The sequence below is a fragment of the Hymenobacter montanus genome, from assembly GCF_014699115.1.
Taxonomy (GTDB): Bacteria; Bacteroidota; Bacteroidia; order Cytophagales; family Hymenobacteraceae; genus Hymenobacter; species Hymenobacter montanus.
In genome coordinates this window covers 1-115,343 of the sequence record NZ_JACXAD010000001.1, presented here as the reverse complement: position 1 = coordinate 115,343, position 115,343 = coordinate 1, and the positions used below count along the sequence as shown (strand labels likewise).

The 115,343-nt window shown below is 58.7% G+C and carries 85 protein-coding genes and 2 tRNA genes (1 of these 87 running past the window's edge); 33 read left to right on the top strand and 54 right to left on the bottom strand.

The window, feature by feature from the left end; genetic code table 11:
- The 17 genes from IC235_RS00435 to IC235_RS00355 all read right to left on the bottom strand — a co-directional run.
- Positions 1-991: the start of a hypothetical protein gene (locus tag IC235_RS00435; protein WP_223846996.1), read on the bottom strand. Its footprint begins 2,750 nt before the window's first position; the window shows 991 of its 3,741 coding nt (coding positions 1-991); its start codon is at positions 989-991; the stop codon falls past the left edge of the window.
- Positions 988-4,632: a baseplate J/gp47 family protein gene (locus IC235_RS00430; RefSeq protein ID WP_191003182.1), complete on the bottom strand. Its 3,645-nt coding sequence runs from the start codon at positions 4,630-4,632 to the stop codon at positions 988-990. The genes IC235_RS00435 and IC235_RS00430 overlap by 4 nt, the downstream gene beginning before the upstream one ends.
- A 2-nt stretch (positions 4,633-4,634) precedes the next feature.
- Positions 4,635-5,093 (bottom strand): GPW/gp25 family protein, encoded by a 459-nt coding sequence (locus IC235_RS00425; RefSeq protein WP_191003181.1) that lies wholly within the window; start codon positions 5,091-5,093, stop codon positions 4,635-4,637.
- Positions 5,094-5,207: 114 nt separating this feature from the next.
- Positions 5,208-5,477, bottom strand: a complete 270-nt coding sequence (locus IC235_RS00420) for a PAAR domain-containing protein (protein ID WP_191003180.1) — start codon at positions 5,475-5,477, stop codon at positions 5,208-5,210.
- 44 nt (positions 5,478-5,521) lie between these two features.
- The gene (vgrG, locus tag IC235_RS00415; protein ID WP_223846995.1) at positions 5,522-7,318 is read right to left on the bottom strand and encodes a type VI secretion system tip protein VgrG; all 1,797 of its coding nucleotides are present in this window, start codon (positions 7,316-7,318) and stop codon (positions 5,522-5,524) included.
- A gap of 13 nt (positions 7,319-7,331) precedes the next feature.
- Entirely contained in the window at positions 7,332-8,069 is a 738-nt protein-coding gene (locus IC235_RS00410; RefSeq protein WP_191003179.1) for a LysM peptidoglycan-binding domain-containing protein, read from the bottom strand.
- Entirely contained in the window at positions 8,069-8,254 is a 186-nt protein-coding gene (locus tag IC235_RS00405) for a DUF5908 family protein (RefSeq protein WP_191003178.1), read from the bottom strand. Before IC235_RS00405 ends, IC235_RS00410 begins: the two co-directional genes overlap by 1 nt.
- A gap of 93 nt (positions 8,255-8,347) precedes the next feature.
- Positions 8,348-8,785, bottom strand: a complete 438-nt coding sequence (locus tag IC235_RS00400; protein ID WP_191003177.1) for a phage tail protein — start codon at positions 8,783-8,785, stop codon at positions 8,348-8,350.
- An 8-nt stretch (positions 8,786-8,793) separates the two neighbouring features.
- Positions 8,794-9,231 carry a phage tail protein gene (locus tag IC235_RS00395; RefSeq protein WP_191003176.1) on the bottom strand — a complete coding sequence of 146 codons (438 nt, stop codon included), beginning with the start codon at positions 9,229-9,231 and terminating at the stop codon, positions 8,794-8,796.
- Positions 9,232-9,290: 59 nt separating this feature from the next.
- A complete protein-coding gene (locus tag IC235_RS00390; protein ID WP_191003175.1) occupies positions 9,291-11,102 on the bottom strand; it encodes a phage tail sheath family protein in 1,812 nt (603 codons plus the stop codon).
- Positions 11,103-11,137: 35 nt separating this feature from the next.
- Positions 11,138-12,145, bottom strand: coding sequence for a hypothetical protein (locus tag IC235_RS00385; protein ID WP_191003174.1), 1,008 nt, complete (start codon positions 12,143-12,145; stop codon positions 11,138-11,140).
- Between the two features lies 1 nt (position 12,146).
- Positions 12,147-12,779 (bottom strand): DUF4255 domain-containing protein, encoded by a 633-nt coding sequence (locus IC235_RS00380; RefSeq protein WP_191003173.1) that lies wholly within the window; start codon positions 12,777-12,779, stop codon positions 12,147-12,149.
- A gap of 1,353 nt (positions 12,780-14,132) precedes the next feature.
- Complete coding sequence (locus IC235_RS00375; RefSeq protein ID WP_191003172.1) at positions 14,133-14,612, bottom strand: hypothetical protein; 480 nt, start codon at positions 14,610-14,612, stop codon at positions 14,133-14,135.
- A gap of 396 nt (positions 14,613-15,008) precedes the next feature.
- Positions 15,009-16,136 (bottom strand): multinuclear nonheme iron-dependent oxidase, encoded by a 1,128-nt coding sequence (locus IC235_RS00370; RefSeq protein WP_317173504.1) that lies wholly within the window; start codon positions 16,134-16,136, stop codon positions 15,009-15,011.
- A gap of 30 nt (positions 16,137-16,166) precedes the next feature.
- The gene (locus IC235_RS00365) at positions 16,167-16,364 is read right to left on the bottom strand and encodes a chryseobasin-related MNIO class RiPP peptide (RefSeq protein WP_191003171.1); all 198 of its coding nucleotides are present in this window, start codon (positions 16,362-16,364) and stop codon (positions 16,167-16,169) included.
- Between the two features lie 189 nt (positions 16,365-16,553).
- A complete protein-coding gene (locus IC235_RS00360; RefSeq protein ID WP_191003170.1) occupies positions 16,554-16,712 on the bottom strand; it encodes a chryseobasin-related MNIO class RiPP peptide in 159 nt (52 codons plus the stop codon).
- 270 nt (positions 16,713-16,982) lie between these two features.
- Positions 16,983-17,348, bottom strand: a complete 366-nt coding sequence (locus IC235_RS00355; protein WP_191003169.1) for a cupin domain-containing protein — start codon at positions 17,346-17,348, stop codon at positions 16,983-16,985.
- Positions 17,349-18,484: 1,136 nt separating this feature from the next.
- Between IC235_RS00355 and IC235_RS00350 the strand changes: the two genes are divergently transcribed.
- Complete coding sequence (locus IC235_RS00350; protein ID WP_191003168.1) at positions 18,485-19,018, top strand: hypothetical protein; 534 nt, start codon at positions 18,485-18,487, stop codon at positions 19,016-19,018.
- A gap of 380 nt (positions 19,019-19,398) precedes the next feature.
- Here the strand turns inward: IC235_RS00350 and IC235_RS00345 are convergent, their stop codons facing one another.
- Positions 19,399-20,337, bottom strand: a complete 939-nt coding sequence (locus IC235_RS00345; protein WP_191003167.1) for a GNAT family N-acetyltransferase — start codon at positions 20,335-20,337, stop codon at positions 19,399-19,401.
- An 11-nt stretch (positions 20,338-20,348) separates the two neighbouring features.
- The gene (locus tag IC235_RS00340) at positions 20,349-20,591 is read right to left on the bottom strand and encodes a Kazal-type serine protease inhibitor family protein (RefSeq protein WP_191003166.1); all 243 of its coding nucleotides are present in this window, start codon (positions 20,589-20,591) and stop codon (positions 20,349-20,351) included.
- Between the two features lie 260 nt (positions 20,592-20,851).
- On the opposite strand from IC235_RS00340, the gene IC235_RS22535 reads away from it, so the two are divergent.
- Together IC235_RS22535 and IC235_RS00330 are read left to right on the top strand one after the other, a co-directional pair.
- Positions 20,852-21,289: a CsbD family protein gene (locus tag IC235_RS22535; RefSeq protein ID WP_191003165.1), complete on the top strand. Its 438-nt coding sequence runs from the start codon at positions 20,852-20,854 to the stop codon at positions 21,287-21,289.
- 133 nt (positions 21,290-21,422) lie between these two features.
- Complete coding sequence (locus IC235_RS00330; protein WP_191003164.1) at positions 21,423-21,782, top strand: YtxH domain-containing protein; 360 nt, start codon at positions 21,423-21,425, stop codon at positions 21,780-21,782.
- Between the two features lie 447 nt (positions 21,783-22,229).
- Here the strand turns inward: IC235_RS00330 and lysS are convergent, their stop codons facing one another.
- From lysS to IC235_RS00300, 6 genes are all read right to left on the bottom strand, one after another.
- Positions 22,230-23,777, bottom strand: coding sequence for a lysine--tRNA ligase (gene lysS / locus IC235_RS00325; RefSeq protein ID WP_191003439.1), 1,548 nt, complete (start codon positions 23,775-23,777; stop codon positions 22,230-22,232).
- A gap of 255 nt (positions 23,778-24,032) precedes the next feature.
- Positions 24,033-25,118: a hypothetical protein gene (locus IC235_RS00320; protein ID WP_223846993.1), complete on the bottom strand. Its 1,086-nt coding sequence runs from the start codon at positions 25,116-25,118 to the stop codon at positions 24,033-24,035.
- Positions 25,119-25,352: 234 nt separating this feature from the next.
- On the bottom strand, positions 25,353-27,518 hold the full coding sequence (locus IC235_RS00315; protein WP_191003163.1) for a carboxy terminal-processing peptidase: 2,166 nt from the start codon (positions 27,516-27,518) through the stop codon (positions 25,353-25,355).
- 226 nt (positions 27,519-27,744) lie between these two features.
- Complete coding sequence (locus IC235_RS00310) at positions 27,745-28,518, bottom strand: hypothetical protein (protein WP_317173502.1); 774 nt, start codon at positions 28,516-28,518, stop codon at positions 27,745-27,747.
- A gap of 383 nt (positions 28,519-28,901) precedes the next feature.
- Positions 28,902-29,270 (bottom strand): hypothetical protein, encoded by a 369-nt coding sequence (locus IC235_RS00305; protein ID WP_191003162.1) that lies wholly within the window; start codon positions 29,268-29,270, stop codon positions 28,902-28,904.
- Between the two features lie 186 nt (positions 29,271-29,456).
- On the bottom strand, positions 29,457-30,656 hold the full coding sequence (locus tag IC235_RS00300) for a proline dehydrogenase family protein (RefSeq protein ID WP_191003161.1): 1,200 nt from the start codon (positions 30,654-30,656) through the stop codon (positions 29,457-29,459).
- Positions 30,657-30,806: 150 nt separating this feature from the next.
- On the opposite strand from IC235_RS00300, the gene IC235_RS00295 reads away from it, so the two are divergent.
- Positions 30,807-31,934, top strand: coding sequence for a chorismate mutase (locus IC235_RS00295; protein ID WP_191003160.1), 1,128 nt, complete (start codon positions 30,807-30,809; stop codon positions 31,932-31,934).
- A gap of 16 nt (positions 31,935-31,950) precedes the next feature.
- Here the strand turns inward: IC235_RS00295 and IC235_RS00290 are convergent, their stop codons facing one another.
- Positions 31,951-32,373, bottom strand: coding sequence for a hypothetical protein (locus tag IC235_RS00290; protein WP_191003159.1), 423 nt, complete (start codon positions 32,371-32,373; stop codon positions 31,951-31,953).
- 611 nt (positions 32,374-32,984) lie between these two features.
- Between IC235_RS00290 and aroB the strand changes: the two genes are divergently transcribed.
- Together aroB and IC235_RS00280 are read left to right on the top strand one after the other, a co-directional pair.
- Positions 32,985-34,025 (top strand): 3-dehydroquinate synthase, encoded by a 1,041-nt coding sequence (gene aroB / locus IC235_RS00285; protein ID WP_191003158.1) that lies wholly within the window; start codon positions 32,985-32,987, stop codon positions 34,023-34,025.
- An 82-nt stretch (positions 34,026-34,107) separates the two neighbouring features.
- Positions 34,108-35,349 carry a 3-phosphoshikimate 1-carboxyvinyltransferase gene (locus IC235_RS00280; RefSeq protein WP_191003157.1) on the top strand — a complete coding sequence of 414 codons (1,242 nt, stop codon included), beginning with the start codon at positions 34,108-34,110 and terminating at the stop codon, positions 35,347-35,349.
- Here IC235_RS00280 and IC235_RS00275 read toward each other — a convergent pair.
- The 9 genes from IC235_RS00275 to IC235_RS00235 all read right to left on the bottom strand — a co-directional run bounded on the left by IC235_RS00275 (position 35,330) and on the right by IC235_RS00235 (position 48,758).
- Positions 35,330-36,127 carry an ABC transporter substrate-binding protein gene (locus tag IC235_RS00275; protein WP_317173501.1) on the bottom strand — a complete coding sequence of 266 codons (798 nt, stop codon included), beginning with the start codon at positions 36,125-36,127 and terminating at the stop codon, positions 35,330-35,332. The genes IC235_RS00280 and IC235_RS00275 overlap by 20 nt on opposite strands.
- A gap of 1,024 nt (positions 36,128-37,151) precedes the next feature.
- Positions 37,152-37,613: a hypothetical protein gene (locus IC235_RS00270; protein ID WP_191003156.1), complete on the bottom strand. Its 462-nt coding sequence runs from the start codon at positions 37,611-37,613 to the stop codon at positions 37,152-37,154.
- Positions 37,614-37,637: 24 nt separating this feature from the next.
- The gene (locus tag IC235_RS00265; RefSeq protein WP_191003155.1) at positions 37,638-38,525 is read right to left on the bottom strand and encodes an RHS repeat-associated core domain-containing protein; all 888 of its coding nucleotides are present in this window, start codon (positions 38,523-38,525) and stop codon (positions 37,638-37,640) included.
- Between the two features lie 9 nt (positions 38,526-38,534).
- Entirely contained in the window at positions 38,535-39,713 is a 1,179-nt protein-coding gene (locus tag IC235_RS00260; protein ID WP_191003154.1) for a hypothetical protein, read from the bottom strand.
- Positions 39,714-39,723: 10 nt separating this feature from the next.
- Entirely contained in the window at positions 39,724-40,968 is a 1,245-nt protein-coding gene (locus tag IC235_RS00255; protein WP_191003153.1) for a hypothetical protein, read from the bottom strand.
- Positions 40,969-41,151: 183 nt separating this feature from the next.
- Positions 41,152-42,222 carry a M42 family metallopeptidase gene (locus IC235_RS00250; protein WP_191003152.1) on the bottom strand — a complete coding sequence of 357 codons (1,071 nt, stop codon included), beginning with the start codon at positions 42,220-42,222 and terminating at the stop codon, positions 41,152-41,154.
- A gap of 118 nt (positions 42,223-42,340) precedes the next feature.
- Positions 42,341-43,909, bottom strand: a complete 1,569-nt coding sequence (locus IC235_RS00245) for an acyl-CoA carboxylase subunit beta (RefSeq protein ID WP_191003151.1) — start codon at positions 43,907-43,909, stop codon at positions 42,341-42,343.
- Between the two features lie 302 nt (positions 43,910-44,211).
- Positions 44,212-47,832, bottom strand: coding sequence for an ABC transporter permease/M1 family aminopeptidase (locus tag IC235_RS00240; RefSeq protein ID WP_191003150.1), 3,621 nt, complete (start codon positions 47,830-47,832; stop codon positions 44,212-44,214).
- Positions 47,829-48,758 (bottom strand): ABC transporter ATP-binding protein, encoded by a 930-nt coding sequence (locus tag IC235_RS00235; protein WP_191003149.1) that lies wholly within the window; start codon positions 48,756-48,758, stop codon positions 47,829-47,831. Before IC235_RS00235 ends, IC235_RS00240 begins: the two co-directional genes overlap by 4 nt.
- A 265-nt stretch (positions 48,759-49,023) precedes the next feature.
- Between IC235_RS00235 and IC235_RS00230 the strand changes: the two genes are divergently transcribed.
- Positions 49,024-50,049 (top strand): sensor histidine kinase, encoded by a 1,026-nt coding sequence (locus IC235_RS00230; protein ID WP_191003148.1) that lies wholly within the window; start codon positions 49,024-49,026, stop codon positions 50,047-50,049.
- The gene (locus IC235_RS00225; RefSeq protein ID WP_191003147.1) at positions 50,018-50,746 is read left to right on the top strand and encodes a LytR/AlgR family response regulator transcription factor; all 729 of its coding nucleotides are present in this window, start codon (positions 50,018-50,020) and stop codon (positions 50,744-50,746) included. Before IC235_RS00230 ends, IC235_RS00225 begins: the two co-directional genes overlap by 32 nt.
- A gap of 114 nt (positions 50,747-50,860) precedes the next feature.
- Here the strand turns inward: IC235_RS00225 and IC235_RS00220 are convergent, their stop codons facing one another.
- Together IC235_RS00220 and IC235_RS00215 are read right to left on the bottom strand one after the other, a co-directional pair.
- On the bottom strand, positions 50,861-53,467 hold the full coding sequence (locus IC235_RS00220) for an ATP-dependent Clp protease ATP-binding subunit (RefSeq protein ID WP_191003146.1): 2,607 nt from the start codon (positions 53,465-53,467) through the stop codon (positions 50,861-50,863).
- A 174-nt stretch (positions 53,468-53,641) separates the two neighbouring features.
- Positions 53,642-54,316: a WbqC family protein gene (locus tag IC235_RS00215; RefSeq protein ID WP_191003145.1), complete on the bottom strand. Its 675-nt coding sequence runs from the start codon at positions 54,314-54,316 to the stop codon at positions 53,642-53,644.
- A 91-nt stretch (positions 54,317-54,407) separates the two neighbouring features.
- Here IC235_RS00215 and IC235_RS00210 point away from each other — a divergent pair, with 91 nt between their 5' ends.
- Both IC235_RS00210 and IC235_RS00205 read left to right on the top strand, forming a co-directional pair.
- Positions 54,408-55,280 carry a hypothetical protein gene (locus IC235_RS00210; RefSeq protein WP_191003144.1) on the top strand — a complete coding sequence of 291 codons (873 nt, stop codon included), beginning with the start codon at positions 54,408-54,410 and terminating at the stop codon, positions 55,278-55,280.
- On the top strand, positions 55,277-56,197 hold the full coding sequence (locus IC235_RS00205) for a lysophospholipid acyltransferase family protein (RefSeq protein ID WP_223846992.1): 921 nt from the start codon (positions 55,277-55,279) through the stop codon (positions 56,195-56,197). The genes IC235_RS00210 and IC235_RS00205 overlap by 4 nt, the downstream gene beginning before the upstream one ends.
- Before the next feature lie 383 nt (positions 56,198-56,580).
- Here IC235_RS00205 and IC235_RS00200 read toward each other — a convergent pair whose 3' ends face one another.
- Positions 56,581-57,213 carry an L-threonylcarbamoyladenylate synthase gene (locus IC235_RS00200; RefSeq protein ID WP_191003143.1) on the bottom strand — a complete coding sequence of 211 codons (633 nt, stop codon included), beginning with the start codon at positions 57,211-57,213 and terminating at the stop codon, positions 56,581-56,583.
- Positions 57,214-57,419: 206 nt separating this feature from the next.
- Between IC235_RS00200 and mltG the strand changes: the two genes are divergently transcribed.
- The 5 genes from mltG (at position 57,420) to IC235_RS00175 (ending at position 60,605) form a co-directional block, all read left to right on the top strand.
- Positions 57,420-58,502 (top strand): endolytic transglycosylase MltG, encoded by a 1,083-nt coding sequence (gene mltG, locus IC235_RS00195; protein WP_191003142.1) that lies wholly within the window; start codon positions 57,420-57,422, stop codon positions 58,500-58,502.
- Positions 58,503-58,687: 185 nt separating this feature from the next.
- Positions 58,688-59,179: an acyl-CoA thioesterase gene (locus tag IC235_RS00190; protein WP_191003141.1), complete on the top strand. Its 492-nt coding sequence runs from the start codon at positions 58,688-58,690 to the stop codon at positions 59,177-59,179.
- 79 nt (positions 59,180-59,258) lie between these two features.
- Positions 59,259-60,239 carry a YihY/virulence factor BrkB family protein gene (locus IC235_RS00185; protein ID WP_191003140.1) on the top strand — a complete coding sequence of 327 codons (981 nt, stop codon included), beginning with the start codon at positions 59,259-59,261 and terminating at the stop codon, positions 60,237-60,239.
- Between the two features lie 121 nt (positions 60,240-60,360).
- Positions 60,361-60,447, top strand: a tRNA-Ser gene (locus IC235_RS00180).
- Between the two features lie 73 nt (positions 60,448-60,520).
- A tRNA-Ser gene (locus IC235_RS00175) sits at positions 60,521-60,605 on the top strand.
- Between the two features lie 128 nt (positions 60,606-60,733).
- On the opposite strand, the gene IC235_RS00170 is transcribed toward IC235_RS00175, so the two are convergent.
- Positions 60,734-61,522: an XRE family transcriptional regulator gene (locus IC235_RS00170; protein ID WP_191003139.1), complete on the bottom strand. Its 789-nt coding sequence runs from the start codon at positions 61,520-61,522 to the stop codon at positions 60,734-60,736.
- A 143-nt stretch (positions 61,523-61,665) separates the two neighbouring features.
- Between IC235_RS00170 and IC235_RS00165 the strand changes: the two genes are divergently transcribed.
- The 6 genes from IC235_RS00165 (at position 61,666) to IC235_RS00140 (ending at position 71,358) form a co-directional block, all read left to right on the top strand.
- Entirely contained in the window at positions 61,666-62,073 is a 408-nt protein-coding gene (locus IC235_RS00165) for a type III secretion system chaperone family protein (protein ID WP_191003138.1), read from the top strand.
- An 11-nt stretch (positions 62,074-62,084) separates the two neighbouring features.
- On the top strand, positions 62,085-62,792 hold the full coding sequence (locus IC235_RS00160; RefSeq protein ID WP_191003137.1) for a PspA/IM30 family protein: 708 nt from the start codon (positions 62,085-62,087) through the stop codon (positions 62,790-62,792).
- A 69-nt stretch (positions 62,793-62,861) separates the two neighbouring features.
- Positions 62,862-63,506: a hypothetical protein gene (locus tag IC235_RS00155; protein WP_191003136.1), complete on the top strand. Its 645-nt coding sequence runs from the start codon at positions 62,862-62,864 to the stop codon at positions 63,504-63,506.
- 53 nt (positions 63,507-63,559) lie between these two features.
- Positions 63,560-65,728, top strand: a complete 2,169-nt coding sequence (locus tag IC235_RS00150; RefSeq protein WP_191003135.1) for a flotillin family protein — start codon at positions 63,560-63,562, stop codon at positions 65,726-65,728.
- Positions 65,729-65,810: 82 nt separating this feature from the next.
- Positions 65,811-66,293, top strand: coding sequence for an endonuclease domain-containing protein (locus IC235_RS00145; RefSeq protein ID WP_223846991.1), 483 nt, complete (start codon positions 65,811-65,813; stop codon positions 66,291-66,293).
- Positions 66,294-66,336: 43 nt separating this feature from the next.
- Positions 66,337-71,358, top strand: coding sequence for a DNA repair ATPase (locus IC235_RS00140; RefSeq protein WP_317173500.1), 5,022 nt, complete (start codon positions 66,337-66,339; stop codon positions 71,356-71,358).
- Between the two features lie 191 nt (positions 71,359-71,549).
- Here IC235_RS00140 and IC235_RS00135 read toward each other — a convergent pair whose 3' ends face one another.
- From IC235_RS00135 to IC235_RS00125, 3 genes are all read right to left on the bottom strand, one after another.
- Positions 71,550-73,982, bottom strand: coding sequence for an ABC transporter permease (locus tag IC235_RS00135; protein WP_191003133.1), 2,433 nt, complete (start codon positions 73,980-73,982; stop codon positions 71,550-71,552).
- Positions 73,983-74,058: 76 nt separating this feature from the next.
- Positions 74,059-74,748, bottom strand: a complete 690-nt coding sequence (locus IC235_RS00130) for an ABC transporter ATP-binding protein (RefSeq protein WP_191003132.1) — start codon at positions 74,746-74,748, stop codon at positions 74,059-74,061.
- Positions 74,749-75,171: 423 nt separating this feature from the next.
- Positions 75,172-76,431 (bottom strand): efflux RND transporter periplasmic adaptor subunit, encoded by a 1,260-nt coding sequence (locus tag IC235_RS00125; RefSeq protein WP_191003131.1) that lies wholly within the window; start codon positions 76,429-76,431, stop codon positions 75,172-75,174.
- 310 nt (positions 76,432-76,741) lie between these two features.
- On the opposite strand from IC235_RS00125, the gene IC235_RS00120 reads away from it, so the two are divergent.
- Both IC235_RS00120 and IC235_RS00115 read left to right on the top strand, forming a co-directional pair.
- A complete protein-coding gene (locus tag IC235_RS00120; protein WP_191003130.1) occupies positions 76,742-78,121 on the top strand; it encodes a sigma-54-dependent transcriptional regulator in 1,380 nt (459 codons plus the stop codon).
- Positions 78,111-79,463 (top strand): sensor histidine kinase, encoded by a 1,353-nt coding sequence (locus IC235_RS00115; protein WP_191003129.1) that lies wholly within the window; start codon positions 78,111-78,113, stop codon positions 79,461-79,463. The genes IC235_RS00120 and IC235_RS00115 overlap by 11 nt, the downstream gene beginning before the upstream one ends.
- A 159-nt stretch (positions 79,464-79,622) precedes the next feature.
- Here the strand turns inward: IC235_RS00115 and IC235_RS00110 are convergent, their stop codons facing one another.
- The 7 genes from IC235_RS00110 to IC235_RS00080 all read right to left on the bottom strand — a co-directional run bounded on the left by IC235_RS00110 (position 79,623) and on the right by IC235_RS00080 (position 91,303).
- A complete protein-coding gene (locus IC235_RS00110) occupies positions 79,623-80,831 on the bottom strand; it encodes an aldose epimerase family protein (protein WP_191003128.1) in 1,209 nt (402 codons plus the stop codon).
- 179 nt (positions 80,832-81,010) lie between these two features.
- Positions 81,011-82,573 (bottom strand): family 43 glycosylhydrolase, encoded by a 1,563-nt coding sequence (locus IC235_RS00105; protein ID WP_191003127.1) that lies wholly within the window; start codon positions 82,571-82,573, stop codon positions 81,011-81,013.
- 133 nt (positions 82,574-82,706) lie between these two features.
- Positions 82,707-83,771, bottom strand: coding sequence for a glycoside hydrolase family 43 protein (locus IC235_RS00100; RefSeq protein WP_191003126.1), 1,065 nt, complete (start codon positions 83,769-83,771; stop codon positions 82,707-82,709).
- A gap of 92 nt (positions 83,772-83,863) precedes the next feature.
- A complete protein-coding gene (locus IC235_RS00095; RefSeq protein WP_191003125.1) occupies positions 83,864-85,492 on the bottom strand; it encodes a RagB/SusD family nutrient uptake outer membrane protein in 1,629 nt (542 codons plus the stop codon).
- A 42-nt stretch (positions 85,493-85,534) separates the two neighbouring features.
- Complete coding sequence (locus IC235_RS00090; RefSeq protein WP_191003124.1) at positions 85,535-88,501, bottom strand: SusC/RagA family TonB-linked outer membrane protein; 2,967 nt, start codon at positions 88,499-88,501, stop codon at positions 85,535-85,537.
- Positions 88,502-89,115: 614 nt separating this feature from the next.
- Complete coding sequence (locus tag IC235_RS00085) at positions 89,116-90,174, bottom strand: glycoside hydrolase family 43 protein (RefSeq protein ID WP_191003123.1); 1,059 nt, start codon at positions 90,172-90,174, stop codon at positions 89,116-89,118.
- A 37-nt stretch (positions 90,175-90,211) separates the two neighbouring features.
- The gene (locus IC235_RS00080; RefSeq protein WP_191003122.1) at positions 90,212-91,303 is read right to left on the bottom strand and encodes a glycoside hydrolase 5 family protein; all 1,092 of its coding nucleotides are present in this window, start codon (positions 91,301-91,303) and stop codon (positions 90,212-90,214) included.
- 415 nt (positions 91,304-91,718) lie between these two features.
- Here IC235_RS00080 and IC235_RS00075 point away from each other — a divergent pair, with 415 nt between their 5' ends.
- From IC235_RS00075 to IC235_RS00065, 3 genes are all read left to right on the top strand, one after another.
- Positions 91,719-92,792 (top strand): glycoside hydrolase family 43 protein, encoded by a 1,074-nt coding sequence (locus IC235_RS00075; protein WP_191003121.1) that lies wholly within the window; start codon positions 91,719-91,721, stop codon positions 92,790-92,792.
- 300 nt (positions 92,793-93,092) lie between these two features.
- Positions 93,093-93,875 (top strand): HEAT repeat domain-containing protein, encoded by a 783-nt coding sequence (locus IC235_RS00070; RefSeq protein ID WP_223846990.1) that lies wholly within the window; start codon positions 93,093-93,095, stop codon positions 93,873-93,875.
- 309 nt (positions 93,876-94,184) lie between these two features.
- A complete protein-coding gene (locus IC235_RS00065; protein ID WP_191003119.1) occupies positions 94,185-95,441 on the top strand; it encodes a zinc dependent phospholipase C family protein in 1,257 nt (418 codons plus the stop codon).
- A 172-nt stretch (positions 95,442-95,613) separates the two neighbouring features.
- Here IC235_RS00065 and IC235_RS00060 read toward each other — a convergent pair whose 3' ends face one another.
- Positions 95,614-96,633, bottom strand: coding sequence for a phosphatidylglycerol lysyltransferase domain-containing protein (locus IC235_RS00060; RefSeq protein WP_191003118.1), 1,020 nt, complete (start codon positions 96,631-96,633; stop codon positions 95,614-95,616).
- Positions 96,634-96,940: 307 nt separating this feature from the next.
- Between IC235_RS00060 and IC235_RS00055 the strand changes: the two genes are divergently transcribed.
- The 6 genes from IC235_RS00055 (at position 96,941) to IC235_RS00030 (ending at position 102,959) form a co-directional block, all read left to right on the top strand.
- Positions 96,941-97,693 carry an amidohydrolase family protein gene (locus tag IC235_RS00055; protein WP_191003117.1) on the top strand — a complete coding sequence of 251 codons (753 nt, stop codon included), beginning with the start codon at positions 96,941-96,943 and terminating at the stop codon, positions 97,691-97,693.
- A gap of 197 nt (positions 97,694-97,890) precedes the next feature.
- Positions 97,891-98,895, top strand: coding sequence for an ABC transporter substrate-binding protein (locus tag IC235_RS00050; protein WP_223846989.1), 1,005 nt, complete (start codon positions 97,891-97,893; stop codon positions 98,893-98,895).
- Positions 98,810-100,483, top strand: coding sequence for a sugar ABC transporter ATP-binding protein (locus IC235_RS00045; RefSeq protein ID WP_317173499.1), 1,674 nt, complete (start codon positions 98,810-98,812; stop codon positions 100,481-100,483). The genes IC235_RS00050 and IC235_RS00045 overlap by 86 nt, the downstream gene beginning before the upstream one ends.
- A gap of 12 nt (positions 100,484-100,495) precedes the next feature.
- Positions 100,496-101,470, top strand: a complete 975-nt coding sequence (locus IC235_RS00040; protein WP_191003116.1) for an ABC transporter permease — start codon at positions 100,496-100,498, stop codon at positions 101,468-101,470.
- 145 nt (positions 101,471-101,615) lie between these two features.
- On the top strand, positions 101,616-101,801 hold the full coding sequence (locus tag IC235_RS00035; RefSeq protein WP_191003115.1) for a hypothetical protein: 186 nt from the start codon (positions 101,616-101,618) through the stop codon (positions 101,799-101,801).
- Between the two features lie 159 nt (positions 101,802-101,960).
- Entirely contained in the window at positions 101,961-102,959 is a 999-nt protein-coding gene (locus IC235_RS00030; RefSeq protein WP_223846988.1) for an ABC transporter permease, read from the top strand.
- A 288-nt stretch (positions 102,960-103,247) separates the two neighbouring features.
- Here IC235_RS00030 and IC235_RS00025 read toward each other — a convergent pair whose 3' ends face one another.
- From IC235_RS00025 to IC235_RS00015, 3 genes are all read right to left on the bottom strand, one after another.
- Complete coding sequence (locus IC235_RS00025) at positions 103,248-104,093, bottom strand: phytanoyl-CoA dioxygenase family protein (protein WP_223846987.1); 846 nt, start codon at positions 104,091-104,093, stop codon at positions 103,248-103,250.
- Between the two features lie 367 nt (positions 104,094-104,460).
- Positions 104,461-105,432, bottom strand: coding sequence for a PorP/SprF family type IX secretion system membrane protein (locus IC235_RS00020; protein ID WP_191003114.1), 972 nt, complete (start codon positions 105,430-105,432; stop codon positions 104,461-104,463).
- A gap of 241 nt (positions 105,433-105,673) precedes the next feature.
- Positions 105,674-110,296 carry a T9SS type B sorting domain-containing protein gene (locus IC235_RS00015; protein ID WP_191003113.1) on the bottom strand — a complete coding sequence of 1,541 codons (4,623 nt, stop codon included), beginning with the start codon at positions 110,294-110,296 and terminating at the stop codon, positions 105,674-105,676.
- 524 nt (positions 110,297-110,820) lie between these two features.
- On the opposite strand from IC235_RS00015, the gene IC235_RS00010 reads away from it, so the two are divergent.
- Entirely contained in the window at positions 110,821-112,296 is a 1,476-nt protein-coding gene (locus IC235_RS00010) for an NADP-dependent isocitrate dehydrogenase (RefSeq protein ID WP_191003112.1), read from the top strand.
- A gap of 221 nt (positions 112,297-112,517) precedes the next feature.
- Here the strand turns inward: IC235_RS00010 and IC235_RS00005 are convergent, their stop codons facing one another.
- Entirely contained in the window at positions 112,518-114,512 is a 1,995-nt protein-coding gene (locus IC235_RS00005; RefSeq protein WP_191003111.1) for a T9SS type A sorting domain-containing protein, read from the bottom strand.
- Positions 114,513-115,343 lie beyond the last annotated feature (831 nt).

Below are 115,343 nucleotides of genomic sequence, written 5' to 3'. Positions count from 1 at the left end.
GCACGGGTCCGGCCGCGGTGGCGTCGCCCAGCAGCTCGTTCAGGCTAAGGGTTTTCGGGTCGGCATCTGGCTTGACCACTGTCAGGTCCTTGGCCGCGGCGCTGCCGAAAAAGCGCAGGGTAACGTTGTCAATCGTTAGCTTCTGGCCCCCGGGCAGCAGCTCCAGCTCATAGCCGGCGTAAAACAGGTTATTCCAGTTGCGCCGGAGCTCCGGGGTTCCCAGCTCGGTCAGATTGGCTGGGTCGCTGGTGCGGTTAAGCTTTTTCAGCTTCAGGTTGAAGGAGGCCCCGTTTCGGTTGGTAAAAGCGTCCTCGCTCTGCAGGAACAAGTTCCACTCGATTCCTCGCTCCAGGCCCCACTCCGGGAACCGCAGCTCCACCGTAACGGGGTGGGGCTGGCCGTCCGCGTCGAAGACGGTGTACGTCTGCTCGATTTTGCGGTCGTTCAAGTCCCCCAGGTCCGGGTCAGCTTCCAGCTCCACCCGGATTTCGTAGAGGCCCAGGGGCTCCACGGCCCGGGGCTGCAGGTTGGGGTTGGTTGGCTTGCGAAAAGAGAACTTCAGCTCCTCGTTTTCGCACCAGGCGTAATACGGCAGGTCGCAGCCGCAAGCCTTGCCAAATACCCAGGCATTGCGCACCCGGTCGAGGTCGATGAGCAGGCGGCGGAAGTCCTCGGGGGTAACGGGGTTGACGGTCAGAATATCGCGGGCCGTGAAGAACGGCTGGTGCGGGAATGGCTGGGCGGGGTCGGCGGGCGGCTCGGCCGGGGCCAGCAAGTCCTTGATGTCCCACCCGAGGCGGTAAGCCAGGTCGGTAATGGCGTAGCAGAGCGCATCGAGAATGGTGATGCCCGGGTCGTGGGCATTGTAGTCGGTCCACCAGCGGCTGCCCATCTGCTCGATAAAGGCAATGCCCTCCCGCCGGAGACGGTAGAAGTCTTCGGCGGGCTTCAGCGCGGGCTGTTTCAGCAGGACAACGGGTGGGGGGCTCATGCTTGGCAGGGGCATTGTTCGCGGGGCGCTTCTTCCTCCGCTGGGTTGATTACCAGGATGCTATGCTGCCGGGCCGGCACCGACACCAGAATAGATATGGCCTTGGACGCCACCACTTCGGCTCGGTCGCCGGGGCCGGAGGCGGGGTGAAAAAGCTGGAAGTCCGTGACGTAATCGACGCTGGGCTGGTCTTCGACGAAGTTTATCAGCACCGATTTGTAGATTTTACCCCCGAACGAGGGGCCGGTTCCGTTGGCGAAGGCCCACGGCGATAAAAAGCGCGTAAGGGCCTGCTGCAGCTGAGTGAGCGAGAATGTTTCGTCGAACCCCTCGCGCAGCCGCACCCGGAACCGGACGCTTACTTCTTCGAACTCGGGGTTTCGCACGTGCAGCTTCACGAAGCAGGATAAGCGGGGCTGTAGGAAGTCGGCAATTTCCTGCAGCAGCCCCAGGCTGGTGTAAGGTTGCAGGGGTGTGCGCGGGTTGCGGAACTGCTGGCTGGGGATGGCCACCAGGGTGACGTGGCCGGGCGCCAGCTCTCGGTAGATGCCCGCCCCATCGGCGCTGGGCTCGTAGTGCGTATGGTTGAGGCATTTCACCTGGTACAGCTGCGGAAAGGCTTCCAGCACCAGGTGCTCATAGTCCCAGAAGGCCACGGCCCGGTCTTTGTGCCGGAGCCGCTCGCTCACCCGGGTGTAAAAGGCCGCGGGGGCTTCCCCGCCACGTCCGCCAAACGAGTCGAACGGCTGCGCTACTTTCTTAATGGCCGCTGCGGGCTGAGCGAGCTTGGTAATGGTGCCCGCCGGCGTCGACTGGGCCGGGAAGGCCGGGTCGTTGCCCCGGTCGGCGAAGGTGACGCGCACCGCCTGGGTCGCCACGAGCAGCAGTTGGCACACGGCCTCACTCTTCTCCGCCACCGCCACCCGTAGCCAGTGCAGGCCGCCCGGCAGCAGGGTGTTATCGGCTGTCGCGTCGCGGGGTATGGCCAGCGTGACGATGCCAGAGCGGGTCAGCTCGCCGGTGGTGTCGTCCACGGCCTCGCGGCTGAAGGCTACCCATTCGTTGCGGCGCAGGTAGCTCCAGTGCAGGTGGGGCACGGGTTTTTGGGTGCGCGGGTCGGCCGTGCCATCGGCCACCTGGAAGAGCAGGGCCAGGTTCTGCGGGGGAGCCAACGACGCCAGTCCTATGTAAAATTCCGCCTCGTGCTCTACGGGCTGATTGGCCGGCAGCTTGGGGTCGGCCGTGTTGCGGTGCCGGAACCGGGGCAGCAGGGGCAAAGTGCCCGGATTGGTTTGAAGGTAGGGGTGCTGCTCAGCCTGGCCGAACGGGGCGAGGTGAAAAAACCGGCCCGCGCGCTGCTCGAACTGCCCGGCATCGGCCGAATTCAGGGCTATGAGCTGCGTGGCCTCGTAGTTGAGCGCCAGCGCACTCATGAACGGACCAGCCGGGGGAACGGGCGGGGTGCCGACCACGGGCGGTGGTGTTTTTACGTAGGCGAGCAGGTCTCTCTGGAACTGGCTCTGCCCAAAGTCTCCGGTCAGGCGGAGCCGGGCAAAGCTCTGCCGGGAGCCGGTGTGATAAGCTTCGGTGGGCCGCGGGTTGGGGCGGTCGACCACGGTTCCGTTCAGCCCCGCCAGCTCAAAAGTAGTGGCTTGCAAAACCATCCGCGCCCCGGAGTCCGCCCATTTTCCGGCCACCAGAAAGTCGACCGCCACGGCCGGCGAGGTCTTGTAGGGCGCGGGCGCACTTTGCCACGTTACGTCGACCGAGGCACGGGTCAGGGACTTCTGAAAAGCCTCGACCGAGCCAATGATAAGGGTGCTACCTGCCCCGGGCGAGGCCCCAAACGGCTGGAATGGCTTGGCGGTATCAACCACCCCGAAGTCGTTGGCCACGGCCAGGCTGCGCAGGCCGCGCACCGTCACTTGCAGCTTGATTTCGGTCAGTTGCGCGTCTTGCAGCTGCGAGTAGCGGTAGCGCGTGGGCTGCTGCCGCAGCTTCACCAGCAGCAGCGGTAGGTCGGTGGCAAATGTGTAGCCGTGCGTTTTCGGGTTGTAAGCTACCACGGCCGGATCGGCCCCCGTCAGTGCCAGGGTCAGGCGCAAGTAGCCGGCTTCGGTTCTAAACTTAGTGGCCGGCTTCTCAAACCAGCCGGTTGCTCCCGTCATTGCGCAGACCACGTCAGTGGCCAAGTCGGGGAAGTATCCGCCGGCCGCGAAGTCAAGCGTGATGGTCCGGTCGCCTTCCGCCAGCCACAGGTAGTGCGAGGCCACCGCAAAACCTACCTCGGCCGTCGGCATGTCGATTCCAACCAGCTTGCCATCGACATACACCTTGTGGTGAAACGGGTGCCACGATCCCGGCGTCGAGCTCAACTCGGCCCCCCGCCCGTCTTCAGAGTTGGCAATCGGGGCGGCGTAGAAACGACCCGCGGGGTCGGGGCCATCAAGCCAGCCGCTGCCCGGCGGTTCCGAGCCGTGCCGGTAAACCGTTTTCAGGGCCGCGACCCGGGCGGAGTTTGCCACCAGATTCTGGTCGCTGGCGAAAAACGCGTCCCGCCCCAGCGCATCCTTGCCGGCCTTAAATAGCTCGCCTTTCTTCAGCAAATGGGCTTCCACGTGGCGGGCCAGCTCCAGCAGCAGATGGGCGTGGCTGGGTTCGGCGGGCTTCTCGCGCAGCCGTAGAATGTCGCGGTAGTAGAAGTCGAGGTGACGCTGGGTCAAGGTGTTGGTTTCCTGGCGGGCGTATTCGCGCAGGCGCAGAAAGGCCAGGAACAGCGCGTAGTGCGGCTCGTGCCCGTCCCAGTTGCTGAGGGAAGCTTCCAGCGCCGCCCGGCCCTCGGCCGCCACGCGGGCGTACACCTTCAAAAACTGGTCGAAGACCGTGGTGAACAGATTGTGGGTGGCGAGCCGGTTGATGCGCTCAAAATCGGAGCCGGTGCCGTACACGGCCCGATCTTCGGCCAGGCCGGCCTCGTAGCTGGCCCAGCCGGCCGCGCCCGTCGGCAGCCAGGCCCGCGACAGCCCCGCGCTCCTGACCTGCTGGAACGAGACCACTGGACCACCCAGGATGCTTATCTCCGCGGGAATCGCCGCCTCATCCAGCAGATTCAGGGCGGTTGCGCCCTTGTGATAGGCAATCAGCCGCCCCAGGCCCGTTGCCAGCTGGCTCTGGATTAAATTCAGCAACAACCCTTTCAGCCCGATGTCGGTTGGTAGCGTGGCTTGCAGCGCATCCAGGCGGGTAGCCAGCGTGCCCACGGCGCTGAACAGGTAGCTCAGCTGGCGCTTCAGGGCCGGGGCGTCGCTCTGGTGGTCGAGGTTGTTGAGAAAACCAAAGGCCTCGGTGTTACGGATCTTGTACTGCTCCACATCCTGCACGGCCGCCAGGGCGAGCTGCACCGATACGTCGTCCGCGAAAAACTTCTCCCAGGTTTCCCCGGCGCTCGGCGGCTGGCCGGTGCCGGCGTCGTAGCGTAGGTAGCGGGCGTAGGCCTGCGCGAACACCATGCCGTGCGCGGGCGTGCGCTCATTCACCGGCGCCGAGGCCGGGTCGAGCGCCGCCAGCATGCGCTGCGGCTGGCTCGTGCCTTCGCGCACGAGTTTCAGCGGATCAGTGTTCTGAGTGCAGTCGGAGGCCATGTTCAGCGCGGGTCAGGGAGCGGGGTGAGGGTGGCTTCGGCCGGGCCGTCGGCGCGGTTGATATCAGTACCCTCCTGCTTGTAGAAGGGGAAGACGAAGTTGAACCGGGAGTTGGTGGTCCGCACGCGGTAAACCACCTCGATAAGCACGACGCCCTCTTGCTCGCGGCGAGTATCGAGCCGTACTTTTTCCAGCTCAATCCGGGGCTCGTAATACAGAATGGCCGCCTTAATCTTATCGGCCATCAGCGTTTTGGTAGTGGTGTCGAGGCTCTCAAAAACCAACTCTTCGGTGTTGCAGCCGTACTCCGGCAGCATCACGCGCTCGCCGGGCATGGTGGAGAGCAGCACCTCCAGGCTGGAGGCAATGTCGGCGTTCTCTTCCAGCATTTCTACCCCGCCCAGCCCCCGGTTGAACGTGGGCGGAAACGACCAGCCGCGACCTAAAAATGATTTGTTCATAGCAGTTGCCTTCTGATTCAGTATATGCCTCCTTCGGTGGCGGAGCTGTTCACCACCTGGCCGCGCCCCCTCGCCAGCGGGATAAGCGGGCCCGGAGCGAATGGCTCCGGTTCTTCATCCTCCAATCAGCACGGTGAGGCAGCCGGGCGGCAGCACGGCCCCGCCCGAAGCGGTGGCGTCGGCCACGCGGGCCGCCGGCAGGCCGCCAATGAATACCGTGGCCGAGCCTTTGATGATGGCGTCCGCCCCGCAGCTGTCGCCCAGGCGGGCGGCGGGTAGCCCGCCAATGAGCACCGTGGGCGCACCAGGCGGGATAATCGGGGTGGGCGCGCCAGTCGTGGCGGGGCTGGTAATGAGGTCGGTAACGCGGGCGGCGGGCAGCATGGCAGGTCGACTGATAGGAGAGGAGATAGGACTGGGAGCGGGGCTTAGTTAATTTGCACGACCCCACCCTTAATTACTGTGGAGGCGCCGCCCTTCAGGGTGGTGCTGGCGCCCGAGGAGAGCTCGGCTCCGCTGCTGCCCTCGGCCTTAAAGGCCTGCTGGGCCTTCAGGGTCAGGTTGCCCCCTTCAGCCTGCAGGTTTCCGGAGCTGGCAGCCTTGAGAATGAGGTCTTTGCTGCTTTCGAGGGTGATGCCCTTGTCGTCGAGAATGATTTTGTTGCCGTGCTGGTCTTCCAGCCGGATGAAGTCTTCGTCGTCGGAGAAGGTGAGCTTTTTGCCGGCCGGCGTCTCGAAGGCCAGCACCTTCTTGTCGTCGTCGAAGGTCATCTTCAGCTTGGACCGCGAAACGTACCCCTTCTCGTGGTTGTCGTCGGTGGGGGGCAGCGGCGCGGGCTTGTTGCTGCTGTGGCACATGCCAAGCACCACGGGGTGGCGGGGGTCGTCGTGCAGAAAGCCTACGATAACCTCATCGCCTATCTCCGGCCGGAAGTAGGTGCCCCGGTCCTTGCCGGCGTCCAGCGTGGCGATGCGGGCCCACGTGCCCTCCTCCTGCGGGTTGACCAGGGGCAGGCATACCTTGATGCGGTCCTCGCCCTCGGGGTCGCCCTCCAGCCGCGTCACGATGCCGGTGTGCAGGCCGCTCACGGCGGGCAGCAGGCCGGCGGCGGGCAGGGGCCGCAGGTTAAAGGTTGCGGCGAAGGGTTCGGGGCTGAGGCCAAACTGCACGTCGGTCTCCCAGTTGCCGCCCGCGAATTGGTGGCGCACGCCGGCCACCAATACCTGGCCCTGCAGCCGCTCGCCCACGCCGGCCACTTCCAGGAGCTTGCCCGGCAGCACCCCCGCAAAGCCCTGGAAGCGGGCCCGGCCGCGGACCTTGGCCAGGCGCTCCCGGAGCAGGCGGCCGTCGGCCCAGGCCTGCAACTCGGGCGGGGTCAGGTGGCCGCCGTGCCGCAGCTCGCGGGGCTCGCTCCCGAGCACCTCGGCCAGCGCGGCGGAAGTCAGGTTGCCGGGGCTGTTCACGGTGGGCTCGGTGGCTTCGGCCTCCACCAACTCCTGGTCGGCCGCATTCCAGCTATGGGCCCGGATGCCGGGGCTTTGCAGGCGGGCGTCCACTTCGGCGTCGAACTCGAGCAGGGTGGCCCCGTAGGTCACGGCCACCACGGGCTTCTGGTCGGGGTCGGGGGGGGCCACGCGCACGGTGCCGTCTTCTACCATCACCAGCAAGCCGTTGGCCTCGGCGCGGCACAGGGCAAAGTCCCAGTCGGTGGCATCGTACTGCACCACTTCCCGCAGGGCGGCGCCGGTGGCCTCGACCTCGGCCTTGAGGTTGTAACGGCCAATTACTTCCTCCAAAATATCGCTGTCTTTCTGGTCGGTGTAGTAGTGGCTCTTCCGGCTGACTGTCATCTTCACGGCCTCGTCGCGGCACTCCACAATCAGGAAGCTACCGCTCTTGCGGATCTTGACGCTGTACTTGACCACGACGCCTTTAAAAACGACGTCCTGCTGGGCCCGGTAGCCTAGCCGGATCTCCACCTTCTTGCCCGGAATGAAGTAGTCGGCGTTGCCCACCGCGAAGGTGCCGCTGGCGGGGTTTCCATCCTCAATGTGCAGGGTGGCCGACGGAATCCGGTTCAGCTCCCGCACCACGGCCATCGACACGATGTGAATGGTGCCGGGCACTTCCACGCCGTCCACCAACAGTTGGGCCGTGCAAAGGTCCGGCGTGGCGGGAGTAGGAATGGTAGCAGCAGGAGCAGCGGTTTCCACGTGGCGGTTCAATGAATGGGTTGGGTTAGTTGCTCGTCTTGGTAATGCTTGCCACGCCCAGCGCGGAGCCGCCGACCACCGGCGGGAACACCAGCTCGGTGCCCGGCTCGAGTCGGCGGAAGTTGCCGAGGCCGTTAGCGGCGGCCACTTGCAGGTAGTAGCGGGCGTCGCCGTAAATGCGGTGGCAGAGCAGCGGCAGCGTGTCGCCAGCTTTCACGCGCCGGGTGTGGGTCAGGTCGGGTGAGCTGCGTTTTTCCTCGCGGGTCCGCATCTCTTCTTCCACGGTGCTTTTAAGCTTGACCTTGGCCACGGCTCGGATGGGGTGGCCATTGGGAGTGAACAGCTTGTACGCGATGCTGAGCTCCATTACCCGGCCCTTGAACACGGGGTTGCCGCCCCAGGCCAGCTTGATAATGTTGGGCTGGTGAGCTTCACCCTTGTACTCAATCAGCAGGGCCTTGAACGCGGCCAACTCGTCGGCAATGCTTTCGCGGGGCTGGCCGTCGATGATGCCCGTGTTGTCGAACAGGAACTCGAACGTCATCTCCTCGGGCTCGGTCTTTTCGTATTTCAGCTCCTGGCCGCTGGTGCCCTGGCCCTGGCCCGATTCCGCGTACTTGAGCTTGTACTCGTGCGTGTAGGTTTCCGGGTTAATCAAGACTTCGAGGTAGCCGTCGGCCTCGGCTTTGCCGCCCGTTTCAGCCTTCTTCGAGTCTTGAAAGCCCAGAATGAGCATCTTTTCTAGTTTTCCTCCGGCAGCCATCAGCGTTCTTGTTTTTCCTGAAGAATGGACAACACCTGCTCCACGCACTCGGCCAGCAAGGCTTCCTTGTCGACGCTGGCGCCCCCGGCCGGCGTGGCCCCGGCGGCCGGGGGCGCGCTGGGGCCGTCCCCGGCCGGAGCATTTACCGTGATGCGGATGTGCAGCTCTTTTATTTCAATGGGCATGACAGACAGTGTTAGCCGCTGGCTGCCAGCAGCTCGTTGCTGAATTCTTATGCTGATTAATTGCCTGACAGCGGACCGCTGACGGCTACTCCGCTACAGGATGGAGAAGGAGCGGTAGATGAGCTCAAGCGTTTCGATGACCACGGCGTTGTCGTTGGCGTTCAGGTCGGTCACCAGCCATTTTTTAGGGATGGCGTGGTCGATGTTCCAGGTGCGCAGCGGCTCGCTTTTCTCGTTCATCAGGATGACGTTGATGGTGGCGGGGCGAAATTCCCGGTCGCGGAAAGCTGCCAGGCACCACTTCATCACCTCCGAATCGGTAAGCATGCCGCGCTTGAGCACGAGGTCGGCGTACTTGGTGCGGCCGGGGAGCTTGTGAGTGAAGCGATTTTCCCCGCCCTCCTTGTATTCCTCCACGTCGTACTCCACCGACAACCCCGAAACCGACTGGAAGCGCACGTCATTCTTTTTGTCGCTGATGCTGAACTCTACCCGGTAGTAGAAGCCCCAGGGCGGATAATAATCAACCATGACGCCGCTCAAATTTTCATCAGTTTCAAGCCTTCGTGCGCTACTTCAATGGTTTCGACGGCAATTTCATTGGCATCCGACTTCAGGTCGGGCGCCGTCACTTTCACGGGAAAGCAGCGGGTGGCCGACCAGGCAGCTACGGGCACGTGCTTCTCGTTAAGCAGTCGAATCACAATGTCGCGCCGGCCGCCCACCCGGTCGTTGGAAATGGCGTCGAGCCAGTCATTATAGTCGAAGTCGCCCACGAATTTGCCGCGCTTCATGGTGATGTTGCTGAACTTGAGCATGCTCGGCATCTTGAGTTTACTGAAGTCCTTGCTGTCGCTGTGCCGATACTCGATCACCTCCACCTGCATGTCGAGGCCCGTGATTTCGGTGAAGCTCATCTTGGCGCCGCCCCAGTCCACCTGAAAGTGGAACCGCGGTAGGGGATATTCTTGTGCCATGGCGAATTATTGATAAGAAGTGAAAAGAAATTCAACCGATTTAGCAGCCGCCTTACCGGCTACGACTCGGCCATTTTATGCGAGAACTTGAGGATAATGAACTCGGCGGGGCGCACGGCCGCCATGCCGATTTCGATAATCAGGCGGCCTTCGAGGATGTCGAGCGCGGTCATGGTTTTCCCCAGCCCCACGGCCACGTAGAAGGCGTGCTCCGGCTTAATGCCTTGCAGGGCGCCCTGCCGCCAGAGCGTACCCAGGAAGTTTTCAATCATGGCCTGCGCCCGCACCCAGGTGTTGGCGTCGTTGGGCTCGAACACGAACTGCTCGGTGGCTTTCTTGATGGACTCCTCCACGAAGATGAACAGCCGCCGCACGCTGACGTAACGCCACTCGTTGTCGTTGCCGGCCAGGGTGCGGGCGCCCCACACCAGGGTACCCTTACCCGCGAACGGCCGGATGGCATTAACCGACTTACCGGCCAGGGTATCCACGTTTAAGGCATCCTGAAAGTCGTTGGAAACCAGTACTGTGGGTTGTAACACGCTGGCAAGGCTGACGTTAGCCGGCGCTTTCCACACGCCCCGGCTGTTATCGACGCTGGCGTAGACTCCCGCAATCAGGCTGCTGGGCGGCAATACCACCCCGGAAGCCTGAATCTTGTCGAGAATCAGGTTATAAAGGGCGTTATTCTTGGCTTTAACTTTAGTCAACTGGGTATAGGAATAGTCGCCCTTGGCCAGGACGGCATTAGAGTCCGTCGACATGGTACCTCTGGCAGTGTTCAGGGCCGTTTCGGCAGTGGCGAAGGCGGTGGTGGCGGCGGTCAGCTCAGTGGTCTTGTTAGTTAGCCAGGCATCGACTGCCCCGGCTAAGGCGGTGGCATCCGCCGCATTTTTGATGGTATTATCAACGTTGTCGGCCCCCACGGCTTGATAAATTCCCTGCTTAATAGCGTCCACGTCGGTGGTAACGGCGGCCAGCTTGTCGGCCACCACATTAATTTGGTCGGCCACCGCTTTGGCTTTATTGGCCACGCTGAGCTCGGCCTGCCGGGTGCCGTACGTCGTCTCCGCGGCCAGCAGGGTGGTGTACGCCGTCGCCGATGCCGCTACTTCGGCAGCAGAGCTGCTCAATGCCCTTCCATTCTCGGTGTACAGCCGGACGAAGCTGATGTTGTTTTGGCTCGCGTCGGTGAGGAAATAAGAAAAAATGGTTTCGACGAAGGGATAATAGGCCGCCCCGTATTTTACCTCTCCCACCGTGGAAGGAATCCGGTTCCTGAAAAAGGCCGTGACGTCCGCATTGGACTTGTACTTGTCGGAGACGTCCAGAATGGTGAAACGGTCTTGGAGCTGCTTGCACTGTTGCAGGGCCGCCGTAGCCCACTGTCCGTACTGCGTGTCGCTCAGCAACGCCGCCTCGGGGCTTACCAGCAGCGTGACTTCGTCGACTGTTTTGGCCTGAGCTAAGCCGCGAAGAATGCTGTTGATGTCGGCCTGACCATCCAGGAAAGAACCCACCGAGATAATATAGCAGGGCCCGCCACCATTGGCGTAAAAGGCCTGTAGCGCATAGTATAGAATGAAAGCCGGGGTGGGCTTCTTCACGATGTCTACTTGAAAGCCCCCCGTGCTCGGGTTGCGGTCGACATCCACTTCAAACCTTTCCGCGTTGGTCGTCCCGAAGAGAACCTCGTATTCCAGCAGCGAGGTGATGCGCACGGGTTTCAGCGTCAAGTCGGTTTTGCCCTCGGCGGCCCGCTGCGTGTACCCCACGAACGCCGGAATGGCCGTTTCTACTGGCGCCACCGATGGCGGGAACTTGGGAATCTCCTCAACGTAAACCCCCGGCGTTTTGTATGATGTTGCCATGCTATTTATTTTTTAAAGAGTACTGGATGAAGTGTTTACTCGAAGATCTCGGACCTCAGGCCGGTTATGCGGCCCGGCGCCAGTTGGTCGAAAGAGAACTTAATGTCGTCGCCTGTCGGCTTCTGCTTGGGGCCCGCGTTGCCGAAGCGGGTCAACGGCAGCGGGGTGGGGTCGGTCGATACCGGCGCGCCCGTGACGCGGCTGAAGTAGTGGCGGTTGGTTGAGCGGTTTTTAAAGCGTACCTGGAAAACCGGGTGGCTGGCGCGTGCCCGCCCAGCGGCCGTGCAGCTGAAATCGGCCCGGCCGGGCCGCACGGCCGCAATCCGCAGGAGCGCAAACACGGCGTCCGGAATGCCGCCCGTTAGAAGCAGGCCCCGGGCGGGCACGCCGGCCAGCCCGGCCGGGGGCACTAACTCTGGCACATCGGCCTGGTGCACGAACACTGGTGTATCGGCTAAGGCTGCCGCTAGCTGTCGCGTAGCCGCGCCGGGCTGGTCGCTGGTCAACTGGTGCAGGGCGTTCCCAATATCGACCAGCGCCTCTACGCGGTCGGTGGGCGTCAGGATAGGTATTTCCCGCGATAGGTACAAGCCCTGGCTGGGGCCCGCGCCCCGCGCCGTGCCGGTGAGGTTCGACAGCACCGGTACGTTTTCCTTGTAGCGGTAGCTTTTGCCTTCGGCCGGGTGGTACAGTTCGTAGATGCTGCGTGCTGGCAGCGTAAGGGCCGTGTACGTGTAAAAGGCTGCCTGCTGCACCGTCAGCACCAACTCGAATATGGCGTCATCGGGAATCACCGCTTCGTCGGGAACCAGCACCAGGCCGCCCAGCGCGGTGTCGCGGTACAGGCCGCCGAAGCCGGCCAGGGCCAGGGCCGTTGGTGGGGTGGGAGCGAGCGTCAGGAAGGGCCGGCAGTCGTAGGTCAGCAGCCGGCGCGCCGGGTCGGCGAGCAGGTCGAAGCTCGTTGCACCCTCGTCCAACCAGTAATGGTGGAGCAGGCGCACTTCAAACAGGCGTTTGTAGCCCTTTCGAACCCGTTCTGCCATGTCAGTTTACGCCGGAGTTACGGTGATAGAAATCGCTGAGTACCTCCGTAATCAACCCGCTCTCGCGATCGATGGCCTCGAACTTGAGGTCGAGCAGGCGCAGCATGTAGAGCACGAAGGGGTACTGCTTACCCCCCAGCGTGCCCCAGAGGTGGTTTACTTCTTCGAGCGAGGGGGAGTACAGGTCCAGGATCAGCTTGAACGTTTCCAGGCGGTCAAGCGCGTTGAGGGGCTGAGCCGCCAGCAGGGTAGTGGGGGCGACCGTATCCTGGGTGAACACGTTTTTAGACTGGAAAAAGCGGATGCCGCGCGAGAGGTAAAGCACGGCCTTTTCGTAGCTGCTGTGCGTGGCCGTGAGCAAAACCAGGAAGTTGAGGTAGATCGGCTGATTCTCGTAGCGGGCAGTCAGCGTGGCGTCGTTACGGACGTAGGTCGGCAGGTTCTTGAGCGCCTTTTCTTCTCGGTAGTTTACCAGCGACACCACTAGTCGGTCCCGCGTTCCGGTGCCGCCATTACTGGTCAAGCCTTCGGAGAGATTCTCCAGTAGCACTTTGCCTTCATCGCCGGTGGGGCCGTAGGCCACCAGATGCGTTTCGAGCTCGGCTTGGATGATCTTTAGCGCGTGCAATAACATGTTGTGGGATAAGCTTGGAGGTGAAGCCTACGCGGCATTCACTGGGTGGGAACTTCAGTGCCGGAGCTATTTATTCGCAGGCACTTTGCAGGGTGATTTCAACTCAAGGGCAGGGATGGCTGGCGGCCCAAATTAGGGCTGAGAAATCTCTGTATGTGCAAGTTTTTATAGATGTACTGGTTTGATTTTTCAAATATATAGAAACTTTCATAACACCAGCATAGCGTGCTATAAATATTTTCTATCGGCCAGTACCAGTTTGTACTTTGTTGATAATTAATCAACTGTATTATTGTACTTATGCTAGATATTGAAGCGTTGACGAATGAATGTTGATAAAATTTCTTGTTAATTATCAATATTTTGCAGTTGGACGAGTGTGTTTTTTCAATAATTGTGTAAAGTGCCGGCATTTCATAGTTCTCACCTGTTTTGATTAGCTACTCGAAAAGCTTAGGGTGTACTGACAGTTAGCAGTACCAGCAATGGGTGGCAAAGGAGTACATGAGTCTCTGAAAGGTGCCTGTTTTCCCGAAATGCTAGCTCGGCAAAGGCTGCTGAGCTATCTGAAAGCCAACTCACGGAGTTATGATGGCTGCAAGCACGATCATTCCGTTAGTGATAGCGGCGACTATTGATTTGTTGGAAGGGACTATCTGGGCCCTAAGCCATTACCCGAGGTCCACGTTGGGAATGGTGTCAGGAGTGCGGCTTTGATTAGGCAGTGCGTAACGGGACTCTTCAGCGAGTTGCAGCAACACCTGCATCCGGGGGCAATTGGCCTGCTGGCGGCCTGAACGGCGGACGTCGGTCCTTGCTCGCCGACGTTGCGGGCTCAGTAATCCCTACCTGCAACTAAGCTCTTGTTTACTAATCATGGGGAAGATTCATGAGCCGCGAATCCAGTACTCCGTAATTGGCCAATGGGCGCTGTCTGATGACTTTCCGGGCTCAGTGCTAGTCATGCTTGGGGCCTGTCTTGGGCCAGCTAAATTGTCCGGACACCACGCGTTCCGTGCCGCCTCGGTGCCGACCTCACCGCACTGCCTGCGGAAACCAGCCGTTGTCGGTGACCGTGTAGACTATCTTACCGGCTTCGTTGGCCAAATAAGGAGATGGTCTTAAGTAAGCCCATCATAATAAGCGTCTCTTCAAAGTCGGTATCCTCGCTGTTCGCGGGCGCAGCTGGTGAAACTTCACGTACTGCCTCCGGAGTCGTTTCGGGCAGGTTTCTCTCCGCAGGAAAGCGGGCATAGGCAACCAATACCCGGAATGGAGAACGGCGCTCTGAGTCCCACGAACTATTATCTTTTCGTGGGGCTCGGAGCGCCGTTGTGCTTATGTTGTGCTTGCCTATTTAGCAGCCTTTTTCAATTTCATTCGGTTGTTTTTGACTTTTACCTTCGCACTGTCGCCGAGGCCGCCCCAGCGTCCGTGGTTCATGCGGTCGTTCTGCAGAGCGGTGTACTTGGTGTATTGGTCAGCCGTCAGCACGGCCTTGACTTGCTCGTCGTATTTGCTGCGATTGGCATCCATTTGCGTGCGCAGTTGGCTGCGGTCGCCCGTGCGGGCCTGGCTGCGCATCGCCTGCATTTCCTGGCCCCGGGCGAGGAGGATTTGCTGTATTTTGGCCGTTTGGTCGGCGTTTAGGCCCAGCTCCTGACTCAGGCGCTGGCTTTGGCGGGTGGCCATTGCTTCGGGATTGCCCTGCGCGCGGTCGTGGCCGCGCCCGACCGTAGCGCCAGCCGAAGTATTCTGGGTAGTGGTTTGAGCGGCGGCCGTACCCAGAGTGAGGGCGAAAGCGGCCAACAGGGGCAGCAGATGGGTTTTCATGGAACGAGAATATGGTGGGTTAGAAGTAGGACAAGGAAGCCGGCCATGAATAACAGAACCGACTCTGTCTGCCAGAGCATTCGCAAACTCCCGGCCGAAAGCGGGCCCAAAATCAAAAGATGGACGGACCCGCTCGAAATACCGACCAGCCCGCCCACTTACCAGACGATTCGCTATCGTGTGTATGGCTCAGCTCGGTCGCGGCCTCAGCCAGCTACTATACCCACCCCAGCAACCTACGTACCCACGGCCCAGACTCTGCCCGGCGTACGGCAAAGCCACCCCGAGAACGCCGCTCGTTTCCTTCTCCGCCTGGTGTCATCACGGCGAGCCCCGAGCACTGGAGGCCCCCAGCTGTTTGATTGACAGCCTGCGAATTAGCCTAATGTATCCCGACTAGCGCTTCCACTTTTGCGCGATGCGGCGCGCGGTTTCCAGCATGTAGGGGGGCCAGTTTTCCAGGTGCCATTCGGTATGGGCTAACGACGAGCCGTGGAGCAGGCGCTGGGCTTCGTCGAGGGTCGGGGCCGCTTCCAGAATGCGCGAGAGCTGCCGCTGTTGCCCGTGCAGCTTTTCATCGACCACCACCGGGCCGCCCGGCGAGGGGTGCAGGGGCAAAAATAGCTGGTCAGAGCCCCTGGTCGTTGCTCTGTCGTGCTGCTGTACCAGCCGCGCCATTCGACGAAAATCCCGGCGGAAGCCAGCTCGCTGGCGTTCGGTTTTGAGGGCGGTGCCCAATTGCTCAAGCACAACGTATTTGAGGTGCGGGCAGCGGGGCATGGTGCGTTCGAGCAGTTGAAAAACTTCTTCCGGTACGGCCCCGTCATGGGTGTCGCGGCGCACCCGCCCGCGTGGTGCCCGGGCCGAGGCCTCCCAGCTCCCGCCGGAAATGTGAATTTCCCGCACCCGGTCCAGTGGGTACAAGTCAATCAGCGTCTCGGGGGCGATGGCGAAGTTGTGGAGCTGGCAGTAGAGGTTGTGCAGGTCCAGGATGAGGAAGCCGTTGACCGGCTCCAGGAGCTGGTCGAGGAAAGCGCCTTGCTGCTGCACGTCGGCGAGCGAGTAGGCCAGGGCCAGGTTTTCCAGCCCTACCGGGCACCGGCCGGCGTCCTGGATGCGCCGCAGCCGGTCCCGTCCCAGCCGCAGGGTGGCCGCAGAGCAAGGGACCGGGAGCGGGGCACCGGCGTGGAAGCTCTCCCCCGTAAAAAAGCCAAAGTGCTCAGTAACGTGGTCGAACGAGAACCGGGCCGCCAGTTGGCCAAGGTCGTGCAGCCACTGCTGCTGCTCCGGAGTCCACTGGCCCGAAAGCAGAGAAAAGTACACCCCGTGGCCTACCAGGCGGCCTTGCTCTCCATAAACGCTGAGCAGCGTTGAGAACCACTCTGGCATCTCGCCCATGAGCGCGTCGAAGGACCACTCCAAGGCTTCCACCTCGCCAGCTTCCAGCAGCGGAAAAGCGGCCGACAGCACGTCATGGTCGGCATTGCAGGCGATGGCAGATAAGACGCATGGCTTCTTGCGCACGATCAGCTGGCTTGGTTGTTTTCGTTTAGCTTAGCCCATGCCGCAGGCGGGGCAGTTATTCGTTATATATTCTGCTGAATCTTTATCTGCCACTACCTCTTTACCGTCCTTGCCCTCTACCTTGGGCACGGGGGATTCTTTTTTATAGCTGGTGGCTTGTTTACAGCCAGTGGCTTGGACCGTGATGCCAACCAGGATAGCACCGAGCAAGGTTTTGGGCAGCTTCATTTAAAAGTGAAATAAGGTAAGCTTGGGGTAAGCACCCACCGAAGGCGTTCAGGAAGATAGAACGCTACCTAGCCGCTAAGATTGCCTGGTCAGCTGTGTGAAACACGTATGCACCTGGATTCAGCACTGGCTGCATGGCGGCCGGCGCATCAGATAAGACGCACGGTTGCTTGCGCACAATCCTTCGGCTTAACCCATGCCGCAGGCGGGGCAGTTATCCGGCGTCTTAACGGTCTCTTTACCGCTTTTGCCCTCGCTCTTGGGCGTAGGCGTTTCTTTCTTACATCCAGTGGCTTGAACCGTGATACCAACCAGGATGGCGCCAAGCAAAGTTTTGGGGAGTTTCATGGTCTTACAATTTAAGGTAAGGGGAGTTGGGTAAGTACCTAGGGCGTTCAGTGAAGATGACCGCTCGCCCGCCGCTACGGTTGCACGGCTGAAAAAATAAGGCTGCCTGCTCCGCGACCACGTTACAACTGCTGTTTGCCTACGTTAACGCTGCCATCAGCCCTGCCGCTTTCAGGAGGGCATGCACGGTCAAGGTCAGCTAGGCTCTCAGGAGGCCGGGGAGCAGCCGGTGGCTGCCGGGCGAGACCAATCGGGTCGCCCGTCATCTGGTTACTCGGCTTCCCGGTTCACGGTGTCGGGGCTGAAAGCGGGCACGCATATCGACCAGTACTCGCACTCGGCGTCAAACGGGTTGGAATAGCGCACCCGCGCGCCGCCCTTAATCAGCAAGGCTTGGCCGGCTTGCAGCTCCACGGTGTCGTCGTCAATCTCAAACCGCTTTCGCCCCCGCACCACGATGGTTATTTCGTCGAAGCTGGGCGTCTGGTGCGGCTCGCTCCAGTGCGGCGGCGCCACCATGTGGGCCAGGCTGTAAGCGGAGGTGCCGGTACTGGCTGCACCCACGTGCTCCTCAATGAGCTTGCCGTCGGTGGTGGGCACTACAAAAGGGGCGGGGTTGAGGACGTAGCGTTTCATTAGGTGAGGTAGGGAAGTAAGAGAATTAATGAGCGGATGAGGGTGCAAGGATGCAAAACTAGCCTCCTTCTCAGCTGGGCGTAATTAGCGGCGCCATCCCGCCGGAGACTGCCGCCGAGCGCTAGGCTGCTTGAAAAGAGCCGAAAGACGCCAAAAATCGCAGCTAGCAGCTAAAGCAAAGGTGAAAGAAGCTCCGGTGGAAGCTCCCGCCACGGAAGGCACCCCGGCTAAAATTAAAAGCCGGCGTGTAGTCGCTGCTGATTTCCCGTTGATCAAGTACAAGTGATTAGTTGAGTAAGCAGCCCGGTGCTTGGTGGCTATGACCGCCGCGCTGGCTACTTACACCCCTAAATGGTGGCTCACAAAAGCAGTATATTTGAAAGTATTCATCAGCTATGTCATCAACCGTCACCATTCCTGTTCATCTCGTGTTTGTGAACTGGGGCATTACTGTGTGGACTGGTAGCATTTTCTGGCCAGCCGTTGTTGGGTGGAATCCAGACATTTTTGCCTTATTAATCTGCTGCAGCGCAATTTGTTTACTTCCAACGTTAGGGACAATTCTCCGCCTGAGCGCTTGGCTAAATAAAAAGCCGGCTTATTCTCTTCGGAGAAAGCTGATTATTCACAACGGAATTCATTTGCTGGTCTTAGCCGCCACTTTCACGGTACTCCATACTTTCGGAGGAAACGAGGGAAGTATAACGGAAATCATTAAATCGGGAGCCCCCTACACAGTAGTTGGGCTATTGGTGTGGAGCTTTACGTATTTGAAACGGTCAAAAGACGCTGCTTCGGAGCGTACGTCGTACACCAACAATCAAGCTGAAAACGCATGAAAGTGGAAGAAGAGCCCGGCCCGCTCGTGGAATGAAACCCCGTCTTCTTCAAGAAGAACGCATCAAAGGAAACCTTCGGCTCCATCCGTTCCTATCGAGCGCCCGCCGCGGAAGGTGCCACGGCTGAAACCACGGAAGAAGCCGACTCGTATCCGCTGGTGATTTCCTGGGAAGCAAGTGCGAAAGTATTTAGGTGAGTAAGCAAGCAGCGGTTTCGTGGCTATGGTGACCAAACGGTTGGTTACTCACCCGAATGGTGTCTCACGAGAGCAGTCTATTTAAAGTTCTTCATCAGCTATGGCTTCCACCATCACCATTCCTCCCCGTCTCGTATTTGTGAACTGGGGCATTACCGTGTTGACCGGTAGTTTCGCTATTAGTATCTTCGTTCTGGTAGAAGCTAATAGGGATCGTATTGACATAGGTTATTATGTTGAGCTTTTTGGCATATTTATGCTCGCGTTGTTATGCGTCAGCGCAATCTGCTCAATTCCGGGGTCCTGGGTACTTTCTCTCACGAACAAGTGGCTAAATGAAATTCCAACTTATTCTCTTTGGAAAAAGCTGCTTATTCACAACGGAATTTATTTGCTGGTCTCAGTAGCGACTGTCACGGTAATATGCGCTCTCGAAGTAACCGGGATCAGTAGCGCTGTAGCCGGGCTCAGTAGCACTGCAACAGGCATGAGCGGTACCGATGGAACCATCGCGCTGGGAGCCATCTACACGGTAATTGGGCTATTGGTGTGGAGTTTTACTTATCTGAAACGGTCAAAAGACGCTGCTTCGGAGCGTACGTCGTACACCAACAATCAAGCTGAAAACGCATGAAAGTGGAAGAAGAGCCCGGCCCGCTCGTGGAATGAAGCCCCGTTTTCTTCAAGAAGCACGTACCAGATCATCAACTCTATCCAGTGCTTATTGAGCATCCGTAACGCCGAATCGTTGAACAGCTTTGGATAGGCTCCTATCAGGCCCACGTGGTTCTGTCTGAGGGTTGCCTGATTGCCTTCTCCCACAACCGGCCTCTCCAACATGAGGCTCGAAGCCTAATTATCACCTCGGCTCTATTGGGAAGCCTCACGGCCTGAAGGGTTCGTCATTCATTTTTAGAGGTTGATGAACCAACACGAGGGTCTTGCGCAAGCTCAAAGGCATCGACCGGATGGCGGATGCCGAGCCGCATTTCGGGGCGATGTTTTTTAACCGAATTACCGCCGCAGCTTTTCCAGGAGTTCAAAAGCACGCGAATAGTATTTCCACACAAAGAAATACGGCGTTTGCACGGCCCCAAACTGCACCCGAATCCGCTCCACGGGGGGGAGCATACTGCCCTCGAAATCGAAGCAAGTCAGCCCCAGCACCTCACTGGCGTAGCGAATGGCTTCCCAAATAAGCAGAATGCCCGCGCCGCTTTCGCGCAAGGCCGGGTCGTCGCCGGAGAGGTGATAATAGGCCGCCTGCTGGTCCCAGATCAAATACGCCGCCGAGTGGATGCGCTCCTGGGCATCAATGGCAAAAAAAAGCTGCCGGGCCCCGTGGGCCGCCAATGCCGCGTCGTGCCGCTCAAACTGGGCCCACGAATAGGGCATGGGCAGCCCCTGCCGGTCGAAGCTCATCTTGTTGAGCTGGTAAAATTGCTCGGTCGACAAATCATGAACTACCCGGACTTGCTGCTGCGCCTTCTGAATGTTGCGCCGGATGTTACGGTTGAGCCGGGCTTCGACGAGAGCCAACGACTGCAGGTCGTAGAGGCGGTACGTATAGTAAGTGGTTTGCCGGAAGCCCTGCCAGTAAAATGGCAGCCAATTAGTGAGCGTCGGGTAGAAGTTCTGCTTGAAAGCCGCAAAATCGGGCAGTTGCTTGATCAGCTCCTCCAGCAGCCCGTGCTCCTTTTTCAGGACCCCCCGGAATTCGGGCAGCACGTAGGGGCCCAGCATCTTCACAAAAGGAGGCATCGTTGCGTACCGAAACGGGCCTTTCCGTCTGTAGAAGTACGGCAGCGCCGCCACGATGCGGCCCTGGTCGTGCGCCAGGACCACGTCCCAGTCGCCACCGCTGGCGCAAGCATCCAGGTACCACGGTTGGGCAAACACGGGCACGTCGGGCGCGACGCGGCAGAAGTCGTGGTAGTGGGCTTTGGCGGACATGAACGCGGGAATTATTTAGAACCGGTTCCCGGGCAGGGGCCCTTGGTGTAGGTGCGCACCCCGGCGTTGCTGGCCGCGCAGGCGTTCGAGTAGGTTTTGCCGTTGCAGCCGCACACCGGGGCATATTCCATGGTGCAGATGCCATCCGGCTTGATTTTGCTGGGGTCGATGCAGTCAGCGGCCTTGGGGGGCATGGTGCGCTGGCAGGAAGCGGCCACGAGCAGGGCCGCCATAAATAAGCGGGGTAATTGCATAAGGCTGAATAAGGCGGGTGGGAAAGGGGCGAAGCTACGCCGGCTGCCTCGTAGTAGCGTTTAGGGCTGCTTCTGGTGCTAAGCATAGTTCCCCGCCCGGCGCGGAAAATTTATCAAATAAGCTCAACTCCTCACGATGCCCTTCGTATAGGCAGCCAGACCTAACGCGGAAACAAAACATAATTAGCATTTTTGCATATGGGCCTGCGGTTCCTCTAGCTCACATTCACCCCTATTTCACCCCCTCATTACCCATTACCATGTCGTACCAAGAAGAAGACAACAACGCCGGTAAAATTCTATTAGCCGCTCTCGCCGGCGCTGGTGCTGGCATTATTGCTGGCATGCTGTTGGCCCCCGACAAGGGCGCGGCCACCCGCGAGAACTGGAAAGGCGTTGCTGCCAAATACAGCGGTCAGCTCGGCGAGCAAGCTTCGAAGCTGGGTACCGACCTCGAAGCTAAATTCAAAGAATACGCGGGCAAGCTGGAAGACCTCGGCTTGACCGGTTCCGGCAGCAGCCTCAAAATAAAGGGCAACTGGGACGATGTCAAAGGCAAGCTGAAGCAGCAGTATGCCCAGCTCACCGATGAAGATCTGACCTACGCCGAAGGCAAAGGCGACGAGCTGATTGGCCGTCTGCAGGAAAAACTCGGCAAAGGCAAGTCGGAAATCACCAAAATGCTGAACGACTTGTAAGGTCGCCCCGGCAGCCTACCGCCAAGTCCCGCGCCGTAAGGTGCGGGACTTTTTTGTGAAGCCAACAACTACGGCCTACCTTCCGTTACTCACCGACCAATAGTAGTTCTTCCACCTTATCCTACCTAACCCCATGCAAGACGATAAAGGCAAAGTTATTATCTCGCTGCTGGCCGGCGCCACGGCCGGCATTGTGGCCGGCCTGCTCCTCGCCCCCGAAACCGGCGACGAAACCCGCGCCAGCCTGCGCCGCTCGGCAACGAAGTGGGGCGGCGACCTCAGTAAGCTGCTGCAGAACACGCTGGCCAAGGCCCAGGGCAGCGCCGCCAGCCACACCAACCCCGACGCGGCGGTGAGCGAAGACAAAGCCGCTGCCGACCGTCTCCTGCAAGGCTTGGGCACGGGCACTGTGTCGACCGCCCACACGCACAGCAGCGACAACCCGGATTACGACGGTTTCGGCGACGATGCTCGCCATCGGGGTCCGGTTTAAGCATGTGCGAACGAGGCCACCGCGGCCAAGGGTTTATTTTTCCCTCTCGCGTAGCCTTCACTGACGAGGTTTGTAAAAAGACCTCACTACCAACGTAGAGCAGTTTGCGGAAAGAATTAAAAATTAAAAATGAAGAATTAAAAAATTGACTAGCTGATTTTTTTAATTCTTCATTTTTAATTTTTAATTCCCAAAAACCGTATCCTGACTTGAGAGCCGCTCTAGAAGAAAGCCGAAAGGTGTTACTAGTAAAATTGCCGCCCGTAGGAGCTTCTGCTGAAATTGGTTAAACAGCTCAGCAGTAAAATCAGACGAGTCCATCGCAAGCTTCTGGTAACAACAGCGGTTGGAAGGGTAAGACGGTTAAAAGAAAATCCCCGCACGACATTTCGTGTGGGGCTTTTCGATTTCTGGCGCCTTGCAGCATCTGTCATCCGAGGCCGGCGATTACTCCTTTTCCTGCTTCTCTTTCTGCACGTTTTCCGGCTTCATCTGCGGGAAAAATAGCACGTCCTGGATGGAGTGCGAGTTGGTCATAATCATGCTCAGTCGGTCGATGCCAATGCCTAGGCCCGCCGTGGGGGGCATACCGTACTCCAGAGCCCGCAGGAAGTCTTCGTCGAGCACCATGGCCTCGGTATCGCCCCGCTTGCCCAGCTCCAACTGCTCCTCGAAGCGCTTGCGCTGGTCGATGGGGTCGTTGAGTTCCGAGAAGGCGTTGCAGATTTCCTTGCCGTTGCAAATGGCTTCGAACCGCTCCACCATACCGGGTCGGTCGCGGTGCTTCTTGGCCAGCGGCGACATCTCGACCGGATAATCGGTGATAAACGTGGGCTGAATAAGCTTGGGCTCGACGTGCTCCCCAAAGATTTCGTCGATGATTTTAGCCTTGCCCATGCTTGGGTTCAGGGGCACGTTGAGCTCCCGGGCGGTTTCGCGCAGGGCGGCTTCGTCCATTTCACCAATGGCCTTGCCCGTGTATTTCTCAATGGCCTCGAACATGGTGTAACGCTGCCAAGGGCGCTGGAAGTTGATGACGTGGTTGCCCACTTGCACCTCGGTCTGGCCGTGCAGCGCCATGGCCACGCGCTCCACCATCTCCTCCACCAGCTCCATCATCCAGGCGTAGTCCTTGTAGGCCACGTACAGCTCCATCTGGGTGAATTCCGGGTTGTGGAAGCGCGACATGCCCTCGTTGCGGAAATCCTTGCTGAACTCGTACACCCCATCGAAGCCGCCCACGATGAGGCGCTTGAGGTACAGCTCGTTGGCGATGCGCAGGTACAGCGTCATATCCAGCGTGTTGTGGTGGGTGGTGAAGGGGCGGGCCGCCGCGCCGCCGTACAGCGGCTGCAGAATCGGCGTTTCCACCTCCAGGTAGCCTTTGTCGTTCAGGAAGTTCCGCATCGACTGCACCAGCTGCGTGCGTTTGATAAAGGTGTCGCGCACTTGCGGGTTTACCGCCAGGTCCACGTAGCGCTGGCGGTAGCGCTGCTCGGGGTCGGTAAAAGCGTCGTAGGTAACTTTCTCGCCGGTGGCTTCGTCAACCTTTTCCTTCACCACCGGCAGGGGGCGCAGGGCCTTGGCCAGCAGCTTCAGCTCCGTGACGTGGATGGACGTCTCGCCCACCTGCGTTACGAACACGCGGCCTTTCACCCCGATAAAGTCCCCCAGGTCGAGCAGCTTCTTGAACACCACGTTGTACAGCGTCTTGTCTTCGCCGGGGCAGATCTCGTCGCGGTTCACGTACAGTTGAATGCGACCCGACGTATCCATCAGCTCCGCAAACGAGGCCTTGCCCATCACGCGCGACGACATCAGGCGCCCGGCTAACGATACTTCCTGGAAGTTATTCAGCTCGGGATGGTAGTTGTCGTGAATTTCCTGGGCGTAAAACGTCACGTCGAATAACTCCGACGGATACGCTTCGATGCCGAGCTTTTCCAGCTCTTCGAGCTTGTGGCGGCGCTGTTGTTCCTGTTCGCTTAAGTGTATCACTGATTTAGTCGGATTTTGCGGATTGCACGGACTGTTGATTACCCAAGGCGGCCTGGCTGACAAGCGGGAAGTAGCCGTTGTCCTCGCCAGTACGGCTGGGTCCGCGGTAAATGAAAGTAAGCCGCAAAAGTACGGCACGAAAAAGCCGCTCCGAACCGGAGCGGCTTTGCAGGCTCAAAATCCATCAAATCCCCAACGGCTACGAACCAACAAAAGGGAACGGGAAGTTGAATAATCCGGCTAAATCCACGATTAGGCGGCCATGCGGAACGGAGTATCCTCCACCACGGCCGGGGCCGTGGGTGGGGTGGGGGCCAGGACGGGCTCGACCCGGGTACGCAAGCGCTCCTGTACGAAGCCGGCCTGCAAGTGCGCCGGCAACTCGTCCACCAGTTGGCGGTAACGCTCCAAGCCCAAAGCTTTGGCCACGTAGGTTTCGTGAATGCCGTTGAGGTAGCTCACAATGTTCAGCAGCGAGCTGTGGAACAGGCCGAAGTCGATGTCGGCTTCCACGTAGCGCTCGATTTCGCGGCTGGTCTGCGAAATGCGCAGGCGGCCCAGCAGGTCGAAGATGGTAGTGTAGCCCAGGCGCCAGGTGATTTGCTGCCAGTGCGCGGCCGTCCACTTGTCCAGCGGGCGTCCGGTTTTCTGGCTGCGGATGGCGGTGTTCGGGTTGGCTTGGACTTGCGCCCGGGTCCACTGCGCTTTCATCTTGCGGGTGGTCCGCAGGAACTGGCCAATCTGAGCCTGGGCGTCAATTTCCTTGCTGGCAATGTGCAGCCCGGCCTTGTAGCCCGCCAGGGGCAGGCGGTGAATGCTGAAGTCGCCGTAAGCCCCGGCGGCGTAAAACGATACCGGCCGCGGGTAAGCATTTTTCACCACCAGCCGGCCTACTTCGCGGCGGATGAGCTGGCTGTTGTTGCTCCGTACGCCCGTCGTGTACAAAAATGCCTGCAGGCCCGACAGGATGGCGTGATAGGCCTGCGGAAAGGTCCAGTGCAGGGCGTTGCGCAAGAAGTTTTCGTCGCCCAGCTCCGCCGTGGCTCGCAGGGCGTACTCCGTGCTCCAACTGGTGTGCAACAGCTTCGTGAGGCTGGCTACGTCGGTGTCGTTTAGCTCCGCCTTGTGGCTACGCAGGAACGGCAGATTATGGAGGCCGCCGACCAGGTCGTCGTTCTCTTGGATGTGATAGTTAATGGCGAAGAAGTAATTGAGAAAAACCTGCGCTGGGATGGATTTGCGCCAGGTTTCATCAGCTAGCTTCTGCTGTTGCCCATTGTCGAGGGACTCCTCTTGCGGAATGAGCGGGATGATGCGGGTTTCCTCTGTAGTCTTCATGTAGGGTAAACGACACCCAGAAAATTTTAGTTGCACAATTGCTAATTTTATTGTCTGAAATTTATATGGTTATTATGTTGTAAATCAGAGATTTAATTCCTTGAATGAAAAATATTTTTAAGATCTATAGTGTGGGTGATTTACTAACTAGGTTGTCACGATCGGAAATGCTAAAAAAACAGCCCTCCCACCGGGCGGCGGGAGGGCTGTTTTTAGCATGGTATTACAAAGGCCTTACTTCAGCTCATCCTGAATGACGGCCACTGCCTCGCCAATAGTGATGTCCTTCTTCAGGTTCTTGGTAAAGCGGGCGGCGCGGTTAACTTTCACCGTGTCGCCGCCTAGGGCGCGCACGTCGGCGGTCAGGGGCGAGAAGGCCAGGGCGGTAGCCGACTTCTGGGCTGCCTCGTAGCGGTCGGAAATGGCTTTGGACTGCTGCTGCTCGGCCCGGTAAGTCGAGAGCTTGAGCGAAACAATGGTTTCGTCCTTGCGCTTGCGCATGCTGTTCACCATCTCATTCATCACCTTAAAGCTCGGGTTGCTGGCCACGCGCGCTTTGCTGTTAGCCTGGAGCTTGGCCAGGGCAGGAGGAGTATTCCAGGGCCGGTAGCGGGCCGGCTGGATCTCATCCCACTTCAAGGGGTAGTCCGATTCTTTCTCGCCCTCATCAAGGTAGGAGTAGAGGTCCGGCACCACGATGTCCGACATCACCCCCTTAAACTGAGTAGACCCCCCGTTGACGCGGTAAAACTTCTGGGTGGTAAGCTTCAGCGAGCCAATGGGCTTGACGTTGTTCAGCTCGGCGGGCAGGGCCTCGTCGAGGTCGAAGATGCGCTGCACCGTGCCCTTGCCATACGTGCTGGTTGAGCCCATCACCACCCCGCGGCGGTAGTCCTGGATGGCCGCGGCCAGAATCTCGGAAGCCGAGGCGCTGTACTTGTTCACCAGCACCACCAGCGGGCCACTGTATTGCACGTGCGGGTCGTTGTCGGTGAGAACCTGGGTCCGGCCCTGGCCGTCGCGCACCTGCACCATCGGGCCGCTTTCCATGAACAGGCCAGCCATCGACACGGCGTCGGTCAGCGAGCCGCCGCCGTTGAAGCGCAGGTCTACGATTAAGCCTTTTACGCCTTCGGCGTTGAGCTTGGCCAGCTCCTTTTTCACGTCATCTGAGGAGCTGCGGCCGCCGTTGTCGTTAAAGTCGGCGTAGAAACCGGGCAGGCGCAGGTAGCCAATCTTCTGGCCCTTGTCGTTGATAACCGACGATTGCGCATACTTCTCTTCTACCACCACCACGTCGCGAATAATGGGAATGACTTTGGTGCTACCATCGGGCTTTTTCACGGTCAGGCGTACTTCCGAGCCTTTTTTGCCGCGAATCAGGGTCACGGCTTTGGCCGTGCGCCAGCCCTCGATGCTCACCGGTTCGGCCTGGCCCTGCGCCACCCGGATGATGGCATCGCCCTTTTTCAGCTCGCCCTGGCGGGCCGAAGCCGAGCCGGGCACGATGTCGTCGACATAAATCAGGCCTTCCTTTTCCCGCAGCGTGGCGCCGATACCTTCAAAGCGGCCGGTCATCTCGTAGTCGAAATCTTCCTTGGCTTTGGGCGCGAAGTATTCCGTGTGTGGGTCGTAGGTGTTGGCAATGGTGTTGGCGTAGGTCGCCAAGCGCTCGTTAGCGTCGATGTCGTTGAACTCGGTGAATTGCTCATCATAATACTTCAGCACCCGCTTGCGGGCCTCAGCTTCCATTTGGGCGGGAGTGCGCGGCGGCTCCGCGGCCGTGGGGGCGTTGGCGTTCGCGGCACTGGGCGCGGCCGTGGCCGCGTTCGGCTTCGCCTCTTTGGCCTTGTCCTGGGCTTCCATCATCTCCGATACCCGGCTCAAGGTCTCGAATTTCAACAGCTTGCGCCATTGCTCACGCTGGGCGGCTTTGTCGGCGGGGAAAGGGGCCTTCTCAAAGTCAGTCTGAAACGTTTCGTCGACGGTGAAGTCAAACGGCTTGGCCAGGATTTCGCGGTATAAGCCCTGCATCTCCTTGATCCGCTCGGCCATCAGCCGGGTGCTGAGGTCCAGGAACTCGTGCGAGCCGCGCTTCACCTCGTCGTCGATGGCCGTTTGGTAGCGGCGCAACTGCTCTACGTCGGGCGCCCGCAGGAACTGCTTACGGTAGTCGAGATGCTTTAAGTAGAGGTCGAACACGCGCTTGGAAAACGCGTCGTCAATTTTTTCGGGTTGGTAGTGCTGCGCGCTCAGGCCCTGTAACATGAGGCCAATCAGCACCTGGTCCTTGCTCGGAACCGCTGAGTCGGCCCGGCGGAACAATCGGTAAGATGCGAGAACAAACACGGCCGTTACCAGAAAGGCATACAGACCGACCTTCAAGCGGGGAAAAGACATTAGCAGGAAAATAAAACAGGGATGAAAACCAAATGTAAGCAGAGTACGGAGCAATTCCGGGCCCCGTTGCTTACGCTTAAAACGCCCTTACGGATAAAATAAGTGCCCGACTCCCGGCCTCCCGGGCTGGTACCTGCTATAGACCGGTTACGCCGGCAAGATGTTGCAACAAAAAAGCCTTTCCCGGGTGGGAAAGGCTTTTTGCAGAGTCGAACCGAAGCCTGGATTAGTACTTGTAGATCTTGTCGCCGTTGTTGCGGCGGAACTCCTCTTCGAAGTATTTAGCGTCTTCGGCGTTGCGGGGCTTCACGCCCATTACAATTCCGCCATTCTTGATGCCTTGCTCGTATTCAGCCGCGTGCTCCTCGGGGATGCCGGAGCCCACCAGCGCGCCTACCAGGCCGCCCGTGAGGCCCCCGGCGCCGGCGCCGGCCAAAGCCGCAGCCAGCGGACCCGCGATAATCAGCCCTAGGCCGGGCAGGGCTACCGAGGTGCCAATGGCCGCGATGGCCCCGATCACGGCACCAGCCGTACCGCCGATGGCCGAGCCAATACCCGCGCCTTCCATGGCTTTGTCGCCGAGGTCGGTATGCGTCGAGTTATCCCCAAAGTGCGTTTTGCGGGTTTCGTCCGACATGAGCAGATTGACATCGTCTTTGCCATACCCACGCGAGGAGAGCGACTGATAGGCCTGCTCAGCGCTGTTGCGGTCGCGGAAGATGCCGCTCATGCTGCTGCCTTCCTGGTAAGATCCGCCGGTTGTGGCCTGGGTGCCGAAGTCGTTGCCAGCAGTGGAGCTCGTGGCAGTGTTGCCCAGTGAGGCGCCGGAGTTATTTGAGACACCCGTACCGCTGTCGGAACCGGTGCCGGCGTTATAGCTGGAGCTTTCGTTGCTCGAGCCCGTGCTATTGCCAAAGCCAGTGCCAGTAGTGTGGGTGCCGTAGTTAGAGCCTGCGCCGGTACCAGTATTTTGCGGGTTATTCGGATCGTTGGTATTCATGGTGAAAGAACTGGAAATGTGGATAAGATAAAACCAGCCTACTGGCTAGTTGCAGTTCTTAACGGGACCAGCGCAGCGCAGGTTGCGTCCCGCTAATTTTCCAGATTTTCCGGTCTTTGCACAAATGTTACCCAAGGCCGCGCAAGTAGGCTCACCAACTTTACTGCTCCGAGCCCATTAAAAATCAGCCAAAAGGCTGCCCCGGCAGCTAGCCGGAGTTAGTAGCGCAGGCGGTTATGCCCAGCGAAATACCGCCCGTAGCCCGGCTACTCAATTATTCGCTCCGCTGATGGCGTTTCGTGGGGCGAAGCAAGGGCTCGGCCGACCTTGGAGCCGCCGCGCTCGAAACTTAACCCGGGCAACTGCCGGTGAAATGATCCAGCCTAAGCGAACTGCTCATAGTTGGCCTCGTCGCGCCAAAATGCCCGGCAGTTCCGGATCAGCTCTTTCAAAAAATCCTCGTTCTGCTTGAGGCTGCGCCATTCGCCCAAACCCAGCTTTTCGCACATCTTATAGAAGTTATCCCCCTGGCCCTTAGAGCCCTGAACTTTTACCAGGCAGCTCAGGAGGGGGCGCCCGGCCTCGTGCTCGCTCAGCGATATTTCAGCCAGCATTTCGTTCAGCCTCGATTTTTCGTGGGAAATCTCCAGGTTCAGTCCCAGCTCGGCTTCCTGCACCAGGGTGAGGTAGCTTACTGTGCCAGATTGCAGCCGGGAATAACGAATTAAGTAGGTGCGAATACGACCAATCATGGCAGGGCTTCAAATAAAAAAACCGGTTTAGGCCTGAAAATTAGCGAATTTTAGCGGACTGCCTTGGCTTGATGCCGAGCGTCAATCAGCAATTTCCAATTCGGGCAGGCTCCTCCTACCACAATCGTTCCTAAAATTTTCGGCTGCCGGTTTGTAGTCGAGCCACCCTACGCGACCACCGGCCAGCTACCGGCCCTGGCGCCGCCGGATTTCCTTTTGAATTAGCAAGAACTCCCGGCTGCTTTGGCCCGCGATGGCGGTGTTTTCGTCGGCCCGCCGCAGCAAGTAGGGCATTACCGCAGCTACCGGGCCGTAGGGGAGGTACTTGGCGGTATTGTAGCCGGCGTTGGCGAGGTTGTAGGTAAGGTTGTCACTCATGCCGTAAAGCTGCGCAAACCATACGCGCGGGTCGCCGGGTACCAGGCCAGCCTGCTGCATCAGGTGGGTGAGCAGCAGCGAGCTGGCTTCGTTGTGAGTGCCTGCGCACAGGCTGATGCGGTCGAGGTGCGCCACGCAATAGCGCAGCGACTCGTCGTAAAGGGCGTCGGTGTTCTGCTTGGTGGGGTTGATGGGGTTCGGGTAGCCGCGCTGCTGGGCCACGCGGGTTTCCTTCTCCATGTAGGCCCCGCGCACCAGCTTGGCTCCGACGTAGTAGCCGGCCTCAGCCGCTACGTCGTGGGCGGCTTTCAGCGCCTCGAGGCGGTCGTGGCGGTAGAGCTGGTAGGTATTCCAGACAATGGCCGTCTCGCGGTTGTACTTGGCCATCATGTCGTAGGTCAGCAGGTCGATGGTGTGCTGAAACCAGCTCTCCTCGGCATCAACGAAGAGGCGGACGCCGTGTTGGTGGGCGCGGGCGCAAAGGCTGTCCACGCGGGCCACGGCCTGGGCGTGAGCCGCCGCCTCGCTGGCGGTGAGGGGCTGGCCGGCCTGGATTTTCTCCAGGATGGCCACGTTGGCTACGCCGGTAACCTTGAATACCGAAAAGGGAATGTGTTTTGAGCGGTGGGCCTCGTCGATGGTGGCCAGGATTTCGTCGCGGGTCCGGTCGTAGCTGCGGTCGTTGCCTTCGCCCTCCACCGAATAGTCTAAGATGGTGCCGATGTTGTACTTGCCCAGCTCCTCGGATACGGCCCGGCATTCGGCGATGGTTTCGCCCCCGCAAAACTGCTCGAAGATAGAATGCTTGATCAGGAATTTCGTGCCGGGCAGCCCCCACTTCAGCGCCGTTTTCATTAGTCCGCTGCCGGTTTTTACCAAGCTGCCGTTGTTCATGGCCGCGAACAGCGCGTAGGCTTTCCGCAGCTGCGCGTCGGATTTGGAGGCGAAGGCCACGCGAGTGTCTTCAAACGATATGGGCGGGGCCTGGGTGGGAGGGGCGGGCGACATAGAGTGGAGCAACTGGGGGTGGGAATTAGGGCGCGAAGCCAGCGGCAGGCGAAGGTAACCGGTAAACAACGTTCCGTGGAAACGAGTTACGTTTGCCCAGCTTTTCGGCGCCGCCGGAAACCGGTGCTCACTTGTCCGTTACCCTGTAAGATGGTCCTCCCTACTGATACGTTCTTCACCCGGCTGCTGGCGCAGAAAGGCCAGCCGCTGCTCATTGCCGGTCCGTGCTCGGCCGAAACCGAAGAGCAGGTGCTGGCCACCGCCCACGGCTTGAAAGCCCTGGGTTCAATCGACTTGTTTCGGGCCGGGATCTGGAAGCCTCGCACCCGGCCGGGCTCGTTCGAAGGCATGGGCGCCGCGGCGCTGCCCTGGCTGCAGCGCGTGAAGGCCGAAACCAGTATTCCCACGACTATCGAAGTGGCCAACCCGCGCCACGTCGAAGAAGCGCTGCGCCACGGCATCGACGTGCTCTGGATTGGGGCCCGCACCACCGTCAACCCCTTTGCGGTGCAGGAGCTGGCCGATGCGCTGGCCGGTACCGGCGTGCCCGTGATGGTGAAAAACCCCGTGAACCCCGACGTGGCCCTGTGGGCCGGCGCCCTGGAGCGCCTGGAGCGGGCCGGGATTACCGATCTGGCGGCTATCCACCGCGGCTTCAGCACGTTCGCGCCCAGCCGCTACCGCAACGCGCCCACCTGGATGCTGCCCATCGAGCTGAAAACGCGCTTCCCGCACATTCCCCTCATCTGCGACCCCAGCCACATCGGGGGGCGGCGCGACCTGCTGCTGCCCATCGCGCAAAAAGCCCTGGATCTGGACTACGATGGCCTCATGATTGAAACCCATCCCGACCCCGACCACGCCCTGAGCGATGCCGAACAGCAAGTGACGCCCCAGCGCCTCGGCGAAATTCTGAGCGAGCTGCAATACCGCTACCGCTCTTCTAATAACGCCGACTACCTCAACAAAGCCGAGGAGCTGCGCCACAAGATGGACGTGGCCGACCGCGAGATTGTGGAAGCCCTGGCTCGCCGCATGGCCTTGGTAGAAGAGCTGGCCGAGTACAAGAAGGAGAACAACGTCAAAATCCTGCAGCTCGACCGCTGGCAGGAAATCTTTAACACCCGCACCGACTGGGCCAGCAAGCTCAAGGTGAACGACAAGTTCGTAGCCGAGCTCTACAAGCTGATTCACATCGAAAGCATCCGCAAGCAGACCGAGGTGCTCAACGGTCGCCCCCAAGTAGACGGCGCGACGCATCTGGGGCCGGGACTATAGCCCGGCTCCGGGTGCGCTACGGCAGCCGCTCGTACGTGTCGATGGATGTGTCGGAAATGCAACCGCCACCCTCGGCCCGGTAGTCTAGCACCAACGTTCGGCCGTCGATGGTTGCGACTACTTGGTGGATCACGCCGCTGGTGCCCGCCAAACGGAGTATCGGAACCTGAGTGGTACTGCCGCATTCAACTGGACCAGTAGTCTTAGTGTAAGTGCCTTCCGAGATTATGCGGCCGTCTTTGCAGAACGAGAAGTTCTTACCCGTGAAGGTGACGCTCTCGTCGGGCCTAGACATGGGCAGGCAATAGCATTCCCGGTTGGTGAGCTTCCAGGTGCCGATGAGGCCCGTTGGGCTGACGGAGGTATCTTTTTTACAGCTTACCAGGCTTATTGAAACGAAGAGCGGCAGCAGAAAAGAGCGTAATGGGTGGTGCTTCATCAGAAGAGGGGGGTAAATTGATGGTAGAAGCGACTAAGGAAGCCGGACGTAGGTGTCACGCGGAGCATCGCAGGCAACGCCTCGATCTAATATTAGTTGGGTACTAGTCAGCGTGTAGGCGACACTGTGCGGCGCGGTATTGGTGCCAGTATAGGCGAAGGTTAAGCCCGGGACCGGCGAAGACCCGCACGGGGTAGCCGTACCAAAGGTGTAAGTGCCACTGGACGTTAACAGGCCGTCTCGGTAGAAAGCAAAACCGGAAGCAGTGAATATGACCATCTCGTTGGGTGTGGGACTGGGCAGGCATTCGCATTCCCGGCTCGTAAGCCTCCAGGTACCGATGAGGCTGCTTGAGGCTGGGCATTCAGTGACCTTAGGAGCCTTGACCTCCTTTTTACAACTGGCTAAGCCAACGGTGCCGATTGAGAAAAGCAGTGCGGAAAATTGAAAAAAGCGTTTCATTGAAGTTGGTAAGTCAAAAATGGAAGGTCAGGAAGCCAAGCGAATCATGTAAAAAGAATCTCCCGTTTGTGCTTTGGTGACTGGTCGCGGCGCGTAATAGTTGCGCGTAAAAAGCAGGATGGGCGGTTTTTTATGCTGACTTTTGCCCCATGCATACTTCCGTTGTCATCGGTCCCGAAGCCCTGCCGGCGCTGGCCGAACTGCTGGCTCGGCCGGCCGTGAGCCAAGTATTTGTGTTAGTTGATGGGAACACGGCCCGCCAGTGCCTGCCCTTGCTGGAAAAGCACTTGCCGACCAGCTATCAGCTCATTGAGATTCCGGCCGGCGAAGGATATAAGACCCTGGCCAGTTGCGATACCGTGTGGTGCCAGCTCACCGAACAGCGCGCCGACCGCCACGCGGTGCTGGTGAATCTGGGTGGGGGCGTGGTCACGGATTTGGGCGGTTTTGCGGCGGCCCTCTACAAGCGCGGGATCCGCTTTGTGCAGGTACCCACTACGTTGCTGGCGCAGGTCGATGCCAGCGTGGGCGGCAAAACCGGGGTCGACTTTCAAGGGTATAAAAACCAGTTGGGCGTGTTTCAGGCCCCGGCTGCCGTGTTTATCGAGCCGCAGTTTTTGCAAACCCTGGACCCGCGCCAGCTAAAGTCAGGCTATGCCGAGGTGCTTAAGCACTGGCTCATTGCCGATGCGGCAGCCTTCGCCCAGCACCGCCGCCTGGGATGGCTCACCGATAACTGGACGCCTATTATCCGCGAGTCGGTGGCCCTGAAGGAGCGGATCGTCAGCCAGGACCCCCTGGAGAATGGTCCCCGCAAGCTCCTCAATTTTGGCCACACGGTAGGCCACGCCCTCGAAAGCTATCTGCTCACCCAGCCTGGGCGCGAGGCCCTGCACGGCGAGGCCGTGGCGGCTGGTTTGGTGTGTGAAAGCTGGCTGTCGGTCCAGCGCGGGTTGCTGAGCCCCGAGGAGTTAGACAAAATCGAAACCTTCGTGTTGTCAGTATTTGATAAGCTGGCGTTCGTGGGGCTGGAAACCGCCGCTATTGCTGAATTCGCGCTGCAGGACAAGAAAAACGCGGGCGCCACCATCCAGTGCACCCTGCTGCAGGGCATTGGCAACGGGGTTTTTGACCAGCCCGTGACCCTGGCGGAAATAGCCGAATCGTTGCGCTATTACCACCGACTGTAGTCGCCGGGTCGGCCCGCGTGGGCCAGTTCTTCTCGCAAGAAAAATTCATTTCGGCGCCGGTTGAAGCCGGTGCTCCCACTCTATGCACTTATCCTGGCCCGGCGGGCCGCTGCGCGGTACCGCCCAACTACCGGCTTCCAAAAGCGAAGCCAATCGCGCCCTCATTCTGCAAGCGCTGGCGGGCGGGGGCACCGTCAGTAATTTGTCGGATGCTCACGACACCCAGCTTATGCGCCGCCTGCTGGCCGCGGCACCGAGCACTGCGGTGCTCGATGCGGAAGATGCCGGCACCGTGATGCGCTTCCTCACTGCCTACCTGGCTATTACGGGCTGGCGGGGCCAACTCACGGGCACCGCCCGCATGCAGGAGCGCCCCATTGCCGTGCTCGTGAGTGCGTTGCGGCAGGCGGGGGCCCGCATTACCTATCTGAAAAAGGAGGGCTTTCCGCCGCTGGAGTTCGCGGGCCTTATCGCAGCCGACACCGGAGGCCCCGGCGAAACGGAAATGCGCGGCGACATCAGCAGCCAGTACATTTCGGCCCTGCTGATGCTGAGCCCATACCAGCCCGGTGGCCTGCGCCTGCGCCTCACTGGCCCCGTCGGCTCCCGCCCGTACATCGACATGACCCTGGCGCTGATGCGGCGGTTTGGCGCCGATTGGATGGTTGAGGGCGACACCATCCGGGTAGGGCCAACTCCGTACCAGCCCACCGACTACACGGTGGAGGCGGACTGGTCGGCCGCCAGCTATTGGTATTCGCTGGTGGCGTTGGCACCGGCGGGCTCGGAGATTACTTTGCCGGGCTTGCGCGAGCAGTCGCTGCAAGGCGACCAGGCCATTGGGAGCCTCATGGCGCATTTTGGGGTGCAAACAACCTTCTTGCCCGACGGCATTCATCTCCGGCAGGTACCGCTCCCGGCTGATAATGAGCAATTATTCTTCGATTTCACCAACTGCCCGGACTTAGCCCAAACCGTGGCCGTGGTAGCGGCTACCCTGGCTATTCCGGTTGAAATGACCGGGCTGGAAAGCTTGCGCATCAAGGAAACGGACCGGATTGCTGCCCTGCAAACCGAGCTGGCTAAGTTTGGCGGCAACTTGCGGGAAGTGGGCGCGGGCCGTTTCCGAGTGGAATCAACGGGTTTCACCGTGGACAAGCAAATGGTCGACACGTATCACGACCACCGCATGGCCATGGCGTTCGCACCCCTGGCCCTACGCGGGCCGCTTACTATTGCCGCCCCGCTGGTGGTGAAAAAATCGTACCCGCGGTTCTGGAAAGAATTGGCTCAAGCCGGCTTTACTACCCGCGAAGCTGAGTGAGGTAGGCCGCTGACTTACGCAGCCGGCTGCCGTACCAGCTGAACAGCTCTCCATCAACAACTTGAATGGTTGCCGCCGGGCATAGGGCTTGAAATTCAGCCTGGTGCTTGGCACCGAACGGGTACGGCTCCGACGACAGCAGAATGTGCTGGGGCGCGGCGGCGGCTAACTGCCCGGCGGTTATTTCCGGGTACCGATGGTGGTCGGCGAAGGCATTCACGAACCCGGCGCGCTGCAATAAGTCATTGATAAAAGTGCCGGTCGCGGCGACCATGTAGGGTTTTCGCCAAATAAAGTAAGCGGCTGAGCGCCCTGGTCCGTTACCCGGAAGCGCGGCAAACGAGGCGTCAATTTCCTGGGCCAGCGTTTCGGCGGCTTCCTTTTTACCCGTAATAAAGCCCACGCGCCGAATCATGTTCAGGGCGGTTGGCAGGTCGCTAATGTCGCTGAGCCAGACCGGGTAGGTAGCCGCTAACTGCTCGATTCCGGCCTGGTAGTTTTCTTCCTTGTTGCCAAGAATTAAATCCGGCTGCAGGCCAGCTATTTTCTCGAAGTCAAACTGCTTGGTCCCGCCGACGACCGTAGCTTGCGCGCGAGCTTCGGCCGGATGAATGCAAAACTTGGTGACGCCCACTACCTTTTCGGCCAGTCCTAAATCGAACAGGAGCTCCGTTTGCGACGGCACCAGGGAAACAATCCGCTGGGGCGGAAACGGCACCGCTACCTGCCGGCCCATTTGGTCGGTAACGGTAAGAGGCAGGGATAGGGGAGAGCGCACGGAATGACCCCACCTTTCAGGCGGAGCGTCAGGGAATAACAATCGTTATTGGGGAGGCGTTGGTAGCGTTGCCCGCGTGGCAATGTGCTCGTTCATTGACGTTAGTGGGCCTTTTTAGTAGTTTAGGGTTAAATTCAAGGACAGCTTTACTTACAAAGACAACGTCCTTTCAAGTTGTCAGCAGTAAACAAGTCCCTAATACCACGCTCTTTCTCTAACGAGACAAAAGTCCCGTAGTAATTATATGAAACGTTGAAGTCAGCGTTTTGAGACTTTATAGCATACTTCCCCCCAAAGCGTGAGTGTAAAGTGAGAGGATAAGTGCCATTGACCTTTAGCGGGGTACAGTTTACGCCTTTCTGATTCAAGGAAACAATCTTGAATATTGAATCATTGCGAGTGACGTATATCAAAAACAGGTTCTTAACAGAATCGATTCTGGTAACCGTGTAGCCAGTTGGCGGCTTTTCAGACGGACGAGCTTTGATAGGTGCCGCCTGACCACATATGTGCTGCAAGGGTACTAGTATAGCACTAAGAGCGATGAACAGGTATGAGTGAAAGGCTTGCATGTATTTTATGGTATGTTCTGTACTATTCGCATTTTGCCGCTTGCATCTTTTACTTCGTAAATTTGACGGGTATCCGGACCATAATCGGGTACGACATTTTCGACTTGGTCATAAATGGCGCCACCTGTTTAGGTGGGGATATTATCATGGGCTGCCTAATAAAAGCAATTGTTTGCATTGAATTAATTGATAAACCATATTTGATAATTTTTTAAATCATAAAATTTTCCTTGGTTTAAGGATCATCACGATAGTGGTAGCGTTTTTGGGCGTATGCTACCCGTATGTAGCTCCGTATTTAAACTAAATCAGGAATCTTATTTCAAACAAATTTCTGATTATCAGCAAATAGCAACTCTATTAAAAGTTTGATCCAAAAGTTAATCGGCTGATCCTTTTACCTGTTTATCTCCGTTAATTGCGGTTCTCTGTGCCTCAATTATAAGCCTCATCTACTTTGGTGGTAACTCATCCTGATTGGCTAGGTATTCTCTATGCTCTATTATGTCAAATAAGCTTTCTGCCAGTTGCTTTTGTTCGTTAAAAGTGAAGCTTTTGGGATACTGAGATAGGAAGTTGCCCAAAAGAGTAAGGAGGCGGCCAGATGTAATGGAACCGGGGAAGATTAGCTTATTCCGATACCGGAATACTACATTATAACCAGCATGAGCACTTTGAATGCCAAATTTGTATATAGCGACACCGGGCACAGATGATTTAGTAACCAAGTCAACCTGATACATCGCGTTGTACTCGTCAGCTTGGGATGATTGCTTAGTAGCGACTAAGTAGTTAAAAAGCTCCCTTTTAATATTCGTTTTGCTCGTAATTAATACGGTACGGTCAGTTTGTGCGAAGGCGTGACCACCCGGCAGTAGAGTAAGTATAAAAATAAAGGTTCTTTTGCCAATCATATTAGCTGTCTAAAAAATGTTTAATTAATGTTGAGCTGCTTTCTTATCTTCAAATTGATTAATAATAGCATCTCTAATCATGTTTGGCCCTGATTCTATATCGTTTTTTGCTCCGTTTTTCGAATTTTGCTGTTGCATATTCACATTCTCCTGGTTGGTCGCGTGCTCAATTTCGTGACCGGAAGTACCTGCAAAAACGCCTTCACGGTGATACCCTGCTGCATCAGCAGTTTTATTGACAGACTTTTCGTAAATAGTAATCGTAGCTGCCTCGGCTTTGAATTTCCCATCTTTTCCCTCAGAAATCTTAGTCAGCACTGTTCCCCCTCTTTGTGGCTTACCATTCGTGCCCATTTTATCTTCTTGGCTAACCTTTAGCGTCACTTTCACATCAGAGGAAATCAACTTATCTAATTGCTCTGTACCAATACCACCAGCATTTAGCAGAGCGTTTCCAATTCGCAGTGTTGCCTTGGAGGCGTTGGCTGAAAACGAAATTTTTCCTGATTCAGCATCCCTGGAATAGGTAACAGGTTTTCCATCCGTACCTACAATTTCCCTTCCGTCAGGGTCTTTGTAACGAATCGGGTTATTGTCAACATAGACATAAGGGCTAAGGAAGAGGTACTTCTCCGCCAAGGGGTCGGGGCTAAACCAACGACTGGTGACTTCGGGCCGGACCCGACCGACCAGTGAATCACCAGGCAGCAGGTAGGCAATGCGGCGCAGGCGGGTGTTATAGACAACTGAGCCAATGCGCCGCAGGCTGTCATTGGCGAAAAATTCGGGGTAGCGTCCCCCGCTCAACGTCGCCACCTTGATTTTGAGCCCAAACCGCTCGAACGGCTGTTGGGCTTGGACGGTGTGGCAGAGGCCCAGGGCCAGCGGCAAAACAGCGTAAACAGGACGCATAGTAAGGACTTAGTGCTTGCGTTGGTATTTTCCCTTTTCATCCAGCACCGAATGTAACCAGTCGGCATACATCTGCGCGGGCATTTCGCGGTAACCCGTCTCAAAGATGCGAGTATAAGCGGTTTCCATTGCGGCAAAGGCAGCGCGGGCGTCAGCCGCGTTGGTTTGGCGCTCAAACTCTCCCCGAAGCGTTTCGGCTTGTAGCAACTGCGCGTTGATGTATTGGGGGAAATGGTGCAGGGCCAGGGCCGTGCATTTGCGGACGAACGCGGCGCTGCTGTCAGACGATACTTTCCGCTCGTAGCCTTTGGCCAGGTCCACGAGACAGAGCACAACATTTTGCTTGGCACTGAGCGTGTCCATATAGATGCCGCTGACAATGGTTTCCTTGCTGACGTAGCCCGAGGCCATCAGCCACCCGTCCGTCGGGAAGGTGTAGCTGGTCAGCTCCGTATTGTAAAACCCATCTTTCTGGTCGCGCTGCTTCAAATAAATGTGGTTGGGGGCCAGACTAAGCCAGGTTTGCGCGCCGGTTTCGTCAGCCAGTATCTTATAGAGGTAAGGCAACGAGTGGCAGTTACCCGAATGCGTCACGAGCAACTTGCTGACAAACATTTTGGCCCAGTTACGGTCCCCGTCAAAATCCTCAAAATCGTAGCGATAAGGAAGTAAGCGTAGCCCTTTGCCTACGGTAATGGTATCCTTCATCAAGCGGAAAATGGCCGCGTTGCGGGCCACGTTCTCTCGGTCGTCCTCGTTATAGAGAAAAAAAGGGTCATTGTTTGCTTTTAAGACGCGGCAGACTTGCGCCAGCGCGGAAATATGCTGACTAAATTCCGCATAGCTCAGCCTATCATCAAAATACGCATTCTCTGTCAGAAACACGGCTCGCTTGAAGCTGAGCGGGTATGTTCCGCTGAGCATCTTAGCCAACTCCTGATACGTCCGCTCGTACAGGTCACTGATAACCTGGTCACGGGTTGGGGCTACTCGTGCCGGTGGGATAACCACAGCTAGGCGTTGGGCCGGGACTTGAGCCGGCACGGAGGCAACCGGAGCAGGAACTGACCGGGGATGATAGGCGGGGGTGCGCAATGCCAGCGGCTCGATGGGCACCAGCGACCGGCGCGTGCAAGCCCCGGCCGCCAACAGCAGGAGCAACCCAAGCAAGGATAAAGGATGCTTCATAGCGAAGGGACTACCTAGCAGCGGGTTTTAGAAAGCCGGCCGCAGCCTGTAAACTTTCCTGTCGGTGTTGCTCATCCTGCGCGGAATTGAGCCAGCGGGCGTACTGTTCCGGAGGAATTTCCTCATAGCCGATTGCCGCTAGGCCCTGATTAGACCGAACGACTTCGGCCCACAGTGGCTTGAGGGAGGGGAGTTGCATAGCCTGTTCTTTGGTCGGACTGCCGGCCTTTTTATAGGCGCGGGCAAACCGGGTGAGAGCGGCGTTATGCAGAATAATGTGGGCCTGAACGCTTTGAGGATAATATTTTAAGGCCAGCTTCGCGCATTTTTCGGTGAAAGCATCCTCGCCGTAGTAGTGAGCGTATCCTTGCGCCAGGTCCGTTACTTGGTAGGCTAGGGTTTGGCGGGAGGTGAGCGTATCCATGTAGGCGCGTGTTTTCAGGGCAGCCGTTTTCACGTAGCCCGACGTCATGTAAAAGGCATCCGTGGTGAAGTGTCCATTAGTCGTTTCGTAGCTGTACAACTGCCCATCCGGCCCCACCACCTGAATGTACGAGTGGTTGGGAGCCATGCTAAGATTGGATTTTACGCCCAACTGGTCGGCCAGCATCTTATAGAGCAGTGGCATGGAGTGGCATTGCCCGGTGCCGGTGTGCAGCAACTTGCTCACAAATTGCTTGGTATAGTCGTTTTTGCCCCGAAAATCCACGAAATCATAGCGGTACGGTAGGTGCTTCGATACCACCTTGCCGGCATAGCTGACCCGCACGGTATCGGTCATGAGCTGTTGTAAGGCCACAAAACGGGCCGCCGGGCTATCCTTCGCGCCGGCCAGCCCCTGACACATGTGCACCAGTTCGTCCATTCTGGCCTTGAAGGCGGAGTAATTCAGTTTATTGTTCGAGTACGTGTTCTCCACGATGAACACGGCCAACGGCAGGTTTGCCTGGCGCCGCCCGTCCAGCATCTCAGCCAACGCATCGTAGGCGGCCCCGTAGAGCACCTTGTTACTGGCTTCAAAGTGGGCGTTAAATTCGGCTTGTTCGCGGCGCTGGCGCTCGATTTTGACAAAATCCTCCCTCGCTTCCTCAATGAGCTGGTTGCCTTGGGCTTGTTGCGCATTGTAGCGGTCCACCTCATCCATGTTTGCCTGATTCTGAGCGCGCATACGGGCCTGCTGGTCGTCGGCCAAATTGCCCAGGGAGGGCAGGCGTGGCCCTTGCGGCTTGGGCACCCCCAAGTCAGAGTTGGGCATTTGCCATGTCTGCGCGGACGCACCGGTGACTAGGCTCAGTATGAGCAACAAACAGACAAGGGGAGGCGGCGGGCAGCGCATTCAGGACGGGTTAAGCCCAACAAAAATAAGATATTTTATATTCTTATCCTATGCCTTTCCGTTTAGAGTGATTTTGTGTTCTGTTGTTACGAAAAAGACCGCTTATGAGAAGTACCGGAAGTCGTGGCCGTCTTCAATTCGCAGCAGCGTTTCGTAGATCAGCCGGATCACGTTTTCCACGTCGTCCTTGTGTACCGTTTCCACGGTGGTGTGCATGTACTTCAGCGGCAGCGAGATAAGGGCTGAGGCCACGCCCGCGTTGGAATAGGCGAAGGCGTCGGTGTCGGTGCCGGTAGCGCGGGTGGCGGCGGCGCGCTGGAAGGCAATGTCGTGCTGCTTGGCCGTGTCAATAATCAAGTCGCGCAAGTTGTTCTGCACAGCGGGCCCATAGGTAATTACCGGGCCTTTGCCGCAGTGAATGTCGCCGGAAGTTTTCTTCTCGTACATCGGCGACTGCGTGTCGTGGGTCACGTCGGTGATGATGGCCACGTTGGGCTGGATGCGGTGGGCAATCATCTCGGCGCCGCGCAGCCCGATTTCTTCCTGCACCGAGTTGACGATATAGAGGCCGAAGGGCAGGGGCTTGCCTCCTTCTTTCAGCCGGCGGGCTACTTCGGCAATCATGAAGCCGCCCACGCGGTTGTCGAGGGCGCGGCCCACGTAAAACTTCTCATTCAGCACCGTAAACTCGTCCTCGAACGTAACGACGGAGCCCACGTGCACGCCCAGCTCGGCTACTTCCTCGGCGCTGCTGGCCCCGCAGTCCAGAAACACGGTTTCAATGGTCGGCGCCTTGTCTTGCTCCGTTTTGCGCACGTGAATGGCGGGCCAGCCAAAGACAGCCTTCACAATGCCTTTCTCGCCGAAAATGTTAACGCGCTTGCTGGGCGCGACCAGGGGGTCGGAGCCGCCGTTGCGCCGCAGGTACAGATAGCCTTCCTTGGTGATGTAGTTTACGAAATAAGAAATCTCATCGGCGTGGGCTTCGATGACAACTTTGTACTTCGCCTGGGGGTTAACCACGCCGACCACCGTGCCATAGGTATCCACGAAATGCTCGTCGATGTAGGGCTTGAGGTATTCCAGCCACAGCTGCTGGCCTTCTTTTTCGAAGCCGGTGGGCGAGGGGTTATTGAGGTAGGTTTGAAGGAATTCGAACGATTCAGGACGCATAGTAGAAGGCCATTCTGAGCGCAGCGGAAACGCTTATCACGTCGGGGCTGCCGGATGTGGGGAACCTCACGAAAGCCGCTGCGATAAGATGCTGCTTTCGTCGGAATAATAAGCAACGTTACAGGGGAATATTTCCGTGCTTTTTGCGCGGTAAAACGTCCACTTTATTCTCCAGCATCTTGAAGGCGCGGATCAGCTTCTGCCGGGTCTGCGAGGGCAGAATTACTTCATCAACAAAGCCCCGGTGCGCGGCCCGATATGGCGTGGCGAACTTCTGCTGGTACTCGTCGACCTTCTCCTGCAGCTTGGCGGCGGGGTCGGCCGCGGCCGCGATTTCGCGCTTGAAGATGATTTCGGCGGCCCCTTTGGCGCCCATCACGGCGATTTCGGCGGTGGGCCAGGCGTAGTTCAGGTCGGCCCCGATGTGCTTGGAGTTCATCACGTCGTAAGCACCGCCGTAGGCCTTGCGGGTGATGACGGTAATGCGCGGCACGGTAGCCTCGCAAAAGGCGTAGAGCAGCTTGGCGCCGTTGGTAATGATGCCGCGCCACTCCTGGTCGGTGCCGGGCAGAAAGCCCGGTACGTCCTCCAGTACGAGGAGCGGAATGTTAAAGGAATCGCAGAAACGCACGAAGCGGGCCGCTTTGGTGCTGGCGTTGATGTCGAGCACCCCGGCCAGTACGGCGGGCTGGTTGCCCACGATGCCGATGCTGCGGCCAGCCAGCCGGGCAAAGCCCACGACGATGTTCTCGGCGAAGTTCTGGTGAACTTCGAGAAACGAATCGGCGTCGATGATGCCTTCGATGACCTCGCGGATGTCGTAGGGCTGGTTGGCGTTATCGGGAATCAGCTGGTCGAGCGCGGGGCGGCTTTCGTCGTCGTTGCTCTCGTAGGGTTGCGCGGGGGCAGTTTCCTCACAGTTTTGCGGCATGTAGCTCAGCAGCTGCTTGAGGTGGGTGATGCAGGCTACCTCGTTGGCGCAGCTGAAGTGCGTAACCCCGCTCTTGGCCGAGTGCGTGCTGGCCCCGCCGAGTTCCTCGCTGGTAACTTCTTCGTGAGTTACGGTCTTCACCACGTTCGGGCCGGTCACGAACATGTAGCTGGTGTGCTCCACCATCAGAATGAAGTCGGTGATGGCGGGCGAATACACGGCGCCGCCCGCGCACGGCCCCATGATGGCCGACAACTGCGGGACTACGCCCGAGGCCAGCGTGTTCTTGTAGAAGATGTCGGCGTAGCCGCCCAGGCTCACCACGCCTTCCTGAATGCGGGCCCCGCCGGAGTCGTTCAGCCCGACAACCGGGGCGCCGTTCTTCATCGCCAGGTCCATGATTTTCACGATCTTTTCGGCGTGCGTTTCGCTGAGCGAGCCCCCGAAGACGGTGAAGTCCTGCGAGAAAATGTACACCAGGCGGCCATTCACGGTGCCGTAGCCCGTCACCACCCCGTCGCCGAGGTAGTGCTCTTTGTCGAGGCCGAAATCTTTGGCCCGGTGCATCACAAACTTGCCAATCTCTTCGAACGAGCCTTCGTCCAGCAACAAGTCAATCCGTTCGCGGGCCGTGAGCTTGCCTTTTTGGTGCTGAGCGTCGATGCGGGCTTGCCCCCCGCCGAGTAAGGCTTCTTCGTTTTTGCGGGCCAGCAGTTCGTTTTTTGAAAGAGGGGAATTAGCGTGCGGATCGGGCATGGAGTGAGGGAAGCGCCGGATGATGAGGAGCGCGAGGATGGGAAGTCAAAGGTAGGTTACGAGCGAATTATCGGCGCATTCCCAAATGCCTCACCTCCGGCCCCCGTTCGCTTGAGGCGCGAAGCCGCAGGAGAGGGGAGCCAGACGACCCCGGTTTGCTTCAGGCGCGACGCCCCAGACGGTGGGTCCGGCGAGCCTTATTTTCCCAAAGCCCGCATGTAGCGCGACTTCGCTAAATCCGGGCAGCTGCTACGAATAGCGATGGTTGTATCCCCTTGCCAGAGGGCCTGTACCTACTCGGTTTAATTTCTTGGCTGCACCACTTTGTAGTTATCAATTGTATTCCAATCAACTAGCAACTGGTGTGGATCAAAGCCAACTTTAGCGGGCTTGTCAGGTACCGTCAACAAGAGCGTCTGCTTGCCGGATTTGATTAGGTGCTTTTGCAGATAGAGCGGCTTGCCGATCTGCTCGCCCTCCTCGGCGGGGGCGAAGACTCCGATTTCCACCCAATCCTTCATCGGTCGTTTCGTCTCGGTGCCGGCGCTATCCACTGCCAGCTTGTTCGCTCGCAGGGTGAGCGACACCTGCCAGGCGCCGTCTTTGAGCTGTTGGGCGGTGGCGGTTTCCGTCGTCAGGTCCCAAAAGGTGTTGGCTTTAAAGAGGTCGTGCAGCAGCGGTTGGAGCGAGTCCGGCGTTGCCGTTTGCAGCTCCCGGTAAAGATCCAGCGAAGTAGGCCGGGGGAGCGTCGTGGGGCGGTGGTTCGCCAGCAAATTCCGGAGCGCCCCGTTTACGCGGTCCCGGCCCACGTATTGGCTCAGCGCGTACAGCGCCCGGGGCCCTTTGCGGTACATCTGGTACCAGTCGGTGGCTTGCAGCAGCGGTAAGGCGGCGCGGGTGCGCGGGGTTTCATTTTCTTCCCGCAGGAAGCTCAGGAGCCGCCGCAGGTGCTCCGAGCCGTATTTATCCTCAACGACGCCCATGGCCGAGTACCAGGCTAGGCTTTCGGTAATCAGGCCCGCGCCCTCTACATCGGCTGGTTTGAGCTGGTTGCCCCACCACTGGTGCGCCACCTCGTGGGCCACCACGGCCGTCACCAGATCAAAGCCCCGCGGATCAGCCTTCGGGTTCAGCAGGAAAAAGCCCTCTTCGGTCGTAATATCGATGGGCGCGGCGTGGTTGCCGAAGTCGTAGCCGGGATGGGCCACGAAGCGCAGCTGCCGGTGCGGGTAGGGGCCAAACTGCTTGGTGTAATAGTCCAGCGAAGCCTGGGCACTCCGAACCATCCGCGTGGGGTTTTCCAGCAGCCCCGGGGGGTAGAAAATCTGGATGGCAACCTCCTGCTCCGGGCCGGCCGACGGGTTGCGCCATTTCCCTTCCCGCACCGCGTAGTTGGCCGAGAAAAAGGAATATTCGTTGCGGATGGGCGCATCCGTGGCGTAATGGAAGTAGCGGCGGCCGGCTTGGGTCCAGGTCCGGCGCAAGGTGCCCGGGGCCACCACCTGCTGGTCGACATCCGTGCCCACGATGGCCGCAAAGCGGATCTGCTCGGAGAACGGGGCATACCGACGGGCGGCCACGTCGTAGAGCGAGGCCGTGGCGGGCCGGGGGGGCAGGCCATACGCTTTGCGGGCGCCGGCCTCATCCAGCTCGCGGTAGGGCTGGTACCCGATGGCGGGCAGCCACTCCATATTCCGGAAGCTGGTGCCGTTTCCCAGCACCTGCGCGTCGGCTCCGCGGTTGGAAAAGCCCTGCGCCTGATACCTTACCTGAAAGCTCAGGCGTAGCGAATCGCTGGGGTGGAGGGGTTTGGCCAGGGCGTAAATGCGGTGGCCAAGCTCCTCGTCCACGAGCACTGCCTTCGCTGGCTGGTTAAAGCTAACCCCGGTGGTTGCAACGCCCACCCCCGTCGCCAGATGAACCGAGTCGATGGTCACCCCACTGTTATTCACCAGCAGGTAAGCGCCTTGGATTGCCACCCTCCGCTGCTTGGGATACATTTCTACCCGGAGGCTTACGGCGGTCAGCAGGGGCTGGGGCACGTTCAGGTATTGGCGGAAGCGCTGCTCGTAGGCAGCCCGCCGCGCCTTGACGGCAGCGGCGCTGGTATAGTCATGCAGCACGTTGGTGTTGTAGAAAATAAAACCGCCGGCCCCCAAAATACTTCCTATTGCTATCGCCGACACCAGGGCCACAGAACCCGTGAAGCGCCGACGAGCCAGTTGAAGCCGGGCGGCGAAACCTGCTTCCCGGCCCCGCACCCAGAAAAGCGTCGCTACCACCCCTAACAACAGCGCCCACGCTGCCCAGTAGCCTTTAAACCACAGCCAGGGCGCCAGCGTAGGCCCAAAGCCGGCCATGGCGGTATACGTCCAGCGCGGGCTGGCGGAAAAGACGAGCAGCTTATGCTCAATGCCCAGGGTAGCCGCGAAGGCAATGCCCCCGTAGGCCAGCAGCGCCACCAGATGGCCCACAAACTTCTGATTCACGAGCACGTGCACGGCGAGGGCCAGCAGGGCCAGGAGCAGGCACTCGACTAATTGCAGCCCGAACAGTACCTGCCCGTACAGTCCGAGCTCAGCCCGGGCCCCTCCCAAGCCCGCCTGTGCCGCCAAGCCGGCCATCATCAGGAGGGCCAGCCATACCACCAGCACCAAGCCCAGCGCCAGAAAGCGGCTCAGGAAGAGCACCCATTCCGGCACCGGCGCCGCGTTGGCAATCTCGCTCAGCCCGGTTTCCCGCTCCCGCCACACCAGCTCCCCGGCATAGAAAATCGTGAGCAGGGCCATGATGACCCAGAAGGGCTCCGGCTGTGTCAGGGAAGCGGTCAGAAAATCCAGGACGAAGTCGGTTCGGGGCAGCAACGGCACGCCGCGGCCCTTCAGGTTCCCGGGTACGGCCAAGCCCACCACCAGGGCCAGGACGGCCAGCAGGGGAAGGCCCGCCCGGCTTTTGGCGAGCTGCCAAAACGCCTGCCAGCTGATCAGACGCAACTGGTGCAGCTGCGTGGCAAAGCCATACGTTCCCCTGACCTGCGGCAGCGCCGCCCCGGTTCCCCGATTCAGCCTTTCCGGGGCCGCTACGGCTGGTGTTGGCCGTTTGCCCGGCTTCTGTTTCTGGCCGGTTTCGGGTAAAACGAGCTGAAAACGGACATAGGTAAACGCCAGCAGGCCCAGCGAGATGCCCAGCCACAGGAGGCGGTTGGTGAGAAAGGAGCCCTCCAGTAGAAACAGGCGCGTGTTCTTCTCCAGCGGGCTCCAGTCATTGGACATATGGTTCAGAACTGGGCCAAAACTCATCGGATCGGCCAACTTGCCCCATTCCCCCGCATTCGGCAGCACCTGCCAGACCAGGTAAGCCACCACGAACAGGGCCGCTCCTCCCAGATAGCTTCCCATGGCCCGGCGGCTAAGTGCTGCCAGCGAGAATTGAATGGCCGTCGCGTAAAAGGCGTTGGGCAGCACGATAAAGAAAAAGGCCGTAAGGTAGGCCGCCACCCGGAACGGACCCAGAATATCGGCCTCTACTCCCGCAACGTACATGGCCAGCAGCAGGCCCGCCGGAATAGCGAGCAGAATGAGGGCATTGAGGGCGAAGGCGGCCAGCAGCCGCCCGCCCAGGTAGGCGGCTTTGCTGGTGGGGGCGGTGTAGGTAAGCGAATGCATACGGGTCTGCACATCGCGCGCAGCCGCGTCGCCCGCCACCGATGCTCCTATCACCAACCACTTAACGCAGCAGATAGCCGCGACAGTCGCAATGACGATGGGCGCATTGACTAGAAAATAGCCGTCCCGCGCATCATCGGCATAGTTGCCAACGACTATCAGAAAAGCGAGCCCCAGGATAACCGCGAAGTAGAGCCAGGTAGTGGGCCGGTGAAGCTGGTACCGGAATTCCAGCGCAAAAATCCCTTGGAGCTTCATAGCACTATCCCCTCTGCTTTCTGCTGCTGACTGGTCTGGCCGAAGCAGCCCGTCATGGTACTGAAATAGGCATCCTCCAGGTCCGGCTCCACCGGTTCAAACCCGTTGCCGGGCCTTTCGGGGCTGTAAACCCGCACCATGGTGCGGCCACTCAACAGCTTGGCCGAAATGACCTGGTGCTCCCGTTCCAGCGCCGGCAGGGCATTTTTATCGGTCAGCTTGCGCCAGATCCGGCCCTTGAGCGCGGCAACCGCTGCCAGGGGCTGGGCTTCCAGCAAAATCTGGCCCTTGTTGATGATGGCCATGTTGGTGCACAGCTCAGCCACATCTTCCACAATGTGCGTGGAAAGGATGACCACGCTGTTTTCCCCTAACTCGCTCAGCAGGTTGAGGAAGCGCACGCGCTCGGCCGGGTCCAGGCCCGCCGTGGGCTCGTCTACGATCAACAGCCTGGGGTTGCCCAGTAAGGCCACTGCCACGCCAAAGCGTTGCCGCATGCCGCCGGAGTAACCGCCCAGCTTCTGCTTGCGCTTATCCCACAGATTCGTTTGTTTGAGCAGGGCCTCGGTGGTTGCCCGACGCAGCGTCCGGTTGGTAATCCCTTTCAGCACCGCGAAGTAGTCGAGCAGCTCCTCCGCACTGGCTTTGGGGTAAACGCCGAACTCCTGCGGCAGGTAGCCCAGCGTCTGGCGCACCGCTTCCTTCTGGTTCACCACATCGAGGTCTCCTAGAAATAGCTGCCCTTCATCGGGCTCCTGCAGCGTGGCCAGCGTGCGCATGAGGGTTGATTTACCCGCGCCGTTAGGGCCTAGTAGCCCATACATGCCAGGCGGAATATCCAGCGATATATTATTCAGGGCCTGCACGCCATTCGCATATCTTTTAGAGACGTTGCGGATGGTCAGGCCAAAGGGATGATTTCCCATCTTAATCTGGTTTGCTTCGGTTACTCTTTTAACACGAGGAAAGCGAAGCACCTGGGCCGGTCCTTGCTTTCTCTATTTCAGTACGAAGCAATTGCTACCCCATCGGAAGGCAAAAAGTGATATGCTACTGCGGCGAAGTAATCGACCAACTAGGGCTTTGCTTCCGCCAAAGCACTTGCAGGCTCCTTTTCACCTCTTGTAGATTGGAATTACCAGCTGGTCGAGAAGGTAGTCCGGGTATGCCTGGAAGGAACAACTTTGTTCCATGGACCGAATCAAAAAAATCTTCCGGCTGACTCACTTACTCGTCTGGGTCTTGTTCACCTTGTTGGTAGGCGGGCAACTGAGCAGTGAGGGCGATATCCACTGGCTTAGCACAACCACGGCATTTGTAGGGACCTGTTTATACGTCTTCTACACTCACTTTTACCTGTTGACCCGCTATGCCGGTAAGAGAAGGGGAGGGGGCTATTTCCTCCGACTGGCGGGAATCGTGTTGACCGGGCCTTTGCCCTTTTCATTCTTCCACCACAAGAAGCTGGATTTTGAGCACTACAGTATCCACCTAATCACCACGGTACCCATCTTTCTCTTCCTGAGCTGGCTGGCCCGGGTCACCGAGAATCTGGTTATTAATACAATCAGGAAAGAGCAGCTGGAGAAGCAGGCCGTGGAGGCAGAATTATATTATTTGAAATCCCAGATCAACCCGCACTTCTTGTTCAATACCCTCAACAACATCCACACGCTGGTTTATAAACAGGCGCCCGCCGCACCGGAGGCGGTCATGCAGCTGGCCTCTTTGATGCGCTATATGATTTATGAGTCGAATGCCTCCACGGTGCCGCTGGCAAGGGAGATAGACTATTTGCGGGATTATGTGAGTTTGCAGCAGCTCCGGTACAAGAACAGTCCGGTGGTCGACCTCCAGATAAACGGGGAGGCCGACTCCTGCTACATTGCGCCCTTGCTGTTCATCCACCTACTGGAAAACGCCTATAAACACAGCCCCGCGCGGTTGGAACCAGGCGACCTGAAGGTAAGGGTGGAGGTAAAAGAAGAGAGCCTGGCCTTTAGCGTGCAAAATCCAATAGCAAAAAGAACGGCTAATACGCTGGAAGAACCAGGGGGTATTGGTCTGCCCAACGTCCGGAAAAGGCTGTCGCTGTTATATCCTGACCAGCATACGCTGACCATTCAAAACACGGGCGAAACCTTTACCGTCATTCTTGCCATCCACGGTCTTCATTCACCGGATCATGAAAGAAAAGCTCACCTGCTATATCATTGAGGACGAGCATCTGGCCCAGGAAATACTGGAAGAATACATCCGAAAAGTTTCTTTTCTGGAGTTGAAAGGGTCCTACGTGAGTCCCTTGGAGGCCGCCGGTCCGTTGCAGGAAGACAACCCCGACCTGTTGTTTCTGGACATCAACATGCCGGATCTGGATGGGCTAAGTTTCATCCCGATGCTGAATCCCAAGCCAATGATTATCCTGACTACGGCCTATGATCAGTATGCGCTGAAGGCGTATGAGTTGGAGGTGAAAGACTACCTGTTAAAGCCCTTTACGTTCGAAAGGTTTTATAAAGGAGTTTTACGCTTGTACCAGGAACAAAGCCCGCGACATATCCCGGAGAAAAAGGAAGAAAAAGCTAAAACCAAAAATGAGCCGGAGTATATTTTCCTAAAGGTGGGCCACCGCATCCAAAAAGTAGCTATCCGCAATATTCTCTTTGTGGAGGGTATGAAAGACTATTTACGCATTCATACCACCGAAGAGAAGATTATGACGCTGTTGAACTTCGCCAAACTGGAAGAGCTGCTGCCCGCCCAGGATTTTGTTCGCGTGCACCGGTCCTTTCTGGTCGCCATTAACAAAATCGACCACATCGAGAAGAACCGGATTCAGATTGCCGACCAAATCATCCCCATCAGTGATACCTATGCCGAAGCTTTTTATAAAATGCTGAAGGGCTTTCAGTAGGGTGATTTGATAATGGAGTCTTTTTAACTCTATCCACTCTAAACAAAAAAGCCGGCCCTTCGCAAGGGCCGGCTTCTGTTACCTGGCTAAGCTATAGCTACGGCTGTGACCCGCTTACTTTTTCGAGTCCGCGTCGGGTGCTTCCGGCGTTTCGGCCGGCCGCTCGTCGCTCGCGAGGTTCTGAGCTTCGCCGCTTTTGCTGACGGCAAAAATCAGCTCTTCCTTGCCTTCCTCATAGTCGGCCGTGATGACGTCGCCGTGCACCACCTGCGCTTTGAGGATTTCCTCCGCAATCGGGTCTTCGATGTACTTCTGGATGGCGCGGTTCAGGGGGCGAGCACCGTATTTGGGGTCGTAGCCTTTTTCCGCCACAAAATCCTTGGCCTTTTCGGTCAGCTCGACCCGGTAGCCCAGCGCCTGCACCCGCGAGAGGAGCTTGCCGAGGCTAATGTCGATGATTCGGTGAATGTCTTTTTTGTCCAGCGAGTTGAAGACGATGACGTCATCCAGGCGGTTGAGGAATTCGGGCGAGAAGGTCTTCTTCAGGGCGTTGGTAATGGTGCCCTTGGTCAGCTCGTCCATATTCTCCTGCCGGGCCTTGGTGCCAAAGCCGATGCCGGCGCCAAAGTCCTGCAGGTCACGGGCCCCGATGTTCGAGGTCATGATAATGATGGTGTTGCGGAAGTCCACCTTGCGGCCGAGGCCATCGGTCAGGATGCCGTCGTCGAGCACTTGCAGCAGCAGGTTGTACACGTCCGGGTGTGCCTTCTCAATTTCGTCGAGCAGGATTACCGAGTAAGGCTTGCGGCGGATTTTCTCCGTCAGCTGGCCGCCTTCTTCGTAGCCCACGTAGCCGGGAGGCGCGCCGACCAGGCGCGAAACGCTGAACTTCTCCATGTATTCCGACATGTCGACGCGCACCAGCGCGTCTTCCTTGTCGAACAAGTACGTCGCCAGCACCTTGGCCAGCTCGGTTTTACCCACACCCGTGGGGCCGAGGAACACGAACGAGCCAATCGGCTTCTTAGGGTCCTTCAAGCCAACCCGCGTGCGCTGGATAGCTTTCACGAGCTGTTTGATGGCCTTGTCCTGGCCAATCACCTTGCCTTGCAGCTCGTCGTTCATGTTGAGGAGCTTCTGGCTCTCATTCTGAGCCACGCGCGAAACGGGGATGCCGGTCATCATGGCGATAACCTCGGCCACGTTTTCCTCTTTCACCGTGTAGCGCTTCTTCTTGGTTTCCTCTTCCCAGCTCTTTTTAGCCGATTCGAGCTGGTCGAGCAGCTTCTTCTCGGTGTCGCGGAGCTTGGCAGCCTCTTCGTATTTCTGCGATTTCACCACCCGGTTTTTCTCGCCCTTGATGTTCTCAATCTGCTCCTCGAGCGCGAGAATGTCCTCGGGCACCACGATGTTGTTGATGTGCACGCGGGCCCCGGCTTCGTCGAGAATGTCGATGGCCTTGTCAGGCAGGAACCGGTCGCTCATGTAGCGGTCGCTCAGCATCACGCACTGCTCAATGGCCTTGTCGGTGTACACCACGTGGTGGTGGTCCTGGTACTTGTCCTTGATGTTGTGCAGGATCTCGATGGTCTCCTCGGGCGTGGTGGGGTCCACCATCACCATTTGGAAACGACGCGCTAAGGCGCCGTCTTTCTCGATGTACTGGCGGTACTCATCCAGCGTGGTGGCGCCGATGCATTGAATCTCGCCCCGGGCCAGCGCCGGCTTAAACATGTTCGACGCGTCGAGCGAGCCCGAAGCGCCCCCGGCGCCCACGATGGTGTGCAGCTCATCAATGAACAGAATCACGTCGGGCGACTTCTCCAGCTCATTCATCACGGCCTTCATGCGCTCCTCAAACTGGCCGCGGTACTTGGTGCCGGCCACCAGCGAAGCTAGGTCGAGGGTTACCACGCGCTTGTTGAACAGCACGCGGCTCACCTTCTTCTGGATGATGCGCAGGGCCAGGCCTTCGGCAATGGCGGTTTTGCCCACGCCGGGCTCCCCGATCAGAATGGGGTTGTTCTTTTTGCGGCGGCTTAGGATCTGGGCCACGCGCTCAATCTCTTTCTCGCGGCCCACGATGGGGTCCAGCTTGTCGTCTTCGGCAAGCTTGGTGAGGTCGCGGCCAAAGTTATCGAGCACCGGAGTGCGCGATTTCTCGCCCGGCTTCTTGGTGGCCGAGCTACCGGCGCTGCCCCGGCCGCCCGGACCCGAGGAGCCAAACAGCTTGTCGTTGTCGTCATCGTCGGTATCGGGGCCGGCTTTGGGGCTCGGCGACGCGTTGCCATGGTAGTCCAGCGAATCGCGCACAGTTTCGTAGTTCACGTTAAACTTGGAAAGAATTTGAGAAGATATGTTGTCTTCGTCCCGCAGGATAGACAACAGCAGGTGTTCGGTACCGATGATTTCGGACTTAAAGATTTTAGCTTCCAGATAGGTTATTTTCAGCACCTTCTCCGTCTGCTTGGTAAGCGGAATCGAGCCGGTGATGCTGGTGCCCTGATTGGCGGTGTTGCGGGTAGCCTGCTCCAGCGAGAACTTCAGCTCATCAATGGATACGCCCAGCTTACGCAGCAGGCCCAGGGCGGTGCCTTCCGCCTCGCGAATCATGCCCAGGAGCAGGTGCTCGGTACCGATGTAGTCGTGACCGAGACGGATGGCCTCTTCCCGACTGAGGGAGATGACCTCTTTGACGCGGTTTGAGAATTTAGCTTCCATGCCAATAAACGTAGTGAAAAATCAGATAGCCCCGCGTCGGGAGAATACACGAATAACGGGTTGGGCCGAGGTAGCTTGAAAACAAGCTGATTCGGGCGAAGGTTCGGGCCGGGAACGGCTCGTAAGTTAATTTAACGTCGGCTCCAAATTACGGATTGCGGTGTAAAATACCAGCTACCGTAAAAAAGCGCCGGCCGCGGGTCCCTGCGAGAACAAAAGATCCAGTACACTCAGCCCCGGCTCAAAACCTGGGCCAAACACCTGTGGGTACGGCCGCACCAGCGAATGGGCTGCCGGACTGTCAGGGTCGGCCGTCTTAGAGGCGGCTTTGGGTGTCAACCAGTCGCGTCGGTCCACGAGGGGCAGGCGCGTAGTAACAAGATCAGCATTGTCGAAAGAAGGTTGCGCGGAGTAGTCAGGAAGGTAAGAGGTGGTGAGATGAATGGGCAGGGTCAGTCGAAAGCAGCGCAGCAATAAGCGCAGAAATTGCAAGTTCAGGTCGAAGAGCAAGATAGGCTTACCTACGTAAATATCGTGCAGGTAGTCGGCGTAATACTCAAAATACGGGCTGTTGCCGTAGGCGGTTTGTAAGGTGCGCCAGTGGCGGTGAATCCAATTCTGCCGGTAGTCGATTTCGACGGCGGCGATGCTGACCTTTGCGGCCCGGTTGCCATCGATAACCGGCACGGTGAGGGGCTGCACGCCCTGGGCCGTGCGAATAAGGCAGCGGTTACGAAACGTTTGCTTGCGGTAGTGCTCGTGCGCTTCGAGCAGGATACCGTCGGCACGAAGCAGCTCGGCGAAAAGCGCGGCGGGCGGGTGGTAGTGCAGTTCGGTGAGTATGAGCACGGACGAAAATTAGGAGATGGGCAGCCGTTGATGACGCGAAGGTTGCACCGAAGCCCGCGGTGTACTTGCTTCAAGGGCTTACTTTTGCCTTATGCGCCGCTTCTTTTTCCTACTATTTGCTGCCTTCGCCTCACTCGCCGGGCGGGCCGGCACTCCCCAGATTTTGTTGGACGTGGCCCGCTTCCGCAACCTGAACCAGGTGCAGAAAGGCGCGGAAGTGGAAATTTACGTTACCGTGCCCACGCAGTCGTTGACTTACCGGCAGCGCGCGCCCCGGTCCTTCCAGTCGGCCGCCACCGTTACCCTGGACGTTCTCAAAGCCGACGGCCAGCCGGCCTACCACGAGGTGATCACGCTAAAGCCGCCCGTGCTCACCGACACGACCATTGCCATTAAGAATCCGCAAAGCTTTTTGAAAAGGATTCTGCTGCCGGATGGTAAGTACACCGTCCGCGCTACCGTGCGCGACCAGTACCGCAAGGCCAACGGCGAAGCCACCGTCGAGAAGCCCCTGGTGCTGGAAGCGCCTGCGGGCCCGTTTCTCGCCGACATCGTGCTGCTGGCTCAGCCCGCGGTTCGGAGCGGCGGCGCCGACAATTTTACCCGCGGGGGCTACCGCCTCACCCGGACCCCCGACAACGCCTACGCTCGGGGCGCCGACAACATCTTTTTCTACACCGAGCTCCACAATGCGCCCGCGGGCCAGCCCCTGCGCGTGCATTACCACCTAACCACTCCCGATGGCTCGGCGGCGGATGCCGATGCGGCCCTCACTCCCCAAAGCGGGCGACCCACCCCGGTCGTCGGCCAGCTTCCGCTGGGCCCGCTCCCGGAGGGACCGTTTACGCTGTTTGTGGAGGTTTATGGCGGGCCCAACACGAAAAAGCTGCTGGCGGGGCACCGGGCCATTGGCCAGCGCACCCCCGGCGAGTACGCCCCGGCCGGCGCGGCCCCGTCCCGATGAACAACGGAGTGAAAGGGTCGGCGCCCGGCGGCGGGCCGGCCTACGCCTGGTACTTCGAGCCGCTGCGCTGGCTGCTGCTGGGCGTGGCCCACTTACCGCTGACAGTGCTGTACGGGTTGGCCGGCGGTATTTACTTTCTGCTGGCCTACGTGCTGCGCTACCGCTGGCAGGTGGTGACGACCAACCTGAGCAATTCCTTTCCGGACAAATCGGCCACGGAGATTGAGCGCATCAGAAAAGGCTTTTACTGGCACTTTGCGCAGGTGGTGGTTGAGATTCTGAAGCTGGCGGCGATAAGGCCCGGAGAGTTGGCGCGGCGCCTGCACTTCACCAATCCCGAGCTGATGACGCGGCCCTTTGCCGAGCAGCGGCTGGTGCTGTCGCTGGGCTCGCACATGGGCAACTGGGAGTGGATTCTGGCCGGGGCGGCGCTGGAGTTCCCGGGCCGGGCGGCGGGCGTGTACAAGCCCCTGAGCAACCCGTTTTTTGAAAGCTTCATGCGGCGGCTGCGCACCCGGCTCGGAGCCGATGCCGTGCCCATGCTCGCGACGCTACGCTATCTGGTGGCGCACAAAGGGGAGGGCCGCACCCTCAGTTTGCTCACCGACCAGGCCGCGGGGCCTGAAGACCGGCCTTACTGGACCACCTTTCTGCACCAGGACACCAGCTTTTACACCAGTGCCGACCGGCTGGCGGCGCAGCTCGATTGCGCGGTGCTGTACGTAGGCATTCGCCGGGTGCGGCGCGGGCACTACGCAGTGACGTTCACCGAGCTGCCCGATGGCCGGGTCGCCGCCGCGGCCCCGGCCGGTAAATTTCCGGTAACCGAGGCATTCGCCCGGCAGCTGGAGCAGGATATGCGCACCTCGCCCGAGCAGTATTTGTGGACGCATCGTCGGTGGAAGCATAAAAGGTGAGGGCTATGTGCTCGTTACCCTGGTTATCGTCCGAGTCCTTCGACGTCCCAGCAGCTGGAATCCATCTCCGTGCACTACCTACCGAATAATTTCAGAATCATTTCCCCCGTATACCTGGCGTCTGGCTCCCCTCTCCTGAGGCTTCGCGCATGAAGCGAACTGGGGTCCGTCCCGTAGGGGTCACGTGAGGTTCCCCGGCCGCGCCATAGAAACAGCTCTTTGGATTACAGCAACGAGCGTGTATCAACTAAAAAGCCCCGACTCGGTACGCCGAATCGGGGCTTTTATATTTTCACGATAGCAGCCTGGCTGTTGCGTGAGGGGAACTGCTGCGGGGCTGTTTGAGGCGTGAAGGGCTAGTTACGATGAGTTGCCTTCCCGTTTTACAGGTACTGCTCGATGTCCCCGGCACCCTGGCGGATTAACTCGAAGTCGTCGTTGGTGCAGTCGACAATGGTGCTCGGGGTGATGCCGCCGAAGCCGCCGTCGATGACGAGGTCGACCAGCAGGCGGTATTTTTCAAAGATGAGGTCGGGGTCGGTGACGTATTCTTCGAGAGTGTTTTCATCTTCCCGCACGGAGGTGCTCACAATGGGATTACCTAGCTCCTTGACCAATTGGAGGATAATTTGGTTGTCGGGCACCCGAATACCTACCGTTTTCCGCTTCACCCCGCCGAAGCGGGGCGCTTTGGCGCTGGCTTCGAAGATGAAGGTGAACGGGCCGGGCAAGGCTTTTTTGATGACCTTATACGTGGAGGTGGTGATGCCGTGGGCGTAGTCGGAAATGTGCGAAAGGTCGTGGCAGATGAAGCTCAGGTTGGCCTTTTCGGGGAATAAATTCTTGATGCGGCAGACCTTGTCGACGGCCTTGGCATTGGTTACGTCGCAGCCAATGCCATAAACCGTGTCGGTGGGATAAATAATAACCCCCCCTTTGCGCAGTACGTCAACGGCTTGCTGGATGCGGCTAAGGGGCGGGTTATCAGGATGAATGCGCAGGAGAGTGGCGGGCATGAGAAGAGCTTAGGAATGAAGAATGTGACGGCGTGCCAGGGCCGGCTGTTAACGGGCTGCGGCGGCAATGACTGGGCCGGCCGGGCCGAAGGCGCGGGCAAGGTACTACGCCCAACCGAAACACAACAACTAACCGACCAGTCGCCCGCTGCGTTTGCGGCCCTTCGTACTTTTGAGGCCGCCCCTGTTTTCTTTTCTGATTTCCCATGTCCCAGCCTGCCAAAAAGTCGGCCATCGAATACCGCGACCAAGCCCTGAAACGCCGCCGGCGCTGGGCCACCGTCAGCGTCGTTTTTACGCTCACGCTGGTGTGTTTTTCCTTCTATTTCTACCAGGTGTTCTTCACCGCCAACATCGAAACCAAGGGCAAGCCGACCTACGTCGTCGTGCACCGCGGCCAGGACTGGCAGCAGGCCCTCCGGACCATAGAGGCGACGGGCGTGGTGGTCGACAGGCTCTCGCTGCACTTTGTGGCGAAGCTCATGAAATACCCCGGGCACGTAAAGCCGGGCCGCTACGAGCTGAAGGACGGCTACACCAACCGCCAGCTGATTAACGTGCTGAAAGCCGGCCTGCAGTCACCGCTCAAGCTCACGTTCACCAACGTGCGGCTGCGGCGGGAGCTGGCCGATAAGCTCTCGGATCAGATTGATGCCCGCCCCCGCGAGATTGATTCGTTGCTGAGCAGCCCCAGCTACACGCGCGGCCTGGGTTTCGACACCACCACGGTGCTCAGCATGTTCATCCCGAACACGTACGAATTGTACTGGAACACGTCGGCCGACAACCTGATGAAGCGGATGAAGAAGGAGTACGAGAAGTTCTGGACGCCGGCCCGGGATGCCGCTCGGGAGAAGCGGCACCTGACCCGCGCCGAGGTGAGCACCCTGGCCAGCATCGTGGAAGCCGAGCAGCAGCAGCACCCTGACGAGCGGCCGCGCATCGCGGGGGTGTACCTGAATCGCCTGAAGCGCGGCATGAAGCTGCAAGCCGACCCCACGGTGGTGTACGCCAACGGCGACTTTACCATCAAGCGGGTGCTCAACGTCCACTTGCAGAAAGACTCGCCCTACAACACCTATAAGTACGCCGGCCTGCCGCCCGGGCCAATTAACCTGCCCAGCATCGCCAGCATCGACGCCGTGTTGAAGCCGGAGAGTAACAACTACCTGTACTTCTGCGCCAAGGAGGACTTCAGCGGCTACCATGCCTTCGCAACGAACGAGGCCGAGCACACGCTGAATGCCCGCCGCTATCAGGCCGCCCTCACCCGGGCGGGCATCCGGTAGCTTGGGTAAAACCTCTGGCCTGAAAAACAGGTACTGCTAGTATCAGGTAGCCTGTAACTAGGTATAGAGCGTCCGGTCGGGCGGCCGCCGAGACGTCTCGCTTGAGTTTGGAATAGTAACGCTATCGTCAGACGACGCGAGTGAGGTGTCTCGGCCACGCTCGACCGGACGTTCCAGTCTTCATTATGTATACTTCCGACATTCAGATTCGCGTCCGTTACGCCGAAACCGACCAGATGGGCTACGTCTATCACGGCAACTACGCGGCGTACTTTGAAGTGTCCCGCACCGAGGCGTTTCGGAAGCTGGGCATCAGCTACAAGGAAATGGAAGCCGACGGCGTGGGCATGCCCGTGGGCGAGCTTCGCACCCGTTTCCGCCGGCCCGCCCGCTACGACGACTTACTGACGGTGCGGCTCTTGTTGCGCCAGCCGGCCGAAGGGGCCCGGGTGCTGTTTGAGTATGAGATTTACAACGAAGCCGGCCAGCTCCTCACTGAGGGCCATACCCTGATGGTGTTCGTAAAAACTACCACTGGCCGGCCCGTGCCCATGCCGGCCCGCATTCAGGAGCGGCTGGCAGCCTATTTTAGCGACGATGAATTTGATAGCCCGGTGCTGCCCTCGCCCGGGGCTATCGCGCCCGATGCCCCGGCTCCGGCCGCATTTAGAAAATGAACAGCTACTCTAACGGGCAAGAAGCGTCAGCAACTGGCCGCTCTCTAGCCGTTAGATGTTCCTTAATGCTTTGTGATACTTGAAAGTCCCCGTTATCCGTCGTACTCGTTTCCCGGATGTGCGCAAGCAGCGGCCTTACCGGCGGCTAATTGTGGGGCTGAAGCGCCTGCGCCTGCCCGGGGGGCACGCCTCGGTGTACGACGTGCTCGACCGCATTCTGCACGAGCTGCGCCTCGACAGCCTGGAGAAGCGCGCCGCCTACATGGCTTTCAACCTCACGGTGGCCCTGTTTCCGACCATCATTTTTCTGTTCACCCTCATTCCGTACATCCCCGTTCCGAATTTGAACGTGGACATTCTGCAGTTTCTCGGCGATTTCATGCCGCGCGAGCTGTACGCGGCCACGGCCTCGACGATTGAGGACATTGTGAATATTCCGCATGGCGGGCTGCTCTCCTTTGGTTTTGGCACGGCGCTGGTGCTCAGCTCGAATGGCATCATGGCGCTGCTCGATGCCTTCGAGAAGAAATACCCCTGGTTTAAGCACCGCAGCTACCTTCGCAAGCGCTTGATTGCAACGGTACTCACGTTCGTGCTCTCGTTGATTCTGGTGCTGGCCATTGCCGGCATCTTCTTTGGCACCTACCTGATTGACGGGCTGGTATTCTACGAAATCATCTCCGAGCGATTCACCGATTTGGTGCTGACCCTGATTCGCTACGGGTCGCTGGTGGGCCTGTTTCTAAGCACCACCTGCGTGATCTATTACTTCGTGCCGCCGGTGCAGGATAAGTGGCCCCTGCTGTCGGCCGGGGCGGTAGTGGCTACGCTGCTCATCTTCCTGGTGTCGTTTCTCTTCACGCTCTACGTCCGCATTTTCGATTCGTACAATCATTTCTACGGCTCCATTGGCGCGCTGGTGGGCTTTATGGTGTGGCTGGAATTCGTGTGCATGACCCTGATTATCGGCTTCGAGGTGAACGTGAGCATGGATGCCATCACGGGGCGCCGACGGCGCATGATGCAGGAGACACTGCGCTCGCTGCAGGATAAGGAGTGAGCAGGGGAGGGACTGGCTCTAAAGAGGATAGAAGAAATTTTGTGAGAAATGCGGCATTTCTCGTTTGTCATTCCTCTTTCTTTTCTACTTTTGCACTCCCCAATCACTCGGGGAACCAACTAGAGAGGTGGCAGAGTGGTCGAATGCGACGGTTTCGAAAACCGTTATACCGGCAACGGTATCGGGGGTTCGAATCCCCCCTTCTCTACTAAAAGGCTTTTTCCGCGCCGGAAAGCCTTTTTTATTGATTCGCATGTGCTTAGGTATATGCGTGCTTGCCTAGAGAGCTGGCAGAGTGGTCGATTGCGGCGGTCTTGAAAACCGTTGAGGGTTAAACCTCCGGGGGTTCGAATCCCTCGCTCTCTACAAAAAGCCCCGTTTCCGTGCTGGAAACGGGGCTTTTTACATTTTGCCGGGTGTAAGGCGGCTAGGCCTTTTCGCTAAGTGTTTAGCAACTCAAAAGAGGATTAGAGTTTAACGAGATAGGCTGGGCCTTAACTTAGGCCCCGCTCGAAAAGCTCTTCTACTTTCCGCTCCAACTCCGCTACTCGTTCATCGAGCAGGGCAGGGGGGCGCAAATGGGTAGTGAAGACTCCGCGCACCTCCCAGATTTCGAGTACTTGTGATAGTTCCAACTCCAGGCTGCCGTAGTCGGGGTTATCCGCGCGCAGGCGCAGCAGCTTATCTTCTAGCAGCCGTTTAGCTAAACGCCGAATAAGTATTTTGCTCTGCGTTACGAACACGTACACGTTGCCCGCTTTGAGGCGGGGTACGGCCTTGTCCACGCGGCTGCACAGCACAATGTCCTGGTGGCGCAGCCCCTGCCGGTGCAACAGCATGTCGGCGCCCGAGACCTCGAAAGCCCGGGTAGGGCCGGTAAGCTGGTGCGGTAGCTGCAGCCAGGGCAACGCATCCACAAAGGCGGGGTCGTGGTGATGTACAATGTATTCCAGCGCTCGATTCCGGTACACCAACGGCGTCACATTTTGGGCCCGATCAGCTTTGGCCACTAAGGTGGGGGCCGGCGCCGGCTGCTGGAGCTGCTCCTTGAAAATATCGAAGTGGTACAGCTCATTTATGGTTAACTCTTTTGTAAGTAGCAGGTCGACTGATAAGCCAAAATGCTGAGCAATCTGGATCAGCGTTTCCATTTTTGGCTCCGACCGGCCCTCCTCATACGCCCCTACGCTGGGCCGGGCCAGGCCAAATAATTCCGCGAAAGCTGCCTGGCTCAGCTTTTTAACCGTGCGTAGCTTGCGAATATTCTTGCCGACGTTAGACATGTTACCGTAATATTATTTGCTCAAAACATGAGCTATCTCAAAACTTTGCTTATTATTGTGTCGTAAATCTACCACAAGTACGACGAAGCCTAGTATAAGTAGCTACTTTTTTGAGCATAACCTCAACCCCCGATTGTCACCGCATGACCAACTCCTACTTCACCATCATCAAAGGCTACCTGCTGGAACTGGGCTTCGATATCCGCCACGCCGACGAGCAGGAAAGCGTGTTTGTGGTTGACAAGCCGGAGCTGGCCATCAAGAACCTCGTTATTGGCTGCGGCGACCCGCTGCTGATTATCGAGCAGTACCTGCTCGACCTGCCGGCTCCTTCGCTGGCAGTTTACCAGCGCCTCTTACAGAAGAACCGCGATATCATCCACGGCGCTTTCGCCCTCGACGACAGCGGCTGCAAGCTCATCTTCCGCGATACCCTGCAAATCGAAACCCTCGACCTGCCCGAACTGGAAGCGTGCATCAATTCCCTGGGCTTGCTGCTCAGCGAATTTTCGGAGGAATTGATTCAGTTCTCCAAACCCCCCACTGCCTAACTCTCATCGCCATGAACATCCTGAACCGCCTCTTCAAAATCGGCCAGTCGGAAGCCCACGCTGCCGTCAATCAACTCGAAGACCCCATCAAGATGACCGAGCAGGGCCTGCGCGACCTGCGCCAGGACCTCGACAAAAGCCTGCACGGCTTGGCCGAAGTAAAGGCCATGGCCATCCGGGCCCGCAACGAGGGGGAGGGCTTCCGGGCGAAAGCTGCCGACTACGAGAATAAGGCCGTGCTCCTGCTCCAACGCGCTCACAAAGGGGAGATGAATGCTGCCGAAGCCGACCGCCTCGCGAGCGAAGCGTTGCTGAAAAAGGCCGAAAACGAAGCCCTGGCCAGCCGCGCCGCTACCGATCAGGAGCAGTTTGAGCGCTCGGCCGCTCAGCTGGACCAAAACGTGGCCACGCTCAAATCCACCATCAGCCAGTGGGAAAACGAGCTCAAAACCCTCAAGGCCCGGGTCACGGTGAGTACTGCCACCATCACCATCAACAAGCAGTTGGCGCAGCTCGACTCCTCGGGCACGGTGGCCCTGCTCGAGCGCATGAAGGAAAAAATTGCCGTGCAGGAAGCGCTGGCTGAATCTTACGGCGAAATTGCCCAAGCCGGCAAGAGCATTGATGCCGAAATCGACCAGGCCCTGGGTGCCACTAGCGCTGGTAAAGCCAGCGAAGATCTCAAAGCTTTAAAAGCAAAGCTTGGATACAACGAATAGCCAAAAGGGGCCGGGCCGCCGCTGGAATCACCACCATCTCTCTATTTTTAAGCTGCCCTTTGTATGCCCATGACCGAACTTTTACAAGCTGCTATCGCGCCGCCTAATCTGGTTGCCACGGGCCTGCTGGTTTTCGTGCTGCTTTACTGGCTGACCGTCATCGCGGGGCTGCTGGATATGAAAACCGTGGACCTTAGCATCGACGACCATGGCCATTTCCACTACAATGGGCACGTGCCGCACGATGGCATGGGCACCGGTTGGCTGAATGGGGCGCTGGCTTTCTTCAACCTGGGCCGCATCCCGCTGATGGTCTTTCTCAGCTTCGTGTTTCTGCCGCTCTGGGTGGGCAGCATCCTGGTGAACTACTACACGGGTAATACCTCACTGCTGCTCGGGCTGGCTTTCTTGTTGCCCTTATTCCTGGGCAGCTTGTTTGTGGCCAGATTCCTGACTCTGCCCTTCGTGAAGCTGTTCACCGCCATGGAAAAAGACCATGACGCGGGCGCGGTGGTCATCGGCAAAGTGTGCACCGTGCTGCTGCCCGCCACCGCCGAGCACCTGGGCCAGGCTTCCGTGCGCATCAATGGGGCGCCGCTCATGCTGAATGTCCGCAGCACCAATGCGCCGCTGGCCAAGGGCGAAACGGCCCTGGTAATTGACTATGATGCCACCCGCCGCTGCTACCTGATTGAGCCCTACGCTACCACTTAACCCCACAACCGAACCTTTAACCTCACTTCTCTTATTCCAACTCCTTTACGCACATGCTAGCATCTCTTTCCTGGGCCGTCCTGATTATTATCGGCTTGTTTCTGCTGGGCTTCCTGGCGGTTGTTGCCCGGATGTATAAAAAAGCCGTGCAGGGCGAGGCCTTGCTGCGCACCGGCATGGGCGACGCCAAGGTGTCCTTCTCGGGCATCATTGTGGTGCCCATTCTCCACGTTTTGGAGGTGATGGACATCAAGCTGAAAACCATCGTCATCTCCCGGGCCGGCTCCGAGGGGCTGGTGTGTAAAGACAACATGCGCGCCGACGTGAAGGTGAACTTCTTCATCCGCGTCAACAAGACCCACGAGGACGTGTTGAACGTGGCCCAGAGCATCGGCGCCCACCGTGCTTCGGACCCGCAGGCGCTCGAAAGCCTGTTCGACGCCAAGTTTTCGGAAGCCTTGAAAACGGTGGGCAAACACTTCGACTTTATTGAGCTGTACAACTCCCGCGAGCAGTTCAAGCAGGAAATTCTCCGCATCATCGGCACGGACTTGAACGGGTATGTGCTCGACGACTGCGCCATCGATTACCTGGAGCAAACACCTCTCTCTTCGCTGAATCAGGACAACATCCTCGATTCGGAAGGCATCAAGAAAATCATTGCGCTCACTTCCGAGCAGAAGATTCAAGCCAACCAGCTGCAGCGCGACCAGCAGAAAACCATCAAAAAGCAGGACGTGGAGGCCCAGGAAACCATCCTGCAACTCGAAAAGCAGCTGGCCGAAACCCAGGAGAAGCAGGCCCGGGAAGTTGCCAACATCAAGGCCCGCGAAGCCTCCGAAACCGAAAAAGTGCGGCAGGAAGAGCGCATGAAAGGCGAAAAAGCCCGCATCGTTGCCGACGAGGAAATCAAGATTTCGGAGCAAAACCGCGACCGGCAAATCCTGGTGGCCGAGCGCAACAAGCAACGCACCGACGCCGTGGAAACCGAGCGGGTAGAACAGGCCCGCTCCCTGGAAATCAACGAGCGGGAGCGCATCGTGGCCCTCGCCCAGATTGAAAAGGAAAAGGCGCTGGAAGAAGAACGCAAGAACATCCAGAGCATCATCCGCGAGCGGATTGCGGTGGAGAAAGCCACGGTACTGGAGGAGGAACGCATCAAAGACACCCGCGCCCAGGCCCAGGCCGACCGCGAAAAGCTGGTGGCCGTGACCAAGGCCCAGCAGGAAACCCAGCAGGCGACCATCAGCTTCGTGGGCAACGCCGAGATGGAAAAGCAGGCCGCCGAGTTCCGCGCTAAGCAGGCACTCATCGATGCGGAGGCCGAGAAAGCTGCGGCCGAGCACCGCTCCCAGGCCATCCGCATTCTGGCCGAGGCGGAGGCCAGCAAAGCCAGCGCCGTGGGCCTGGCCGAGGCCCAGGTGATGCAAGCCAAAGCCGTCGCTCGTCAGAAAGAAGGCGAATCGGCCGCCAACGTCCTGCAGCTCACGGCCACGGCCGAGGCGCAATCCATCCAGGTGAAAGCCACGGCCCAAGCCGAAGCCGACGAGAAACTGGGGGTGGTAGCCGCCAAAGTGACCCTCGAAAAAGGTTTGGCTGAAGCCAGCGTGATCGAAGCGAAAGCCGACGCCGACCAGAAGCGCGGCCTGGCCGAAGTAACGGTGAACGAGCAGCGCTTCGCGGTGGAAGCCAAGGGCATCGAAGCCAAGGCCGACGCCATGAAAAAGCTCGACGGGGTGGGCAAAGAACACGAGGAGTTCAAGCTTCGCCTCGACAAGGACAAGGCGGTGGAGCTGGCCCAGATCACCATCCAGAAAGACATTGCCAGCGCGCAGGCCGGGGTTATATCCGAAGCCCTCAAGTCGGCCAAGATCGACATCGTGGGTGGCGAGACGATGTTCTTCGACCAGATTATAGGCTCCATCACGAAGGGCAAGATGGTCGACCGCGCCGTGCACAACTCCGAGGTTCTCGGTACCGTGAAAGACGCCTTCTTCTCGCTGGATGGCAATGGCGGTGATTTCAAAACGAATCTGCGCCGTTTCGTAGACCAATTCGGGCTAAGCTCAGAGGACATGAAGAACCTGAGCGTCTCGGCGCTGCTGCTGAAGATGATGAACAAGGCTAGTGATGACGCCACGCGGAACACCATTTCGCAGCTAGCCAATACGGCCAAGGCGCTGGGAATTGGCGATAAGCCGGCTAAGACGCTGCAGTTGTAATGAAACCCCATCCCCCAGCCCCTTCCCCTCCGGGGGAAGGGGAGCCACGGCGGTGCGGCGTGATTTCTGATTTGGAAGCAAAATGAATTCTGAAGAGGAAGAATTAGAAAAGAGGCGTCAGGCTCCCCTTCCCCCGGAGGGGAAGGGGTCGGGGGATGGGGTTTACCCGTTCGGCATGTACACCACCGATGCCAAGCGCTGGAAAGCCTCTCTAAAAGAGTATGCTCGGCACAACCGCAAGAATCCTACCCCAGCCGAAAATCATCTGTGGCAGGAACTGCGCGGCAACAAGCTCGGGGCACCCTTTCGCCGTCAGCATGCCATCAAGTCGTTCATTGTCGATTTCGTATGCCTGGCTGCTTGGCTCATCATCGAAGTAGATGGCAGTATTCACGGCGACATTGGCGAAGCCGAATATGATAGTGGGCGCACTCACGAATTGCAAGAATGCGGTTTTCTGGTTCTGCGATTTACGAACGAAGAAGTGCTTCATAATACCTCCAACGTACTAAAGACGATTGCCGAGCATCTGGCCGCGCTCTATCCTAATTATGAGCCCAAATAATACCTCTGCTATTAACTCTGACCAACAAACTAGTAGCGCCGCCGTGGCTCCCCTTCCCCCCGAGGGGAAGGGGCCGGGGGATGGGGTCAAACTGGAAGGCGGCACCTACGAAATCCTCCGCAACCGGCTGCAGAAAAGCGGGGCGGATCTGCGCACCCGCCTCGAAAGGCTCAACGCGGAGCGCAAAACCGTCTTTGGCGCCATCGATACCAGGCTGATTGGTACCGGCCGCATTAATACGGAGAACAATTGCGTGCCGTGGGACATGGTGCCGGTGGGCCGCAATTTCCTCTTCGGCTTTAATGTCGTGATCGGCCTGAAAACGCAGGTTGACTTATCCGACGTATTCGGAGTGTATTCCTACGAAAATCATGAGTTCCATCCGTTGCCGCTGGACCTTATCTCCCATGCGCAATTCATCGAGGAGTTCCGGAACTTATACCGCTATTATAAGAATACGCAATTTGTCAAGTTTGCGGTGCTGGGAAGCCATTTATTCATGGTGTTCCGCGTGGGCAAAAGTGCCAACGATATCAAGACGTTTAAGTGGCTGCTGCAGTCGGATACGCTCACGTACATCGACAATCGCAGCGACCACGAATACGCGTTTCCGCCGCAGCACGAGTTTACCTGGAAACGGACTACCCGCGACATGCAGCGGAGCGGAAAACATCCGCACATCAGCATCGAGGACAAGATTTTCGTGGAAACCATCCACGGCGACCTCACCATTAAGGTGGAAAATAATACGGCGACCGGGCGCGGTATTTATGCCGAGCCGGTATTGGACAAGGATCAAACGCTGGATGACTCGGAGATTTATTATGCCGTCATCGGCAATATTATCCTGCTAAAAATCCGGCCCTATAAAGAGCAGGATTACCGGTATTTACTCTTCAATTTCAAGCTGAAAACGGCCCAGCGCTTAGATGCCCTGGCGGAGGCCTGTGTGCTGCTGCCGGACAACCAGGGGCTGATTTTTCCGCACGGCTTCTACCTGCAAACCGGCGAGGGCAAGCTGTTTGAAAAAGGGCTGCGCGACATGCTTTTTGAGAAGCGGATCGTATCGCCGAACGGGGAGGATTTCCTGTACGTTTTTTACAACAAGGACAATGGCGCGTATTTGCTGCTGTCGTACAACATCATTGCCCAGCGAGTAGATAATCCCATTGCCTGCCACGGGTACGCGCTGTTTGAGAACGGGGAGCTGTGCTACTTCCGCAAAGACGACGAGCCCAAGAAGCACCACGCGGTGCAAATCTGGCAGACGCCTTATGTGGCGCCGGATTTCGAGTTGCCGGTTACCTCGGATTCTTATCTCTACAAGCTGGGCAATAAGGAAATCGTGCGGGCCATGGCCGAGGTGCAGGAGGTGCTGACGCTGCTGGGCAAAGACGACAGCTATGCTGGCCTCTACCTCGACCTGATTCGCCTCACGGGCACGCTTACGGATACGTACCACTGGCTGCGCGAGCCCGCCGCTCAGGCCCTGGCCGAACCGCTGCGCGACATTCAGCAGGCGGCCAATGCGGCGGTGGAGGAGTTCGAGAAGGTGCTGAGCATCCGCAAAAGCACGGGCGCGGAAACCCAGCGGGTGCTGGCCCGGGCCGACGAACTGACCGGCCGCATTAAGCGCACCACGGCTACGGAGGTGAACGAATACGTGCAGTTGCTGGCGGAGTTGCGCGGTGTGCGCGGCGAGGTCATTTCCCTCAAGGAATTGCGCTACGTGGAGCTGCCTACCGTGGAAAAAGCCGCCGCCGAGCTGGAGCAAACCAGCAAAGACGTGGCCGCCCAGACCGTCGAGTTCCTGCTGAAAGACGAGGCGCTGAAGCCATACTCCGGGCGCGTGCAGGCCATTGCCGACGCCATCGAGCAGGTCCAGAAAGTGGCCGAGGCCAATGAGCAGGAAAAGCAGGCCAACGCCGTCGCGGCCGAGCTGGAATTGCTGATTGAAGTGGTGAGCAACCTGCCGATGGAGGACCCCACGCAGACCACGCGCATCATCGATAACATCTCCACCATTTACGCCAGCTTCAACCAGATTCGGGCGGCGCTGAAACGGCGGCGGCAGGCTCTGGCCGGCACCGAGGCGCAGGCGGAATTCACCGCCCAAATCAAGCTGCTCGACCAGGCCTTGGTGAACTACCTCGACCTGTGCGACGCGCCCACCAAGTGCGACGAGTACAGCACCAAGCTCATGGTGCAGCTGGAGGAATTAGAAGGTAAGTTTCCGGAGTTCGACCAGTTTCTCAGCCAACTGGCGGGCAAGCGGGAGGAGGTGTCGGAGGCGTTTGAGTCGCGTAAGGTGAGCCTGGTGGCCGCCCGCAATCAGCGCGCCTCAGCCTTGCTGCAATCGGCCGAGTGCATCCTGAAAGCGGTGCAAAACCGACTGGGCCGCTTCGCAACGGTGGCCGAAGTCAACGGCTACTTTGCCTCGGATATGATGGTGGAGAAGGTGCGCCAGACCGTGCGGGACCTGCTTGACCTCGGCGACCCGGTGAAGGCCGATGACATCCAGAGCCGGCTTAAAACGGTGAAGGAAGACGCCGTGCGCCAGCTCAAGGACCGCGCCGAGCTATTCGCCGACGGCGGGCAGGCCCTTAAATTCGGCCCCTACGCCTTCACCGTGAATACCCAGCCGCTGGAGCTGACGGTGGTGCTGCGCGACGGCGACCTGCACTACCACCTCACCGGCACCAACTTCTTCCAGAAAATCACCGACCCCGCCGTGCTGGCCGCTCGCGCCGTGTGGGACCAAGCGTTGGTATCGGAAAACGCCGACGTGTACCGCGCCGAGTACCTGGCCTGGCTCATGTTGCAAGCCGCCCAGCATCCCGTGCCCGCCCACGACGGCCTCCCCGCCGTGCTTTCGTTGCCGGAGCTTTCCCACCTCACCGTGGCTGAGCTGACCACCCACGTGCAGCAGTTCATGGCCCCGCGCTACGCCGAGGGCTACCTCAAGGGTGTGCACGACCACGACGCCGCCCTGCTGCTCGAAGCGCTGGTGCGCCTCACCCGCACGGCCGACTTGCTGCGCTACCCGGCCGATACCCGGGCCGCCGCCGCGCTCTACTGGCAGGGCTTCACTGGCCGCAAGAAAAAAGCGGCCTGGCAACAACAGTTGCAAAGCATCGGCGTGCTGCTACAGGTGTTTCCCGACTCGCGGGAGTTCGACAGCTTGAAGAGCGAGCTGCAAGTAGCCGTGGAGGAATTTGCCACCGGCACCGGCTTATTCGCGCTGCAGGAGGTAGCCGAAGCCGGCGAGTACTTATTCTATGAATTGACCCGGGGCGAAACGTTTGTCATTTCCAGTGAGGCGGCCGAGGTGTATCAGCAGCTCCAGCAGTCGCTGAAGGAACGCCACGCCACCGAGCAGTACGAGGCCTCCATTGCCGCGCTCACCGACCAGCCCGCCGCCCGCTTTCAGCTGGTACGGCACTGGGTGCGGTCGTTCGTGCAAAACCCCACCCCCAGCCCTTCGCCGCTTGATGCGCGGAATCCCCAGGGGGAGGGGAGCCAGACTCCAGCAGCTGACTCCGCGGCTCCCCTTCCCCCGGAGGGGAAGGGGTCGGGGGATGGGGTCAACACCGCTGCAGTCAACGAGTGCGCCGTTCTGCTAGCAACCAATTCCTTCGACCCGGCCCGCATCGTGCGTACGCCGCTGCGCGAAACGCTGACCGGCCTGCAAGGCTCGCACGTGCGCGTTGAGGAGCGTAGCTACGCGCTGAATTTTCCGGAATTCCGGCGGCGGCTGCACCATTACACGCGCACCGTGGTACCCCTGTTTGAGGCCTTCACCACGCTGAAGAAGGAGTTGGTGGCCCGTTTCGCCGAGGAGCTCCGGCTGGCGGAGTTTCGGCCCCGGGTGCTGTCGTCGTTCGTGCGCAACAAGCTGATTGACGAGGTGTACCTGCCGCTCATCGGGGCCAACCTGGCCAAGCAGATCGGCACGGCGGGGGCCGACAAGCGCACCGACCTCATGGGCCTGCTGCTGCTGGTGTCGCCGCCCGGCTACGGCAAAACCACCCTGATGGAGTACGTAGCTAATCGCCTTGGATTGATTTTCATGAAAATCAACGGACCGGCCATTGGGCACGCCGTGACGAGCGTCGACCCCACCCAGGCCCCCAACTCCGGGGCCCGGGAAGAGCTGCTGAAGCTGAACCTGGCTTTCGAGATGGGCGACAACGTCATGATTTACCTCGACGACATTCAGCACTGCAACCCCGAGTTTCTGCAGAAATTCATTTCCCTCTGCGATGCCCAGCGCAAGATTGAGGGCGTGTACCAGGGCCGTGCTCGCACCTACGATTTCCGCGGGCGCAAGGTGGCCGTGGTGATGGCCGGCAACCCCTACACCGAATCGGGAGAGCAGTTCCGCATCCCCGACATGCTGGCCAACCGTGCCGACATCTATAACCTCGGCGATATTATCGGCGACACGGCGGCTACTTTCCTGCTCAGCTACCTCGAAAACTCCCTCGTGGCGAACCCTATCCTGAGCCGCCTCGCGGCTAAAAGCCAGGCTGACGTGTACCCCCTCATTCGCCTGGCCGAAACCGGCGACAGCACCGGCCTCACCTTCGAAGCCAACCACTCGCCGGAGGAAATCAACGAGTACGTGGCCGTGCTGCAAAAGCTGCTGCGTATCCGCGACGTGGTGGCCCGCGTGAACGAGGAGTACATTCGCTCGGCCGCCCAGGCCAACGAGTACCGCACCGAGCCGCCCTTCAAGCTGCAAGGCTCCTATCGCAACATGGCCAAGCTAGCCGAAAAGGTGCGCCCCGTGATGAACGACGACGAAGTGCGCGCCCTGCTGACCACCCACTACGACAACGAAGCGCAAACCCTCACCAGTGGTACCGAAGCCAATCTGCTCAAGCTGCGCGAGCTGCTGGGCTGGCTGCAGGAGGCCGAAGCTGCCCGCTGGGCCGACATCAAAGCTACCTTCACCCGGAACCTGCGTAATTCCAGCGGCGGTCAGCTACAAAGCGTGCTTACGCAGCTGGAGAGTATTTCCGGGGGGCTAAGTGGAATTCGCGAGGTCTTAACGCATCGTTAGTGCCGTTTCCCGGTCCAGATACCTGACGTTTAGCTCTTCGGCAAACTGGAGCGGAGGGGCGGCTCCCCGGCTACTGCCGGCCGTTAGGTAGTCAAGCAGCAATGGTAGTGTTTTAGAGCGTCCTGCTTCGACCAGCGGACGCCAGATGAAGCAGGACGTTCTTTTTTGGGCGCTTACTTAGGCTCATGGGCTTAGTTCGCCCGGAGGTGGTTCACTGGGTTGGCGGTGGCGGCCCGTACGGCCTGGTAGCCCACGGTGAGGAAGGCCACGGCGGCGGCGGCCAGGCCGGCGGCGCCGAAGGCCCAGAGCGGCAGGTCGATGCGGTAGGCGAAGTCCTGCAGCCACGTGCTCATGGCGAGCCAGGCGGCGGGGAAGGCAATGACGGCCGCTACCAGCACCAGCGCGAGAAACTCTTTCGACAATAAAGCGACGATGTCGGAAACGCTGGCCCCCAACACCTTGCGGATGCCGATTTCCTTTTTGCGGCGCTCGGCCGCGTAGGTGGCCAGGCCAAACAGCCCGAGGCAGCCCACGAAAATGGCAATGCCGGTAAACGTCCAGAGCAGCGTCTTCAGCTTGTCTTCGGCCTGGTACATCTCATCGAAGTTGTCGTCCATAAACTTGTACTCGATGGGATAGTTGGGGCTGAACTTGCTCCACACCTGCTTCACGCTTTCCACGCCCGCGCCCAGGTTTTCGCCTTTCAGCTTTACCGCTACTTTCCAATAGGCATCAGGGAATATTTGTAACACGGCAGGCTCCAGCTTGTCGTAAAGGCTCTTGTAGTGGAAATCCTTCACCACGCCGATGACCTTGCCGGTCTTGGTGGAATCGGGGTTCTTGTTGTTCCAAATGTTCCATTGCAGGGTCTGACCTAGGGCTTTCTCCGGAGTTGCGAAGCCAAGGTCCCGCACGGCGGTTTCGTTGAGGATGAAAGCCTGGTCTTTGTCGGTTTTCAATTCCTTGGAGAAGTTGCGGCCCGCGACCAGTTGCAGGCCCAGGGTTTTCAGGTAATCGTAGTCAACGAGCAGTTGGGTGACGGAAAACTTCTTCGGCTCGCCGTTGATGGGCACTATAATCTGGTCGCCGGCGACCATGTCGCCGGGGAAGCCGTAGCCGATGGTGGCGGAGGCCACGCCGGGCGCCTGCGACAGCTCATTTTTGAAAGCCTCGTAGTTCTTGGTCATGCTGTCGCCGCGCATGGGGAAGAACATGATCTGGTCTTTGTTAAAGCCCAGGTTCTTGTTGTGCAGGTACGACACCTGCTGAAACACCACAATGGCGCAGATGATGAGGAAGACCGACAGGGCAAACTGCACCACAATCAGCCCGTGCCGCAGCCATTGCACCCGTCCCAACGGCCCGTCGGTGACCACCGTGCTTTTGAGCACTTTCACCGGCTTAAAGCTCGATAGCACCAGCGCTGGGTAGAAGCCCGCCACCAGCCCCACCACCAAGGTCAGGCCCAGCAGTAGGGCCAGCAGCCCGGGATTAGCAATTAAATCGAACGACAGGCTCTTGCCCGTAAACCGATTGAGCGAGGGCAGCAGCAAGGCCGTGAGTACCGTCGACAGGACCACGCTGATCAAGGTGAGCAGCACGGTTTCGGCCAGAAACTGCAGCATGAGCTGGGGCTGGCTGGCGCCAATGGTTTTGCGGATGCCCACCTCCTTGGCCCGCTGCATGGACTTGGCCGTGGCCAGGTTCACGAAGTTGAAACAGGCAATGAGCAGGATGAAGCCGGCAATGACACTCAGGGCGCGCACGTAGGTGATGTTGCCGTGGGTGGCCCAGTTAATTTTAAAGTCAGCGGAGTGCAGATACACCTCGCGCAGCGGCTGAAAGAAGGCGGTGTACTCGATGTTGTCCTTGGCTAGCTGCGGCTTCACTTTTTCTTCCAGGTAGTGCTGGAACTTCGCCGCTACGTTGCGCCCGTCGGCACCGGGCCGGAGCTTGGCGTAGGTATTGAACTGCCGCCACCCCCAGGATTGCATGCGCTTCTCCGGGATGCCAATAACGGCCGGCGACAACTGCAGCAGGAAATTGATGTTCAGGTGAAACTTAAGGTCGCGGTTCCGCAGCACTCCCGTGACCTGGAAGGTGCTGGTATCTAACTTGATTTGCTGGCCCACCGGATTAATCGGGCCAAAGAAGCGCTCGGCCATTGCTTCCGACAACACGATGGATGAAGGCTTGGCCAGCGCCTGAGCTGCCGAGCCGTAGCGGAAAGGCAGGTGCAGCACCTTAAACAGGTCGGCGTCGGCGAAAAACCCATGTTCTTCGTAGAGGCTCTTGCTGCCCACGCGAAACAAATTCTTGCTCTGCAACGACATAATGCGCACCGCCTTCTCCACCTCGGGCAGCTCCTGCTGCAGAGAGGTCGCAAACATAGGCGGGCTCATCGGGGTGCTTTCAGTCGTTTCCCCCTGTAGTCTTTGCGTGCCGACCCGGTAAATCTGCTCGCCCTGCGGCACGAACTGGTCGTACTGCTGCTCATCGTACACGAACAGGCCGATGAGCAGGCAGGCCGTGAGCCCCAAAGCCAGGCCGGCAATATTGAGAAAAGAGAAGCCTTTATGCCGGACCACATTCCGGTAAGCAATGAGGAAATAGTTCTTGAACATGGGAAGGGGAACGATGAGGTGAGACCAGAACCCGGCCGCCGCGATGCCTAGGCTGGCGGCGCTTCAGCGTGCTTGGTTAGGCTGTAAAAGGCTGGTGCAGGTTCTCGAGCACCACTGCTCCGTCGAGCAGGCGGATGACCCGGTGGGCGTAGCGGGCGTCGTGCTCAGAGTGGGTAACCATGACGATGGTGGTGCCGGTCTCGTTGAGTTCGGTAAGCAGTTCCATCACCTCGTTGCCGTTGCTGGAATCGAGGTTGCCGGTGGGCTCGTCGGCCAGAATCAGGCGGGGGCTGTTAACCACGGCGCGGGCCACGGCCACGCGCTGCTGCTGTCCGCCCGAGAGCTGCTGCGGAAAGTGGTTGCGGCGGTGCATAATCTGCATTTTCTCCAGCACCTGGGCCACTTTCTCCTGGCGCTCGGCCGCGCCCACGCCCAGGTAAATCAAGGGCAGCTCGACGTTTTCGAACACCGTCAGCTCTTCAATCAGGTTGAAGCTCTGAAACACGAAGCCGATGTGCTGCTTGCGCAATTCGGCGCGGCGCCGTTCCGACGCCTTCGCCACTTCGGTGCCGGCGAAGGCGAAGCGGCCACCGTCGGGCTCGTCGAGCAGCCCCAGGATGTTGAGCAGCGTGGATTTGCCGCAGCCCGACGGCCCCATGATGGCCACAAACTCGCCCTCGCTTACGGCCAGCGACACGTTGTTAAGAGCTTTGGTTTGCACTTCTTCGGTGCGGTAAATCTTTTCGAGGTTTTCGATTTTAATCATCTGAGTGGACTGATTAGGTAGCAAATCCAAGTTGTGGAATAGCCGCGTAGCGGCGAGAGGTTGGTAGCCTATTTACCCGTGGCAACCCAGAGCCGCGTAGTGGCAGCGCTGCCGGACGAGTCTGTCACCGCCACGCGGCTTCATTCCCGTTCCGCCCGCCCATGCTACCAACCTCCCGCCGCTACGCGGCTAGTCTAAGTACTTTATTTGCAGTAGGTGAGAAAGCAGTGCTTAAATTGAGTGCAGGTGGGTAAACGTCCCGTGCTCCTACGGGGTCGTACCCGGTAGGGCGGGCCCTGTTCGCTTCAGGCGCGAAGCCTCAGCAGAGAGACGCCAGGGCAAGTCCGGTTCCCCTTCTCCTGCGGAGAGGGGGCAGGGGGTGAGGCTGCGCCGGCATAACGTTTTCAGGATATCAGCTAACAGCTACTGTGGCTTGGCTCGCAATTCTAGCTCGCCCATGTTTTCGTAGCCTTCGTAGCTGGACGTCACCACCCGGTCGCCGGGCTTAAGGCCTTCCAGCACTTCAAAGTAGTCGGGGTTTTGGCGGCCCAGGCGAATGTCGGTTTTATAGGCCTTGGTGCCGTTTTCGCTCACCTTGAAAATCCAGTTGCCGCCGGTTTTCTGGTTGAAGCCCCCGCGGGGTACCCGTACGGCTACGGTCTGGTCGCTCAGGGCCAGGCGCACGGCCACGGTTTGGCCGCGGCGCAGGTCGGGCGGCGGGGCGCTGGTAAATTCCAGGTCGACTTGCACGCCTTTGGTGACTTGGGTAAAAATCTTTTTCACGCTGAGCTCATACCGCTTGTCGTTCACGGTTATCTCGCCTTTCTGGCCGGGAAATATGCGGGAGATGTAGTACTGGTCCAGGGTGGCGCGCACCTTCAGGCCGGTGAGCATGTCGAGTTGCCCGATGCGCTGACCCCGGTTTTTCAGCTCGCCGATTTCGGCGTTGAGCGAGGTGATGCGGCCGGCCGCGGGCGCCCGGATGGTGAGGTCGTCGAGCTTGCGGCGCATCAGCGACAGGTTGCTTTGCATGCGCTCCACCGACTGCTGCATCTGGTTGATTTGCCCGCGCATGGCCAGCGAATCTTGCCGCCGGGCCTGCCGGCTCAGTTGGCGGCGGCGCAGTTGGTAGTCGTAGGTGTTCTTGGCCTGTTGGTATTCCTGGCGGGCTATTACCTTCTGCTCGTACAGGTTCTGGTTGAGGTCGAACACCCGCTTGGCTTCGCGCAGTTGGCTTTCGATTTCGGCCTGCTGGTTGAGCTGCTGAATGCGGTTTTGCTGGAGCAGGTTGCGTGTGTTCCGCAGGTTGTTCATGAGGTCAAAAACGGCCGTTTCGCGGTTCACCATCTCCAGTTGCAGGTCGGTGTTGGCTAGCTGAATGATGGGCTGCCCGGCCGTCAGAGCCGCCCCGTCTTCCACCAGAATGCGCTGCACGGTGCCGCCCTCGGGCGCGTCGAGGTAGATGGTTTTGATGGGCATCACCACCCCGTCGACCGGCACAAACTCCTGGAACGGCCCGCGGGTGACAGAGCTGATGGTGAGCCGCTCGGGGTCGACGTTGAGCCGGGCCGGGCCGGCCGAGGAAAGCAGCCCGGCCCCCACCGCCGCGACCACCAGCAGTAGTACCCCCAGCAGCAGTAGCTTGGCCGGGGTCCAGGTTTTCTTTTTAATGATGACATCCATGGGCTTGGCGGCGCTTTGCCTTCGTTGAAAGACCGCTAGCACCTCCCAACGAAGAACGATGCCAATTAAATAACATGTTGGAATTCAAATAGATAAACTAATGAGTTGATTCGTGGTTTTCCGAGTCGTTCGGTTTTGATACAGCTACCGTCCGATTCTGATACACTTGCCAACTACCAGCGTCTCGAAAAATGGCGGCCAGCGGCGCCGAAGAACCTTTTTGGAAACTAGTACAATTGTGGCTAGGATTTCGGTGCTTCGTACCCGGGCCGGGCTGCGGACTCTGGTTTTGATTTGTTAGGTAGGCTCCATGAACTTGAAGAAGGCGCGTGTTTTGGTGGTTGACGACGATACGGATGTGCTGTTCGCCGTGCGCATGCTGCTCAAGCCCGAAGTGCAGGAAGTGGTTACCGAGAAGAACCCCGAGTTGCTGCTCTCGCTGCTGGGCCGGCAGCGCTTCGACGTGATTTTGCTGGACATGAACTACAAAAGCAACCTCGGCACCGGCAACGAGGGGCTTTACTGGTTGGGCCGCATCCGCGAAAAAGACCCCACCGCCACCGTCATTATGATTACGGCGCACGGCGAAATCAGTACCGCCGTGCGCTCCCTCAAGGCCGGGGCCACCGACTTCATTGTGAAACCCTGGCACAACGCCCAACTGCTCGAAACCCTGGCCGCAGCCGTCGAGCCGAAAGAAGCGGGCCGGCCCGCTCCGCCCCCCGCCGCGCCCCGGCGCCCCGCATCGTTTGCCGAGTTCGCGCTGCTGGGCGAGTCGGCGGCCATGCAGGAGGTCTTCCACAAAATCGAGAAAGTGGCACCAACCGAAGCCAACATCCTGCTGCTGGGCGAGAACGGCACGGGCAAGGAACTGGTAGCCCAAGCGCTGCATCAGAAGTCTTTCCGCGCCGCCAAGCCCTTCGTCACGGCCGACCTGGCCGCCATGAGCGAAGGCATCTTCGAAAGTGAGCTGTTCGGGCACAAAAAAGGCGCGTTTACCGATGCTCGCGAAGACCGGCTCGGGCGTTTTGCCGCCGCGTCGGGTGGTACCCTGTTCCTAGATGAAATCGGCAACATTTCCCTGGCGCAGCAGGCCAAGCTGCTCACGGTCCTGCAAAACCGCCAGGTGATTCCCGTCGGCAGCAATGCGGCCGTGCCCGTTGATATCCGCTTGATTTCGGCCACCAACGCGCCACTCTACGAGCTGGCCGCCCAGCAGCTGTTTCGTAAGGACCTCATCTACCGGCTCAACACCGTTGAGATTACGCTGCCGCCCCTGCGGCTGCGGGGCGATGATGTGCTGCTCCTGGCCCGCCACTTCGCCGGTTTATACGCCGCCCGCAACCGCAAGCCTACGCCGGACTTTGCCCCCGGCACCCTGCAAAAGCTCCGCCACCACAGCTGGCCCGGCAACGTGCGCGAGCTCCAGCACACCGTGGAGCGGGCCATCATTCTGGCCGAAAGCGACGTGCTCCGCCCGCAGGATTTTCACTTTTCGGCCATGGAAGCTGCTACCCCGGGCACCGGCGGTCCGGCGGTTCCCGAAGGCCCTCTGCAGCTGAGCGAAGTGGAGAAAAGCACCATTTTGCGCGTGATTGAGCGCCACAACGGCAACATCACCAAGGCCGCGAAGGAGCTCGGCCTCACCCGCACCGCCCTCTACCGCCGCCTCGAAAAACATGACCTTTAAGCGGCTCGAAGTTGGCATAGCGCTGCGGCTGCTCGGGTTGCTGACGCTGCTGTACGCGGCCGAGCAGGCCGGAACGCACGGCAAATACGGGCTGCTGGGTTTGGCGGTGCTCGGGCTGAGCCTAGCGGTGGGGGAGCTGGCCCGGCACCTCACGCGCGGCACCCAGGCGCTGGCCGACTTCCTGCTGGCCGTGAAGTACCACGACTTCTCGCAGCATTATAACGAAGCCCACCCCAACCGGGCTCTGCGGCCAATGCATGCGGCGTTTAATCAGCTCAGCGCCACTTTCCGGCAGCTGGGAGCCGAACGCCAAGCCCAGTTCGTTTACTTGCAAACGGTGCTGCAGCTTATCGACACGGGCATCATTGCCTTCGACGTAAGCGGTCGGGTAGAATCCATCAACGAGTCGTTTAAGCGCACGCTGGAACTGCCTTATTTAAAGAGCATGGCGACGCTGCAAAAGCGCCTCCCGGTGCTGTACGAGGCCATTAGCCAGTTGCCGCCCGGCACTTCCACGGTGGTTAAGCTGGCCGTGGGCCGCAAAACTATCCAACTGCTGCTCTCGGCCACTACGTTTCGGCTACAAGGCCGGGCATTCACCCTGGTGGCCTTGAAGAACGTGAGCCACGCCCTCGACGAAACCGAAACCGAGGCCTGGCAAAAGCTGCTGCGCGTGATGACCCACGAAATCATGAACTCGGTCGCCCCCATTGCCTCACTGGCCGATACCCTCCGCCGCGACCTGCACCGGGAACTGGCGCAACCCGCCGCACTGCCCCGGCCCGGCCACCACCTGCTGGACGAGGTGGCCGAAGGCATCAGCATCATCCAGCACCGCAGTGAGGGCTTGCTCCGCTTCGCGCAGGTATACCGCGACTTCAGCACCATCAGCGCCCCCGTGCTGACCACCGTGTACGTGCAGGAGCTCTTTAACAGCATCGCCGGCCTGATGATCGCGCAGCTTACCGCCGCCGGCATCGAGCTGCGGACTTCGGTAGAGCCCGTCAGCTTGTGCCTGCAAGCGGATTGCCGCCTCCTGGAGCAGGTCCTCATCAACCTCGTACTCAATGCCACCTACGCCGTACGCCAGAGTTCGCAGCCCCGCATCCAGCTACGGGCCCGGGAGGGGGAGACCGGTCGCGTGGCCATCGAAGTACTGGATAACGGCACCGGTATTCCCACCGAGGTGCTGGAGAGCATCTTCATTCCCTTTTTCACCACCCGCAAAGGCGGCACCGGCATCGGGCTAAGCCTGGCCAAGCAGATTATGCACCTGCATCAAGGCAGCATCAAGGTGCAGTCGGAGCCCGGCCAAGGCGCCATTTTCCGATTAGACTTTTGAGGAGCCTCACCCCCGCCCCCCTCTCCACCGGAGAGGGGGGCGGGGGTGAGGCATAAATGCCAGCAGCCAGCAGAGGTAGCTGCTGGCTGCTGGTGGTATGTCGTGCCTTTAAGGGCTTTACTTTCTATCGCAGAGCCCGATAAGCGGCAAGGTTGGCGGCTATTTCCTTACGCCGAAGCGGTATTCCGAAACTGAATGGAAGGTTTCGCCCGGGCGCAGTACGGTGCTCGGGAATTTGGGCTGATTGGGCGAATCGGGGAAATGCTGGGTTTCGAGGCAAAAGCCGTAGTGCTGCACGTAGGGCACGTCGCCCTTGCCCTTGAGATTGCCCTTGAGGAAGTTACCGGAGTAAAACTGTATGCCGGGCTGATCGGTGTACACCTCCATGGTGCGGCCCGAGGTGGGCTCGTACACCGTGGCGGCCAGGGCGGGGCTGTCGCGCATTTTGTCGGCTAGCACCCAGTTGTGGTCGTAGCCACCGGGGGCGCCGCCGGGAACCTGCTTAATGCGCTCGCCGATGGTGTGCGGCTGGCGGAAATCCATGGGCGTACCGGCTACCGATTGCAGTACGCCGGTTGGGATCAAGGTGTTATCGACGGGGGTGAAGCGGTCGGCGTTCAAGGTTAGCTCATGGCCCAGGATATCCTTGGCTTGGCCGTGAGCCAGGTTGAAGTAGCTGTGATTGGTGAGGTTGAGCACCGTAGGCTTGTCGGTGGTGGCCGTGTAGGCAATGCGCAGGGCGTCGTTCTCGGTCAGGGTGTACACCACTTGCGTAGTGAGGGTGCCCGGGTAGCCTTCCTCACCATCCGGGCTCACGTAGCTGAGCGTGAGGGTGGGGCCGTCGGCCGAAGTACCAGGCTGGGCCGTCCATAGGCGCTTGTCGAAGCCCCGCGTGCCGCCGTGCAGCGAGTTGGGGGCGTTGTTGATGGGCAGGGAGTAGGTTTTGCCGTCGAGGGTAAATTTGCCGAGCTTGATGCGGTTGCCGTAGCGGCCGATTGAGGCCCCGAAAAAGGGGTTCTCCTTCACGTATAGGTCGCTGGTGTAGCCGGCTAAGCTGTCGAATCCCAGCACCACATCGCCCAGCTTGCCGTTTTTGTCAGGCACCAGCAGGCTGGTGAGCGTGCCGCCGTAGGTGGTGATGGTAGCCTTGAGCCCGTGGGCGTTGGTGAGGGTGAAGAGCTGAGCTTCAGCCCCGTCTTTGGTTTTGCCGAAGGGCATGGCGGTAGGTATGTTCGTCGAGGCTTGGGAGGTAGTGGCCGCTGCGGGGGCCGACTTTTGGCTTTCGGTGGGCTTGCTGTCGCAGGCCGTCAGCAACAGGAGCCCGGCAAAGCTACCCGTCAGTAAGCAGGAACGAGAGTGATTTGGCATCAACGAGGAAAGAAAAAAGTGAAAAAATGTTGGTGCTTGGGTTTTGGTGCCTGGTGCCTGGTGCTTAGTGCCTGGTGCTTGGTTGTTGGTACATAGCGTTTATGCTGCGCGGACGCCAGATGAATATGACGTTCTAACAACCAAGCACCAAGCACCAAAACCCAAGCACCAAAAACCGCCTACTGGCTATTCAACGCAAAACGCTCAAATGCGGCCGTGACGGAGGTTGGACCTTCGGCCAGCACGCCTACGCGCACCCCGCGGTCCCAGGGCGGCAGGAACTGGCCGTTGATGGCGCCATCGTTGGCCAGCGGGTTGGTCCAGGTTTGCCCGTCGGCGCTCCAGGCGAAGCGGTAGCTGTTGCCACCGCTCACTTGCATGCGCAGCTGCACGGCCTTGCTGGTGGTGGCCGGCAAAGTGGTTTCGGCTAATACCCGCTGCTTGCCTTCGCGCCGCTCCCAAAGCTGGAGTTTACCACCCCCAGCCGTGAGCGCCAGCATGTTCTTGGGGTCGCCGTGGGCAGCGAGGCCGGCGGTGCTGCCCGCGGGCAGGGTAGCCGGAGCCAGCAGGGTGGTGGTGGCCGTGTAAGTAGCCGTGAGGGTGTGGCGACCCAGCGCCGCGCCACCCTTGTCGGGGTGAGCCGTCAGGCGCAGCTGCCCGCCCCGAAGGGCAAACTGCGGCTTGTCCTCAATTGGCCACTGCCAGTCCAGTCCCAGGGCCGAGCCCGTGAACTCGTCCACCACCGGGCGGGTCGATAGTGGGTTAGCGGCCGGGGTGGCGGTGCTACTCACTGTGAATTCCGGCCACTTGTCAGCATTCCACACAAATTCGCTCAGGACGCCCTGGCGGCCCACGTTCTCGAAGCTTTCGGCCGCGTACGCGTGGTGGAGCAGAAACCAACGTCCGTCGAAGCCCTGCGTAACCGTGCCGTGGCCCGGGCAGCGCCAGGCCGCGGTTGCTTTTATTATTGGGTTGGCGGGGTTTTTCTCCCAGGGCCCGAGCAGGCTCTTGGCGCGGGCTACGCCGGTGCCGTAGGTGCAGTTGTGCCCGCAGCAGCCGTTGGCCGCGTAAAAGGCGTAGAAATAATCGCCGTGGCGCACCATGCTCACGCCTTCTACCAGGTTACCTTCCCAGGGCGCGGTATTGCGGAAAAGCTCGGTTTTTTCGCCCGTCAGGGCCGTACGGGTCTCGTTCAGGGGTTGGGCCCAGATGGGGGTGGGCTGGTTAATGCTGTTACCATCTTCTTTCCAGATCAGGTAGAGCTGGCCTTTTTCGTCGCGCATGGGAAAGCCGTCAATCGAGCCATCGGGCTGGCCCACCAATGGGCCGTGGTCGCGGTAGGGGCCTTCCGGGCGGTCGGCACTAGCCACGCCCACCGCCAGGTTGCCGCCCTTCTTGTGGGCCGCGTAAAATACGTAGGTTTTGTTGCCTTCCTGGGTGATTTCCGGGGCCCAGAAGTAGTAGTCGGCCCACGCCGGCAGCTTGTCCGGAAACACGTGGCCGACTAGCTGCCAGTCGGTCAGGTTCTTCGACTTGAGCAGGGGGAAGGCCGGCCCCCAGTTCGACGAGGTAGCCGACGCCCAGTACGTATCGCCAATTTTGGTAACGGACGGGTCGGGGAAATCGCCCGGGAGCACGGGGTTGGCAAAGAGAGCAGCGGCTCCCGGGGCCGTTGCAGCGGCGGGCCGGACCGTTGTAGCGCTCTCCTTGCTCCCCGTCCCACTCACCTGGGTCGAAGGCATGCGCTGGCAGGCGGCCAAAAGTCCGCCTGCTAGTAAAACAGAGTGAAATTTGAAGTTTGTTAGAATCATAGTTGCAGCTGAAGAGAAAGCCCCTGCACAGAGCGGCTAAGTAACAATGGCTCAGGCAGCGGGGCTACTCGCCGCCCGGCCGAGGCAAGGGTGTGCCCGTGGTAACCGGGGTGTCAAAGTTCGGGGTGCCGTCGGCATTCCACTCAAATTTTTGCATTCGCGGGTTGCGAGCATTGCCGCAGCCCTGGTTGGGAGCCAGGTTGGCGTGGTAGATTATCCAGTCTTCCCGGCCATCTTTGGAAGTAAAAAAGGCATTGTGGCCGGGCCCGTAAGCGTGGTTAGTAGGGTTTTTGGTGAAGATCGGGGTCGGTGTTTTAGTCCAGGCGGCGGGGTCCATAGGGTCCGCAGTGCTGCTGGCGGTGAGCAGGCCCAGAGCATAATCGTCGCTGCTACAATGGCTGGCCGAGAATACGATGAATGTCTTCCCACCGTGCTTCAAAATTTCAGGCCCTTCGTTCACCTTGGGATAACTGGGAAAACCATTAATTTCCCACCTTTCTGTCGGTTGGCTCAGTCGCACCCGGGGGCCCGTGATGGTCCAGGGGTTGCTCATACTGGCGATGTAGAGGTTTTGCTGTTCGGAGCCCGGCTCCTGGCCCGACCATACAAGGTAACGATTGCCATTTTGTTCCAAGATGGTGGCATCAATGGCCCACAAATCCTGGCCGGGCACGGCCAGCTGGCCTTTTTCGGTCCAGGATCCGGTGGTGGGGTCCGCATTAGGGTTTTCGAGTACCCACAGCCGCTGGGCGCCACAGCAGTTGCCCGCGGTGAAATAAACGTACCACTTGCCGTCGAGGAAGTGGATTTCCGGGGCCCAGATGGCGCGCGTGTTTAGCCCCGAAGCCGGCGGGGTCCAAATTACCTTGCTCACAGCCGACCCCAGCTCGCTCATTTTGGCCGTTTTCCAGAGCGTGAGGTTTATGCCGGTGGTGTGCATGTAGTAGTAAAACCCATCCTTCTGAATCACCCACGGGTCGGGGCCAGTGCTGAGCAACGGGTTGGTGAAAGTGGTGGCTGTGGGGGGCATCACGGGTGGGTTTACCACCGGTTCGGGAGCATTTTTGCAGCCGGGGACGCTCAGCAGCAACCAGACAGCCAGCCGGGGTAATCGGGAAAAAAAAGACATAGGAGCCTGATTGACAAGTGACAAAGCCAAAACAGCCGCCCCACCGACAGGAAGAGCGACTGTTCAGACTTACGCATTGGGGCGAATAGTGACTAATACTGTGGGTTCTGGGTCAGCTTTGCCAGGTCCACGTCCTGCTGGGGCAGGGGCAGCAGGCGCGACTTACCCAGTACAAAGTTGTTGAACTGCGCGTCGTGCTGCTTGAGCTGATCGACGCCGGCCTGGGTATCGAGCTGGCCGTAACGCTGCAAGTCAAACCAGCGCAGGCCTTCGCCAGTGAGCTCCGTTATCCGCTCGTGGCGGAGCTGGGCGCGCATAGCCGCCTGGCTGGCCGAAGCCGAGGCGGGAAGGTCGGCCAGGCCGGCCCGGCGGCGCACTAGGTTCACGAGCGGCACGGCGGCGGCGGTCTGATTCTGCTCGTTCAGGGCTTCGGCTTGCAGCAGGAGCACATCGGCGTAGCGCATCACCCGGAAATTGATGGGCGAGTCGAAGTTTTCGTCGCCGCGGTAGTAGTCGCTCTGGTACTTGCGCCAGTAGGTGCGGCCCAGGTTAAAGGCGTCGCCACGGTAGCGGTTGCGGAAACCGTAGGTGACAGCGGCAAAGTCTGCCGGGCGCGACTGGTCATACACCAGGGTGTCGGCGCTGAGCGGCAGCGCCGACGGGAAGGCGCGGTAGTTGTAGAAAATCGTGGCTGCTAGGCGCGGGTCGCGCTGGCCGGAGGTGGTGCCCTCCTGCAAAAACTCGTTCACCACCCAGGGCCGCACTTCGCAGTCCGTAAAGCCTAGGTTGGCAGTGCCGCCGTTTTGGGGAGGGCCAAAAAACTTAGGCCGCTGAAAGCCCTGTGCGGTGTTGGCGTCCACGCCGCCCTGCCCGTCAGGGCCGCCGATGTTCACGTCTAGAAACTGCACTTCGAAAATGCTTTCGGCGTTGTTTTCGGTGGTGTGGCGAAAGTTATCGGTGTAGTTGACGAGCGAATACGTGTTTGAGCCGATGACTAGGGCAAACTGTGCTTGGGCGTCGGCCCAGCGCTTGTTTTGCATGTAGGCCTTGCCCAGCAGCGTGCGTGCTGCACCCACGGTAGCTCGGCCACGGTCGGTACCCGAGGTGTAGGAAACGGGTAGGTTAGGTGTGGAGCCCGTACCGATGGCGGCCTGCAAGTCGCTGATGACGAGCGCCCACACCTGAGCCTCAGTGCCTTGGGGCGGGCGGTATTCGAGGCTGCCGGGCTGGGTCGAGAGCGGCACGTTGCCGAACAGCGACACTAGGTTGAAGTAGCTTAGGGCCCGCAGGAAGTACGCTTCGCTGAGAATGCGGGTTTTGAGCGCGGCGTCCATCTCAATGCCAGGCACGTTGGCCAGCACTTGGTTGCAGCGGTCGATGGTGCGGTAGCTGTCGCGGTAGGCGCTGCTGGTGACCTCGAAGTTGTAGTCGGTCTGCACAAACTTCGTCACTTCCTGCAGCGGGGTGTAGGGGCTCTGGCTCCAGCCAATGTCGTCACGCCCATCATACAAGAAGGAGAACCAGCGGCGGTACATGCCCACCGCTTGCAGGCCGGCGTAGCACGCGGTGGAGGCCCGCACGGCATCGTCGCTGGTTTTCCAGAACGTGGCCGTAGTGGCCAGGTTGGGGTTATTCTGCTCCAGTAGGTTTTTCTCGCAACCCGTGGCCAGCAGCGTGACGGCGGAAGCCGCCGTCAGCAGGTTTTTTTTGGAAAGATTCATCACTGATAAAAGTTAAAGCCAAAGGAATAAGAGCGGGCCCTATTAGAAGCCCAGTTGGGCGCCCAGTGTGAACGTGCGCGGGTTGGGGTAGCCGCCCTCGTCCACGCCGCGGGTCAGCAGCGAGCCGTCGAGGCCGCCCACTGTCTCGGGGTCGTAGCCCGAGTATTTGGTGATGGTGAACAGGTTCTGTGACGTCACGTAGAGGCGTAGGCTGCTCAGGCCCTTGGTTTTCTCCATCAGCGTTTTGGGGACGGTGAAGCCGATTTGCAGGTTCTTCAGGCGCAAGTACGATCCTTTTTCAAGGAAGCGCGTAGAGTTAGCGAAGGTGTTGGGGCCGCCTTGTATGGCCAGGCGTGGGGTGGTGGTCGACGGGTTGGAGGGCGTCCAAGGCGAGAGGCTGGCCAGGTAGTTGGTAGGGTCGTCGAAGCGGCCCAGCCAGTAGGCGCCGGAGTTATACACATCGTTGCCGCTCACGCCCTGGAAGAAGGCCGCCAGGTCGAAGGCGCCGTAGCCGGCCGTCAGGTTCAGGCCGTACTGCAGCTTGGGAAACACCCGGCCCACGTGGGTACGGTCGGCGTCGGTGATTTTGCCATCGCCGTTTATGTCCTTGTAGCGGATGTCGCCGGGCTGGGCCGTGGGCTGGGCGCTGCCCGCAATGTTGTCGCCGCTCTGGAAGATGCCGTCGAACTGGTAAAGGTAGAACGAGCCCACCTCGTAGCCTACTTCGGTGCGGGTCACAGCGTTGGGACCAGCGTTGAAGAAGTTGGCGTTGGCGCCCGAGGTGCCCAGCTCCAGTACTTGGTTGCTGATGGTGGTCAGGTTGCCGGTGACGCTATAGCGGAACGGATTCTTGCTTTCGTTGTAGCCTACCAGCAGTTCAAAGCCCTTGTTCTGGATGCGGCCAATCTGCTGGAACGGGTCGCCACCGGCATTGCCCGAAAACAGCGGAATCTGGGGGTTTACGTTGGCGTTGCGCGTCTCTGAAATGTAGTAGTCGGCACTCACGGTCAAGCGGTTGTCCAGAAAGCCCAGGTCAAGGCCGTAGTTCTGGGTGCGGCGCTCTTCCCAGCCCACTGTGGGGGAGCCCAACGCCGTTTGAATGGCGCCGTTGGCCAGGGCACCCCCGAAGTTGTAATTCACGTTAGGGTTGATGAAGGCTTGGTAGAGGTAGGAGCCGCCGTAAGCACCGTTGAGCTGGTCGTTGCCAAGAATACCGTAAGAAGCGCGCAGCTTCAGGTCGCTGATGGCGGTGATGCCCGAAAAGAAGGCTTCCTTCGACACGCGCCAGCCCAGCGAGCCCGCGCCGAAGTTGCCGTACTTACGGTCGGCCGAGAAGCGCGACGAGCCGTCGCGGCGGTAGGCGCCCGTCACGAGGTAGCGGCCATCGTAGTCGTAGGTGAGTTGGGCGAAGTAGGAGCGTTTCCCCCAAACGTAAGTCGAGCCCACGCCGGGCAGGGGCGTGGCCCCGGCATCGAGGGCCCAGAAGAAAGTGGGGCCGTTGCCGTAGCCCTGGGCTGCGCCTTGGGTGAACTCGAAGCGGTTTTTCTGCTCCGAATAGCCGCCCACTACCGTCACGTTGTTCTTGCCGAAGCTGTGGTCGAAGGTGAGGGTGTTTTCGGCCAGCAAGAAGGTTTCGTTGCCCTGCGCATCGGTGAAGCCCGACACAGGCGTGATGTTGTTCGGGGCCAGGCCGCCGGCCTGCTGTTGGCGCTGGTCATGAAACGCCCGGAACTGAGTGCCCAAATTGAGGCGATAGCGCAGGAAATCGGTGAGCGCAAACTCACCGAATACGTTGCCCTGCAACTGGTTGTTGGTGCCAATGTTGTTGAGCAGCTTCTGCGCCCCAATGGGGTTCGAGCCGAAGGTGGGGCGGTTGTTGGAGTCGCCGTAGCCGAAGCCGCCGGGGTTGGCCGGGTCGAGCACCGGCGTGATGGGGGTGATGCGCAGCAGGTCAATAAACGGCACCCCGTTGAGGCGCGTTTGGTTGGCGCGGGTCAGGCCGATGTTCTCACCCAGCTTCAGCCGGCCTTTGGTAAAGCCCGAATTCACGCGCAGGTTGTAGCGCTCATATTTCGGGCCGATGACCGTGCCGCTCTGGCTGAAGTAGTCGCCCGAAATGGCGTAAGTAGAATTGTTGCCACCGCCCGAAAAGCCTAGGTTGTAGTCCTGCACCACGCCGGTTTTGAAGAACTCCTGCTGCCAGTCGGTGTCTACGTTTGAAGGGTTAGCAATGCCTGACGGCACGGGCCGGCCGGCGTTGATGTAGGCCTGCGTGGCTAAGGCGCGGTACTGCGCAGCATTGGCCAGGTCGTAGCGCTTGGCAATGTTCTGCACGCCAGCGTAGGCGTTGAAGTTGATAGCCGTAGTGCCAGACTTGCCTTTCTTGGTGGTGATGATGACTACGCCGTTGGCGCCGGATACGCCGTAGGGCGCCAGGGCTGCGGCGTCTTTCAGCACCTGCACGCTTTCCACGTCTTGAGGTGTGAAATCACGCAGGCCGCCGGTCACCCACAAGCCATCGATGATGAACAGGGGGCCCGAGCCGTTATTAATAGACCCCACGCCACGGATGTTGATATTGGGCGTTTGACCAGGTGTACCGCTGGAGGTCACTTGCACCCCGGGCAGGCGGCCCTGAATGGATTCGGAAATGGTGGCCACCGGCGCGCGACGTACGTCCTGCGCACCCACCGTCGACACCGCGCCGGTCACGTTCTGGCGCTCCTGTACGAGGTAGCCCACCACCACGGCTTCATTCAACTGCTGCACATCGGTCGCCAGCGTTACCGTAATCGTCGACTGTCCATTTATTGCTACTTCCTTTGATAAGTAGCCCACCGACGAAATCTGCAAGGTGGCATCGGCTGGTGCATCAATGGAAAAGCTGCCGTCGGCCCCGGTCGAGGTGCCGGTGGTGGTGCCCTTCACGAGCACCGTCACGCCGGGCAGACCTTCGCCTTTTTCATCCACTACGCGCCCCGTAATACCTTGAGCAGGAGCAGCAACCATGCCGGAGCTGGCCGTCGAAATGCTGGCTGCTCGGGCTCCGGGGACCGATAGTACGCACAGCGGCAGGCAGCAGAGTAACGCCGGTATAGCTGGACGACGAAACCTGAGGTAAGATTTGTTCATATAAAAAAAGTTGAGTGGGAGTTAAAACAAGCTTTTGCAAACGTTTGCGCTAACTAAGCTGAGCCGACAGCCTGATCACACTAGCTGACAACTAGCTCGTTGAAAAAACAGGGTGGGAAGAACCAACAGAAAAGTAACTTAATTCTTAAAAAAATTAAGCTAAGAGCCTCTGTTTCTTTCCCTTTTTGCTTCGCAATACTAAGCAAGGGTGAAGCAGTTGACAAGAAAAAAGGTTTACTAACCCAGCAGCGGTCGAAATAATTTTCTTTTTCGGGAGGCCAACCTTATCATCAAGGTGGGTTCGAACTACTATAATTGATTGATAGTCAGAGTAAAACAACAATTTAATTTAAATTTTTTAGAAAGATAAAAAATTTTGCAAACGTTTGCACCACAGATCAACGCTTCAGCCTTTTCATGGTGGAACAGCGCCCCAATAACTCTGAGCAGAACACTTATTTTGAGGGCTGCCAGCCCTGGCTCTCCGAATGTTACTCGCCTGATGGTCGGGCGAGTGGCTGGCCGGGCGCTACCGGGCGTCCCAGCAGCGGGGTGCCATCGGCCTGCCAGGTAAATGGTTGGGCCCGAGGCGAGCGGAACCGGCCGCAGCCCTGACCGGGCTCGTCGTTGGCGTGGTACAGAATCCAGTCCTGGGTACCATCCGGCGACTTGAAAAATGAATTGTGCCCGGGGGCGAATACCTTAGCCGCGGGGTTTTGCTGAAATACAGGTACTGGTGATTTCGTCCAGGAGCCGGGCTGTAGCAGGTCGCTGTCGGCTGGGGCCGTGAGCATGCCCAGGGCGTAAAAGTCGGTCCAGCAGCCGCTGGCCGAATAGATCAACACCAGCTTATTGCCGTGCCGAAGCACTTCCGGCCCCTCGTTAACGTCGATATGGGGCGGATCTTCGGGGTTGCTGGTATCGCCGTTCCGCTCCCAGGCAAAGAAGGGCGTGGACACCTTCAGCCGCGGGCCATCTACGGTCCAGGGGTTTTTCAGGCGGGCCAGGTAGATGTTCTGGCAGCCGTTCACGTCGCCTTCCCAGCCCGACCACACCAGGTAGTGCTGGCCGTTATTTTCGAACACCGAGCCGTCGATGGCCCATTTGTCGGCCGGGTCCCGGAGTTGGCCTTTGTCGGTCCAGGTGCCCTTCAACGGGTCGGCAGCAGCGTTTTCCAGGACCCACAGGCGGTGGCTCTGGTTGGTGCCGGCATCGGCCGCGTAGTACAGATACCACTTGCCGTTGAGGAAGTGCAGTTCGGGCGCCCAGATGTCGTGGGAGTTCGGGCCCGTAGCCGGGGGCGTCCAGACCACCTTGCTGAGCGCGGTTTTGAGTTGGCTCAGGGACTTGGTTTTCCAGAGCATGATGTTGTAGCCCGTGGTATGGGTATAGTAATAGTAGCCATTGTGGTAAACGCTCCACGGGTCAGCCCCGGAGGGCAGCAAGGGGTTGGTGAACGTCGGCTTCACGGCTGCTGGTTGCTGGGCCCCGGCAGGGTAGGTGAAGAGAGCGAGGAAGAGGGCTAGCAGGTGCGGACGAAGCTGGCTCATTGCAAAGAAGGTGGTGGGTCTGGCTGGGGGAGGCTCACTATTTTCCGTTCACTTTCTTGATGAGGTCGGCTTCGTCCTGGCGGTAAGGGGTGCCGTCTTTGCGGAATACTTCGTGAAACCACTCAATGGGCTCGCTGCCGTCGGGAATGGGCGTCTCCCACTGGTATTTGGTGTTGGTTTTGCCCTCGACCAGGCCCCAGTTGATGGCGCCGACATTCTGCTTTTTGAGCAGGGGCATAATGGTGGCGAAGCGGCTGTTGCGGGGCCGGGCCATGTACTCGGTGCAGATCAGGGGGCGGCCATGGGTTTTCAGCAGCTCAATCAGGCGCTGGTGCGTTACGATTTCGTCGTAGTTGTGATAGGTGATGATATCAGAATGCAGGGCCTGGTACTGGTTGAGAGCCTCAAAATCCCAGGCCCACAAGCCGATGCTCAAGGGCTGGTCGGGGTTAACGGCGCGGGCCCAGGCAAACACGTTGCGCACCAGGGGCAGCGAAGAGGCCAGCTTACCGCTGTTGCCGGGCTCATTGTACAAGTCCCAGAGCAAGATGCGTGGGTCGTGGGCGAAGCTGCGCAGCACGTCCTGAACGTAGGGTTTGAGGGCGACAAACGTAGTCGAATCGCGCGAAGCGGGGTCGCCGGGGTCCTGCACCCAGCCCGAATTGTGGACGCCGATTTTAGGTGCCGGCTGGGTTCCAACCTTGGGCTCCTTGTTCCAGCAATCGTCGAAAAACACGAAGATGGTCTGGATGTGGTGCTTGTCGGCAATTCCTAAATAAGTATCCAGGCGCTGCTTAAAGCCTGTGGGGTCCTGCTGCCAGGCCAGGCTGTGCAAAAACACCCGCATGGTGTTGAAGCCGATGCCCTGGGCCCAACCCAGCTCGCGGTCGATGGTAGTTGGGTCGAAGGTGGCGGCCTGCCACATCTCGAGCTGGTTGATGGCCGTGCTCGGCGTGAAGTTGGCCCCGCTCAGCCACGGGTGCGCTTTATACCAGGCATTGGCTTTTTCGGCTGACCACCGCTCGCCCGACTCTGCGGCTACAGGACCCTTGGCTTTAATCTTGGTTTTCTGCGCGAAAGAGCCGTTGGCAACCAATAGCAGCCCCAACAGTAAGAATAGGTTTTTCATGGAAAAAAGCAGGAGGAGGAAGGAGATATCGGTCAGGGCGAAACGACGAATGGGCCCGCGCAAACGTTTGTTAACAGCTCGCGAGGCGCAGAGGTCCCTCTGTACTCGCCATTATTCAGTCAAGGAAAAGACGGCCTGCAAATAGACTGGCTATTCGCCGTATTGGCCGGAGGATTCCGCGGCCGGCCACCCCGGCCCGGGATCCGTACTGGGTAGGAACCGGTGCAAGCTAAGCCGGGCTGAGTAAATCAGGCAAACGTTTGCCTTTTATTCGCAGCTACTTTTGTTTTCACCGCCCCGGCCTGGCAGTTTCCGGCTGGTTACTCTTTTCCAAGAGCCGGGCGCTGTTCGGCCCAATCTTATCTCGCGACCAATCGCGTTTGGAAGAAGCTTCAATTCTCACCCAATAAGCTTTATGCCTTCTCGTCGAAATTTCTTGCTTCAGGCAGCCACCGGGTTGGCTTCCCTGGCCTTGGCTACCCGGGCGGCGGCTCGGGCGGCGGCCCGCACCTACACCAACCCCGTGTACGCCGGGCAATTCCCCGATCCGTTCGTGCTGCGCCACCAAGGCCACTACTACGCTTTTGGCACCACGGGGACGGGAAGGACCTCCGACCAGCGCATTTTCACCCTGCTCACTTCTGACAACCTGGTCGACTGGAAAGCCCTGGGCGGTGCGCTTACGCCCCCCGCCGGGGCCGAGGGAGCCGACTTCTGGGCCCCCGAGGTGGTGTACCACCAGGGCACGTTTTACATGTACTACTCCAGTGGGGGCGGCGCCATCGGGGCCACCGTGGGGCACCGTCTGTACGTGGCAACAAGCAAAAAACCGGAAGGGCCGTACGAGCAAGTAGCCCTGCTCGACGTGCCGGCCAGCAAGTTCACCATCGACGCGCACCCATTTCAGGACACCGACGGGCAGTGGTATCTCTTCTACGCCCGCGACTTTATCGATTCCGACCAGGGTTACCGGCCCGGTACGGGGTTGGCCGTTGACCGCCTCGTGAACATGACGCGCCTGGCTGGGGAAAGCCGAACGGTAATGCGCGCCCGCCACGACTGGACGATGTTCGAGAAAAACCGCACCATGCCGCTTTACGACAATAAAACCTTTGCCGAGTGGCACACCCTGGAGGGCCCATTCGTGCGTCGGCACGGCGGCAAATACTACTGCTTCTACAGCGGAGCCAACTTTCTTACGCCGCGCTACGGGGTCGATTACTGCGTGGCCGATTCCGTGCTGGGACCGTACTCCGACGCGGGCGCGGCCCAGGGCCCGCGGGTGTTGCACGCCGTGGCCGGCCACGTGCGCGGCCCCGGCCACCATTCCCACATCTTGAGCCCCGATGGCAAGACGGAATACCTGGTGTACCACGCCTGGAATCCGGCCATGACCGAACGCCAGTTGTGCATCGATAAGCTGGCCTGGACCGCCCAGGGGCCACGTTGCCTGGGGCCGAGCTACACGCCCCAGCCCCGGCCCGCGTAGCCGTTGCTGATGGATATAATAGTTGAAATCATAAACGGAAAGAGGTCAATTGGAAATCCCAGTGGTGAAACTTCTGCTAACTATGGAAGATAAGGCTTGGCCTATTTTATATAGGTGCTCAAAATATTCTGGATGTAAATACAAAAGTTGGTCAGGAAGAATGGCTTTTCCAGTAAGCGTGTATGGATTCTGCTATATTACAAGCAATAAAATACGTTGAGTGTACTCAAGAAGGGTTAATAAAGCGGATAATTCCCCCAGATGCTATAGAGAATTTACAAACCAAGGAGTAGAGACGCGATGAACCAATTCAAATCGTACTATTGGACTCCACAAGGCTTGGAAACTAAGAGCTTGCGTAGGGCCTGTCAACAGTTTTTTAGCAGTAGTTCGACCCGGGAACAAAAATTAGACTCTTTTAAAAGGCTTTTGGAAAGTGACTCTGTCATAGCCCAAGGTATTGCTTTTGATCAATTTTTTTACGTTGAATCATTAACTAGATTTGGGAGTAGCAATCCTTATTGGCAATATTCTGAACAGTTATTGCGCAAAGCACGGGAACAATTAAAGAACCCTCCGGTTACAGTAGATAAATCAAAAGAGAAAGCAATTGTAGGAGCCAACCACGCCAGTGCTCTAGGAGTCCTGGCCCACCTCGGCCAAGAACGTGATATCTCTCTAATTGAACCGATTTTACGTTCTGCTTGTGATAGTAGTGTATTAGACATGGGCTTTGGGGCTGCTGAGCAGTGTTTAAGAGATACAGAAAACCCATATCCAGAAATCATCGCGGCACTTAGTCAGATCATTTTTGCTGAAGAACGCGATTTAGACATCAGGGCAGCTGCGATAAGGGCTTTTTCCGGCTACATGGTACCGGAAGTTGAGGAAGTCTTAGTTAAAGCAACCAAACAATGCCCACTACCAGTTTCAGCACATGCTGCCTGGCTTCTGAGCGCGCGAAACTTTCAGAAACATCTTGCTTTATTAGAAGAAATATCTAAGGCTTGGCCTGATGATGCTATGTATCCTGCCTCTGAAATTTGCGAGTTAATAAAGAGTAGTTATCAATCTCAAACCTGAATTGCGCAATTCTCCCTCCAATGGAGAATTGCAGCCAGCAGCTATCGAAATTAAAGCTACTTTAGTGGCTGAGGTACTCTCAAGTTTAATTGAAACATTACAAATTCAGCGCAGACAGCAGTTTACCTACAAAACCTCAGTTGAGATAACCCGTTACTACCGACCGAAAATTGATTTGCGCTGCACGTCCCGGTCCGCGTAGCTCTTGATCCTAAATGACATTATACTGTTGCTATTTCTAGCGAAATTTGGATAACTGCTAAGCTTATTTCAACGTTACAGCCGGAATATACAGTTTGCATATCGCGTATGTTACGTCTATTTCTGTTATTGCTGGTCCTGGGGCTGGCTTGTGCAGCCGGTCCCGCGGCCGCCTACTCCATACTCACCCACCAAGCCAATATCGACTCGACTTGGGAGCGGTGCTTGGTGCCAGCCCTGCTGCGGCGCTATCCCGAGGCCACGCCCGACGAGCTGACCGATGCTAAAGCGTACGCGTACGGGGGCTCTATTATTCAGGACATGGGGTACTACCCATTCGGCAACGTGCTGTTCACCAACCTCACGCACTACGTGCGTTCCGGCGACTTCGTGTGTAATCTCCTCCGGCAGGCCCGCAGCCGCAACGACTACGCGTTTGCCTTGGGCGCGCTGGCGCACTATGCTGCCGACACCAACGGCCACGCCGAGGGCACCAACCGGGCCATGGCCAGTGTGTATCCGGAGCTGGCTGCCCAATTTGGTCTCCTGATCACCTACGAGCAGGCCCCCAAGCAGCACACTCAGCTCGAGTTCGCCTTCGATGTGGTGCAACTGGCCAGCGGTAAGTACCACAGCCAGCGTTACCACAACAACATCGGGTTCAAGGTGAGCAAACCAGTACTGGAACGAGCTTTTCAACAAACGTATGGGCTGGAGCTGGGCCAAGTCCTTCTCAACGTCGACTTGAGCATTGCCAGCTTTCGCTTCGCCGTAAGCCAACTGATTCCGACGGCCGCCCGCGCCGCCTGGCACTACAAGCGCAAAGATATTCTGAAGCTCAGCCCCGGGGCCCGGCGCCGCGACTACCTGGCGCGGGTAAGCCCCCGCAAGTTCCGCGAGGAATACGGGGCCGAGTACCGGAGGCCCGGTTTCGGAGCCCGCATTATTTCCTATTTCATTCGGGTGCTGCCCAAGATTGGGCCGCTGAAGCCGTTCGCCTTCAAACTGCCTACCCCAGAGGCGCAGAAGCTGCTGCGTGACAGCTTCCAGCAGGTGATGACCAGTTACTGCGCCGACATTGCATGTCAGCCGGCTGATAGCTCCGCCGCGCCCTGGGCGCTGGCTAATATCAACTTCGACACGGGCTGCCCTACCCGAGCCGGCGAATACCCATTGGCCGACGAAACGTACGACGAGTGGCTGCGCAAAATAGCCAAGAAAAAGTTCGAAAATCTTAGCCCCGCAGTTCGACAAAACATCCTGGCTTTCTACAGCAGCCAGCCCCAAGCCCCGGTATCGGTTAAGGAAGGTGATAAACAGCGCGCCACACAGGCGGCTCTGGATCAGCTAAAAACCTTGCGTTAAGGGGGGCGTTATGATTCGCCGCACCTGCTTGTTCGGTAATGGGACAGGTAAGGTTCGCTCAGTTGAGTGAAAAAAACATCAGAGCCTATCAACCAGCTATAAATTCTGCGGCTGAGTATATAAAGTTGCGGTGCTCCTTATCAAGAAAGGCGGCTTCTTGTTCTCCTAAGCCCTAGAAGATGTTATTAGCTCGCGCTAGTCTGACCAGTGGTACCAGCGGCAGCCAGTGTGGCGCGGCCAGGTAGCGGTTCAGGTCAGTTCCCGCAAACTCGAATTTGTTGCGAGACAGGTTTGTCAGGGAGTGAAAACGATCGATGAGGTAAAAGGTAGCGTCGCGGCAATAGTCATAAATCCATGATCTAGGTATCATCTCTTCGTCGGAGCCCACCCGGCCGATACCACCACCGAGTGATAGACGCGAAAAGCCTTCGCCACTAAGCAGTTGAATTAACATAGCCACTACGGATAGGAAGACCCCCCATACTTTGGTAGGCCCTAGCCGGAATTGGTGGAGCTGATAGCCTTGTAACCTGCTGCCTTCGTACCAAGGGTCAAGCACCAGAAAGCCGATCGGTTTGCCTTCTGCGCCAGCCTGAATCACGAAAAATCGAACATCGGGCTCGGGTTCGAATCTCATGGCCCGGGAGATGAACCCAATTTCTTTTTTTGATTGCGAAAGACTGATGAACTGTTCGTTTATCTGCCGTAGCTGCGCAAGCTCATCGGCGGAAATACGAGATAAATCTCGTTCCACCAATTGCAGGTTGGCCTTGCCAGCCTTTTTTAATGCCCCTGAAATGGATCCCGAAAATGGAGCCTGATCTGTCAGGTTCACGCATCGTTCCACGCCAATGCGTACGAAGTGAATGGGTTGCTTCCCCACCCTTGCCAGGGCTGCCGCGGCCGTCTCGCTCAAGTAACCAAATACGCTGGTGGGATAGGCTTTCAGAAAATCAGCGAACAGCTCTTCTATTTTACCCGGCTTGGCAATTGGATCACCAAGGACCACGTTACCCGCCAATACCCGCCGGTAGGCGAGATAACCATGGGGATGATCGAAGTAACAAAGCGTTGGCTGTAACGTGGCATAAGCGTTGGGGTCGGAACTCCACTGGCGGAGTTTCTCCAGCCGGTCCTGCTCCTTGAACAAATTGAGTTGATTGATCAAAATAGCCTGAATGGAGTATCTCAAAAAAGAAAAATACCTGCAATCAACCTTGGCTTACACTTGGGGCACACCATCCTGAGCTACCGCTCAATTCATCAAGGTGAATACTGGAAACGGCTTTATGTCAGCCTAAAGCCTAATTGGGTATCGCGATTTCTTCACTACTGCGCCCGGGGCTGATGCAAGTATTGGTCCAAGGTCGGTAGCTCTACTAATGGACCTATGTACAAAATAAGGTTCGGAAATAAACACGTTATGTTCAAAAATAAGGGCATTTTAGTAAGCATGGATGTATTTTTGTACAACGGCATCGCGGTACCTACCTTGCCGCATGCAAAAACGGTTACTCGTGCTACGACACGTTCTAACGGCTTATGCCGGCTTGTTCCTTCTGAGCCGGGCGCCAGTTGCCCACGCCCAATCGCCCACCCCCGCCACGTCGGTCCAAGCCATCAAATGCGGCCGCCTGCTGGACGTGCGTACGGGCCGCGCCCTTCCCAACGGGGTGGTGTTGGTGCGGGGCCGCACCATTCTACAGGCCGGCGCCGCAGTGGTGGATTTGAGCAACGCCCTGGTGCTGCCCGGCCTGATTGACGCCCACCCCCACCTGCGGCAAAACTACCAAACCGAGCTAGGCGACGACAGCAGGCTGGTGACCGTGGCCAGCATGAGCACCGCGCGCCGGGTCCTACTGGGCGCCGCCATGAGCCGCGAGGACCTGGAAGCAAGCATCACCACCATGCGCGACCTCGGCAACAGCGGCGTCAACGGCGACGTGGCGCTGCGCGAGGCCATCAACCAAGGCGACGTGGTCGGGGCGCGCATGGTGGCTTCTACACGGGCATTAGCGGCGGGTGGGCAGTTCGGACACCTCACGCCCGAGGCCCCGGCGTTGGTGGCCCAGGAATACGTGGCCATCAGCGGCGTAGAAGAAGCCCGCCGGGCCGTGCGGGCACCCTACGACGGCGCCGACTGCATCAAAGCTGGAGGCCACAACATGCTGACCATCCGCGAGAGCACCCAGCAGGCACCAAGCTTTTCCAACCAACACACCAACAGTAAAGTCTATCATTACTCGGTTTGAGGGCACCGGTGCGGCCCCGTTCGCCCTTGCTAACTTCACCGCCGCCTACCGGCCCGAAGTGGCGGGCGACAACCGCGCCACCGACAGAGGCGTACGCGTTGCATGAACAGTTGGCGGCGCGGAAAACGCCGGGGCGCGTTGTTGGTTCGATTCGCAGCGAACCAACAATGGGTAAAACAAAAAAATAAACTTTAGGAATGAAAACGATGAAATTGTTGATTAGCAAAAGTTTTGTGGGTGCGATTGTTCTGTTGTCAATCGTGCTGATTTTAGTTGGCTGCGAACGCAAATCGGCCGGAACAAGCGCGAGCGCTGAAGGCGGCAGTGGCAGCAGGAAAAAAGTTGTCGGTTTTTCGCAAATGGAAAATAACGGACCGTGGCGGATTGCCGAAACCAAATCAATGAGCGACGAAGCCGCCAAGCGCGGTTACGAGCTGGTTGCCACCGACGCACAAACCCAAACTTCAAAACAGTTTTCGGATGTCGAGGACATGGTGGCGCGCAAAGTTGACGCAATTTTTCTTGCTCCGCGAGAATTTGAAGGTTTGGCGGGCGCCCTCGCAGCAGCAAAACAAGCCAAGATTCCGGTTTTTTTGATAGACCGCGAGGCCGCCGGAACGCCCGGACAAGATTATGTTACGTTTATCGGTTCAAACTTTATTGAAGAAGGTCAACGCGCGGGCGAATGGACAGTCAAAAACACCAACGGTAAGGCCGGTATTATTATTCTCGAAGGCACGGCTGGTTCAAGCGTCGCGCTTGACCGCAACAAAGGTTTTCTTGATGCCATTAAAAGCAGTCCAGGTATGAAAATTCTCGCTTCGCAGCCGGCCGATTTTACGCGCGCCAGCGGCCAGAAAGTAATGGAAAACCTGATTCAAGCGCACGGCAAAAACATCACGGTCGTTTACACGCACAACGACGAAATGGCACTCGGCGCAATTCAGGCGTTGAAAGCCGCCGGAATGAATCCAGGTAAAGACGTCAAAGTCGTTTCGGTAGACGGACAAAAGAGCGCGCTCGAAGCGATTGTTGCCGGCGACATGAACGTCACGGTCGAGTGCAATCCGCGTTTTGGCCCGATTGCGTTTGATACTTACGAAAAGTATCTGCGCGGTGAAAAAATCCCGCAAAAAATTATTGTGCCCGATAAGTTTTTTGATTCGTCAAACGCCGCAAAATTTATTGACAAATCTTATTAAAAAGAATGCGAAACGATTAGTGGTTAATTATTTTGCCTCTCACTTATCAGTAATTATGGCCAACGAACCGTTGCTGCGAATGCAGAACATCCGCAAAATTTTTTCCGGCGTGGTCGCGCTCGATAACGTGAGTTTAGCTTTGGAACGCGGCGAGGTTCATTCGCTCGTCGGCGAAAACGGTGCGGGTAAATCTACGCTTATTAAAGTTATGACCGGCGCCTACGCCCGTGACGGCGGTGAACTATTTTTAGAAGGCAAGCCGGCAAATTTTCGTACGCCTGAAGACGCGCAACGCGCCGGAGTCGTCGCGGTTTATCAAGAAGTGAATCTATTGATGTTTCGCACGGTCGCCGAAAATATTTTTTTAAATTGTGAGCCGTGCAAGTTTAGTTTTGTTGATTGGGGGCGAATGAATCGTGAAACCGACGAACTTCTTAAAAGGCTCGGTTTAAACATTAATCCGAAAGCAACTTTGGGCAGCCTCAATATTGCGATGCGGCAAATGGTGGCGATTGCGCGCGGAGTCAGCCTCGGTGCCAAAGTTTTGGTTCTCGATGAGCCGACCAGCAGTTTGACTGAAAAAGAAGTCGGTATCTTGTACGAAGTGATTCGACGTTTGAAAGCCGAAGGCACGGCAATTGTTTATATATCGCACCGTTTTGACGAGCTGTACGCTGTTTGCGACCGCGTGACGGTTTTGCGCGACGGCAAATTTGTGGCGACGCGCGATTTAAAAGAGTTGGAGCGAATTGATTTAGTTTGTTTGATGCTTGGCAAGCAGCGTGAAGATTTAGAGAAAAAAGGCGCGACCGCATTTGACGAACACAAACCTGTTAACGATAACACACCGCCCCTACTGGTGGCCGAAAATCTAACGCGCGGGCGGCGAATGCAAAGCGTGTCGCTCGACGTTCGGCGCGGCGAAATTCTCGGTATGGCGGGTTTGCTCGGTTCCGGGCGGACCGACGTTGCGCGGGCGATTTTCGGTGCTGACCGGACAGAAACCGGGCGTGTCGTCTTGGACGGCAAAGAAATCAACGCGCGCAAACTAAACGACGCAATCCGCGCCGGAATCGCGTTTTTATCCGAAGACCGTAAAGCCGAAGGAATTATTCCCGATTTGTCGGTACGCGAAAATCTAACGCTCGCCGCGTTGCCGGCCCTTACCAGCGCCGGAGTTGTCTCGCGCAAGAAGCAAAACGAAATAGTCGAACGATTTATGCGGCGCTTAGGTATCAAAGCCGCTTCGGCCGAGCAAAAAATTCGCGAATTATCCGGCGGCAACCAGCAAAAAGTTTTGCTCGCGCGCTGGCTGTGCTGCAATCCAAAGTTTTTGTTGCTTGACGAACCAACGCGTGGCATTGACATCGGCGCCAAAGGCGAGATTCAAGCGCTCGTCAATGAATTGGCAAAAGAAGGTTTGGGCGTTTTGATGATTTCGTCCGAACTCGAAGAACTCGTCGAAGGCAGCGACCGCGTGGTCGTAATGCGCGACGGCAAACTAAGCGCCGAACTGCGCGGTGAACAAATCTCGCAAGATTCGATTATCAACGCGATGGCAGAGGCAAACCAACGTCTCGAACCTTGAACTCATAATCCGATGGTTGAAGCAACTACAATTAAACAAGACACGCGTGCGCGGCAGAAACTTAACTTTAGCGATTACGCGCCCACATACGGAGCAGCGATTGCACTAACAGTTTTACTGATTTTAAACTTAGCGTTCACGCCGGGTTTTGCTTCGTTTAATAATTTTAGCAACATTCTCGTTCAAGTAACGCCGACGATGCTAGTGGCAATCGGGATGACGTTTGTGATTGCAACGGGCGGCATTGATTTGTCGGTCGGTTCGGTTATGGCGATTGCCTCGGCCGTCACGGCAATTTCACTCGATTACGGCGCGATTCCGGCGGTTCTAATCGGTTTGATTGTGGCCACCGCAGTAGGTGCGTTAAACGGCATATTGATCAGCAGCTTTAAAATTCAGCCGATTATCATTACGCTGGCAGTATTAATTGCGGGACGCGGCATCGCGCAAGTTATCAGCAACGGCGGTCAGTTAATTCCGTTTAGTAACCCGACATTTGAATATTTAGGCAAAGGTTTAATCGCCGGAGTTCCAGTGCAAATTTTGCTGCTCGCAGCAACCGTCGGGCTGGCGATTTTTGTATTTCGTTCGACGATTTTTGGGCGTTACATCGCGGCGGTCGGCGGCAATGAAACTGCTGCGCATCTTGCCGGGGTGCCAACGGTTTCGACAAAGTTGTTAGTTTATGCGGTCAGCGGTCTGCTCGCCGGAATTGCGGGTTTGATTTACACGGCGCGGCTTGGTGCTTCCGACGCTTCAAAAATCGGTGATACGATTGAACTCGACGCGATTGCCGCAACGGTTGTCGGCGGAACGCCCTTGACCGGCGGACGGGCCAGCATCATCGGGACGGTGATCGGCGCGCTGATTATGATCGTAATTACGACAAGCTTTAACATGAACGACATGAAATATTCATGGTCGCTCGTGATTAAAGCCGCGATTATTTTGCTCGCGGTTTATTTGCAACGCCCAAAAACAAACTAAAATTGTGCGAAAGACTATATTGCGGTCGTTAATCGTTTAGCTACTGAATCTCTGCAATTTTGCGCAATCGCAAAAATGTAAACAAACCGAAAGTGCCGACACTTAATACTGCAAAATGCAACTGTGATTTGGTTTCGAACGCAAGTTGAAAAAAGTTGGAATTCTCAGTTTTGAATTTAGCAAGAACGGCAAAACATACAGCAAATTTGGTGCGCTCATAATGACAGCGAAGGTTGAAAGTGCACATGTCGCACTTATTTACACTGGCAAGAGCGCCAATCCGTCAGTACGTTTCGACTGGCTGCGCGTGACGCCGCAAAACGGTAAATAGCAAACGTATTCTTGTCGCAATGGTAATCCTCCGTTTGTTTGACGGCGAGCAGAGAGAGGATGCTGCTCGCGAACAATTTGTTCGCGCACGCTGAGCGACCGTCAATTCGCCGCCAAACGATAACAAAATCCTTGTTTTAGACGAATTACAATTGTTCTTATGAGCCAAGCAGAAGCTACAATCCGTGACACGACCGAAGCCAGACCGCGTACGATGGCGGCAAAAATCGGTTCGGTGATGCAAAGCCAGGGCGCGCTCGTGATGCTTGTTGTGGTATGCAGTATTGCCACAATTCGCTACGAAGCATTTTTAACGCCCGAAAATTTGCTTAACGTTTTGCGACAAAATTCGATGTCCGGATTGATCGCGCTCGGCATGACGTTTGTGATTTTAACCGGCGGAATTGATTTGTCGGTCGGGTCGCTGCTCGCGCTTGCTGGCGTCGTCGCCGCTTATCTTTTGCCAAACGGCGTGTTCGTTGCTGTGTTGGGCGCAGTCACGGTGACAACTCTACTCGGACTGGTCAACGGCATAATCATCGCCAAAGCCAAAATTCAGCCGTTTATCGTGACGCTCGGAATGATGATCGCCACGCGCGGACTCGCTTTAGCCATTACCGACGAAAAAAGCGTGCGAATTGGGCAAACGTTTGAGGACTTTATTTATTTGGGGCGCGGCGTCATCGGCGATTTTCTGCCGGTTCCGGTTTTGATTTTGCTAATTGCTTTCGCTGCCGGCTGGGTTGTGCTCAATTACACGCGCTTCGGGCGGCACGTTTACGCGCTCGGCGACAATGACGAAGCGGCGCGTCTTTTAGGATTGAATATTTCGCGCACGACCATCGGCGTTTACGCGATCAGCGGCGCTTTGGCAGGACTGGCGGGCGTGATTTTAGCTGCCCGTTTGGGAGCCGGAAATCCGGTCGAAGGAGTCGGAATAGAACTTGGCGCAATCGCGGCGGTTGTTGTCGGCGGCACTTTGCTGACGGGCGGGCAGGGAAACGTACTGTCAACACTTGTCGGCGTTCTGTTGCTCGGCGTAATTTTTAACATATTTAATCTCGAAGGGCAAATTAGTCCGTGGTGGCAGCCAGTTTTGCGCGGCGTGATTCTGCTCGTCGTCGTGGTTATTCAAAACCGTCTCACGAAATTAAAGTGAAAATTAACCACAGATGAATACCGATTTCAACCAATCTGTATTATTTGTGTACATTCGCAGTTAAAATTAAATCATAATCAAAGGACGTTACTCTCAAAAGAAATCAGCACGTGCGTTTGGTCGCAGCGCCCGAGCGTTTTTAGTCAGCTGGTAGATATGGTCGTCGGGAATGTGCATGGAATATAGCACCAAGCTGAAAAGGCAGATGCTTCGATTCCTCAGCATGACGTCCTATTACCAGCAAGCAGGACGTTCTATTGACAGATGCTGCCCCTTGGCATACTCCCGCTACGCTTCGCCCATCATTAGCCCTTCAATCGTGTGCCCCTGCACAATAGGTTCCAGCGTATCGACCAGCCGGCAAGTGAGGTGGCGCTTGAGGCTGTCGGGCAAGGTTTCGTAAAACGCCCGGGTGAGTTGCAGGTCGTGGCGCTCGGCGTTGTTGGCGGTGGGGGCATCCACGCCCAATACCAGGGCGGGCCGCGATTTGTTAGACTGGTTGGCGGTGCCGCGGTGAATAGTGAGGGCCGAGCGGGCCGAGATGTCGCCCATCTGGGGCAGCTTGCGCTGGGCCCGCTGCTCGTAGCGGGGGCTATTGGCTTTGGGCGGAAACATGCCGTGCTCGAAGGCTATAGGCAGGTCCCATTGGGTGCCGGGCGCTATTTCGAACGGGCCCATGTCTTCGCTCACGTCCACGGTGGTCAGGTTGAAGGCCAAGGAGTTGAGCCGGCGCCCGGTGATGGTATCGTCGGGGGCGGGAAAGTCGCGGTGCCAGGGCTGGTTCATGGCCCCGGGGTTGGGTACATCGAAACCGATTTCCACGATTTTGTACTCCGGCCCGAGCACCGCCTCGCACACGGCCGTCACCCACGGGTGCGTAGCTAACTCCACAAACCCCCGAATGCTCTCGGGATGGATTTCTACATAGTGCCGCTTGGGCCCGCGGCCCAGGGCGCCCCCGGGCCGCTGGAGGGCTTCGGCATATAGCCTGGCAATGTCCTCGCCCAACTGCTGCACCCATTCGCGACTAAAAGCGCCTTTGAGGGCAATGATGCCGTCCCCGTAGAGCCCACTCATAATTTGGGCGATGTCGTAGGTGGGACGCGTGATGCTATTTATCTCCATTGTTTCCATACGGCACTGCTAATTGTTATCCACTTCACAACAAGAATTTGCCCGCATCAATACGCGGCCCTGCAAAGCTAGTTGACGCGTGTTCTTCAACAAACACCGTTGGATTTTGGTGGCAGTGTCAGGCCGCCAGTAAGGCTTATCTTATCACCAGCACAGGAGACTCATCATGCTAGTCAATGCTCTTGCCACCGCGGCAACGACTCTTGTCACTTCCGCGGCCTTTCTTGCTACCCCGGCAACGGCTGCTGTCACTCTGATTAAGCGGTGTTGTCACTCTGGCAGCGTGCTGGGTCACGCTGGTAGCGGGGTTGGCCACCGGCGCAGCGGGCCTTGTCGTCCCGAATAGCCTTTGCCACTGTTCGCAAGCCTACCAGAATCGGTCGGTGCACACGACCTTGGCTTTTTTCTTTAGGCGCAGACCCAGCAGGATTTCGTGGCTGCCGCCGTGGTAGGCCGCTAGTTCGGAGAGGCCGGCATCGTAGGAATAGCTCAGGGCGTACTGCTCGTAGGTGACGCCCACCAGGGCTACGTACGAGTCGGTGGCCCGCCACGATAGCCCGCCCCAGAGCAGGTCCTGGTACTTGAGTTTCGCGTTCAGATCGACTGAGACGGGGGCCGGGGCCACGGCCTTAATCAGCACGGAGGGAACCAGCGACCAGTCCGCGCTCACCGGCACGCGCACGCCCGCCGTAGCAAAATAGTGGCGCCGTAAAGAGTTGCTGCCCCCGGTGGAGACGCCGGTTTGCGCGTACGAAAAATCGAGGGTATTGCCCAGCAACTGCGTGCCCGAGAGGCCCACGTAGAAGTCGGGGCTGTACAGCCACACGCCCGCCGTGCCATCAAGGGCCCGCGATGAAGCACTGGCCGCGCGGTTGTTGACGTCGTAGAACCGCAGTTGCTGCCCGTCGACCGAAAACTGCTGCATGCCGACCGAAAGCCCCAGCGCTATCCGAATGCTACGGACCAGCGCCAGGTTGCAGGCGTAAGATCCGTACACGCCGGTCCGACTGGTTGGGCCGGTAACATCGTTGTAGACAATGCCGCCCAGGGCGTGGAAGGGCCGCTGCCGGTCGTGCATCGTGCGCTTGGGCTGGCTGCGCCACTTACCCAGCGAGGAATTGATGCTCGCGTAGTAGGTGCGCGGGGCACCCTCGAGTCCGGTCCACTGGGTGCGGTAGCTGAACTTGAGGTCGATGTAGTCTTCGGTGCCAGCTACCCCGGGGTTGAGGATGTAATTATTGTTCATGTACTGGCTGTACTGGGCCTGCTGCTGAGCCTGGGCCGTGAGGCCCGCCAGTAAGAGCCCGAGCGGCAACAGCGGCTGTAGGGTTTTCTTCATAGCGCGGTCTTATTAAGGAAAGAGATATTCTTTTAAGTGAGATCAAGGAAGTAAGGTAGGAGCCGGGAGTGGGTAGGCGGCGATAATAAACTGATAGAAAATGAGGTAGATCTTGGAACGCTGAACCTCTGAGCACAGAGCCCGGGGTGCTGCGATGAGTCGGCCTTGGGCGGCATCCGAACCGACGACTTCTATGGAGGCGAATGGTTAAAGAGTTCGGCCCAGGGGCAGCCGACTCGGGTTAATAGAGGATGGTCAGGGAGCCGCTGTAAGAGCGGCCGTTGGGCCCCTTGGTGACGACAACGTAGTAGTACGTGCCCATCGGGGCGGGCTGGCCGTTGATGTCGCCGCGCCACTCGTTGCCCCGGCCGTAGTTGCTGGCCGAGAAAATCGGGTTGCCCCAGCGGTTATACACGTTGACCGTATTGTTGGGGAAGTCCTCGATGCGCTCAATCTGCCAGGTGTCGTCCCGCCCGTCGCCGTTGGGGGTGAAGGCGTTGGGAATCCGAATGGGGGGCCGCACCACCACGCGTACCTGGCTGGCATCGGCGCAGGTGCCGGTGCCGGCCGAGAGCGTATACACGGTCGTGACGGTGGGGGAGGCCCGGGGATGCAGCCGGTCGCTGCCGCTGAAAGTCAGCCCCGTGGTGGGCGTCCAAACCACGGGGTAGTTGCCGTCGGCTCGGCCCTGAAGCACGACCGACTCGCCGGCCAGGATTTCCTGGTCCGGGCCCGCATCCACGTCGACGGGGGGGCCGATTGCCACGGCCACGGCGTTGGAGGTGGCCGGCGGCGCGGCCCCGCAGCTCGTGGTGGTGAGCAGGCGCAGCGTAACGGTTTGGCCGTTGCGTAACGTGGTGCTGCTAAAGGTGGGGCCCTGGCCTTGGGCGCCGGGTACGTCCACGCCGTCCACCTGCCACTGGTAGGCTGGGGTCGGGCCGGCATCGGTAACGCGGGCAATGCTGAAAGTGAGCAGGTCGCCCTGACAAACCGGTACGTTGGGGGCCACCTGAATCGCGACGGTGGGGGCCACCGTGGGTACGCGGTTCACCGTGACGGTGGCCGTAGCCGGGCCCGTGTTGCACCGCCCGACCGTCGGCGTCACGGTTACCTTCACCTGATCGCCGGTGACCAGCGTGCTGCTGGTGAAGGTGGGCCCACTGGCCACGGGAGTGTTATTGACCGTCCAGCTATACGTCGGAGCCGGCCCGGTATCAGTCGCCACCGCGTTGAATGTTAGTGCCGTTCCGGGGCATTGCACGGGCGGGGGCGCCAGCGTTACCGCAGTTGCCAGCAAGGGTTCCACGCGCACGGCCACCGACCCGGAGAAAGCCGTGGCGCAGGAGCCGGTGCCCGACGTTACCCGGCGGCGGAAGTAGGTGGTGGCGGTGAGTAGGCCGAGCGGGTAATCGGCCCCCGTAGCCCCGGCGATGTCGGTCCAGGTGCTGTTGTCCGGCGACGATTCCCACTGGTAAGTGAACGTGCCGATGCCCCCAGTGGCTGGCGCCATGCTCGTCAGCGGCTGCGGGGCCGTGCCCGCGCAGACCGTCTGGTTGTCGGCAATGCGGCCGGGATCCAGCGGGGGGAGTACCGTAATGGTGACCGGCGCCGTGGTGGCCGGCGTGCAGAAGCCCGAAGTTACCCGCCGCCGGAAGTGCGTGGTGCGGGTGAGCCCGCTCGGCGCGTAGCCGACGCCTGTTGCCCCACCGATGTCGGCCCAGGTGTTCCCATCCGGGGAAGATTCCCATTGGTAGGTGTACTTGCCGGTGCCCGCCCCGGCCGGGGCCGTGCTGGTCAGCGGCGCGGGGAGCGCGCCCGGGCACAGCGTTTGGTCGGCCCCGATCCCGCCCGCCGTGGGGGCGCCGGGAACGACCACGGTGGCCCTTATTTCTTTACACAGACAAGACTTCGTGATTTTGAGCGTGATGGTGTATTCGCCCGGGGCGGAAAAGAGGTGGGTGGGCTCGGCAATCGAGGAGCTGTTGTTCGCCCCGGAGGCGGGGTCGCCGAAGTTCCAGGTGTAGGTTCCGGGGTTCGGGATGTTGGTGCCGGCCTCGAACTTCATTGCCAGGCACGCCGTGGCCCGGGCCGAAAAACCGACCTTGACCAGGAAGCTCTGGTTGAAGTTGGGCAGGCCCAGCCCGCTCAGGCGGCCCCCCAGCTCCTGGCCCTGGTCGACGTAGGCGCAGGCCGAGCCCAGCGAGTCGGGGTAGGTGATGACGCCCAGCGCCGACTGATTGCGCCGGGTAACGTAGAGCTTGCCATCCGGCCCGGCCTGGATGGAGCCCAGATCGGCCGAGCCGGTAGCAATCACCTTTTTGCTGGCCGGAATGTCGGCGGCGGCTAAGTCGAACTGCAGCAGCTGCGGGGGCGAGAGAATGGTCGCGTAGAGCTTGTTCCGGCCCGGGGAGAACTCTATTCCGTAGTAGGCATCGCCGCCACTGGCGAGGGTGCGCGGGGCGCTCACCGCCCCGGTGGCGGCGTCGAAGGCGTAGAGCTCCACGGTGCCGCCGAAGCGGGCCAAGGCCAACTGTCGGCCGTCGGGCGAAGCTTTAAGCTGCCCGTTAAAAGCCAGGCCGCCGGCGCTGGCTGCGTGCACGGGCCCCACCCTCGACACCACGGGTGTCGTCACCACGCCGGCGGGGGTTACCTGGAAGGCCAGGAAGACGTCGCCCCGGTGCTCCGCTGCGGGCCAGCCGGGCTCGTCGCCCGCGGCGGGGTCGCCCCAGCCGTGCACGATTATCCAGGAGTCGCAGCCGTTGGCGTGCAGCACAGCCGTCATCTTTTCGGTCGTGCGCTTCACTAACGGGGTATTTTTGGTGGCGGCCACCACGTCGCCCAGCCCTCCGTTCAGCGTCATGTCGATTTCGGAGTACGACAGCCCGCCCGCATTGCCTTCCGAGTCCTGCGTGAATAAGTAGTAGCGCGTCGTGCTGCCCGGCAGGCGAATAGCCATGGAGCCATCCGTGCTGGAGACGTTACCGGCCAAGCCACTGCCATTGGGCATGAGCACGTGGTTGCGGTTCCAGACCTGCGTGCCGTTGGTGTAGAAGAGCAGATTACCGTTGTCGTCTGAGAGCGAGCAGGTTCCCTCGGGGGCCGTCATCTGGCCATCGAGCAGCACGGCGGGCGTTCGGGCCGGCGGGGCCTGGGCGTTGAAGCTCAGGCCCGCCCGGGTGCCAAAATACCAGGTGTTGATGAACTGCTCATTCAGGCTGCACGGCGCCGGGGGGCTGCAAACTTTGGTCGTGACGCTGAGTGGGGCCGAGGTTGCTGCGCAGCTGGCCAACTCGGTCTTTACGGAGTAGGAGCCGGGGGTGGTGGCAACGAATACGCTATCGTTGAGAACGTTGCCGGCCCCATTCACAACGGTACTGCCGTTGTACCACGTAAATAGGTAGCCCAGTCGGGGGCGTGTGCGCAGCTGTACGCTCTGGCCCACGCAAAAGGGATTGTCGCCTACCGCCCGCACGGTGGGGGGGGGCACCGGCCCCACCGGAATAGTGTAGGTAGCCACATTATTCGATTCGTTGCCGTCGCTATCGGTAGCCGTGTAGGTAAACGAGGTGCTGGCCGCCGCGCAGCCTCCGGCGGGCATGTAGGTCAGGCTGCCGCCGCTATTGCGGGTACCGGGGGCCACCGGAATCACCTGGCCCACGGTCACGGGCACGCCGTTGTAGTAAAGGACCCCCGTGGGGGGCAGGCTCTGAATTGTAAAAGAAGCTACGGTAATGCCCACGCTGCCGCCCGCGCTGATGGTGGCGCTGAGGGGCACAATCGCGCTGGGCGTCGGCACGTTAGGTACCAGATCTGTCTCCTTGGTATCGGCCGTCAGAAACGCGCTGCAGGAGCCAAAGTACAGGTCGTCGATGCCAAAATCGTTACCAGTGGGTAGCTTATTAATGTCGCGGATCTCGATGGTGACGTCGAATCCGGTTGCTGGGCCGGGACCGGAGAAGTACAGGTCCTCAATGCGCACGTAAGTGCCCACGGTAGTGGGCAGGGTCGTCACGGCTGAAGTCGACTTGCCGTCGACCACCAGGCCGAGCTGGGCCGGCGCGGTAGAGTTGAGGCTGGTGCCGTACACGGCAAAGGAATAGTAGCGGTTGGGCAGCACCCTAACGGTTTGGGAATAGACCGCCACCAGGGCGCCGGCGCCGTTCACGATCATGAACTTGTCGCCGGGTTGGCCGCTACGGCCTCGGCCCTGGAAGCCCCCATGGTAGACGTTGGCGTCCTCGTTCACGGCATAGGTGCCCTCCGCATAGAGGCCGGGGGTGCGGCTGGCTGTACCGATGAACGTGTAGCTGGTCGAGAAGGCCGTATTACCCAGGGTAAAGCTTGGGTTAGCCAGCAGGTTGCGACCCGTGCCCAGGGTGCAGACCAGCGCCGGATCGTAGACGTTCAAGCGCACGGTCGATACGTTCGAGCAAGCGGGGGTGGCCCCGGGCACGCAGATTTGGTAGGTGAAGCTGTCAGGCCCCAGGTAGCCGGGGTTGGGTGTGTACTCGTAGCTGCCGTCGGCGTTGAAGCGGGTCAGCGTGCCATTGGTCGGGGGGGCGACCAGGGTTACGTTGAAGGCATTGTTAGATAGGTTGTCGGGGTTGTCATCGTTGGGAATTACGTTGCCCGACTTGGGCGTATTCGCCGGCACTTGGTTGCTGTCGTCGTAAGTGCGAAACCTGTTGGTCTGCGCCCGGGCCGGCTGGCTTAGCCCCAGCGCTAATAGCACCAGTAGCCCGCTGGCCAGGCCCGTGGTACCGTGGTTACCCGGCCGCCAAGCAGGAGGCAGGCAGCACGTAGCCCAGTTAAAAAAGCGGCTGGAAAGCCCGACCGTAGCAGATGGTGTCGAATTAAATAGCATTTTTAGCATAATTAAAAAGTAGCGAGCCACGCGTCGTAAAACGTGAGCTCTCGATATAATTATGATTAAAGTAATTGCACCTAAATAAACCACAGTCCCTTACGGGCTGGGTAAAGCTACACATTATCCGCTATGGTTCGTACGTTGGCTCGGTATAAAATTCAGTTATTTTAGGAAATAGCCTCCGATAAGTCTATATTTTAAGGGTCGAGTAGAGTTGCCTCAGTTGCAAGAGTGGGAAGATAGGAGGTGCTTTGAGCCGGTATTAGCTCAACCTTATCAGGAAGTTGTTACCTGATTATGCAATATATAAAAGGAATACTGGCAAACCTATCAGACTTTTTCTTCGTGAAGAGGAGGCTGAGGAGTAGAATGAGCGCCTACTTAACATAGCCTTTCTATCATCTGGAAAAAATAAACTTCTTTTTATGATAGTAAAGCTATCATACCAGAAATTATGCGTAAATTTGTACTAGCAAAGCCGAGGTGGCTAGTTGACAGACTTTCATTTAAAACTCTCTTTTATGCAAAACAAACCCCGTATCACAATAGCTACTGGCGATGGTATTGGTCCGGAAATCATGGCCCAAACCCTGCGGGTGCTGGAAGCGGCGGGAGCAGCTTTCGAACCGGAGTTTATTCAGGTAGGTGAACAGGTATACCGGGCCGGGCACGCTTCCGGTATCGGCCCCGAGGCCTGGGAGTCGTTGCAGCGCACCCGGGTACTGCTCAAGGCGCCCATCACCACGCCGCTGGGGGGCGGCTACAAAAGCCTGAACGTAACCCTACGCAAAACCCTGGGCCTGTACGCTAACGTGCGGCCCTGCCGTTCGCTCTACCCGGCCGTGGCTACCCGCCACCCCGGTCTGGACGTGGTTGTGATTCGGGAGAATGAAGAGGACCTGTACGCCGGCATTGAACACCAGCAAACCCCCGAGGTGGTGCAGTGCCTGAAGCTGGTGAGCCGGCCGGGCTGCGAGAAAATCGTGCGCTACGCGTTTGAATACGCCCGCCGCCACGGCCGCAAGCGGGTGACCTGCATGACCAAGGACAACATTATGAAGTTGACCGATGGTTTGTTTCACCGCGTGTTTATGGAAATCGGGCAGGAGTACCCCGACATCGTCCAGGAACACCAGATTATTGACATCGGCACGGCGCGGCTGGCCGACACCCCCGAGTTCTACGACGTGGTGCTGACCCTGAATCTCTACGGCGATATTCTCTCCGACGTAGTGGCCCAGCTCACGGGTTCGGTGGGGCTGGCGGGCTCGGCCAACGTGGGCGACCACGGAGCCTTGTTTGAGGCCATCCACGGCTCGGCCCCCGACATTGCCGGCCGCGACATTGCTAACCCCTCGGGCCTGTTGCAGGCCGCTGTACTCATGCTGGTCCACCTAGGCCAGCACGAGGTGGCCGCCCGCGTTCACAATGCTTGGCTTTGCGCCCTGGAAGACGGCCAGCACACGGCCGACATCTACCGGGCCGAGACCAGTCGGGCGAAAGTGACGACTACCGGCTTTGCCGATGCCGTGATAGCCCGCCTCGGTAAGCAGCCCCAGCACTTGACGCCTTTCCAGGCTGGTCCGGCCGCCGGCCCCGTGACCCCGCCCGCCCGCGGCCCGCGCCGCCCGGTGGTGCAGCAACTGGTGGGCACCGATGTGTTCGTGCGCTGGGACGGCACGGTTCCCGATGAGCTGGGCCGTCAGCTCGAGGCGCTGGCCGGTTCTCGGCTGCGGCTCAAGCTTGTTACGAACCGCGGCGTGAAAGTGTACCCCAATGGCCACCCCGAAACATTCTGCACCGACCACTGGCGCTGCCGTTTCGTGGCCGCCGACGCCGCCATTGGTGAGAATCAGCCCGATTTTATGCCCGTGCAGTTTGCCGAGATACTGGCCTTGCAACACCGCTTGGCCGAAAATCAGATATACATCATCAAGACCGAGAATCTGTATCTGATGGATGGCGTGCGGGTATTTTCGCTGGGGCAGGGCGAGTAGCCTGGCCTGGAGTTAGGAGTCAGCACCTTGGCGGCCATTGGTTTGGCGTGCTCCCCAGATGCCGGGGCGTACGCCAAGCCAATGGCCGCTCCGGCGTAAGCCCCTATGGATGCATGCGAATAATTTGCCCAACTTCTTCCTGCTTCATGCAACAAGGGGCAACGCTCAACTGAGCGTTGCCCCTTGTGTAACAGTTGTTATCGGTGCCGTTAGGGCTATAATCAGCGCGTCACCATAACGGATTTGACAAAGCGCTGGTCACCCTGCGTGATGGTCATGAAATACCAACCCGCCGGGAGCTTATTCACGGAAAGCATCAGCTGCTTATTGGAACCCAACTGGCGGGTCTCGCTCAGTACCCGCGCGTTCAGCGTATTGGTGAGCACGATGCTCACTTCTCCGGCTTTGGCCTCGGGTAAGGATACATTCAACTCGCCCTTAGTCGGGTTGGGATAAACCTCAATGCCGGACCGGCTCTGGTCTCTTTTAGCGGCCAGGGTAGTGCCGCCCCCATAGAGGGTTACGACGCCGTAGGCCGGCAGGGACACGGCTACCTCGCCCCGGGCCAGGGGCAAGGTGCTGTTCCGCCATAAGCTGCCGTTGCTGGAGGTGTAGGCTTGAAACGAACTGAGGGTAAACGGCAGCGTGGGCACGGTCACCGTCACGGTTTGGGCGGTGCTGCTGGCGTTCACCAGTACCACAGTCAGCGACCGGTTAGCCTCGTGCAGGTAGCTGCTGGCGTTCACGGTGCTGCTTCCCGCCACGGTGCTTTCCAGGCGCACGGCGTTGGGCCGGATGTAACGGGCGAAGTGCTTGAAGGCCGTATACTTGTCGCTATTAGCTCCGCGGGCCTCGTCGGTCAGGGTCGACTCGCTCACGTCGGACCCATCGGCCAGCTGCCAGTACACCCAGCCGCTCTGGTAGCCCGTAGTCAGGGCCTGGTGTATCTTCAGGGCGACGCTGAAACCGCCGTCGCTGGGAAAGCCCGTCTCGGGGAAGAGCCAGGCCGGCTGCTCGCCCGACGTCTCGGTCATCCACGACTTCTTGTTATACCGGCGGAAGCCCTGCACATTAGCTGGGATGCCCCCGGCCGGCGAGTCCGTCCAGCCGTTAGCCCACCAGTCCCACAGGGTGGGGCTGGCCCCGCCGCTGCTCACCCCGTCGGCGGCGTAGCCGTGCAGGCAGTAAAAGTCCACCGCCGCTTGAGCGGCCGGGTCTTTGGCCAGTTCCGTCAGGTACTGTAGGTTCTTGTGCACCGTGCTCTCGCCCGCGCCGTACTGCCACATGCCGTAGGCGCTGCCGCCCAGCAGGTCCTCGGGCCCGATGAGCTTGATGCCGGCCAGGTCGGGGTACTTGTTGAACTCGGTCCGTACGGCTTTGAGCGCGGCGATGTACTGCGAGGTGAGCGGGTAGGTACAGCTGTTGTAGAAGGTTTCGAAATTGAGCTCGTTCTGGATGCTGAGGGCATAGAAGCGCACGTTGTTCCGGTTCTGAAAGCCGCGCACGTAGGCGGCCGTAGTGCGGGCGAACTGGGTCAGCGCGCTGGTGTTGTTGAACTCCGCCCGGGGCGTGTTCGACACGTCGAGCCGGCCACCAACGAAGTTCTCGGTCCAGATGAAGGGGTAGGGCGTGCCGTCGGTGGGCAGGATGCCCCCGCCCCCGGTGTAGAGGTTGCCCGAGGAGACCTTTAGCCAGGGGGCGGGCGACCAGATCGAGCCAATGAGCTTGAAGTCGCCGAGTTGGGCCTTCTTGGCCTCCCCAAGTTGGGCCATTACCCCAGCCGCGCGCGGCAGCACGTTTTCATAGTCGAAGACCGCGATATTCTGGTCAATGTTCTCGCCCATGACGGCAATAGTGGCCCGGCGGCCCGCAAAGAGACGGGTATAGTCGGCCGCATTGGTGTAGGTGCGCACGTTGTTGTTGTCGGGGCCGGGCAAGGCCGGGCTGTTATGGAACCAGGGCGAGTTGTACGTGAAGTCGGAATAGGGTGCTTTGTAGCGTGGTACCAGGTCCATGCGCAGGATCGAGCAGTAGGCGTCATCGTAGTAGATATTCTGCATCCAGGGCTGTTCGCCGCTCTCGCCGGCCAGGCAGGTGCCGAAGCCATCGATGACTTGCCGCCGGCCCGCCGCGCTCGCGTCGATGCGTATTGTCTGCGCCCGTAGCGTGGGCGCGCCCAGAACGGCGGCAAAGAGTAGTAAGGTGATTTTCTTCATGATTGTTAATAAATGGTGAAAGAATAAGTGGATGGGTATCTGAATAAGTCAACCTTTCTGGAATAAGGTGCTGTGCATCAGATTATAATAAGGGCGTCGCCGTGCCCAGGCAGATGCCCTATGCTCGGTCGCTGAAAGCAGGCATCGGTATTGGACGGAAGCCGAAGTCACCATTTTTATAACCGTAGTGGCAAAGGCGTTGACTCCAAGCATAGTGGAGTAGCAAATGATGCGCGCAGATTTCGCCAATTGCCCGTCTACCGGTAGAACAGAGTAAAAGCTGCATGTAAACGCACATAAAGTAGAGGAGTAGGGCGCTGAACCCAAGAATAAAATAACTCGTTACTCGCCGAGCGCTCCACTCACTTAGTTGAATTTGTTTTGGCAAATAAAACAATTAAATTTTTCCAATCTACTAAAATATTCCCGAGATATTCTGATAGAAAGCTTTAGTTTTTACAATGCTTTGATTATCAAATCAAAATTTTGAAATAAATACTCTTGTTATAAGATAAGGCTTGTGGGTTTGTATTGCTATTTTATTACTAATCTAGTAACAGTGATTTTAGGGCTATTAAGCATTTCCGCTCTGCACAGGGTCTGGCTAACGGAGATAGGAATAATTGGCAAGACAAAAGGACCCGGCATGCCGGCAACTGTCGAGCCTTTGACTGGCCAGTACCTCTACCAGGGGCAGGCACGACGCAGAGAACCTTGTTAACCCGGGGTGGGGGGGCGGGTCCGCTGCGGGGGCGGCGGCCCGGCCCCGGGGGAAAGGGGGTGGGCGGGGGGGCGCCGGGAGAGGGGGCGGTGGGGCCCCTTGTGGGGGGG

Coding starts and splice junctions, on each gene's coding strand:
- IC235_RS00020 (WP_191003114.1), bottom strand. CDS start 105,432: ATGAAGAAAACCCTACAGCCGCTGTTGCCGCTCGGGCTCTTACTGGCG.
- IC235_RS00165 (WP_191003138.1), top strand. CDS start 61,666: ATGACCAACTCCTACTTCACCATCATCAAAGGCTACCTGCTGGAACTG.
- IC235_RS00130 (WP_191003132.1), bottom strand. CDS start 74,748: ATGATTAAAATCGAAAACCTCGAAAAGATTTACCGCACCGAAGAAGTG.
- IC235_RS00015 (WP_191003113.1), bottom strand. CDS start 110,296: ATGCTATTTAATTCGACACCATCTGCTACGGTCGGGCTTTCCAGCCGC.
- IC235_RS00355 (WP_191003169.1), bottom strand. CDS start 17,348: ATGAAACGCTACGTCCTCAACCCCGCCCCTTTTGTAGTGCCCACCACC.
- IC235_RS00110 (WP_191003128.1), bottom strand. CDS start 80,831: ATGCCAAATCACTCTCGTTCCTGCTTACTGACGGGTAGCTTTGCCGGG.
- IC235_RS00225 (WP_191003147.1), top strand. CDS start 50,018: ATGAAAGAAAAGCTCACCTGCTATATCATTGAGGACGAGCATCTGGCC.
- IC235_RS00135 (WP_191003133.1), bottom strand. CDS start 73,982: ATGTTCAAGAACTATTTCCTCATTGCTTACCGGAATGTGGTCCGGCAT.
- IC235_RS00405 (WP_191003178.1), bottom strand. CDS start 8,254: ATGCCCATTGAAATAAAAGAGCTGCACATCCGCATCACGGTAAATGCT.
- IC235_RS00080 (WP_191003122.1), bottom strand. CDS start 91,303: ATGAAAAACCTATTCTTACTGTTGGGGCTGCTATTGGTTGCCAACGGC.
- IC235_RS00315 (WP_191003163.1), bottom strand. CDS start 27,518: ATGTCTTTTCCCCGCTTGAAGGTCGGTCTGTATGCCTTTCTGGTAACG.
- IC235_RS00150 (WP_191003135.1), top strand. CDS start 63,560: ATGCTAGCATCTCTTTCCTGGGCCGTCCTGATTATTATCGGCTTGTTT.
- IC235_RS00280 (WP_191003157.1), top strand. CDS start 34,108: ATGCACTTATCCTGGCCCGGCGGGCCGCTGCGCGGTACCGCCCAACTA.
- IC235_RS00145 (WP_223846991.1), top strand. CDS start 65,811: ATGAATTCTGAAGAGGAAGAATTAGAAAAGAGGCGTCAGGCTCCCCTT.
- IC235_RS00085 (WP_191003123.1), bottom strand. CDS start 90,174: ATGAGCCAGCTTCGTCCGCACCTGCTAGCCCTCTTCCTCGCTCTCTTC.
- IC235_RS00240 (WP_191003150.1), bottom strand. CDS start 47,832: ATGAAGCTCCAAGGGATTTTTGCGCTGGAATTCCGGTACCAGCTTCAC.
- IC235_RS00040 (WP_191003116.1), top strand. CDS start 100,496: ATGGTTGAAGCAACTACAATTAAACAAGACACGCGTGCGCGGCAGAAA.
- IC235_RS00390 (WP_191003175.1), bottom strand. CDS start 11,102: ATGGCAACATCATACAAAACGCCGGGGGTTTACGTTGAGGAGATTCCC.
- IC235_RS00265 (WP_191003155.1), bottom strand. CDS start 38,525: ATGCGTCCTGTTTACGCTGTTTTGCCGCTGGCCCTGGGCCTCTGCCAC.
- IC235_RS00430 (WP_191003182.1), bottom strand. CDS start 4,632: ATGGCCTCCGACTGCACTCAGAACACTGATCCGCTGAAACTCGTGCGC.
- IC235_RS00345 (WP_191003167.1), bottom strand. CDS start 20,337: ATGTCCGCCAAAGCCCACTACCACGACTTCTGCCGCGTCGCGCCCGAC.
- IC235_RS00210 (WP_191003144.1), top strand. CDS start 54,408: ATGCGCCGCTTCTTTTTCCTACTATTTGCTGCCTTCGCCTCACTCGCC.
- IC235_RS00420 (WP_191003180.1), bottom strand. CDS start 5,477: ATGCTGCCCGCCGCCCGCGTTACCGACCTCATTACCAGCCCCGCCACG.
- IC235_RS00425 (WP_191003181.1), bottom strand. CDS start 5,093: ATGAACAAATCATTTTTAGGTCGCGGCTGGTCGTTTCCGCCCACGTTC.
- IC235_RS00065 (WP_191003119.1), top strand. CDS start 94,185: ATGTTACGTCTATTTCTGTTATTGCTGGTCCTGGGGCTGGCTTGTGCA.
- IC235_RS00245 (WP_191003151.1), bottom strand. CDS start 43,909: ATGCCCGATCCGCACGCTAATTCCCCTCTTTCAAAAAACGAACTGCTG.
- IC235_RS00320 (WP_223846993.1), bottom strand. CDS start 25,118: ATGAAGACTACAGAGGAAACCCGCATCATCCCGCTCATTCCGCAAGAG.
- IC235_RS00010 (WP_191003112.1), top strand. CDS start 110,821: ATGCAAAACAAACCCCGTATCACAATAGCTACTGGCGATGGTATTGGT.
- mltG (WP_191003142.1), top strand. CDS start 57,420: ATGTCCCAGCCTGCCAAAAAGTCGGCCATCGAATACCGCGACCAAGCC.
- IC235_RS00305 (WP_191003162.1), bottom strand. CDS start 29,270: ATGATTGGTCGTATTCGCACCTACTTAATTCGTTATTCCCGGCTGCAA.
- IC235_RS00170 (WP_191003139.1), bottom strand. CDS start 61,522: ATGTCTAACGTCGGCAAGAATATTCGCAAGCTACGCACGGTTAAAAAG.
- IC235_RS00030 (WP_223846988.1), top strand. CDS start 101,961: ATGAGCCAAGCAGAAGCTACAATCCGTGACACGACCGAAGCCAGACCG.
- IC235_RS00115 (WP_191003129.1), top strand. CDS start 78,111: ATGACCTTTAAGCGGCTCGAAGTTGGCATAGCGCTGCGGCTGCTCGGG.
- IC235_RS00155 (WP_191003136.1), top strand. CDS start 62,862: ATGACCGAACTTTTACAAGCTGCTATCGCGCCGCCTAATCTGGTTGCC.
- IC235_RS00395 (WP_191003176.1), bottom strand. CDS start 9,231: ATGGCACAAGAATATCCCCTACCGCGGTTCCACTTTCAGGTGGACTGG.
- IC235_RS00190 (WP_191003141.1), top strand. CDS start 58,688: ATGTATACTTCCGACATTCAGATTCGCGTCCGTTACGCCGAAACCGAC.
- IC235_RS00050 (WP_223846989.1), top strand. CDS start 97,891: ATGAAAACGATGAAATTGTTGATTAGCAAAAGTTTTGTGGGTGCGATT.
- IC235_RS00220 (WP_191003146.1), bottom strand. CDS start 53,467: ATGGAAGCTAAATTCTCAAACCGCGTCAAAGAGGTCATCTCCCTCAGT.
- IC235_RS00075 (WP_191003121.1), top strand. CDS start 91,719: ATGCCTTCTCGTCGAAATTTCTTGCTTCAGGCAGCCACCGGGTTGGCT.
- IC235_RS00300 (WP_191003161.1), bottom strand. CDS start 30,656: ATGTCGCCCGCCCCTCCCACCCAGGCCCCGCCCATATCGTTTGAAGAC.
- IC235_RS00310 (WP_317173502.1), bottom strand. CDS start 28,518: ATGAATACCAACGATCCGAATAACCCGCAAAATACTGGTACCGGCGCA.
- IC235_RS00375 (WP_191003172.1), bottom strand. CDS start 14,612: ATGAAAACCCATCTGCTGCCCCTGTTGGCCGCTTTCGCCCTCACTCTG.
- IC235_RS00340 (WP_191003166.1), bottom strand. CDS start 20,591: ATGCAATTACCCCGCTTATTTATGGCGGCCCTGCTCGTGGCCGCTTCC.
- aroB (WP_191003158.1), top strand. CDS start 32,985: ATGCATACTTCCGTTGTCATCGGTCCCGAAGCCCTGCCGGCGCTGGCC.
- IC235_RS00090 (WP_191003124.1), bottom strand. CDS start 88,501: ATGGTTGCTGCTCCTGCTCAAGGTATTACGGGGCGCGTAGTGGATGAA.
- IC235_RS00235 (WP_191003149.1), bottom strand. CDS start 48,758: ATGGGAAATCATCCCTTTGGCCTGACCATCCGCAACGTCTCTAAAAGA.
- IC235_RS00230 (WP_191003148.1), top strand. CDS start 49,024: ATGGACCGAATCAAAAAAATCTTCCGGCTGACTCACTTACTCGTCTGG.
- IC235_RS00005 (WP_191003111.1), bottom strand. CDS start 114,512: ATGAAGAAAATCACCTTACTACTCTTTGCCGCCGTTCTGGGCGCGCCC.
- IC235_RS00255 (WP_191003153.1), bottom strand. CDS start 40,968: ATGCCCAACTCTGACTTGGGGGTGCCCAAGCCGCAAGGGCCACGCCTG.
- IC235_RS00025 (WP_223846987.1), bottom strand. CDS start 104,093: ATGGAAACAATGGAGATAAATAGCATCACGCGTCCCACCTACGACATC.
- IC235_RS00380 (WP_191003173.1), bottom strand. CDS start 12,779: ATGTTATTGCACGCGCTAAAGATCATCCAAGCCGAGCTCGAAACGCAT.
- IC235_RS00105 (WP_191003127.1), bottom strand. CDS start 82,573: ATGCCTTCGACCCAGGTGAGTGGGACGGGGAGCAAGGAGAGCGCTACA.
- IC235_RS00400 (WP_191003177.1), bottom strand. CDS start 8,785: ATGGTTGATTATTATCCGCCCTGGGGCTTCTACTACCGGGTAGAGTTC.
- IC235_RS00070 (WP_223846990.1), top strand. CDS start 93,093: ATGAACCAATTCAAATCGTACTATTGGACTCCACAAGGCTTGGAAACT.
- IC235_RS00055 (WP_191003117.1), top strand. CDS start 96,941: ATGCAAAAACGGTTACTCGTGCTACGACACGTTCTAACGGCTTATGCC.
- IC235_RS00125 (WP_191003131.1), bottom strand. CDS start 76,431: ATGGATGTCATCATTAAAAAGAAAACCTGGACCCCGGCCAAGCTACTG.
- IC235_RS00250 (WP_191003152.1), bottom strand. CDS start 42,222: ATGCGTCCTGAATCGTTCGAATTCCTTCAAACCTACCTCAATAACCCC.
- IC235_RS22535 (WP_191003165.1), top strand. CDS start 20,852: ATGTCGTACCAAGAAGAAGACAACAACGCCGGTAAAATTCTATTAGCC.
- IC235_RS00100 (WP_191003126.1), bottom strand. CDS start 83,771: ATGTCTTTTTTTTCCCGATTACCCCGGCTGGCTGTCTGGTTGCTGCTG.
- IC235_RS00410 (WP_191003179.1), bottom strand. CDS start 8,069: ATGGCTGCCGGAGGAAAACTAGAAAAGATGCTCATTCTGGGCTTTCAA.
- IC235_RS00385 (WP_191003174.1), bottom strand. CDS start 12,145: ATGGCAGAACGGGTTCGAAAGGGCTACAAACGCCTGTTTGAAGTGCGC.
- IC235_RS00290 (WP_191003159.1), bottom strand. CDS start 32,373: ATGAAGCACCACCCATTACGCTCTTTTCTGCTGCCGCTCTTCGTTTCA.
- IC235_RS00330 (WP_191003164.1), top strand. CDS start 21,423: ATGCAAGACGATAAAGGCAAAGTTATTATCTCGCTGCTGGCCGGCGCC.
- IC235_RS00360 (WP_191003170.1), bottom strand. CDS start 16,712: ATGAAACTCCCCAAAACTTTGCTTGGCGCCATCCTGGTTGGTATCACG.
- IC235_RS00350 (WP_191003168.1), top strand. CDS start 18,485: ATGGCTTCCACCATCACCATTCCTCCCCGTCTCGTATTTGTGAACTGG.
- IC235_RS00365 (WP_191003171.1), bottom strand. CDS start 16,364: ATGAAGCTGCCCAAAACCTTGCTCGGTGCTATCCTGGTTGGCATCACG.
- IC235_RS00295 (WP_191003160.1), top strand. CDS start 30,807: ATGGTCCTCCCTACTGATACGTTCTTCACCCGGCTGCTGGCGCAGAAA.
- IC235_RS00205 (WP_223846992.1), top strand. CDS start 55,277: ATGAACAACGGAGTGAAAGGGTCGGCGCCCGGCGGCGGGCCGGCCTAC.
- IC235_RS00095 (WP_191003125.1), bottom strand. CDS start 85,492: ATGAATCTTTCCAAAAAAAACCTGCTGACGGCGGCTTCCGCCGTCACG.
- IC235_RS00160 (WP_191003137.1), top strand. CDS start 62,085: ATGAACATCCTGAACCGCCTCTTCAAAATCGGCCAGTCGGAAGCCCAC.
- IC235_RS00120 (WP_191003130.1), top strand. CDS start 76,742: ATGAACTTGAAGAAGGCGCGTGTTTTGGTGGTTGACGACGATACGGAT.
- IC235_RS00200 (WP_191003143.1), bottom strand. CDS start 57,213: ATGCCCGCCACTCTCCTGCGCATTCATCCTGATAACCCGCCCCTTAGC.
- IC235_RS00270 (WP_191003156.1), bottom strand. CDS start 37,613: ATGATTGGCAAAAGAACCTTTATTTTTATACTTACTCTACTGCCGGGT.
- IC235_RS00260 (WP_191003154.1), bottom strand. CDS start 39,713: ATGAAGCATCCTTTATCCTTGCTTGGGTTGCTCCTGCTGTTGGCGGCC.